105 protein-coding genes and 3 pseudogenes (1 of these 108 running past the window's edge) are annotated in these 114,195 nt (G+C 69.5%); 40 read left to right on the top strand and 68 right to left on the bottom strand.

Features of this window, described 5'->3' with window-relative positions:
- The first annotated feature begins 24 nt into the window (after positions 1-24).
- From BN1701_RS27540 to BN1701_RS27510, 7 genes are all read left to right on the top strand, one after another.
- Positions 25-537: a YbaB/EbfC family nucleoid-associated protein gene (locus BN1701_RS27540; RefSeq protein WP_054053588.1), complete on the top strand. Its 513-nt coding sequence runs from the start codon at positions 25-27 to the stop codon at positions 535-537.
- The gene (locus BN1701_RS27535; protein WP_054053586.1) at positions 534-2,048 is read left to right on the top strand and encodes a WXG100 family type VII secretion target; all 1,515 of its coding nucleotides are present in this window, start codon (positions 534-536) and stop codon (positions 2,046-2,048) included. Before BN1701_RS27540 ends, BN1701_RS27535 begins: the two co-directional genes overlap by 4 nt.
- Before the next feature lie 58 nt (positions 2,049-2,106).
- Entirely contained in the window at positions 2,107-2,394 is a 288-nt protein-coding gene (locus BN1701_RS27530; RefSeq protein WP_157368250.1) for a hypothetical protein, read from the top strand.
- Positions 2,394-3,068 (top strand): hypothetical protein, encoded by a 675-nt coding sequence (locus BN1701_RS27525; protein WP_054053582.1) that lies wholly within the window; start codon positions 2,394-2,396, stop codon positions 3,066-3,068. Before BN1701_RS27530 ends, BN1701_RS27525 begins: the two co-directional genes overlap by 1 nt.
- On the top strand, positions 3,065-3,697 hold the full coding sequence (locus tag BN1701_RS27520; protein ID WP_054053579.1) for a hypothetical protein: 633 nt from the start codon (positions 3,065-3,067) through the stop codon (positions 3,695-3,697). Before BN1701_RS27525 ends, BN1701_RS27520 begins: the two co-directional genes overlap by 4 nt.
- 44 nt (positions 3,698-3,741) lie before the next feature.
- Positions 3,742-6,864, top strand: coding sequence for an AfsR/SARP family transcriptional regulator (locus BN1701_RS27515; protein ID WP_054053577.1), 3,123 nt, complete (start codon positions 3,742-3,744; stop codon positions 6,862-6,864).
- A gap of 80 nt (positions 6,865-6,944) precedes the next feature.
- The gene (locus BN1701_RS27510) at positions 6,945-7,361 is read left to right on the top strand and encodes a hypothetical protein (protein ID WP_054053575.1); all 417 of its coding nucleotides are present in this window, start codon (positions 6,945-6,947) and stop codon (positions 7,359-7,361) included.
- A 293-nt stretch (positions 7,362-7,654) separates the two neighbouring features.
- On the opposite strand, the gene BN1701_RS27505 is transcribed toward BN1701_RS27510, so the two are convergent.
- The 4 genes from BN1701_RS27505 to BN1701_RS27490 form a co-directional block, all read right to left on the bottom strand.
- Positions 7,655-8,557 carry a decaprenyl-phosphate phosphoribosyltransferase gene (locus tag BN1701_RS27505; protein WP_054053574.1) on the bottom strand — a complete coding sequence of 301 codons (903 nt, stop codon included), beginning with the start codon at positions 8,555-8,557 and terminating at the stop codon, positions 7,655-7,657.
- Complete coding sequence (locus BN1701_RS27500) at positions 8,554-9,054, bottom strand: phosphatase PAP2 family protein (protein ID WP_369800682.1); 501 nt, start codon at positions 9,052-9,054, stop codon at positions 8,554-8,556. The genes BN1701_RS27505 and BN1701_RS27500 overlap by 4 nt, the downstream gene beginning before the upstream one ends.
- Before the next feature lie 78 nt (positions 9,055-9,132).
- Positions 9,133-10,347, bottom strand: coding sequence for a UDP-galactopyranose mutase (gene glf / locus BN1701_RS27495; protein ID WP_054053569.1), 1,215 nt, complete (start codon positions 10,345-10,347; stop codon positions 9,133-9,135).
- Positions 10,348-10,436: 89 nt separating this feature from the next.
- Positions 10,437-11,414, bottom strand: coding sequence for an LLM class flavin-dependent oxidoreductase (locus BN1701_RS27490; protein ID WP_054053567.1), 978 nt, complete (start codon positions 11,412-11,414; stop codon positions 10,437-10,439).
- A 90-nt stretch (positions 11,415-11,504) separates the two neighbouring features.
- On the opposite strand from BN1701_RS27490, the gene BN1701_RS27485 reads away from it, so the two are divergent.
- Complete coding sequence (locus tag BN1701_RS27485; protein ID WP_054053565.1) at positions 11,505-12,314, top strand: Cof-type HAD-IIB family hydrolase; 810 nt, start codon at positions 11,505-11,507, stop codon at positions 12,312-12,314.
- Between the two features lie 254 nt (positions 12,315-12,568).
- On the opposite strand, the gene BN1701_RS27480 is transcribed toward BN1701_RS27485, so the two are convergent.
- Positions 12,569-13,306 (bottom strand): 1-acyl-sn-glycerol-3-phosphate acyltransferase, encoded by a 738-nt coding sequence (locus BN1701_RS27480; RefSeq protein WP_054053564.1) that lies wholly within the window; start codon positions 13,304-13,306, stop codon positions 12,569-12,571.
- Positions 13,306-13,677 (bottom strand): hypothetical protein, encoded by a 372-nt coding sequence (locus tag BN1701_RS27475; RefSeq protein ID WP_231949729.1) that lies wholly within the window; start codon positions 13,675-13,677, stop codon positions 13,306-13,308. Before BN1701_RS27475 ends, BN1701_RS27480 begins: the two co-directional genes overlap by 1 nt.
- Before the next feature lie 255 nt (positions 13,678-13,932).
- On the opposite strand from BN1701_RS27475, the gene BN1701_RS27470 reads away from it, so the two are divergent.
- Positions 13,933-14,136 carry a cold-shock protein gene (locus BN1701_RS27470; RefSeq protein WP_054053561.1) on the top strand — a complete coding sequence of 68 codons (204 nt, stop codon included), beginning with the start codon at positions 13,933-13,935 and terminating at the stop codon, positions 14,134-14,136.
- A 63-nt stretch (positions 14,137-14,199) separates the two neighbouring features.
- Here the strand turns inward: BN1701_RS27470 and BN1701_RS27465 are convergent, their stop codons facing one another.
- The 3 genes from BN1701_RS27465 to BN1701_RS27455 form a co-directional block, all read right to left on the bottom strand.
- On the bottom strand, positions 14,200-15,111 hold the full coding sequence (locus tag BN1701_RS27465; protein WP_231949728.1) for a glycosyltransferase: 912 nt from the start codon (positions 15,109-15,111) through the stop codon (positions 14,200-14,202).
- Complete coding sequence (locus tag BN1701_RS27460) at positions 15,099-16,739, bottom strand: glycosyltransferase (RefSeq protein ID WP_231949727.1); 1,641 nt, start codon at positions 16,737-16,739, stop codon at positions 15,099-15,101. The genes BN1701_RS27465 and BN1701_RS27460 overlap by 13 nt, the downstream gene beginning before the upstream one ends.
- Positions 16,740-16,842: 103 nt before the next feature.
- On the bottom strand, positions 16,843-17,559 hold the full coding sequence (locus tag BN1701_RS27455; protein ID WP_054053557.1) for a DapH/DapD/GlmU-related protein: 717 nt from the start codon (positions 17,557-17,559) through the stop codon (positions 16,843-16,845).
- A gap of 165 nt (positions 17,560-17,724) precedes the next feature.
- Here BN1701_RS27455 and BN1701_RS36580 point away from each other — a divergent pair, with 165 nt between their 5' ends.
- Both BN1701_RS36580 and BN1701_RS36575 read left to right on the top strand, forming a co-directional pair.
- Complete coding sequence (locus tag BN1701_RS36580) at positions 17,725-20,070, top strand: hypothetical protein (protein WP_172803333.1); 2,346 nt, start codon at positions 17,725-17,727, stop codon at positions 20,068-20,070.
- Complete coding sequence (locus BN1701_RS36575; RefSeq protein ID WP_054053553.1) at positions 20,067-21,113, top strand: glycosyltransferase family 2 protein; 1,047 nt, start codon at positions 20,067-20,069, stop codon at positions 21,111-21,113. Before BN1701_RS36580 ends, BN1701_RS36575 begins: the two co-directional genes overlap by 4 nt.
- Positions 21,114-21,125: 12 nt before the next feature.
- Here BN1701_RS36575 and BN1701_RS27440 read toward each other — a convergent pair whose 3' ends face one another.
- The 10 genes from BN1701_RS27440 to BN1701_RS27395 all read right to left on the bottom strand — a co-directional run bounded on the left by BN1701_RS27440 (position 21,126) and on the right by BN1701_RS27395 (position 34,503).
- Positions 21,126-22,541: an LGFP repeat-containing protein gene (locus BN1701_RS27440; RefSeq protein WP_082860089.1), complete on the bottom strand. Its 1,416-nt coding sequence runs from the start codon at positions 22,539-22,541 to the stop codon at positions 21,126-21,128.
- Between the two features lie 105 nt (positions 22,542-22,646).
- A complete protein-coding gene (locus tag BN1701_RS27435; protein WP_054053549.1) occupies positions 22,647-24,026 on the bottom strand; it encodes an LGFP repeat-containing protein in 1,380 nt (459 codons plus the stop codon).
- Positions 24,027-24,147: 121 nt separating this feature from the next.
- Positions 24,148-25,812: an LGFP repeat-containing protein gene (locus BN1701_RS27430; RefSeq protein ID WP_082860088.1), complete on the bottom strand. Its 1,665-nt coding sequence runs from the start codon at positions 25,810-25,812 to the stop codon at positions 24,148-24,150.
- Between the two features lie 196 nt (positions 25,813-26,008).
- Positions 26,009-28,681 (bottom strand): N-acetylmuramoyl-L-alanine amidase, encoded by a 2,673-nt coding sequence (locus BN1701_RS27425; protein ID WP_231949931.1) that lies wholly within the window; start codon positions 28,679-28,681, stop codon positions 26,009-26,011.
- 150 nt (positions 28,682-28,831) lie between these two features.
- Positions 28,832-29,809: a lysylphosphatidylglycerol synthase domain-containing protein gene (locus BN1701_RS27420; protein WP_054053544.1), complete on the bottom strand. Its 978-nt coding sequence runs from the start codon at positions 29,807-29,809 to the stop codon at positions 28,832-28,834.
- A 66-nt stretch (positions 29,810-29,875) separates the two neighbouring features.
- Complete coding sequence (locus BN1701_RS27415; RefSeq protein WP_054053542.1) at positions 29,876-31,105, bottom strand: acyl-CoA reductase; 1,230 nt, start codon at positions 31,103-31,105, stop codon at positions 29,876-29,878.
- On the bottom strand, positions 31,102-32,151 hold the full coding sequence (locus BN1701_RS27410; RefSeq protein ID WP_054053540.1) for an acyl-protein synthetase: 1,050 nt from the start codon (positions 32,149-32,151) through the stop codon (positions 31,102-31,104). Before BN1701_RS27410 ends, BN1701_RS27415 begins: the two co-directional genes overlap by 4 nt.
- Positions 32,148-33,515: an AMP-binding protein gene (locus BN1701_RS27405; protein WP_231949726.1), complete on the bottom strand. Its 1,368-nt coding sequence runs from the start codon at positions 33,513-33,515 to the stop codon at positions 32,148-32,150. Before BN1701_RS27405 ends, BN1701_RS27410 begins: the two co-directional genes overlap by 4 nt.
- Positions 33,512-34,258, bottom strand: a complete 747-nt coding sequence (locus BN1701_RS27400) for an SDR family NAD(P)-dependent oxidoreductase (RefSeq protein WP_054053538.1) — start codon at positions 34,256-34,258, stop codon at positions 33,512-33,514. Before BN1701_RS27400 ends, BN1701_RS27405 begins: the two co-directional genes overlap by 4 nt.
- 8 nt (positions 34,259-34,266) lie before the next feature.
- Complete coding sequence (locus BN1701_RS27395) at positions 34,267-34,503, bottom strand: acyl carrier protein (protein ID WP_054053536.1); 237 nt, start codon at positions 34,501-34,503, stop codon at positions 34,267-34,269.
- A 223-nt stretch (positions 34,504-34,726) separates the two neighbouring features.
- Between BN1701_RS27395 and BN1701_RS27390 the strand changes: the two genes are divergently transcribed.
- From BN1701_RS27390 to BN1701_RS27380, 3 genes are all read left to right on the top strand, one after another.
- Complete coding sequence (locus BN1701_RS27390; protein ID WP_054053534.1) at positions 34,727-35,821, top strand: DegT/DnrJ/EryC1/StrS aminotransferase family protein; 1,095 nt, start codon at positions 34,727-34,729, stop codon at positions 35,819-35,821.
- Positions 35,818-36,798 (top strand): Gfo/Idh/MocA family protein, encoded by a 981-nt coding sequence (locus BN1701_RS27385; RefSeq protein ID WP_082860085.1) that lies wholly within the window; start codon positions 35,818-35,820, stop codon positions 36,796-36,798. Before BN1701_RS27390 ends, BN1701_RS27385 begins: the two co-directional genes overlap by 4 nt.
- A 125-nt stretch (positions 36,799-36,923) precedes the next feature.
- Positions 36,924-38,975 (top strand): N,N-dimethylformamidase beta subunit family domain-containing protein, encoded by a 2,052-nt coding sequence (locus tag BN1701_RS27380; RefSeq protein WP_054053532.1) that lies wholly within the window; start codon positions 36,924-36,926, stop codon positions 38,973-38,975.
- A gap of 48 nt (positions 38,976-39,023) precedes the next feature.
- Here BN1701_RS27380 and BN1701_RS27375 read toward each other — a convergent pair whose 3' ends face one another.
- From BN1701_RS27375 to BN1701_RS27365, 3 genes are read right to left on the bottom strand one after another with little or no spacing between them, the layout of a single operon-like run.
- Positions 39,024-39,647 (bottom strand): DapH/DapD/GlmU-related protein, encoded by a 624-nt coding sequence (locus tag BN1701_RS27375; protein WP_054053530.1) that lies wholly within the window; start codon positions 39,645-39,647, stop codon positions 39,024-39,026.
- Positions 39,647-40,576: an NAD-dependent epimerase/dehydratase family protein gene (locus BN1701_RS27370; RefSeq protein ID WP_054053528.1), complete on the bottom strand. Its 930-nt coding sequence runs from the start codon at positions 40,574-40,576 to the stop codon at positions 39,647-39,649. The genes BN1701_RS27375 and BN1701_RS27370 overlap by 1 nt, the downstream gene beginning before the upstream one ends.
- A 26-nt stretch (positions 40,577-40,602) precedes the next feature.
- Positions 40,603-41,733: a DegT/DnrJ/EryC1/StrS aminotransferase family protein gene (locus BN1701_RS27365; RefSeq protein WP_054053526.1), complete on the bottom strand. Its 1,131-nt coding sequence runs from the start codon at positions 41,731-41,733 to the stop codon at positions 40,603-40,605.
- Positions 41,734-41,810: 77 nt separating this feature from the next.
- Between BN1701_RS27365 and lhgO the strand changes: the two genes are divergently transcribed.
- The 3 genes from lhgO to BN1701_RS27350 all read left to right on the top strand — a co-directional run bounded on the left by lhgO (position 41,811) and on the right by BN1701_RS27350 (position 45,820).
- Complete coding sequence (lhgO, locus tag BN1701_RS27360) at positions 41,811-42,992, top strand: L-2-hydroxyglutarate oxidase (protein WP_054053524.1); 1,182 nt, start codon at positions 41,811-41,813, stop codon at positions 42,990-42,992.
- Positions 42,993-43,002: 10 nt separating this feature from the next.
- A complete protein-coding gene (locus BN1701_RS27355) occupies positions 43,003-44,157 on the top strand; it encodes an acyltransferase (RefSeq protein ID WP_231949725.1) in 1,155 nt (384 codons plus the stop codon).
- A gap of 301 nt (positions 44,158-44,458) precedes the next feature.
- Entirely contained in the window at positions 44,459-45,820 is a 1,362-nt protein-coding gene (locus tag BN1701_RS27350; protein WP_054053522.1) for an SdrD B-like domain-containing protein, read from the top strand.
- 47 nt (positions 45,821-45,867) lie between these two features.
- Here BN1701_RS27350 and serS read toward each other — a convergent pair whose 3' ends face one another.
- From serS to BN1701_RS27330, 4 genes are read right to left on the bottom strand one after another with little or no spacing between them, the layout of a single operon-like run.
- The gene (gene serS / locus BN1701_RS27345) at positions 45,868-47,130 is read right to left on the bottom strand and encodes a serine--tRNA ligase (RefSeq protein WP_054053520.1); all 1,263 of its coding nucleotides are present in this window, start codon (positions 47,128-47,130) and stop codon (positions 45,868-45,870) included.
- Between the two features lie 50 nt (positions 47,131-47,180).
- Positions 47,181-47,648: a DUF350 domain-containing protein gene (locus BN1701_RS27340; RefSeq protein WP_054053518.1), complete on the bottom strand. Its 468-nt coding sequence runs from the start codon at positions 47,646-47,648 to the stop codon at positions 47,181-47,183.
- A 31-nt stretch (positions 47,649-47,679) separates the two neighbouring features.
- On the bottom strand, positions 47,680-48,846 hold the full coding sequence (locus BN1701_RS27335) for a glutathionylspermidine synthase family protein (protein WP_054053515.1): 1,167 nt from the start codon (positions 48,844-48,846) through the stop codon (positions 47,680-47,682).
- Positions 48,847-49,491 (bottom strand): hypothetical protein, encoded by a 645-nt coding sequence (locus BN1701_RS27330; protein WP_231949724.1) that lies wholly within the window; start codon positions 49,489-49,491, stop codon positions 48,847-48,849.
- 136 nt (positions 49,492-49,627) lie between these two features.
- On the opposite strand from BN1701_RS27330, the gene BN1701_RS27325 reads away from it, so the two are divergent.
- Positions 49,628-50,581 (top strand): septum formation family protein, encoded by a 954-nt coding sequence (locus BN1701_RS27325; protein ID WP_054053514.1) that lies wholly within the window; start codon positions 49,628-49,630, stop codon positions 50,579-50,581.
- A 2-nt stretch (positions 50,582-50,583) separates the two neighbouring features.
- Positions 50,584-50,934 (top strand): metallopeptidase family protein, encoded by a 351-nt coding sequence (locus BN1701_RS27320; protein WP_054053512.1) that lies wholly within the window; start codon positions 50,584-50,586, stop codon positions 50,932-50,934.
- A 182-nt stretch (positions 50,935-51,116) separates the two neighbouring features.
- Here BN1701_RS27320 and BN1701_RS27315 read toward each other — a convergent pair whose 3' ends face one another.
- From BN1701_RS27315 to BN1701_RS27305, 3 genes are all read right to left on the bottom strand, one after another.
- Positions 51,117-51,614 carry a hypothetical protein gene (locus BN1701_RS27315; protein WP_054053510.1) on the bottom strand — a complete coding sequence of 166 codons (498 nt, stop codon included), beginning with the start codon at positions 51,612-51,614 and terminating at the stop codon, positions 51,117-51,119.
- A 72-nt stretch (positions 51,615-51,686) separates the two neighbouring features.
- Positions 51,687-52,865 carry an RtcB family protein gene (locus BN1701_RS27310; RefSeq protein WP_054053508.1) on the bottom strand — a complete coding sequence of 393 codons (1,179 nt, stop codon included), beginning with the start codon at positions 52,863-52,865 and terminating at the stop codon, positions 51,687-51,689.
- 50 nt (positions 52,866-52,915) lie between these two features.
- A complete protein-coding gene (locus tag BN1701_RS27305) occupies positions 52,916-53,812 on the bottom strand; it encodes a diiron oxygenase (RefSeq protein ID WP_054053507.1) in 897 nt (298 codons plus the stop codon).
- Positions 53,813-53,954: 142 nt separating this feature from the next.
- Between BN1701_RS27305 and BN1701_RS27300 the strand changes: the two genes are divergently transcribed.
- Both BN1701_RS27300 and shbA read left to right on the top strand, forming a co-directional pair.
- Positions 53,955-54,485: a glucosaminidase domain-containing protein gene (locus BN1701_RS27300; RefSeq protein WP_054053505.1), complete on the top strand. Its 531-nt coding sequence runs from the start codon at positions 53,955-53,957 to the stop codon at positions 54,483-54,485.
- 131 nt (positions 54,486-54,616) lie between these two features.
- A complete protein-coding gene (gene shbA, locus BN1701_RS27295; RefSeq protein WP_082860084.1) occupies positions 54,617-55,258 on the top strand; it encodes an RNA polymerase sigma factor ShbA in 642 nt (213 codons plus the stop codon).
- A gap of 51 nt (positions 55,259-55,309) precedes the next feature.
- On the opposite strand, the gene BN1701_RS27290 is transcribed toward shbA, so the two are convergent.
- On the bottom strand, positions 55,310-56,731 hold the full coding sequence (locus BN1701_RS27290) for an AAA family ATPase (RefSeq protein ID WP_197672147.1): 1,422 nt from the start codon (positions 56,729-56,731) through the stop codon (positions 55,310-55,312).
- A gap of 157 nt (positions 56,732-56,888) precedes the next feature.
- Here BN1701_RS27290 and BN1701_RS38335 point away from each other — a divergent pair.
- Positions 56,889-57,008: pseudogene (locus tag BN1701_RS38335) on the top strand (helix-turn-helix domain-containing protein); the annotation flags it as partial.
- 572 nt (positions 57,009-57,580) lie between these two features.
- The gene (locus BN1701_RS27285; RefSeq protein WP_054053504.1) at positions 57,581-57,997 is read left to right on the top strand and encodes a hypothetical protein; all 417 of its coding nucleotides are present in this window, start codon (positions 57,581-57,583) and stop codon (positions 57,995-57,997) included.
- Positions 57,998-58,230: 233 nt separating this feature from the next.
- Here the strand turns inward: BN1701_RS27285 and BN1701_RS27280 are convergent, their stop codons facing one another.
- Complete coding sequence (locus BN1701_RS27280) at positions 58,231-58,584, bottom strand: nucleotide pyrophosphohydrolase (RefSeq protein ID WP_054053502.1); 354 nt, start codon at positions 58,582-58,584, stop codon at positions 58,231-58,233.
- 109 nt (positions 58,585-58,693) lie between these two features.
- Here BN1701_RS27280 and BN1701_RS27275 point away from each other — a divergent pair, with 109 nt between their 5' ends.
- The 3 genes from BN1701_RS27275 to BN1701_RS27265 all read left to right on the top strand — a co-directional run bounded on the left by BN1701_RS27275 (position 58,694) and on the right by BN1701_RS27265 (position 62,142).
- Positions 58,694-60,178, top strand: coding sequence for a hypothetical protein (locus BN1701_RS27275; protein WP_054053500.1), 1,485 nt, complete (start codon positions 58,694-58,696; stop codon positions 60,176-60,178).
- The gene (locus tag BN1701_RS27270; protein ID WP_054053498.1) at positions 60,175-60,726 is read left to right on the top strand and encodes a hypothetical protein; all 552 of its coding nucleotides are present in this window, start codon (positions 60,175-60,177) and stop codon (positions 60,724-60,726) included. Before BN1701_RS27275 ends, BN1701_RS27270 begins: the two co-directional genes overlap by 4 nt.
- 147 nt (positions 60,727-60,873) lie before the next feature.
- Positions 60,874-62,142, top strand: coding sequence for an MFS transporter (locus tag BN1701_RS27265; RefSeq protein ID WP_082860082.1), 1,269 nt, complete (start codon positions 60,874-60,876; stop codon positions 62,140-62,142).
- Here BN1701_RS27265 and BN1701_RS27260 read toward each other — a convergent pair whose 3' ends face one another.
- The 4 genes from BN1701_RS27260 to pheA form a co-directional block, all read right to left on the bottom strand.
- Positions 62,143-62,952 (bottom strand): ABC transporter permease, encoded by an 810-nt coding sequence (locus tag BN1701_RS27260; RefSeq protein WP_054053495.1) that lies wholly within the window; start codon positions 62,950-62,952, stop codon positions 62,143-62,145.
- Positions 62,952-63,959 carry an ATP-binding cassette domain-containing protein gene (locus BN1701_RS27255; protein WP_054056166.1) on the bottom strand — a complete coding sequence of 336 codons (1,008 nt, stop codon included), beginning with the start codon at positions 63,957-63,959 and terminating at the stop codon, positions 62,952-62,954. The genes BN1701_RS27260 and BN1701_RS27255 overlap by 1 nt, the downstream gene beginning before the upstream one ends.
- Before the next feature lie 124 nt (positions 63,960-64,083).
- Positions 64,084-64,677, bottom strand: a complete 594-nt coding sequence (locus BN1701_RS27250) for a histidine phosphatase family protein (RefSeq protein ID WP_231949723.1) — start codon at positions 64,675-64,677, stop codon at positions 64,084-64,086.
- An 80-nt stretch (positions 64,678-64,757) separates the two neighbouring features.
- Positions 64,758-65,672, bottom strand: coding sequence for a prephenate dehydratase (gene pheA, locus BN1701_RS27245; RefSeq protein WP_054053490.1), 915 nt, complete (start codon positions 65,670-65,672; stop codon positions 64,758-64,760).
- 99 nt (positions 65,673-65,771) lie between these two features.
- Here pheA and BN1701_RS27240 point away from each other — a divergent pair, with 99 nt between their 5' ends.
- From BN1701_RS27240 to BN1701_RS27230, 3 genes are all read left to right on the top strand, one after another.
- Complete coding sequence (locus BN1701_RS27240; RefSeq protein WP_054056165.1) at positions 65,772-66,374, top strand: macro domain-containing protein; 603 nt, start codon at positions 65,772-65,774, stop codon at positions 66,372-66,374.
- 155 nt (positions 66,375-66,529) lie between these two features.
- A complete protein-coding gene (gene coaA / locus BN1701_RS27235) occupies positions 66,530-67,465 on the top strand; it encodes a type I pantothenate kinase (RefSeq protein ID WP_054053487.1) in 936 nt (311 codons plus the stop codon).
- Positions 67,466-67,468: 3 nt separating this feature from the next.
- Positions 67,469-68,086: a response regulator transcription factor gene (locus tag BN1701_RS27230; RefSeq protein WP_054053486.1), complete on the top strand. Its 618-nt coding sequence runs from the start codon at positions 67,469-67,471 to the stop codon at positions 68,084-68,086.
- Here the strand turns inward: BN1701_RS27230 and BN1701_RS27225 are convergent.
- Complete coding sequence (locus BN1701_RS27225) at positions 68,083-68,508, bottom strand: hypothetical protein (RefSeq protein WP_054053484.1); 426 nt, start codon at positions 68,506-68,508, stop codon at positions 68,083-68,085. The genes BN1701_RS27230 and BN1701_RS27225 overlap by 4 nt on opposite strands.
- 51 nt (positions 68,509-68,559) lie before the next feature.
- Here BN1701_RS27225 and BN1701_RS27220 point away from each other — a divergent pair, with 51 nt between their 5' ends.
- A complete protein-coding gene (locus BN1701_RS27220; RefSeq protein ID WP_054053481.1) occupies positions 68,560-69,123 on the top strand; it encodes a TetR/AcrR family transcriptional regulator in 564 nt (187 codons plus the stop codon).
- Here BN1701_RS27220 and BN1701_RS27215 read toward each other — a convergent pair.
- The 4 genes from BN1701_RS27215 to BN1701_RS27200 are packed head-to-tail and all read right to left on the bottom strand — an operon-like array spanning position 69,120 to position 75,787.
- On the bottom strand, positions 69,120-70,235 hold the full coding sequence (locus BN1701_RS27215; protein ID WP_054053479.1) for a GAF domain-containing sensor histidine kinase: 1,116 nt from the start codon (positions 70,233-70,235) through the stop codon (positions 69,120-69,122). The genes BN1701_RS27220 and BN1701_RS27215 overlap by 4 nt on opposite strands.
- A 14-nt stretch (positions 70,236-70,249) precedes the next feature.
- Entirely contained in the window at positions 70,250-73,312 is a 3,063-nt protein-coding gene (gene cydC, locus BN1701_RS38035; protein ID WP_082860079.1) for a thiol reductant ABC exporter subunit CydC, read from the bottom strand.
- A complete protein-coding gene (gene cydB, locus BN1701_RS27205) occupies positions 73,309-74,316 on the bottom strand; it encodes a cytochrome d ubiquinol oxidase subunit II (RefSeq protein WP_054053477.1) in 1,008 nt (335 codons plus the stop codon). The genes cydC and cydB overlap by 4 nt, the downstream gene beginning before the upstream one ends.
- Before the next feature lie 10 nt (positions 74,317-74,326).
- Positions 74,327-75,787, bottom strand: a complete 1,461-nt coding sequence (locus tag BN1701_RS27200) for a cytochrome ubiquinol oxidase subunit I (protein ID WP_054053475.1) — start codon at positions 75,785-75,787, stop codon at positions 74,327-74,329.
- Positions 75,788-75,873: 86 nt separating this feature from the next.
- On the opposite strand from BN1701_RS27200, the gene BN1701_RS27195 reads away from it, so the two are divergent.
- Positions 75,874-76,473, top strand: coding sequence for a TMEM165/GDT1 family protein (locus BN1701_RS27195; protein ID WP_157368247.1), 600 nt, complete (start codon positions 75,874-75,876; stop codon positions 76,471-76,473).
- Here BN1701_RS27195 and BN1701_RS27190 read toward each other — a convergent pair.
- The 9 genes and pseudogenes from BN1701_RS27190 to BN1701_RS27155 all read right to left on the bottom strand — a co-directional run bounded on the left by BN1701_RS27190 (position 76,470) and on the right by BN1701_RS27155 (position 82,878).
- Complete coding sequence (locus tag BN1701_RS27190) at positions 76,470-77,318, bottom strand: hypothetical protein (protein ID WP_054053474.1); 849 nt, start codon at positions 77,316-77,318, stop codon at positions 76,470-76,472. The two genes, BN1701_RS27195 and BN1701_RS27190, sit on opposite strands and share 4 nt — an antisense overlap.
- Positions 77,315-78,058 (bottom strand): AAA family ATPase, encoded by a 744-nt coding sequence (locus tag BN1701_RS27185; RefSeq protein WP_054053472.1) that lies wholly within the window; start codon positions 78,056-78,058, stop codon positions 77,315-77,317. Before BN1701_RS27185 ends, BN1701_RS27190 begins: the two co-directional genes overlap by 4 nt.
- A 10-nt stretch (positions 78,059-78,068) precedes the next feature.
- Positions 78,069-78,965, bottom strand: coding sequence for a radical SAM protein (locus tag BN1701_RS27180; RefSeq protein WP_054053470.1), 897 nt, complete (start codon positions 78,963-78,965; stop codon positions 78,069-78,071).
- Positions 78,966-79,024: 59 nt separating this feature from the next.
- Positions 79,025-79,201: a DUF397 domain-containing protein gene (locus tag BN1701_RS34730; RefSeq protein WP_197672146.1), complete on the bottom strand. Its 177-nt coding sequence runs from the start codon at positions 79,199-79,201 to the stop codon at positions 79,025-79,027.
- Positions 79,167-79,729 (bottom strand): annotated as a pseudogene (locus BN1701_RS27175) (DUF5753 domain-containing protein). Before BN1701_RS27175 ends, BN1701_RS34730 begins: the two are co-directional and overlap by 35 nt.
- Before the next feature lie 128 nt (positions 79,730-79,857).
- A pseudogene (locus tag BN1701_RS38330) lies at positions 79,858-80,019 on the bottom strand (helix-turn-helix domain-containing protein); the annotation flags it as partial.
- Between the two features lie 130 nt (positions 80,020-80,149).
- Complete coding sequence (locus tag BN1701_RS27165) at positions 80,150-80,824, bottom strand: helix-turn-helix domain-containing protein (protein ID WP_054053464.1); 675 nt, start codon at positions 80,822-80,824, stop codon at positions 80,150-80,152.
- On the bottom strand, positions 80,825-82,015 hold the full coding sequence (gene fahA, locus BN1701_RS27160; protein ID WP_054053462.1) for a fumarylacetoacetase: 1,191 nt from the start codon (positions 82,013-82,015) through the stop codon (positions 80,825-80,827). It abuts the gene before it with no gap.
- Positions 82,012-82,878 (bottom strand): hypothetical protein, encoded by an 867-nt coding sequence (locus BN1701_RS27155; RefSeq protein ID WP_054056162.1) that lies wholly within the window; start codon positions 82,876-82,878, stop codon positions 82,012-82,014. The genes fahA and BN1701_RS27155 overlap by 4 nt, the downstream gene beginning before the upstream one ends.
- A 68-nt stretch (positions 82,879-82,946) precedes the next feature.
- Here BN1701_RS27155 and BN1701_RS27150 point away from each other — a divergent pair, with 68 nt between their 5' ends.
- Positions 82,947-84,119: a homogentisate 1,2-dioxygenase gene (locus BN1701_RS27150; RefSeq protein ID WP_054053460.1), complete on the top strand. Its 1,173-nt coding sequence runs from the start codon at positions 82,947-82,949 to the stop codon at positions 84,117-84,119.
- On the opposite strand, the gene BN1701_RS27145 is transcribed toward BN1701_RS27150, so the two are convergent.
- On the bottom strand, positions 84,116-85,168 hold the full coding sequence (locus BN1701_RS27145) for a hypothetical protein (RefSeq protein ID WP_054053459.1): 1,053 nt from the start codon (positions 85,166-85,168) through the stop codon (positions 84,116-84,118). The genes BN1701_RS27150 and BN1701_RS27145 overlap by 4 nt on opposite strands.
- A 186-nt stretch (positions 85,169-85,354) precedes the next feature.
- Between BN1701_RS27145 and BN1701_RS27140 the strand changes: the two genes are divergently transcribed.
- The gene (locus BN1701_RS27140; protein WP_054053457.1) at positions 85,355-86,074 is read left to right on the top strand and encodes a DUF2470 domain-containing protein; all 720 of its coding nucleotides are present in this window, start codon (positions 85,355-85,357) and stop codon (positions 86,072-86,074) included.
- A gap of 84 nt (positions 86,075-86,158) precedes the next feature.
- The gene (locus tag BN1701_RS27135; RefSeq protein ID WP_231949927.1) at positions 86,159-86,890 is read left to right on the top strand and encodes a CPBP family intramembrane glutamic endopeptidase; all 732 of its coding nucleotides are present in this window, start codon (positions 86,159-86,161) and stop codon (positions 86,888-86,890) included.
- Here BN1701_RS27135 and BN1701_RS27130 read toward each other — a convergent pair.
- Positions 86,874-87,299, bottom strand: a complete 426-nt coding sequence (locus tag BN1701_RS27130) for a hypothetical protein (protein WP_054053453.1) — start codon at positions 87,297-87,299, stop codon at positions 86,874-86,876. The genes BN1701_RS27135 and BN1701_RS27130 overlap by 17 nt on opposite strands.
- Before the next feature lie 81 nt (positions 87,300-87,380).
- Here BN1701_RS27130 and ligD (BN1701_RS27125) point away from each other — a divergent pair, with 81 nt between their 5' ends.
- Together ligD (BN1701_RS27125) and ligD (BN1701_RS27120) are read left to right on the top strand one after the other, a co-directional pair.
- The gene (gene ligD, locus BN1701_RS27125; protein WP_054053451.1) at positions 87,381-88,835 is read left to right on the top strand and encodes a non-homologous end-joining DNA ligase; all 1,455 of its coding nucleotides are present in this window, start codon (positions 87,381-87,383) and stop codon (positions 88,833-88,835) included.
- Entirely contained in the window at positions 88,825-89,739 is a 915-nt protein-coding gene (ligD, locus tag BN1701_RS27120) for a non-homologous end-joining DNA ligase (protein WP_054053450.1), read from the top strand. The genes ligD (BN1701_RS27125) and ligD (BN1701_RS27120) overlap by 11 nt, the downstream gene beginning before the upstream one ends.
- Here the strand turns inward: ligD (BN1701_RS27120) and BN1701_RS27115 are convergent.
- A complete protein-coding gene (locus tag BN1701_RS27115; protein WP_231949722.1) occupies positions 89,729-90,274 on the bottom strand; it encodes a DM13 domain-containing protein in 546 nt (181 codons plus the stop codon). The two genes, ligD (BN1701_RS27120) and BN1701_RS27115, sit on opposite strands and share 11 nt — an antisense overlap.
- 205 nt (positions 90,275-90,479) lie before the next feature.
- Here BN1701_RS27115 and BN1701_RS27110 point away from each other — a divergent pair, with 205 nt between their 5' ends.
- From BN1701_RS27110 to BN1701_RS27095, 3 genes are all read left to right on the top strand, one after another.
- Positions 90,480-91,664, top strand: coding sequence for an arginine deiminase (locus BN1701_RS27110; RefSeq protein WP_054056161.1), 1,185 nt, complete (start codon positions 90,480-90,482; stop codon positions 91,662-91,664).
- A 397-nt stretch (positions 91,665-92,061) separates the two neighbouring features.
- A protein-coding gene (locus tag BN1701_RS27100) for an IS3 family transposase (protein ID WP_157368246.1) occupies positions 92,062-93,224 on the top strand; the annotation gives its coding sequence in 2 pieces (ribosomal slippage) (positions 92,062-92,311 and positions 92,311-93,224; 1,164 coding nt in all).
- 478 nt (positions 93,225-93,702) lie between these two features.
- Positions 93,703-94,236, top strand: coding sequence for a ferritin (locus BN1701_RS27095; RefSeq protein ID WP_054053442.1), 534 nt, complete (start codon positions 93,703-93,705; stop codon positions 94,234-94,236).
- Between the two features lie 41 nt (positions 94,237-94,277).
- Here BN1701_RS27095 and BN1701_RS27090 read toward each other — a convergent pair whose 3' ends face one another.
- The 9 genes from BN1701_RS27090 to BN1701_RS27055 all read right to left on the bottom strand — a co-directional run bounded on the left by BN1701_RS27090 (position 94,278) and on the right by BN1701_RS27055 (position 107,060).
- Complete coding sequence (locus tag BN1701_RS27090; protein ID WP_231949721.1) at positions 94,278-96,242, bottom strand: proprotein convertase P-domain-containing protein; 1,965 nt, start codon at positions 96,240-96,242, stop codon at positions 94,278-94,280.
- A 214-nt stretch (positions 96,243-96,456) separates the two neighbouring features.
- Entirely contained in the window at positions 96,457-100,218 is a 3,762-nt protein-coding gene (locus BN1701_RS36570) for a M28 family peptidase (RefSeq protein ID WP_172803330.1), read from the bottom strand.
- 168 nt (positions 100,219-100,386) lie between these two features.
- Positions 100,387-103,089: a LuxR family transcriptional regulator gene (locus BN1701_RS27080; protein ID WP_172803329.1), complete on the bottom strand. Its 2,703-nt coding sequence runs from the start codon at positions 103,087-103,089 to the stop codon at positions 100,387-100,389.
- Positions 103,090-103,198: 109 nt separating this feature from the next.
- On the bottom strand, positions 103,199-104,017 hold the full coding sequence (locus BN1701_RS27075) for a hypothetical protein (protein WP_054053436.1): 819 nt from the start codon (positions 104,015-104,017) through the stop codon (positions 103,199-103,201).
- 5 nt (positions 104,018-104,022) lie between these two features.
- The gene (locus BN1701_RS27070) at positions 104,023-104,511 is read right to left on the bottom strand and encodes a SigE family RNA polymerase sigma factor (protein WP_369800626.1); all 489 of its coding nucleotides are present in this window, start codon (positions 104,509-104,511) and stop codon (positions 104,023-104,025) included.
- Between the two features lie 134 nt (positions 104,512-104,645).
- The gene (locus BN1701_RS36045) at positions 104,646-104,816 is read right to left on the bottom strand and encodes a hypothetical protein (protein WP_157368245.1); all 171 of its coding nucleotides are present in this window, start codon (positions 104,814-104,816) and stop codon (positions 104,646-104,648) included.
- A gap of 172 nt (positions 104,817-104,988) precedes the next feature.
- Positions 104,989-105,330, bottom strand: coding sequence for a DUF952 domain-containing protein (locus BN1701_RS27065; protein ID WP_054053434.1), 342 nt, complete (start codon positions 105,328-105,330; stop codon positions 104,989-104,991).
- A complete protein-coding gene (locus tag BN1701_RS27060; protein ID WP_054053433.1) occupies positions 105,327-106,280 on the bottom strand; it encodes a DUF5926 family protein in 954 nt (317 codons plus the stop codon). The genes BN1701_RS27065 and BN1701_RS27060 overlap by 4 nt, the downstream gene beginning before the upstream one ends.
- Positions 106,281-106,322: 42 nt before the next feature.
- The gene (locus BN1701_RS27055) at positions 106,323-107,060 is read right to left on the bottom strand and encodes a glycerophosphodiester phosphodiesterase family protein (protein WP_231949720.1); all 738 of its coding nucleotides are present in this window, start codon (positions 107,058-107,060) and stop codon (positions 106,323-106,325) included.
- A 26-nt stretch (positions 107,061-107,086) separates the two neighbouring features.
- Between BN1701_RS27055 and BN1701_RS27050 the strand changes: the two genes are divergently transcribed.
- The gene (locus tag BN1701_RS27050) at positions 107,087-108,259 is read left to right on the top strand and encodes a cytochrome P450 (RefSeq protein WP_054053431.1); all 1,173 of its coding nucleotides are present in this window, start codon (positions 107,087-107,089) and stop codon (positions 108,257-108,259) included.
- On the opposite strand, the gene BN1701_RS27045 is transcribed toward BN1701_RS27050, so the two are convergent.
- The 7 genes from BN1701_RS27045 to BN1701_RS27015 all read right to left on the bottom strand — a co-directional run.
- Entirely contained in the window at positions 108,256-109,164 is a 909-nt protein-coding gene (locus tag BN1701_RS27045) for a DUF4328 domain-containing protein (RefSeq protein WP_054053429.1), read from the bottom strand. The two genes, BN1701_RS27050 and BN1701_RS27045, sit on opposite strands and share 4 nt — an antisense overlap.
- Entirely contained in the window at positions 109,164-109,493 is a 330-nt protein-coding gene (locus tag BN1701_RS27040) for a rhodanese-like domain-containing protein (protein ID WP_054056159.1), read from the bottom strand. Before BN1701_RS27040 ends, BN1701_RS27045 begins: the two co-directional genes overlap by 1 nt.
- 39 nt (positions 109,494-109,532) lie before the next feature.
- Positions 109,533-111,119, bottom strand: coding sequence for a cation acetate symporter (locus BN1701_RS27035; protein ID WP_054053428.1), 1,587 nt, complete (start codon positions 111,117-111,119; stop codon positions 109,533-109,535).
- Positions 111,116-111,442: a DUF485 domain-containing protein gene (locus BN1701_RS27030; protein WP_054053427.1), complete on the bottom strand. Its 327-nt coding sequence runs from the start codon at positions 111,440-111,442 to the stop codon at positions 111,116-111,118. Before BN1701_RS27030 ends, BN1701_RS27035 begins: the two co-directional genes overlap by 4 nt.
- Positions 111,443-111,575: 133 nt before the next feature.
- Complete coding sequence (locus BN1701_RS27025; protein ID WP_054053426.1) at positions 111,576-113,360, bottom strand: cation acetate symporter; 1,785 nt, start codon at positions 113,358-113,360, stop codon at positions 111,576-111,578.
- Positions 113,361-113,391: 31 nt separating this feature from the next.
- Positions 113,392-113,799, bottom strand: a complete 408-nt coding sequence (locus tag BN1701_RS27020) for a hypothetical protein (protein ID WP_054053424.1) — start codon at positions 113,797-113,799, stop codon at positions 113,392-113,394.
- A protein-coding gene (locus BN1701_RS27015) for a LytTR family DNA-binding domain-containing protein (RefSeq protein ID WP_054056158.1) crosses the window boundary here: on the bottom strand, positions 113,796-114,195 show its 3' portion. The gene runs 422 nt beyond the window's last position; 400 of the gene's 822 nt are visible here — the last part of the coding sequence; the start codon falls outside the window, past its right edge — the gene reads right to left on this strand; it ends in the stop codon at positions 113,796-113,798. The genes BN1701_RS27020 and BN1701_RS27015 overlap by 4 nt, the downstream gene beginning before the upstream one ends.

Genomic DNA, 114,195 nt, shown 5'->3' with positions numbered 1-114,195 from the left:
GGCCACGATTGGGGGAATTTCGCCATGGACGAAGCCAAGTACCAAGAGACCCTGCGCCGGTTCGAGGAGCAGGCCGCCAAGGCCGCCACGCTCAAGGAGAGCATCGCCCAGCTCAAGGGCAGCGCGCGCAACGGCGACGGCTCGGTCACCGTCACGGTCGCCCCATCGGGCGCGGTGCTCGGCCTGCAGCTGTCCCCGGCGGCGATGAACCGCTCGCACACCCAGCTCACCCAGGAGATCCTGGGCACCATCCGCCAGGCCCAGCAGCAGGCCGCGGCGAAGATGGAGGAGACAGTCCGCCCCTTCGTCGGCGACGCCCAGTACGAACAGTTCCAGGCCGCCTTCAAGGCCCACTCCGCCGACGTCGAGCCGCTGGGTCCGTCGACTCCCCCGCCCGCGGCGAGCCTGCCCGGCCCGCAGGCCGGGGCGAAGCCCGACTTCGGCGGTCCGGTCCGGCAGCCCCGGGCCACCCGCCCGGCCGACGAGCCGGACGACGGTGACTTCTCCGGCGAGTCGATCTTCAAGGGGCGCCGATGACCAGCATGGACATCAGCAGCGGCACGCTCCTGGGCCACGCGGAGGGATCCACCAAGCAGTCCGAGAACTTCACCGGCCTCGCGAGTCTGCTGGAGCAGGCGCGGGTCCACGACGAGTGCTTCGGCCCGCTCGGCAGGCTCATGGCGGACTGCTACTTCGACTCACTGCAGGAGTGTCAGGACATGGCCACCAAGGCCTCGTCCTACCTGGTGCAGATCTCCGACGCGCTCAAGGACACCGCGAAGTCCTACGGCGACACCGACACCGACAACGCCACCGGGCTGACCTCGGCGGGTCAGGGCGTCGGGACGCTCGGGGACCTCAACGGCGCGGGCAACTCCACCCGCGACGGCTACTTCGAGCAGGCGGCGAACTACGGCAGCTCGTGGGCCGACGCCGCCGACAAGCTCCAGGACGCGGGCAGCCCGGCGGAGGCCGGGTTCGCGCTGTTCAACGCCCGCATGGAACAGCTGAACACCGTGATGAGCCCAGGTCAGGCCTTCGTCGACAACGGGCTGGGCTTCCTGATCTCGCTGGCGATCAGCCCCATCGTCAACTTCGTCCTGGAACCCGCCATCGGCGACCCGGAACAGATGAAGAGCACGGCCAAGGGCTGGGACAACGTCGCCACCTGGCTCAACGGCGTCGCCGAGCACGAGCAAGGCCGCGCCGACGCCACCGGCCAGGGCTGGCAGGGCGAGGCGGGCGACGCGTTCCGCCGCGAGATGGCCGAGTTCGCCGACGGCACCCGCGCGCTGTCGGGGGATGTCAGCAGCCTCAAGAACATCCTTGAGACCGCCGCGACCATCTTCGAGACGTTCGTCCAGATCGTCGTGGACATCATCCAGGAATTCGTGATCGGCCTGATCATCGAGTGGCTGGCCGCCCTCGCCGCCTCGTGGATCACCGCGGGCGCGTCGGTCGCGGCGGCCACGGGGCTGACGAGCGCGCAGATCGCGATCACCAGCACGCGACTGGGCACCAAGGTCGCGAACCTGATGCACAAGCTCAAGCCGCTGATCACGCAGCTGGAGAACGTGCTGCAGATGATCCGACAGAACAAGATCGCCAAGGCGGTCATCGAGAAGATCGACAAAGTCACCAAGATCCCGGTGGTGGGCAAGATGATCGGGACCAAGATCGACACCGCTAGTCCGGCCCTTGGCTTGATTCGCAATCATGGCGACGACCTGCTGACCAGTACGCCCAACCTGCGCATCGGTGCCCATGCGCTCGACGACATGGGTAGGAAGATCCTTGACGCCAACGGGAATCCGATCGCGCTCGCTGGTGAGAAGGCGCTCGCTCAGCGGGTGACTCGGACCGCGCTGGGCTATCTCGGGCTCAGCGGAACCACGGACACCGGCCGCGTGATCGTCACCGGCACCCTGGAGAACCTGCCGGGCGCGGCGGCGGAGTGGGGCGCCAAGCAGGTCGAGAACCACGTCGAGGACCCGTCGTCCTCCGCTGAGCGCGACGCCTCGCAAGAACGTGGATTCACCGTCGACTGATCCAGTGGGGGAAGCGCTCGTGCCCAGCCTCGTGACCAGGTTGACCCCTGGCCAAGCCATGTCCGCCACGCTCGGGTCGCTGTTGATGATCGGCGCCATCGCGGTACCCCTGGCGGCGCAGTTGAAAGGGTCTCCGACCGTGTTGGGTACTACGCTCGGCGTCGGCGTGCTTGGCGCGTTGACGCAGAGGCTCGCTTGGCGGTTCAGGCGGGACGGGGACGATCGGATCTTCTACGTATCCAGCTCCGAGCGAGTCCTCTACTACCTGTCCAACATCATCTTCTTCACGTTCCTCACGTTCGCGTTCTTCGCCGTGTTCGGCCTCATCGCCGGGATCATGGACTGATGAAGCCACCGTTCACCCTCCGCCCGGGAATCCGGGCCAGGGCCTTGATGGCACCCGGCGAGGAACTGCTCTGGGCCACGAGCCGCAAGTTGCTCGGGTACCGCGTGCGCGGGCTCCAACTCGACGGACAACCGCAAAAGGGCCTGGCTTCCCGGGTTGGCATGGGATTGGCAGGCATGGCGGGCGACGTGCTCGCGGCCACCGTGCCGCCTGCCGACGTAGGCGACTCGCGCGACAACGCCCCGCGACCCGACTACGAGGTATTCGGCCGATCGCCGGACCTGATCGCGGTGCGGTTTGCCCGGCTCATCACCGAGCCGGCTGTTTTGTGCCTCACCACCCATCGCCTGCTTGTGGCGGTGGCGGTCCCCGAGCCCGCACCCGAGCCGGAGCCATCGCGGGGATTTTTCGGGGAGCTGGCGAAGCTCGGCCGCGATGTGGCCACGGCGGCCACCACCCAGGCAGACGCGGGCCACGGCAGATCCACGGTCAACTCTGCTCTGCGCCCACTCACCGAGATCCCGCGCGGCCAGATAAGCGGGCTCTCGATCGAGGGCAACCCGCCGGTGCTGCGGCTGACCCTGGTCGACGGTTCCGGGTTCGACTTCAAGCACGGCGGCAACCGCGCCGGCCTCGAACGGGCGATCGCGCTCGCCAACGGAGCACCGGAATGACCCAGCCGTTCGACCGCGACGAGAAAGACATCCGCAAGATCGAGTTCGACGGGCGGTGCTTCGGCTCGCGGGTGGCGGGCCGGGTGACCGTGCCGCACATCCCTGGACCCGCTGATCCTCAGGTCTACTTCGACGAGCACCGTTGGGCGGTGCCGAACGAGGTCATCTCGGCGGGCCGGTTCGTCGGCAACGACTGGGCCGACGACCCCGCGATCGCGTGGTGGGCCGAGGCCAGCCATCCTGGCCAGGACGCTGTGCGCATGGTTCAGGCCGCCGGTGTCGCTCGCGGCATCGTCGCCCTGTGGGTGACCAACAAGCGACTCACCGTTGTTTTCCCGCAGAGGTATCTGATCGAGCACCGCGAGCGCAAAGAGCGATCGGGGCTGTTGGGCCGCGCCGCCGGCTGGTTGGACACCGAACCGGCCCCGTGGCAAGCCGGCGAGATCATGCACATCCAGGCGAGTGTCGACGCGGCCGGGGTGGCCGGGTTCGGGCCCGCCCGGCTCGGCCGTTCGATGCCGTCTGCGGCCTTCCTCGGCGTCTGGTTCCGGGACCGCTCGGTCCTGTACGTGCGGTGCGCCGACCCCGAAACCGAGGTAGCGCGGCTCAACAAGCTCCAACGCAGGTGAGATTCGCGCACTGACTGTGCGAAAATCGCCGGAGGGGGGAAGCCGTGCGGATCTTGGTGTTGGGACCGGTCGAAGTCAGAACCGGGGACGCGGCCGTCAACCTGGGTGGGCCCAAGCCGAAGGCGCTGCTGGCCGCGCTGGTGACGCAGCCGCGGCAGGTGGTCTCCATCGACCGGCTGGTGGACCTGATCTGGGATGAGCGGCCGCCGCAGTCGGCCACGGCGCTGGTGCACACCTACATCTCCCTGCTGCGACGCGGCCTGGCCGACGCGGGGCGCAAAGAGGTGCTGGCCACCCGGGCGCCCGGGTATCTGCTCGACATCGCCGACGACGACAGTGATCTCGGGTTGTTCGAACGCGCGCTGGACTCGGCTCGGCAGGCTGAGCGGGCGGCGGACTCCGGGGACGCGGCCGGGCACTACGCCGCGGCGCTCGGGCTGTGGCGGGGGCATCCGTTCGGCGGGGTCGACGCCGGGTTCGCGCGGCGGCGGGCCGACGGGCTCGAACAGCAGCGGCTGGGCGCCGAGGACGGGCTCGGTCGGTGTCAGCTGGCCGATGGCCGGGCCGAGGAGGTCGCCGAACGGCTGCGCGGGATCGTCGCCGCCCACCCGTTGCGGGAGGAGACCCGCGGGCTACTGATGCGGGCGCTGCACGAGACCGGCAGGCAGGCCGACGCGCTGGCGGTCTACCGCGAGGGGCGCACCCACCTGCTCGACGAACTCGGCCTGGAGCCAGGGGAGAAGCTGCGCGAGCTGCACGCGGCCATTCTGGATGGCACGCTGCGACCGATGAACGTCCCGTCGCAGCGCGCGCACTCCCCCGTCGCCGCGCCGGTCCCGGTCGGCGCGCCCGGGTTCCTGGCCGAGCCGGTGGTCGTGCCGCGCAACCTGCCGCCCGACATCGGCGACTTCACCGGCCGCGACGAGTCCCTGGCCACGGTGCTGGACTTCGCGACCAAGGACGCGGGCACGTCCGCGTCGACCGTGGTCGTCTCCGGGTTCGGCGGCGCGGGCAAGTCGGCGCTGGCCATCCACGCGGCGCACCGGCTGCGGGAGCGCTACCCCGACGGCCAGCTCTTCGCCGACCTGCGGGGCTCCGACCGCGACCTGGGCGCCTTCGAGGTGCTGGGCCGCTTCCTCGGCGCGTTCGGCGTCGCCGGGCCCGAGCTGCCCGCCGACCTCGACGACCGGATCGAGTTGTACCGGCGCACCGTGTCGGGCAGGCGGCTCGTCATCGTGCTCGACAACGCCCGCGAGGAGCAGCAGGTCCGCCCCCTGCTGCCCGGCGACGGCACCAGCCTGGTCATCGTGACCAGCCGCTCCCGGCTGACCGGGCTCGCAGGGGCCGAGCCCGTCGAGCTGGACTTCTTCGGCACCGAGGCCAGCGTCGAGATGCTGCGCAAGATCATCGGTGCGGAGCGGGTGGACACCCAGCTGGCGCAGGCCGAGCGGATCGCCGACCTGTGCGGCGGCATCCCGCTGGCCATCCGGGCCGCGGCGGCCAAGCTGCTGGCCCGGCCGCACTGGCCGCTGAAGTCGCTGGCCGCGCGCCTGTCCGACGAGCACCGCAGGCTCGACGAGCTGGCCATGGGCGACCTCGCGATCCGCTCCAGCCTGCGGCTCAACTACGCCGAGCTGGACGACCAGCAGCGCCGCGCGTTCCACCTGCTGTGCCTGCTCGACCTGCCCGACTTCGGCTGGTGGCTGGCCGCCCCGCTGCTCGACGTGTCGCTGGAGGAGGCCGAGGACATCGTCGAGCAGTTGGTCGACCTGCGGCTGCTGGACGTGGCCGGGGTCGACAGCATCGGCCGGGTCCGCTACCGCTTCCACGACCTCGTGCAGCTGTTCGGGGCCGAGCACGCCGCCGCCGACGAGCCGTCCGACCTGGTCGCCGCCGCGGTATCGCGCACGCTGGCCACGTGGATGGCGCTGGTCGAGGCCGGGTCCCGCAAGCTGCCGCGGGTCACGTTGGGTCTGCGCCCATCGCTGGCGTCCAACATCGAGGTCGACCCGCGGCTCATCGAGGAGACCGAGGCAGACCCGACCGACTGGCTCAAGTCCGAGACCGGCGCGGTGGTGCGCGCGGTGGAACGGGCGCATGAGTTGGGCATCGATGGGATGACCACGCTGCTCATCACCTCGCTGCTGAGTTCCCCGTTCGCCGCCCGCAACGAATTCGACGGCTGGCAGCGCACCCATGAGGTCGCGCTGTCGGCGGCCCGCTGCAACCACGACCGGCAGGCCGAGGCGGTCGTGCTGACCGGACTCGGGCAGCTCTACTACGAGAAGGACGACTTCCCGACCGCGCTGACGCACTTCACCGAGGCCCTCGGCCACGCCGAGGCCATCGGGGACGACACGACCAAGGCGATCGCCCTGATCGGCGTCGGCACCGTCCAGCGCGAGCAGGCCGACTTCGCCGCCGCGCGCGGCACGCTGGCCGCCGCGGCCGAGCTGGCGGAGTCGAGCGGCGACCACGCCGTCATCGCCGCCGCCCGCTACGGGCTCGGCGCGATCAGCCGCGACCACGGCGACCTCGACGCCGCGGCCGAGGAATTCCGCCGCTGCGTCGAGCTGTACCAGGCGACCGACGACGCGCGCGGGGCCGCGCTGGGGCTGCGCGGGCTCAGTCTGTGCCACCGGGCCGCGGGCGAGTACGCGCAAGCCGCCGCGCTGAGCGCCGAGGCCGTGGCGCTGCTGCTGACCGTGGGCGACCAGCTCGGCGCGGTCTACGCCCGACAGTCGTGGGCCAAGGCCAGCATCCGCGCCGGGGTGATCACCGAGGTCGAGTCCACCCTCGCGGCCGACGTGCGGACCTGCGGGCTGCAGTGCGACCGCTTCGGCGTCGCGCTGACCACCCGCACCCTGGGGGAACTGCATCTCGCGCTCGGCGACCTCGACCGGGCCCGCGAGCTACTCGGCGACGCCCTGGCGAAGTGGACCGAACTGGGCCTGCCGCTGTGGCGCGGCCGGACCCTGCGCGACCTGGCCGCCGCCGACCCCGCCGCGGCCGCCGAACACTGGGCCGCGGCCCGGGCGCTGTTCGCCCAGACCGGCGCGCGCGAGCTCGCGGAGCTGGCCGACCTGACCCCGGCGGACTGGTTGGCGATCGTGCAGGCGCCTTATAGGCGATCTATAGACGCGGCGCCGGACGAGCCGGGGTCCTGAAGCCGGGCTAGAGGCCGCTTGCAGGCGCGACCTCGATTCTTCTCGTGTCAGGGAAACGAGAAGAACGGAAGCCGCAGGACATGGCCGACACCGGGATCCGCCGCAGCGAGATCATCGAACGCGCGGAGAGCTGGCTGCGTCCGTCGGTCGCGCACAGCACGACCAAGTTCCACCAGAACGAGTTCGGCATCTACCGCACCGACTGCTGGGGCTACGTCTCAATGGCTTGGGGCCTGCCGGACCGCCGCGGTGGTGTCGACACCGTCGGCCTCGCCGAGATCAGCACGATGATCGGCCAGGACGACCTGCTCGCGGGCGACATCCTCCTCGACGCGCGCCACGTGACGATCTTCCACGAATGGGCCGACCGGGACCGCGCGGCTTGCTGGGGGTTCGAGCAGGCGGCCGGGACCGGAACCGTGCGCCGACTCATCCCGTATCCGCACGCCACGCCGCGCCGCTACGTCAACGTCTACCGAGGGAGACTGCTGGCATGAAGAACGACCGCACCCAACTGGCCCGGGACTGGGTTTCCCGGCGGTTTGTTGGGTGGCGCTAGGTCGGCTCGTCCGGGATGGGAGTGCGGGGTCCCTTCGCCATCAAGGGTCTAACTCGAGTCCGACGGCCTCAAGGGCGCCTGCGGCGTCGCTGCGCGATCGGCAAGCCGACCCTTGACCCCGTCGGACTCGAGTTAGGGATGGCATGGGCGAAGGAACGGGGAAGGTCTAGCGACCTTGAAAGCCCCGGATTGGGTGGCCAGGAGCTGCTTTGAGGCCGTGCGGGTGGGTGATTAGAGATAAACCGAAAGTCCCAGGCAGATGACCCAGCTGGCGCCGAGGACTTGGAGGGCTCGGTCTTTGAGGGCGATGTCTTCTGGCTCTCCGGCGCCGCCGTGGTCGATGTCGACGGCGTAGCGGAGGACGGCTATGACGAAGGGGACGATGGAGATGACGGCCCAGATGGAGTTGTGGGGGCTGCGTTCGCGGATCTCGAAGGCCCACAGGCAGTACGTGGTGATCATGATGGCCGCCGAGGTGGCCCAGACGAAGCGCAGGTAGCTCGACGAGTACTTCGACAGTGACGCGCGGATCTTCGCACCGGTTTGTTCGAAGAGGGTGATTTCGGCGTAGCGCTTGCCGGAGACCATGAACAGCGAGCCGAACGCGGTGACCAGCAGGAACCACTGGGACAGCGGGATGCTCGCGGCGACACCGCCCGCGATGGCGCGCAGGAGGAAGCCGGAGGCGACGATGCACAGGTCGATCACCGGCTGGTGCTTGAGTCCGAAGCAGTAGCCCAGCTGCACCGCCGCGTAGACCGACAGCACGATCACCAGCGGCCAGCCCGCGAGCATGCCGACGCCGAGTGACAGGACCAGCAGGACCGCCGAGACCGCGTAGGCCACCGGCACCGGGACGATTCCGGCGGCGATGGGGCGGTTGCGCTTGGTCGGGTGGGCGCGGTCGGCCTCGACGTCGACGGCGTCGTTGACCAGATAGACCGCCGAAGACACCAGGCAGAACGCGACGAAGGCGATGGCGGCGTCGGTCAGGACGTCGCGGTCGAGGATGCGGTTGGCCGCGAAGGGTGCGGCGAGCACCAGGACGTTCTTCACCCATTGGCGTGGCCGCGCCGTCCGCAGAAGCCCGACCAGCACGTTCGACTCCGTTGTCTTGATCGCCGAAGTGGTCATCGGGACCTCAGCTTGCGTCGCAGGAGGCCGCCGACGACCGCGCCGAGCACGGAGCCCGCGACGACATCGGTCGGGTAGTGCACGCCCAGGACCAGGCGGGAGAGCAGCATCGGCGGCACGAGCAGCGGGACCAGCCTGCGGCCGGTGAGGCCGGAGAACAGCACGGCCGCCGCGGTGGTGGAGGTGGCGTGTGACGACGGGAAGCTCAGCTTGCTCGGCGTCGACACCAGCACGCGGACCGAGGGGTCGTCCGGGCGAGGGCGCCGGACGACCCGCTTGACCGCGATGGACGCGGCGTGGGCCGCCACGACGCCCGCCGAGGCCGCGAGCCAGTCGCGGCGCCTGCGGCGGTCGACGGCGGCGCCGACCAGGCCGAGCGCGAACCAGCCCGCGCTGTGTTCACCGAACAGGGACAACCCTCGGGCTGCCTTCACCACCGGCCCGCGGCCGATGGCGCCCTGCACCCGGCTCAGTGCGGCGGTCTCACGCCCCACCACGGATGCGTTGTTGTCCACTTCGAGTACCTCCCGATCGGGCTTCTTCTCACCAGATCGGGAGGCGACGCCTCGATGTTTCTAACCGTCCAGTGAACCGTCGAGCGGAGCACCCTCGGTCAGGTGCGGAGCGATCTTGTTTTCGAACACGGAGAGTGCCGAGCCGATCGCCATGTGCATGTCGAGGTACTGGTAGGTGCCCAGCCGACCCCCGAAAATGATGTTCTTCCCGGCCGCCTCGGCCTTGGCCAGTTCCCGGTACTTGGCCAGCTTCTCGCGGTCTTCCGGGGTGTTGATCGGGTAGTACGGCTCGTCGCCGGACTCGGCGAAGCGGGAGTACTCGCGGACGATGACCGTCTTGTCCGCCGGGTAGTCCGTCCGCTCCGGGTGGAAGTGACGGAACTCATGGATCCGGGTGAACGGAACGTCCTCGTCGTTGTAGTTCATGACGGAGGTTCCCTGGAAGTCACCGGTGGGCACGACCTCGGTCTCGAAGTCGAGGGTGCGCCAGCCCAACTCGCCCGCGGAGAAGTCGAAGTACCGGTCGACGGGGCCGGTGTAGACCGTCGGGGTGCCCGCCGGGATCTGGTCGCGCACGTCGAAGTAGTCGGTGTCGAGCCGCACGTCGATGTTCTCGTGCTCGGCCATCTTCTCCAGCCACGCGGTGTAGCCGTTGACCGGCAGACCCTCGTAGGTGTCGTTGAAGTACCGGTTGTTGAAGTTGTAGCGGACCGGCAGGCGGGTGATGATGCCCGCGCCGAGTTCCTTCGGGTCGGTCTGCCACTGCTTTGCGGTGTAGCCGCGGATGAACGCCTCGTACAGCGGGCGACCGATCAGCGAGATCGCCTTCTCCTCGAGGTTCTGCGCGTCCTCGGTGTTGATCTCCGAGGCCTGCTCGGCGATGAGCGCCTTGGCCTCGTCCGGGGTGAACGACTTGCCGAAGAAGTTGTTGATCAGCGCGAGGTTCATCGGGAACGCGTAGACCTGGCCCTGGTACCGCGCGAACACCCGGTGCTGGTAGTCGGTGAACTCGGTGAACTGGGTGACGTAGTCCCACACCCGCTTGTTGGAGGTGTGGAACAAGTGCGCGCCGTACTTGTGGACCTCGATGCCGGTCTCCGGCTCGGGCTCGGAGTAGGCGTTGCCACCGATGTGCGGCCGCCGGTCGAGCACAAGCACGCGCTTGCCCAGTTGGGTGGCCGTGCGCTCGGCGATCGTCAGGCCGAAGAAGCCGGACCCGACCACGATCAGGTCATAGCCGCCGAAGTTTTCAGTGCTTTTCGCGGAGTCGCTCACGAGAGCCCAGGTTACCTGTGTGTAATCCGTCACATGAGTGGGCCCCGGCACCGCTCCCCGCGGCGCCGGGGCCCACGTCCCCTGTGGAACTACCCCTCCGAACTGCCTGCCTCGCCATGATGGACGCGCGGGGCCTCGGGGTCGTTGCTCGGCGGCGTCGAGTTTCGATCACCGGCTCGGCCGCCCAATCCGGGCAGCACGTCGGCGGCGACAGCCTCGAGCACGCTCTCGCGGCCCGCGTAGACGCCGTCGGGCCTGGGCCAGTGCGTCACGATGTCGGTGAAGCCCAGCTCGGCGGCCCTGCCTGCGTGGTCGCGGAAGGCCTCGACGCTCTCCAGCGAGAACAGCGGCGACGCGTCCAGGCTCAGGTAGCGGTCGACCGACGTCCGGTCGCGCCCCTGGTCGGCGAGGATCTGGTCGAACCGGTCGGTGCGCTCGGCGACCCCGCGCCACCAGTCGCCGAGGTCGGCGGCGTCCTTGCCGCCGAGGGTGATCCAGCCCTGCCCAAACCGCGCGGCGATCCCCATCGCCTTCGGACCGTCGGCGCCGATGAGGAACGGCACGCGGGGCTTCTGCACGCAGCCGGGGTGGTTGCGGGCCTGGACGGCGGTGTAGTACTCGCCATCGTGGTCGGTGACCGGCTTGGTGAGCACGTCGGACATCAGCTCGACGAACTCGCCGAACCGGGCCGTGACCTGCCGGGGCGTGATCTCCTCCTCGCCCATGACCGAGCGGTCGTAGCCGCCCTTGCCGGTGGCGCCGGAACCTAGGCCGAGCATGAACCGGCCATCGGAGATGTCGTCGACCGACAGGACCTGCCTGGCGAAGGACACCGGGTGCCGGAAGTGCGGCGACGCCACCAGAGTGCCGAGGCGCAGGGTGTCGGTGACCATCGCGGCGGCGGTCAGGGTGGCCATGGAGTCGAACCACGGCCCGTCGACCAGCGTGCGCCAGCCGAGGTGGTCGTAGGTCCAGGCGTGGTCGAAGCCGTAGGTCTCGGCCGCCCGCCAACGCGGCTCGGCGGCCCACCAGCGGTGCTCGGGAAGGATGACGATGCCAACTCGCACAGATCGAACCTAGCGTTTGCCGCCGACAGTTCCCACTTGCGTCACCGCAAATGACGTGGAGTGGCCGACGGCGTCATGGAAGATGGGCGTGTGGAGAAACCGCTGCTCATCGCCTCCGACATCGACGGCACCCTGCTGACCACCGACAACGACCTGAGCCCGCGGACCGCCTCGGTCATCAACCGGATCCTGGCGTCGGACACCCCGTTCGTGCTGGTCACGGGCCGACCGCCGCGGTGGATCCCGCCGGTCGCCTCACTGGCCGGGCTGTCGGGGTACGCGGTGTGCGCGAACGGCGCGATCATCTATGACATCGCCGCGTCTGCCGTGGTGAGCGTGCATGGGCTGGAGCCGATGCTGCTGCACGATATTGCTCACACATTGCAGTCGGTGCTCACTGACACGCATCTCGCGACCGAGTGGGCGGTGGTCGGGCCGTATGACGGTGGGATCACCTTCGCCACTGAACCCGGGTTTCGAAATCCGTGGGGCGATGCGGAGACGAACTATCGGCCGCGGGCTGAGGTGTTGGGCAAGCCCGCGACGAAACTGCTGGTCAGGCACGAGAAAATGACCAGCACGGAGATGGCGATGGCGGCTCGGGAGCTGCTTGGGGACGCGGTGGACGTGACGTTCTCGACGAACAGCGGGCTGATCGAGATCTCGGCGCCTGGGGTGACGAAAGCGTTGGGGCTGGCTGAGGTTGCTTCGTGGGCGGGGGTTGCCGCTACTGACGTCGTGGCGTTCGGTGACATGCCGAATGACATCGAGATGCTTCGGTGGGCGGGGCACGGGGTGGCGATGGCGAACGCGCACAAGTTGGTGGTGGCGGCTGCTGACGAGGTGACCGCTGCCCACGACGAGGACGGCCTCGCGCTGGTGTTGGAACGCTGGTTCTAAGACCTCGACCACACGAGGACGCCCCCCACCCGCCCTGGGGGGCTGCCCTGCTCCAGTCTATCGGCGCTGCAAGATCAACAGAGTTGGCGAGGGCTGGCTGTGGATAGCTCGGCCGATGTGGATAGCTCGGCCGACAGCCGAGCTTGGCCCATGTGGACAGTTCGGCCGATAGCTTGGCCGATGTGGATCGCTGGACGCTGTCCTGGGCGTGATGTGGACGGCCCCCAGCCGTGCGGCTCGGGGGCCTCCGCGTCCTACTCGGGGCGCTTCTTGTCCAACAGGGCCGCTTCCTCAGGGGTCGGGGCCGCGCCGCCCAAGTGCTTGGGGAGCCACCAGGAGTCCGCGTCGGTCGCGGGGGTGTCCGGGTAGTCCTTCTGGACTCGGTCGAGCAGTTCCGTCATCCGGGTCCGCAGTTCGACCGTGCGTTCCTCAAGGTCGTCCTCCAGGCTGACCGAGAGCGACTCGCCCGCGCGGATGAGGATGGGGATGTGGCGCTGTTTGAGGTCCTTGGGCCTTCCCTTGGTCCATAAGCGCTGGGTGCCCCACAGTGCCATCGGGACAATGGGGACGCCTGCTTCGGCCGCCATCCGGACCGCGCCCGTTTTGATTTCCTTGACGGTGAAGGACTGGCTGATCGTGGCCTCGGGGAAGACGCCGACGACTTGGCCGTCGCGGAGTCTGGCGACGGCTTCCTGGTAGGAGGCCTGGCCCGCCGATCGATCCACCGAGATGTGGTGCATGCCGCGCATCAGGGGGCCTGCGATCTTGTTGCGGAAGATCTCCTGTTTGGCCATGAACCGGACCAGGCGCTTGGCGGGCTGGGCGCCGAAGCCGCAGAAGATGAAGTCCAGGTAGCTGACGTGGTTGCACGCGATGACCGCGCCGCCGGTGGCGGGGATGTGCTCGACGCCCTGGACGTCCAGTTTGTAGTCCATGACCCGGAACAGGGTCTTCGCCGCCAGCACCACTGGCGGATAGACGAGCTCGGCCACTAGCCGCTCACTGTCTTGGCGGCCTGCTCCCGCAGGGCGATCGGCGCGCCCGCGAGGTCTTCCTCGTTGCAGAGGAGCTTGACGTCGTAGTACGGCGATCCCTCGCCGTCGTCGTAGTCGAGATGGATGGCGATGACGTCCACCGGTTCACCGAGCCACTGCTGTGTACTTCGCAACCACGACGCGGCCCGCTCCAGGGCCGTTGGCAGATCGTCGTCGCGGAACTCGACGGGGCGGTAGGGCACGCCCTGTACTTGATCGCCTCGGTGTTCGGGGCGGGGCAGGTCGACCGATACGCCTGCTTCGTCGAGGTCTAGCGCGATGGATTCGGTGTTCTCGATCCCGGATTTCTGGCTGGCGAGCTCGCTCACAGTCAAAGCGTCTCCCAGCAGGGGTAGCGCCGCAACCCCCGACCCGGTGTCGCGGCACACGTGCGCGGCACCCGTGGTCTGTGGTTGACTGTGTGAGGTCGTAAGTTTTCTTGAGTACGTGTTAGATCACGCTCGCAAGAGATCGTTGCGGGCGCGCGGTTTTCCTCCAGGTCAAGCCGGAGAAGTCGCCGTCTGAAACCGACCAGGGCGCGCACGTCCGTGTGTGCTTTAGCGGTACCTGTTGAGGAGATAGACGTGGCACAGGGCACAGTGAAGTGGTTCAACTCCGAAAAGGGCTTCGGCTTCATCCAGCCGGACGACGGCGGCGCTGACGTCTTCGTTCACTACTCGGAGATCCAGGGTTCGGGCTTCAAGAGCCTGGACGAGAACGCCCGCGTGGAGTTCGAGATCGGCCAGGGCCAGAAGGGCCCGCAGGCCACTGGCGTTCGCGCCATCTGAGCTTAGCTCGCAAACCAGAACGGGCCACTCTCCTCGGAGAGTGGCCCGTTCGGCGTTTCCGGCTCAGAGCACCGAGCGGGGGAAGTCCGGCTTCGGGTTGAAGCGCATGCCTTCGACGACCTTCTTGAGCAGGCGGATCCGCAGCGGCCAGGCCACGCCGCCGCCACGCAGGCCCGCGACCATGCGCGCGAGGAACTTGGCGAAGGCCACCGGGTTCTCGTGGTGCAGGCGGAACGAGGCCTCGTTGCGGGCGCCGTACTCGAACTTCCAGATGTTGGCCGGGGTGACGTCACCGAAGTTGACGCCCCGGTTGACGCCCATGTCGTGCACGACGACGCTGCTGAGCACCTGGACGCCGGGGGCGTCCTTGGTGACCCGAATGGTGTACTCCTGGTCGTCGAACCAGATGAAGTACTCCTTGAGCGGCAGGCCGAAGCGGGTCAGCGTCCAGCGCGGGAACAGCACCGAGACGAACGAGCAGTGGGTGACCAGCACGCTCTGCTCGCCCTTGGAGATGAGCCTGCCCCAGTCCCAGGTGGTGCCCGGGTTGTTCATCTCGCAGATGTTGCCGTCGATGTACTTGACCAGCGAACACGCGTACGGCAGCTGGGTGCCCAGGGTGGCCTCGGCCTTGGCGTGGCCGTTGACCAGTTCTTCGAGCGCGTCCTCGTTCGGGTAGCAGTCGTCGTCCATGATCCAGACGAAGTCGGCGCCGAGTTCGTAGCCGCGGGCCATGCCGGTGGCGAAGCCGCCCGCGCCGCCGGTGTTGGTGTCGAGGCTGACCACGACCACCCGGTCGTCGCGCCTGACGTAGTCGGCCAGGACCTCGGCGGTGCCGTCGGTCGAGGCGTTGTCGACCACCACGACCCACGCCGGGCGCAGCGTCTGGGCCAGCACGTGGTCGAGGACCGTCGTCAGCTTGTCCTTGCGGTTGTACGTGACGACAACGGCGGCGACAGAACTCACTGCATCCATCCTTCGTAGAGGTCGCGGATCCACGACCGGGCGTCGGGCAGGGCCGCGAACGCGATCGACTTCGTCCGCTGCTCGGCGAGCCAGGCCTCGCGCCGCTGCGGCGAGGTCATCATGGTGCCGATCCGGTCGGCCGCGGTGCGGATGAACGGGTAGGGGTGGCGCGGGCAGAGCAGGTCGTCGGCGATCAGCGAGGCCTGCGAGCCGACGTCGGCGGACACGACCGGCACACCCGCGGCGGACGCCTCGAACGAGGTCAGGGTGAGCCCCTCGTTGTCGGAGGAGATCACCAGCACGTCGGCTTCGGCCAGGGTCTGCGGCACCGGGCGGTCCGGGCCGCGGATCTCCAGCACGTCGGCGAGGCCGAGCCGGGACCGCAGGCCGTGCACCTCGCCGGACAGCTCGCCGTCGCCGTGCATGATGAACCGGACCTCGCCCGGGGCGGAGCGCTTGAGTTCGGCGGCGAGCTTGACGAACAGGTACGGCCGCTTCTGCTGGGTGAACCGGCCGACGAAGGCCACCGTGAACGGGCCGTCGGGCACCGTGGGCGCGGGCGAGTCGCCGCGGACGGTCAGGTTGGCCAGGGTGGCCAGGGCGACCTTGTCCTTGTCGAGGTTCTGCTTGCCGACCAGGTAGTCGCGCAGCTGCGGCGAGATCACGTGGTGCTTGTCGATGACGTTGGACATCCGCACGGAGATGTCGACAAAGCCGCCGGTGCGCCACTCCAGGATGTGCAGCGAGTCGACGACCGGGATGTCCGGCCGGATCGCCTTGAGCCACGGCAGCCGCTCGTAGAGCCACGTGCAGTGGTGCACGTGCACGCCGCGCACGTCGAACATCGACAGGATGCCGTTGAGCAGCGTCGACTCGCTGTCCGGGGCCAGCGGGTGGGTGAGCGGGACGATCACCGCGCCGTCGAACTCGGGGCGGGTGATCCACGGGTGGCTCGACGGCCGGTCGGTGATGACGACCGGCGTCAGGCCCGCGTCCTTGGCCAGCTGGACCGTCTCCAGCGCCCACCGCTCGGCGCCGCCGAGTTCGAGCCAGTGGATGCCGAACAGCACCGCCGGGGTCTTGCCCTGCTCGATCGCGGCGGCACCGCGATCGACGCTGACACCAGCCTTGCGCGGCAGGCTCTGCGAGCGGGCCTTGCGCTCGACGAGGTCGGTGCGGAACTGGCGCAGAGCGTCGAACTGCACCGGCACGGTGAACCGCACGGCCCGGCGCACCGCGCCCTTGATGCCGGGCAGCTGGTGGTAGGCCGACGCGGTCTGCTCGCCGCCGCCGACGTCGACGACCAAGTCGACGAGGCCGTCGGAGTCGACCCCGGCCGCGGTGGTGTGCACCAGGCTGCGGAAGACGACCGAGCCGACGACCTCGCGGTCGTCCGGCCACTCGATGCTGGCCGTCTGCTCGTCGGTGAGCGAGGGCAGGCTGCCCGACGGGCCGCGCAGCACGGTGAGGCGAATGGTCCGGCCGGGCCGGGTCATGGCCTGGAAGTTGGCCGCGCCCACGACGAGAGCGCGCTCCCGTGCGTCGAGCAGACCATCACCGTTGGCCAGACCGACGCCGCTCTCGTCCAGGAGCTCGAACGCCGGGGGAAGCTTGGGAAGATCAGGCTTGTCCGTCACGTCTCTCGAGGGGGTCGCGGGTTGGCGCACGCCGACACGGCGCGCGCTGAGCCCCCGCAGTTTACCCGTTCGGGGATTGGCAACGCCGACTTGGTGTGGTTGGTCAGGCGTGCGCGGCGGTGCCCGCGAGCGGCCGGGCGGGCTCGGCGGCCGTCCACCAGGCAAAGGCGGCGGCCAGCGGCGCGGGAACCTCGGCGGGCACCGCGTTGCGCGCGTACTCGGCGCTGAGCAGCGCGATCGACTCGTCGTCGACCCCGGCGCGGCTCATCCCGACCGAGTTCACCCCGCGCAGGCGCACCGGGTTGCCGTAGGCCATCGCGAACGGCGGCACGTCGCGGGTGACCGCGGTGCCCATGCCCACCATGGCGCCCGGACCCACGACGCGGCGCTGGTGCAGCACCGCGTTCATGCCGATGTTGACCTTGTCGCCGATCTGCGCGTGGCCGCCGACGCTGACCCCGGCCGACAGCGTCACACCGTCGCCGATCAGGCCGTCGTGGGCGACGTAGACGCGGTTGAGCAGCCAGCAGTCGGCGCCGATCCGGGTCCGGCGGTAGCTGCCCTGGTGGATGGTCGTCAACTCGCGCACGACGGTCCGCGGGCCGATCTCGACGCCGATGTGGTCGAGGTCGCCGTCCCAGGCCCGGTTGTGCCGCAGGCTGCTGATCTCCGGCGGGGTGCCGATGACGCAGCCGGGGCCGATCCAGCAGTCGTCGCCGACGACCAGCGGGCCGAGCAGCACCGCGCCCGGTCCGACGGTGACATTGGTGCCCAGCTCGACACCGGCACCGACGAGCGCGGAAGGATGGATCTGGTTCACGCGGGGACTCCTCGGGCCGGGGCCGGAACAACGGGGGTTGACAACCGGGCCAGGAGTCTACGTCTGTACCGTGTTCGACTGTTCTGTGCACCAGCCGTCACCCGATCGGGAAGACGGCTTCGGTCGCGGATCCCAGACCCGCAACGAGCTGAAATGGTTCCGCACATGAGCGTGGGTACGACCGGGCCTGCCGACACCGTCACGCCCGACTCCACCGCCGGTCGGCGCGGGTTTCCCCGCTGGCTGCCGCCGCTGCTGATGCTCGCGGTGGTGGGCGTCGGCGCGGCGTTACCGCTGATCCGGAACCACATCTTCTACCTGTGGGACGACACCGCGGCGGCTGGTCTGCCGAACTGGCTGCAGATGGCCGAGTCGGTCACCAAGGGCCGCATCCCGCTGCTGGAGCTGGAGATGTGGCGCGGCGGCAACTTCGCCGCCGAGGGTGTCGGCGGCATGTGGAACCCGGTCGTCGTCGCGGTCGCGATCGGCACGTACTACATCGACAACATGGCGATCGCGATCACGCTCGCCAAGACGTTCTTCATGATGGTGATGGCGGGCGGCAGCTACCTGCTGGCCCGCGGCTACGGCGTGCGCCCGACCCTGGCCGCCACGCTGGGCGCGGCGCTGCCGCTGGCCGGGTACTCGCTGTTCGTCGACGGCACCGCGTGGGTCAACGCGCTGATCCTGACCGCGTTCACGCCGTGGCTGTGGTGGACCGCCCGCCGGGTGCTGCACCAGGGCGGCTCGCTGGTCTGGGTCGTGGTCGCCGGGTACCTGTGCTGCTCGCTCGGCAACCCGTATGGCCTGCTCAGCACTGGTTTCGTCTTCCTCGGCGTGATGGTCGAGGCGTGGGTGTCGGGAAAGCGCCCGAAGATCGTTGGCCTGGTGCTGTCCGGCGTCGCGGTCCTGATGATGAGCGTGCTGGTCTACCTGCCGCTGCTGCTGACCTCGCACGTCGGCTACCGCGCGGGCAGCAGGACCTACAACGACGAGTTCCTCGCCCCCACGCTGACCGACTTCATGGGGATGAGCACGCCGACATTCCAGCCCTACATCGTCAACTTCAACGTGCCGTACCTGACCGTCCCGGTGATGTACCTGGCATGGTTCGTGCTGCCCCTGCTGCCGTGGCTGCGCTGGCGGGTGCTGCGCGACCGCTGGCGCAGCCTGTCGGCCATCTACCTCTTCGGCGCGATCTACCTGCTGCTGATGCTGGGCCCGTCGCAGGTGTGGATGTTCCGCTGGCCGCTGCGGCTGATCGACTTCATGTGGTTCGCGGTCGGGCTGCTGTTCGTGATCATGGCCAGCGCGGGTCTGGACCGCACGCACTGGAAGCGGCGGGCGTTCGGCTCGGTCGGCATCATCGGCTTCGGCGCCTACCTGGCCTGGTCGGACGTGCCGATGCACGCCCACCGGCACGCGCTGGGCGCTCTGGTCGTGATCGTCCTGGTCGCCGCGCTGGTGCGCTTCGACGTGATCAGCAGGCTGGGCTACGCGGTGTTCGCGGTCGGCACGCTGATCGTGCTCGCGCTGCAGGTCACCTGGTTCCCCGGCTGGTACAACGTCAACAACTACCAGTTCCCCAACAGCCGCGCGCTGATCGAGGAGCGGTTCGCCAAGTACGACGGCCTCACGGTGCAGATCGCCGACCTCTACAAGGTGCCCCCCGGCAGCCTGCTGCCGGACAAGGCCTACCAGGACATGCTGTGGGGCAACCTCTACAGCGTCGCGGGCGTCGAGAGCACGACCGCCTACAGCGGCATCGGCTACACCTTGCTCGACGAGAAGCTGTGCGCGCAGTACGAGGGCTCGACGACCTGCCCCGACGCGTGGAACCGCATGTTCCGAACCGTCCCCGGCTACGACGGGGCGACCTTCGCCGACCTGATCAACGCCAGGACCGTCGTGGTCCAGAACGCCCTGATCAACACCGCCAACTGGACGGCGCCGCCGGGCTGGCACCGCTCCGTCGAGGACGAGGACAGCGGCCTGACCACCGTCTGGAAGCGCACCGACCCGCCGCGCTTCCCCGACGGCAGGCTCTCCCACGTCCCCGACGGTGTCACCATCGACTCCGACGCGAAGACCGACCGGATCGACGAGAAGGTGCGCTTCACCCGCGACAGCGCCGACGGCGAAGCCAAGCTGACCTTCGCCCGACTCAACTGGCCCGGCTACACCGCAACCGTGAACGGCACCGACGTGCCGGTCGGCACCGGGTTCGCCGGACTGGTCGAGGTGCCCCTGCCCAAGGGCGTCACCAGCGGCGAGATCGAGCTGAAGTGGACCCCGCCCGGCTTCACCGCGGGCGTCGCGGGCTACGTCGCGGGCGGCACCCTGACCCTGGGCCTGGCCGTGGTCCCCTGGCTGCTGCGCAGGCGCCGCGGCCACACCCCGGACGCCCCGACCGAGCTCGACAACACATCCGCCGCAGACCTCGCCGACCTCGACCGCGCGCCGCAGCCGATCGGCACCATGAACTCCGCAGAAGGGGGCGTTCGCCCGTGACCACGCCAGAGCTGCCCGTGAACGGGACCACCCAGTCCCGCCGCCCGCTGGTGACCATCCTGGCCCCGGCGTTCAACGAGGCCGACAACGCCGTCGGGCTGGTCGGGTTCTTCCGGGAGATCCGGGCCTACCGGCCGGACATGGACTTCGAGCTGGTGGTGGTCGACGACGGCTCGGTCGACAACACCGCCGAGATCGTCAAGGGCGCGCTGCGCGATGGCGACGTGGCCAGGGTCGCGACGCTGTCGCGCAACTTCGGCTCGCACGCGGCCATCACCGCGGGCCTGGCGCTCAGCCGCGGCGACGCGGCGATCACCGTCAGCACCGACCTGCAGGAGCCGGTGGAGGCCATCGGCCGGTTCATCGACGCCTGGCAGGCGGGCAACGACATCGTGTGGGGCCTGCGGCAGACCCGCGCGGTGCCCAAGGGCGTCGCGAACTGGATGTCGCGCAAGTTCTCGGTGGTCTTCACCCGCATGGCCGACGGCCCGACGTTCCCGCAGGAGGGCCCATCGCAGGCCCTGATCTCGCGCGCGGTCATCGACGTGGTCAACCAGATGCCCGAGCGCAACCGCAACGTCATGGGCATGGTCGCCTGGACCGGCTTCACGCAGACCTCGATCTACTTCGAGCAGCTGCCCCGCCCGGCGGGCAAGAGCAAGTGGACCAACAAGAAGAAGATCCGCCTGGTGATCGACTCCTTTGTGGAGTTCTCGTCGGCGCCGTTCCTGATCACGTTCCTGATGGGCCTGGGGATCGGTCTGGTCGGGATCCTCGGCACACTGGCGACCCTGCTCGTCGCGCTGATCTCGTGGACCGCGCCGGTGGGGTGGCTGCTGGTGCTCTCGGCGGTGTTCTTCTTCGCGGGGCTGCAACTGTCGGTGTTCGGCGGCCTCGGCGAGTACACCTGGCGGGCCGGTGACGACGCCCGCAGGCGCCCGGTGTTCATCCTGCGCGCGGTGCACGACAGCGGTGTCCCGGCCACGAACGCGGCCCACACCGGCGCGGTGACCGCTCGCCCGGAGACGACCACCGCGCACTGAGTCAGTCGCGGGTCAGGGGAACATCGCGACGCATCGAGCGCTCCGGCACTCGATGCGTCCACCTGCGAACTGCTGGGTCACCACGTCGGACCTGCGGATCTCGTCGGCGACCGGCAGGCCGAGCCTGCCGGTCCAGCCGCCCTGGCGCCACCACTCGGCCCGGATCACGCCGCGGACGGTGAGCGCGCCGCCCGTGGGCACCGTGAAGATCGATGCCTGCCGGAACTGCTGGAACCGGCGGGTCCCGTCGAGGTCCATCTCGTCGTACTCGGGCAGCCCGTCGACGGCGACATCGCCGTCGGCGCGCAGTTTGGCGAGGATGGCGCCCTTGACCAGGTGGGCGCCACTGTCGCTGCCCCAGATGATCGCTTTGTCGGCACCGAAGAGGACATACAGGCCGCTGACCCCGGCCGTGGGCAGCTGGTCGGAGGTCGGGAAGCCGAGCCCGGACAGGCTGCCGTTGTCCCAGAACTCCTGCCGCAGCGCCCCGGAGATCCAGTGCGCGCCCGTCGGCTTGGACCAGAAGATGCTGACCGCGTTCTGGAACTGGGCGAACTCACCTGGGTGGCCGGGGGTGGTCAGCAGGTCGGTGATCGGGAGCCCGAAGGGACCCTTGACCGAGTTGAACTCCAGGTACTTGGCGTGCACCGACCCGGAGAGCACCCGCGCGCCGGTCTCGGTTGACCAGTACATCGAGCGGTCGGGGCCCATGTCGAAGAACCACCCGCCGTTGGGGGTGGCGGCCTGGTCGGTGGTCGGGAAGCCGAGCGCGGCGTAGCCGCCGAGTTCATGGAAGCGCTTGCGCAGCTCGCCGCTGAACCACAGGCCCCGGCCGCCGTCCTTGGCGTGGATGGTGACCGCGCCGTCGAAGTCGGCGTGGCTGCCCGCCGCGCCGGTGGTGCGGCCCACGTCGGTGATCGGGAAGCCGAAGGTGCTGGCGGTGGCCCCCAGCGCCCAGTACTTGGCGCGCACGGCGCCGGAGAGCACGTGCGCTCCGGTGCCGTCGCTGTAGTAGATCGATGTGCCGTTGACGAACGCGGCGGCGGCGCCCGGCCTGCCCGCTGTGCTGCCCTGGTCGGCGAGGGCGGCGCCGTTGGGCGCGGCGGCGAGGTCGGCCTCCCAGCGGGCCTCGATCGCGCCGGAGAACCAGTGCGCGCCGTGGTCGGGGTGCCAGGTGATCGCGACTCTGGTGTTCCACTTGCGGAAGAACCCGGTCAGCGTCCCGTCGGACTGCACGGTCGGGCCCTCCAGCGGCGACCCACCGCCGAGCGCGTTGTACTTGGCCCGGATCGCGTCGGCGCCGGTTTCGGCGGTGACGGCCCCGGGCACGGCGGATTCCTGGGCACTGGCCGTCATCGGGGCCGCCACGCCCAGGGTCACCAGGGCGAGCACGGCCATGGCGCGGGCACACAACCGATGTACCGACATGGGGACCACTCTCCTCAGACCGTACTCGTACCAGATGGACCCTTCATGAACCAAGAAGCCGGCGACCCCGTCACAGGTCCCCGGCTACTCGGCGGCATGGCTTGGTCAGGCGAATGGCGACCAGTAGCAGGCGTTCTGCTCGCCGTAGTAGCAGCCCGCCAGGCCGCCCTCGAACCGCTGCTCGACGCGATTGCCCAGGTCACGCTGGTTCTCGACGGGCAGTCCGAGCGCCCCGGTGTATCCCTTGAGCTGCCACCAGGTCGACCGGATGTTCCAGCCGACCGTGAGCGGGGTGCCGTCGGGGCCCTGAAAAATCGACGCGGAGCCGAACTGCTGGAAAGCCCAGCCTTCCCGGCCGCTGAGGTCGAGCACGCCGGTGTTCGGCAGGCCGTAGGCGGCAACGTCGCCGTCGGCGCGCAGCCGCTCCAGGAATCCGTCGTGCACGAACTGGGCACCGGTCGCGGCGCCCCAGAGGATCACCGCGGAGGGTCCGAAAAGTACGTAGAGCCCGTTGGGCCCGGAGGTCGGCAGCTGGTCTGAGGTCGGGAAGCCGAGCTTGTCGGTGCCGCCGAGGCTGTTCCAATAAAGCGCCGCGAGTGCGCCGGACAGCCAGTGCGCGCCGGTCGACTCCGACCACAGGATCTCCACTGTGCCCTGGAACTTCGTCCGGGTGCCGCCCGCGACGGCGACGGTGTCGGTGATCGGGAAGCCGAAGACACCTGCGGTGCCACCGAGTTCGAGATACTTCTGCCTGGCGGGCGCGTCGAGCAGCGCCGCACCGGTACCCGCCGACCAGAAGATGCCCTGGCCGCCCGGAAAGTCGATCATGTATCCGGATCGCCCCGGGGTGCCGACCTGGTCACTGGCCGGGAAACCGAGCACACCGAGGCTGCCACCGTCCCAGAACTTCTGTCGCAGCGCGCCGGAGATCCAGTGCGCAGGCGCGCTGTCCTTGGCGAAGATGCTGACCATGCCTTGGAACTGGGCGAACGTGCCGCCCTCGACGGGCAGCACGTCGGTCTCGGGGAAACCGAACGACCCCGCTGTGTGCCCCATCTCCCAGTACTTCTGCCGGACCGGGCCGGACAGCGCGTGCGCGCCGGTGCTGTCGCTGTAGTAGATCGAGACGCCGTTGGCGTAGCCCGCGGCCGCGCCGGGCCTGCCAACGGTGGGGCCCTGGTCGGCGACCGCCGCGCCGAAGGTCGGCTGCCACTTGGCGAGGATGTTGCCGGAGAACCAGTGCGCGCCCCAGCCCGACGTCCAGGTGATCGCTACCGTGGTGCCCCACTTGGCGAACCGCGCGACCTTGCCGCCACCGGGCAGGTCCGCCCAGTCGCCGAGCGGGCCGCCGCCGCCGAGTTCCGCGTACTTCTGCTGGATGGCCGCGGTGCCTTGGTCCTGCGCGGTGGCCGTGGCCACGCCGCCCGCCATCATGGCCGCGACCAGCGCGACGATCTTCACCGTGCGGAATGCGCCCACGCGCATGACATCGCCCTCCGAGAACGGGAGCGCGCCGCTGCTGGGCGCGAGATCCCTAGTAGAACCCAGAACACCGGTACGGGCCCGGCGGAGAACCGCCGAGCCCGCACCGATATCAAGGAGTGAATCAGCCGCGCTCGCCCGCGCGGATCACGAAGTGACCCTCACGCACGGAGGCCGCCGGGGCCTTCTTGTCCGCCGCCGCCGTCGAGTTCACCGCGGACTGCGACCACGGCGCGGTGCCGTATTCCCAGTCGCAGTAGTTGTCGTCGGGGTTGGACGAACGGAAGTCGCAGTAGAGGTATCCGCCCTCGAACTGCTGCACGACGAAGTTGTCGTACGGGTAGTACTCATTGGCCTTCGGCATACCGAGGAAACCGGTGTAGCCGCCGAGGATCCACCAGCCCTCACGCATGACCCAGCCGACGGTCAGCGGGCCGTACGCGGTGTCGAAGATCGACGCGTGCGCGAACTGCTGGAAGGTCGACCGGCCGGGCAGCGGGATGCGCTCGGTGTTCGGGAAGCCGTAGTACTTGACGTCGCCGTCGGCGCGCAGGCGGGCCAGGAAGTTGCCCGCCACCTCGAAGGCACCGACCTGGGCGTTCCACAGGATGGCCTTGTCGGCACCGAAGAGGATGTAGAGACCGCCGTTGCCCCAGATGTCACCGGTGACATGCTGGTCGGAGGTCGGCAGGCCGAAGTGGCCGATGCTGCCGTTGTTCCAGAACCGCTGGCGCAGCGCGCCGGAGATCCAGTGCGCACCGGTCGGCTCGGACCAGAAGATGCTGACCTGGCCCTGGAACTGGGCGAACTTGCCCGACACGCTGGGGAGGTCGAGGACGTCGGTCTCCGGGAAGCCGAAGTTGCTCTCGGTGCCGCCCATCGACAGGTACTTGGCCTTGACGGGGCCGTCCTCGAGGAGGGTGGCGCCGGTCTGGCCGGTCCAGTAGATCGTGCGGCCCTTGGGCAGCTCGACGGTGTAGCCCTGGCGGTTGAAGTGGAACGCCTGGTCGGAGACCGGGTAGCCCAGACCCGCGATGCTGCCCGCGTTCCAGAACTTCTGGCGCAGCGCGCCGGAGATCCAGACCGCCGGGCCGTTGCTCGGGTCGAAGATCGAGACCTGGCCCTGGAACTGCGCGAACTCGCCCGCGACGTTGTTGTCGCTGGGCGGGAGCACCAGGTTGTCGGTCTGCGGGAAGCCGAACGAGCCCGCGGTGTGGCCCAGCGCCCAGTACTTCAGGCGGACCTCGCCGGAGAGCGTGTGCGCGCCGGTGGAGTCGCTGTAGTAGACCGAGAAGCCCTTGTCGAAGCCCGCGGCGGCACCCGGCCTGCCGATGGTCTGACCCTGGTCGGCGACGGCGTAGCCGTAGACATCCGCGCCGCCCGCCGCGCTCCACTTGGCCGCGATGGCACCGGAGAACCAGTGCGCGCCGTGGGTGGAGTTCCACGTGATGACGACCGTGGTGCCCCACTTGGCGAAGCTGGCGAACTTGCCGCCGTCGGCCGCGGTGGTGATCTCCGAGAGCGGGCCGCTCTCGCCGAACGTGGCGTACTTCTGCTGGATCGCGAGCGTGCCCGCGTCCGGCTCGTCAGCGGCCGGAGCCGCGGGTGCCTGCTGCTCGACCGGCGCGGCCTGCTCGACCGGCGCAGCGGGCGCGACGGCGGTCGTGGAGTCCGAAGTGGACGGGGCGGCCGGGGCCTCCTGCGCCACCGCCGGCAGCGCGGTCAGGACGACCGAACCCGCCGCCAGCGCCGCCACGAAGGCAGCCCGAATAGGACGGTTAGAACCCATACAAGGTCCCCCAATAGAAGAGCGGCCGTGAGACCCACCCAGAGGCCGCGTGCGAGAAATACTTCGCAAGTATGCCCGAAGAATCCGGAGATCACCATGAACTTTCAGCGTCGCACCAATAACGCTCTGACGCTGGTTTTGGAAAAGTGGTAACGCGCGGGGCCCGCACACCGATAAGCGAGCCCCGCGCGAAATGTCACCCGGTTACCGTTACCTGACAAGTGTTCGCCGCGTCACGGTTAGTGCACTGCACTGTGCCACGGTCGAAGCTCTGCCGCCAGACGCCATTGTTGAAAGCGGCGTCGGAAGTCGGCAGCCCCAATGCGCCACCGGCACCGCCGCGCGCCCACCAGGTGTCGCGCAATCCCCAGCCCAGGGTGGTGTAGGTCGTCCCGCGTTCGAAAACCGTCGCACGGGCGAACTGCTGGAAACGAGCCGTGGTGTCGGTGATCGGCAGGACCTCGTAGCCGGGGAACCCGAACACCGCGACGTCGCCGCCCGCGCGCAGTTTGGCGAGGAACCCGTCGTTCACCAACTTGGCGCCGGTCGACGCGGTCCACAGGATGACCCGGTTCGGTCCGAAAAGGATGTACAAACCGGACTCACCGGACGGACCGCTGGTGGCGTACTGGTCCGAGGTCGGCAGCCCGAGCGCGGCGGCGCCGCCCCCGTCGCGGTACCGCTGGCGCAGCGCACCGGAGATCCAGTGGCCACCGGTCGACGACGAGGCGTAGATGCTGACCATGTTCTGGAAGTCGGCAAATTGTCCACCGTCCCCCACGTCGGTGACGTCGCTGGTCGGGTAACCCGCGATTCCGGTGGTGTGACCCAGTTCCCAGTACTTCTGCCGCACCAGCCCGGAGATCGCGTGCGCCCCGCTGGCTTCGGAGAAGTAGATCGAGTCACCCTTGGTGAACGCGGCCGCCGCTCCGACATACCCAATCGCGGCCTGGTCGGCCACGGCGGGACCGAAGCGCTCATAACCGCCGTCTCGCCACTTCCAATAGACCCTCCCGGAGAACCAGTGCGCGCCGACGCTGGGATGCCAGGTGATCGCGACCTCGACACCCCACTTCATGAAGGTCACGTACCGACCGCCATCCGAGGTCTCCAGGATAGGGTCGGCCAGAACACCGCCGCCCATCTCGTTGTGCTTCTGGATGATCGCGGCTCGGCCCGGCTCAGCGCCGGAGCACACTCCGGCTGCCGTGCAGGTGATGGTGGCCCGGTCGAAGGTTTGGGTCACGCCGCCGCCCGCTATCGGCTGCTGTTCGCCGATCGGATACCCGAACGCCATGCTGCCCCCGAGCCCATGGAAATGCAGCCGGATCGGCGGTCCGACGGACAATGGTCCCCGGCCGGCTGCCACATAGATCTCCCACCCCGCGGCGTATTGCTGAGTGAGTGTGGTCGACCCCGGTATCGTCTCGGCTTGGTACATCGGCACGCCGAACTTGGCGGACCCGCCGCCCGCGTCGTAGTACGAGACCAGCGAGGCGGGCAACAGGGTGATCCTGTGCGCATCGCTGTAGTAGACACGGGTTCCCTCCGAGAAGGGCACCACCACAGCGAGGGAGCCATAGTTCGGAGTGGACGCTTGATCTCCTCGCGGCCAGCCGAGCCACGCGTCCGAGTGCCACTTGGCCAACACAGCGCCGGACAGCCAGTGCGTGCCGTACGCCGGATGCGAGGCGATCGCGATGTTGCCTGATCCGAAAGTGGTGGCCCTGCCGTCCCTGAACGTGGACTCCAGCGCGTAGACGCCGCCGTAGAAGCTGTTGTCGCCGCCCGCCGCGTTCCACTTCTGGTAGATCGGGGAGTTCCAGGTGTTCGCCTCGTTGATCAGCGTGGCCACCCGGTTGCGGATGTTGCCCAGGTTGGCGTAGCCGAGGTCGCCGGGGCACTCGGTGAGGCCGCTGTCGCGGTGGCCGAAGATCACCGGGAGGGTGACCGTGGTGCCCGCGGGCCAGCGGGCGGTGCCGCCGCCCTTCGAGGTCAGCTGGGTGGTGCCCAGCGGGTTGCGGTAGCTGCCGCCGAGTTTCCACGCGGCGATCCGCGAGACCGACTCGTGCTGGGCGTCGCTGGGCCGCTCCGTGGTGAAGGTGCCCAGCATGGAGATGCCGAAGACGAAGGTGTTGAAGCCGCCGGTGTGCGCGCCGATGGTCGGCAGGTGCAGGCCGCCGGTGCGGCCCTCGAACACGGTGCCGCACTTGTCCACCAGTGCGCTGTAGCCGATGTCGCCCCAGTCGAGGTCGACGGCGTGGTAGCGGTAGATGGCGCGGATCAGGCCCGCGGACTCGGCGCAGGTGTAGTCGTTGGTGCCCGCCGTGTGGTGGATGGAGACGGCCTTAGTGGTCGCGGCGTACTCGGCGGGCCAGCCCATCAGGCTCTCGTCGGCGCCCCATTCGGCGCGGGTGACGACGGCGGGTCGGTCCGGGGTGGCCTGGATGCTCGGGGCCGTGGACTTGGCCGGGTCGGCGCCGGGGTCGACGGTGACCAGGGTCAGCCTGGCCACGTCGGCCGAGCGGATCTGGACGGTGTCGGCGCGGCCGGTCCAGATCGGTTCGCTGCCCGCGCCCTTGCGCCGGACGTCAGCACTGTCGGTGGCCGGGTCGACCGTCGTCCACGCCGCCCAGGAGCCGTCCGGCTCGCGGTGGCGCAGTTCGACCTTGGCCGGGGCCGCGCCGGTCCACTTGACACCGACCAGCGAGAACGGCTTGGCGGTGCGAACTTCGCGGACATCCGGCTCGACGGCCGCCGCGCCTGCCAGGCCGATCTCGGCCGAGGCGGACTTGGCGACGGGCGCCGGATTCGCGGGCTGTGCCGCGGCCTGCTGTGGCAGCAACAAAGTCGTGGTGAGTGCGCCCACGACCAAGACAGCACGGTATGCACCGTGTAATTGCATGTAATTGTCCCCTAGTGATCACGCACGGAGCCCAGCCCCCAGTGCACGCGGTGGTCAGGGTCGAGTATGCCCGCGATTCACCGATTCACAAGCGGATAGCGGAAACCTTCACAATTACGCGGTGGCCGCGGGAAGCGGCACGCGCCAGCGGGCGAGCAGTGCGGCGACGCCCGCGGTGGTCAGGTCGGCGATCAGGAACATCACCCGGGACACGACCGCGAAGGCCAGCGCCTGTCCGTACGGCAGGGCGCTGAGCAGCACGGCGACGATGACGCCGTCGCGCACGCCCGCGCCGGAGGGGAGCACGAAGACGAACATGCCCGCGTTGAGCCCGATGGCGATCGCGCCCGTGCACAGCAGCAGGCCGGTCAGCCCAGATGCCGCGCCGACGGCGTCGACCAGGACCCACAGGTGCAGGCCATAGAAGAAGTACGACACGATCTGGAAGCCGAGCGCCTCGCCGACCATGCGGAAGTGCAGCGGCCGCTCCAGCGGGCTGCGCTTGATCAGCTTGAGGACCTTGTTGGTCGCCCAGTTCAGCAGCCGCGGGTGCAGCGCGAGCAGGCCGACGGGCAGGAGTACGGCGAAGAAGATCGCGCCGGGGAACTTGTCGATCAGCACCGGCATCGCGAGCACGCCGAACAGGGCGGCGGCCACCAGCGCGAGGCCGACCTGGACCAGCGACGCGGTGAAGATCCGGGCCCGGCCGACCTTGGCCTTGCGGGCCAGTTCCATCTGCAGCAGGTACGCCCACACCGAGCCGGGCACGTACTTGCCCAGCGACCCGACCAGGTTGATCTGCGCGCAGCGGAACACCCCGACGTGTGGGCCGAGATCTTCGACCAGCGTGCGCCAGGCCATGACGCCGATCCCGATGCCGACCATCACCGACAGCTCGGACAGCAGGACACTGCCCCACGGCAACGTCTTGAGGGTGTCCCAGACGGTGTTCCAGTTGCGGGAGAGCGTCCAGACCGCACCCGCGACGACGACGACGAGCAACAGGCGCCGGGCCCAGGCGACGGCGATCGACTTGAGGGAGCTCCCCTTCTTCGCCTCGGTTTCCTGGGTGACGTCGACGTCGACGGTCATAAGGTCCTCGGACTCCTGACTGGGTTCGCCCCCGGAGGCGTTCGGTCGAGACAGCATAAGTCGGTTTCAGACCGTGACCGTGACCAGCCTGCTGAACTCAGCGAGCAGGTCGTAGCCGTCCCAGACGGCCGAGAAGGTCAGCGCGGAGCCGAACGGGACGATTCGGTCGATTCCCCGTCCGGCCAGGGTGTTGGCCAGCTCCACCAGGGTCGCTTGGTTGAACCCGAAGCAGCTCAGCGTCTGGTCCTTGCGGCCGATCACGGCGGCGAGTTCGTCAAGTGAGGCGACCGTGGCCATCGGGAAGGTGCCCGCGCCGAGCCACTCGCGCGGGACCGCGCCGGGGTCGACCAGCTCCAACGTGGCCACCGCGTTGCCGTCGAAACGCAGGTCGGTGGCCAGGCCGTCGGCGGCGACGCCGTAGGTGGACACCCGCTTCTGCACGGCCATGGCCGGTTCGACGACGTGCTGCTTGTCGGCGATGACCTGGCTGAGCAGCGCGCGGAACTCGGTGCGCGCCGACACCGCCCGCTCGGCGTCGCCGACCCAGAACAGGGTGCGCGGCGAGGCGCAGGCGGCCTGGTCGAACCAGTACGAGTCGTTGTAGAAGCCGATCGCCGCGTCGCGGCGCTGGTCGGCGGTCGCGGCGTCCCAGCCCGCGACCGACAACGCGGCGAACGACGCGCGGTCGGGGAAGGTCAGGTCGCGCGCGTGCGGCGCGAGCGGGTGCCTGCGGACCTCGGTCACCGCACGGTCCCCACCCCAGATGACCCGCAGGTCACAGGCGGCGGACAGGGCCGCGGTGACGGCGTCGTCGCGGTCGTAGGTGACCATGCGCTGGGTCTGAGCGACGGCCGGGTGGGCCTCGGCCAGCGCCTCGTTGAGCGCGTCGATGACCGCGCTGGCCGCGCCCGCCGACCGCGGCGAGATGCGCACGACGTTACGGTTGCCTGCCAGCGCGGACAGGGCCCACGAGTAGACGAAGATCGTGTCGACGTTCGCGGGCGGCACGTGGAAGGCCAGGCCACGGGGGAAGCGCAGGACACCGTCGCGCGTCGCGCCCGTGGCCAGTGCCTTGCCGATCTCGCCGCGGCGCAGGAAGAAGCCCAGCGAGGCCAGCTCCGGGAAGCGGCGCGCGGTGGCGGGGGCGAGCAGCTTGCGGGCGAACTTGACCAGGAAGTCGACGATCCGGTCGTCACCGACCGTGAGCGGGCCGCCCTCCGGGGTGGCCGTCAGACCGGCCAGCAGGTTTTCGACTTCCGTGTCCGGACCCGCCGGGAACCGTTGGGTGATCTTCACGCCGCCGCCCCCGAGAAGGTGTCCGAGCAGCCGCGGGCCTCGGCCTTGGGCAGCCTGCCGAGCACGGAGAACCGCTTGCCCGGCCAGTCGCCGTCGTCGACGCCGTGCACGACGCCGAGGTCCTCGGTGAGCAGGACGTGGCCGGGGTAGGACCGCGGCAGCGTGCTCACCACCTCGATCACGCCCGGCTCGCCGACCGGCTGCTCGGCCCACGTTTCCGGATTGCGGATCACCACGTCGGCGAAGTCCGGGCAGTACAGCGAATTCCCCGAGGGACCCTCGACGAACACGGTGCCGATCTGCTCGATCATCCCGTAGTAGTTGTGGATCCTGGTGAGCCCGGTGTCCTCTTTGAACCGGCGGCGGAACTCGGCGTTGTCGACCGCGCGGTCGATCAGCTTCTTCCAGCCGCCGGAGTGGATCAGGATGCCGTTCGACAGGTCGAGTCCGTGCTCGCGCGCCACCTCGTAGAGGTACAGCCACACCATGAAGGTGAAGCCGAAGATCAGGAACGGCTTGTCGCCGTACTCGGCGAGGAACCGCTTGACCGCCTCGATGTCGGGCTGGTCGTTCTCGTCGAGCACGTAGACGTGCTTGCGGCCGAAGTTGGCCATGCCCAGCACGCCCGCGCCGCGCGCGGAGAAGGAGCGGCGGTTCTTGATAATGCTGACGGTGTCGACCATCAGCATCGGCAGCCGCTCGTTGCCCAGCACGGTCCGCAGGGTCGCACCGAGCATCTTGGTCTGCGCGGCGGCGGCGTCCTTGTCCAGGTAGATGCGGGAGGCGCCTGCGCCGGTGGTGCCCGAGGAGGTGAGGATCTTGAAGACCTCGTCCTCGGGGACGCTGCGCAGCTCGTGGGTCTTGAACATGCGCACCGGCAGCCACGGCAGGTCGGCGACCGAGTCGAACGCGGTCGGCGTGCCCAGCGACGACAGGATCCGGTCGTATGGGGCGCAGGCGGCGCGGTGGTGGGCGGTCAGCTCGGTGAGCACGGGCAGCAGCGCGGCCTCGCGCCGCGCCTGGCTGAGCTGGAACAGGTCGGTCACAGGTCCGCCTCCAACGAGCGGTAATCGATCTTGCCGCTGGGCAGCAGCGGCAGTGCGTCCACCGACCGTACGTCGAACCCGGTGACGTGCAGGTGCAGTCGCTCGGCCAGCGTCTTGGCCGCGGCCTTGGCGGTGTCGCGGTCGGCGCCCTCGATGAAGACCACGACCTTGTCCCCCGCCGCGACGGCCGCGACGGTGCCGCCGACGATCTGCTCGATGTCGTCGAGGCTGACCCGGTTGCCGAAGACCTTGCCGATGCGCTTGAGCCTGCCGGTGATGAACAGATAGCCATCGTCGTCCAGGTGGCCCAGGTCGCCGGTGGCCAGCACCCCGCCGCACTGGTCGCCGTCGGCGAGTTCGGCTGCGGACTCGGCGTAGCCCATCATCACGTTGGGCCCGCGGTAGAGGACCTCGCCGGTCACGCCGGGTTCGGTGGTCTCGGTGCCGTCGTCGGTGCGGACGCTGAACGCGCCACCCGGCAGCGCCGGACCGGCCGAGCCGAGCTTGTCGGCCAAGCGCTCGGCGGGCACGGTCGCCATCCGGGGCGCGGCCTCGGTCTGGCCGTACATGACGAACATCCGGCCGCCCGCTGCGACCATCTTGGCGTTGAACTCGGTGACCAGCTCGACGCGCAGCTTGCCGCCCGCCTGGGTCAGCGTGCGCAGGCTCGGGTACTTGGCCGGGTCGAAGCGCAGGCGGCGCAGCATCTCGTAGTGGTACGGAACGCCCGCCAGCGACGTGATCTTGTGTTCCTCGACGGCCTGCCAGAACGGCCTGCCCATCACCCCGGTCGGCTCGACCACGACGGTCGCGCCGCGCACGAGGTGGCTGTTGAGCACCGACAGCCCGTAGCTGTAGTGCAGCGGGAGGCTGGTCGGGGCGACCTCGTCGGCGTCGATGCCCAGCACCTCGGCGATGGACTCGGCGTTGGCCAGCACCGCGCTCCGCGACAGGCGGACCAGCTTGGGGTTGCCGGTCGATCCGCTGGTCGGCAGCAGGACCCCAAGATCGGGATGCGGCGCGACACCGTCGGACTCGCGCACCCAGTCGGCCGAATAGCCCGCGGGCGCCTCGCCCGCCGGGTTGAGCACGGCGGCGGGCTGGAAGCGCTCGACCAGGCCCACCAGCAGGTCGGCGTCGAGCGCGGGGTCGAGCAGCGCGACCGCGCGACCGGCGTACCAGGCACCGAGGTAGCGCAGGACGCTGGCGACGTCGACGTCCATCCGCGCGAACAGCACACCGGCGGGCAGGACGGCCAGCTCGGCGGCGACCCGCCCGACCTCGGCGTAGAGCTCCGAACCGGCGAGCTCGGCGCCGGTGACGGCGTCCAGCAGCCGGGCGTCCGGGTGGATCAGCGCCGTCACAGGACGAGACCCCCGTCGACCCCCAGGACCTGGCCGGTGACGAACGACGACTCGTCGCTCACCAGGAACCGGATGACCTTGGCGACCTCGCCCGCCTCGCCCAGCCTGCCCAGCGACGTGTCGGCCACGACCTTGGCCAGCACCTCGTCGGACTGGCCCGCGATCAGGTCGGTGCGGATGACGCCGGGGGCGACGGCGTTGACGCGGATGTTGTAGCGGCCCAGTTCCTTCGCCGCCGACCGCGCCACGGCGGCCACCGCGGCCTTGGAGGCGGCGTAGACGGTCTGACCGGCGTTGCCGCGCTCGCCGACGATCGAGCCGAGCAGCACGATCGAGCCGGTCTTCTTGCGCATCATGGCGCGCGCCGCGGCCTGCACGGTGGCGATGGTGCCCGCGACGTTGGTGGTCAGCATGGCGTCGACGTGGGCGTCGGCGATCATGCCGATCAGCGCGCCGTCGAGCACGCCCGCGCTGGCGACCAGCGCGTCGATGCGGCCGTGCTCCTTGGCGACGGCGCGGAAGGTGTCCTTGACCGACGCCGGGTCGGTCACGTCGAGCGCGACGCCGGTGACCGCGGCCCCCGTCGCGTCGGCGATCTCCTTGGCCCGCTGCTTGGCCGCGGCCTCGTCGCGGCCGGTGAGCACGACCGTGGCGCCTGCCTCGGCCAGCGCGACCGCGGTCGCGAACCCGATGCCACGGGTGCCGCCGGTGACGACGGCCACCTTGTCATTCAGGTCACTCACCGGACGGCTCACTTGACCCCGAAGCCCTCAAGCATGTCCAGAGCGACCTTGAAGCTGCTCATGTCGATCACCTGGTCGGTCTCGAACTGCACGTCGAACTCGTCTTCGACGGCCGCGACGAGCGCCATGTGCCCGACCGAGTCCCACGCGTCGATGTCGCGGTACTTCAGGCTTTCGACCTCGACGTCGTCCTCGAGCTGCAGTGCGTCGACGAAGACGGTCCGCAGGCGCTCCGACAGGCTCATGTGGCGAACTCCCAGGTAGTGCGGCAGACAGGATCGCGGCCCGGGTCGCGACAGGGCCGATACGAGGGTAACGGTTCGGCGGCGGTGCTCCCGACCCGGACGGCCTGCGGCTTTGCTCGCGCGGGTAGCCTGCCTCCTGGCTTTCACCTCATCCACGCCAACACCGACGAGCAACGTAAGCGGTCGTGCCCGACCGGCACCCGCCCCGATGGGAATGCGGAGAATGATCCCTATCACCGTGGTCGACGTCGCCGACGCCGAGCCGTATGTCCTCGAGGTCCTGCGCTCCGGCGTCATCGCGCAGGGACCGATGGTCAAGCGACTGGAAGAGTCGTTCGCGAAGGTCGCGGGCACCAAGCACGCCGTGGCCGTGAACAACGGCACGACAGCGCTGGTGGCCTCCCTGCAAGTGCTGGACCTCCAGCCGGGCGATGAGGTGATCACCTCCCCGTTCACCTTCGTGGCGACGCTGAACGCGATCCTCGAAGCCGGTGCCACCGCCCGTTTCGCCGACATCCGCACCGACGACTTCTGTGTCGACCCGGACGCCGTCGCCGCCCAGATCGGTCCGCGCACGAAGGTCCTCATGCCGGTGCACTTGTACGGGCAGACCGCGGACATGGGCAAGCTGGCCCCGCTGGCCGCCGAGCACGGGCTCGCGCTGGTGGAGGACTCCGCGCAGGCCGTCGGCGCCAGCTTCGACGGCCGCCAGGCGGGCAGCTACGGGCTGGGCTGCTTCTCGCTGTACGCGACGAAGAACGTGACCACCGCCGAGGGCGGCATGATCACCACCGACGACGACGACCTGGCCGACCGGCTGCGCGTGCTGCGCAACCAGGGCATGCGCGCCCGCTACCAGTACGAGGTCGCGGGCCACAACTACCGGCTTACCGACCTGCACGCCGCGCTCGGCATTCCGCAGATGGAGAAGCTGCCCGCGCTGACCGAGGCGCGCTCGCGGCACGCCGAGGCGCTCACCGCGGGCCTGGCGGGCATCACCGGCCTGGCCACCCCGCAGGTGCTCACGGGCCGCACCCATGTCTGGCACCAGTACACGGTGCTGGTGGGCGACGACGCCAAGGTCGACCGGGACGAGCTGGCCGCCAAGCTCACCGAGAAGGGCATCGGCAACGGCACGTACTACCCGAAGGTCGTCTTCGACTACGACTGCTACCGCGACCTGCCCGGTGTGATCGCCTCCGAGGTGCCCGTGGCCACCAAGGTCGCCCAGCAGGCGCTGTCGCTGCCGGTGCACCCGAAGCTGACCGCCGACGAACTCGACACGATCATCGGCGCGGTGCGCGAGGTGCTGGCATGACCGGAGCTCGTCCCCGCATCGCCCTGGTTGGCGCCGGGACCATGGGGTCCTTCCACGCCCGCGTGCTCGCCCAAAGCGAGCGCTGCGACCTGGTGCGCATCATCGACCCGAACGAGACCGCGGGCCGCACCGTCGCCGAGCGCTACGAGACGGCGTGGGCCCCGGAGATGGGCGAGCTGTCCGACGTCGACGCCGTCGTGCTCGCCGCGGCCACCGAGTACCACCACGGGCTCGCGCTGCAGGTGCTCAACCAGGACAGGCCGCTGCTGGTGGAGAAGCCGGTGTGCAACGGCCTCGCCGAGAGCGAGGAGGTCGTGCGGGTCTCCGCCGAGCGCGGCGTCCCGCTGATGTGCGGGCTGCTGGAGCGCTACAACCCGGCCGTGATCACCGCGCTGTCGCTGGTCGACAGCCCGGTGCACGTCACCGCTACCCGGCACTCCCCGTACGCCCCGCGCATCCGCACCGGCGTGGCCTGGGACCTGCTGGTGCACGACGTGGACATCGCCATCCGCGCGCTGGGCGGCGTCGAGCCGACCGCCGTGCAGGGCCACCTCGGGTACTTCCACCCGAACTCGGTCGAGGGCGCCGAGGACATCGCCGAGACCGTGCTGGGCTTCGCGGGCGGCGGCCTGGCCACCGTCTCGGCCAGCCGGATCGGCCAGCGCAAGGTCCGCTCGCTGGTGATTTCCGAGGTCGACCGCCTCATCGAGGCCGACCTCCTGCGCCGCGACGTGATCATCTACCGGCACGTGTCCAACGACGCGGCCACCCCGGACGGCCGCGGCTACCGCCAGCAGACCGTCATGGAGATCCCGGAGCTGCTCACCGCCCGCGAGCCGCTGGCGACCCAGCTCGACCGGTTCCTCGACGTGCTCGACGGCACCGTCGACGCCGACGAGGAGCGCGACTCGATCCTGCCGTCGCACCGCGTGGTGGCGCAGGTTCTCGACCGCTCGCAGACCCCGGTCCGCGCCTGAACCGAGTCCGCCAAGAATCCCGGTGAGCCGCCGCTCGCCGGGATTCTTGCTGTTTGTGGACAGACCCGAAACGCGGGTGTTCCACAGAGCGATGCAGTGGTTACTCCCGGTGCGAGGAGGCGCTCATGTGGGACATCAACCAGCGGTTCATCCGGTTCGTGCCCGCGGGCAACGGGGCGCTGTACGCGATCCAGGCCGACGGCCTTCTGTACTGGTATCGGCATTCCGGGTGGCAGACCGGGGCCGCGGCGTGGAGCAACGGCGGCGGCAGGCTCATCGGCGACGGCTGGCAACAGTTCGAGACCGTCCTGGCCTCGGCCGACGGGCAGGTCTTCGGGATCACCGCGGACGGCGCGGTGCGGTGGTACAAGTACCAGTTGTCGGACCCCGCGACCGGCACGGGCAGCTGGCACCCGAACTCCGGCGCGACCATCCACAGTGGATTCGCCCAGTACCCGCGGGTGTTCGGCGGCTGGGGCGGGGTGCTGTACGGCGTGTCCGCCAACGGCTCGCTGCACTGGTTGCGGTATCTCGCGGGGGACGGCACCGCGGGGCCGGGCGCGTGGGCGGCCAACAGCGGCGCCCAGATCGGAACCGGGTTCCTGCGCCACTACGAGCTGTTCGCCGATCCCAACGGAGTGATCTACGGGATCCGACAGGGCAGCAGCGACCTGGTCTGGTACCGCTACCTGCGCACCGACGGCACCGCGGGCCCGGGCGCCTGGGCCAACGGCGGCAACGGCGTGCTGGTCGGGACCGGATTCTCCGACAGCGCGCAGAAAACCTGGTTCGCCAACACTTCTGGCACCGTCTACACGGTGTTCCTGGACGGCGCGACCACCCCGGGCCTCGACCACCGACTCATGTGGTTCCGGCTCATGAACTCCGAGAACATCATCGGCGGCGCCAACATCGCCTGGTTCAACGGCGGCAGCGGACTGTCCGTCGGCGAGGGCTTCACCATCGAGTCGACCGCCGCGCTGCAGGGCTACCCGACGGATCTGAGTCCGCGGGCGGGCGGTCCGCAGGGCTTCGCCGTGTCGAGCACGTACACCAGCGTGGAAGCGCACATCGAGCGGTTGGCCGTCGCCGGACAATCCCAGGGCACCGTGTGGGGCCCGGTGACCCGGCCCGGCAGGCTGCAACTGCTCCCCGGCGGTTACCGCTCGAACGGCTGCGCGTGGGCGGCCGACTTCACTCTCACCATCCCGACCACGTGGCGGTCGGGGGTCTATCTGTGCAGGCTGCGGGGCCTCCTCAACGGCGTGCGCCACACCCGGTTCGACATTCCGTTCGTGGTCCGGCCCGCGGGCACGCTCGCGCCGATCGCGGTCATGCTTCCGACGAACACCTACAGCGCCTACAACACCTGGGGCGGACACAGCCAGTACGCGACCGTCGGCCAAGCCGGGGTGGCCAGGGTGGTCGCCTCGCTGCGCCCGAGCAACAGCACGTGGATCACCGGACGCGGGCGGATGAACCACACGTTCTACAGCGATCTCCTGCTGCTGCGCTGGATGGTCGACCGAGGGTTCACCTTCGACTGCTACCAGGACGGCGACCTCGACCACGACCCGAGCTGGCTGGCCCAGTACGAGGTGTTGGTCCTGGGCAGCCACCCGGAGTACTGGTCGCAGAAGATGCGCGACTCGCTGCGGGACTACCTGGCGGGCGGCGGCCACGTCGTGGTCACCGGCGGCAACGCGATCTACGAGCGCATCACCTGGCAGCCGGGCGGCGACTCGATCGTGTTCCGGTCGTCGACCGGCGCGCATGTGCTCTTCGCCGGACTCGGCCAACCCGCCAGCCAACTGATCGGCGTCGACTACGACGAGACCACGTTCATGGACTTCGGCGCGTACGAGGTGGTCTCCACCCATCCGTTCCTGGCGGGCACGGGCCTGGGGATCGGCGACACCTTCGGCGAGACCGCCTACAACTTCACCGCGGCGGGCTGGGAGGTCGACAACACCCCATCGGGCGCGCAGCCTGGCACCACGATCATCGCGCGCGGCCAGAACTCCCAAGCGGAGATGATCCACCAGACCAAGCCCAACGGCGGCTGGGTGTTCTCCACCGGATCGATGACCTTCAACGGGGCACTCGGCCCGAGCGGCGCGGCGTCGACGATCCTGCGCAACGCGATCTCGGCGGGACTGTCGAGCCCGCTGGTGTGAGCGGATGACGAACTGCCCCCGAGAGACCTCGGGGGCAGTTCGGCGGCGTCATTCCGGCAGGACCCCGGGAGGTGCGCCCCACACGACGTCCTCGCCCCGCGCGGCGGCTTCCTCGCGGCGGCGGGCGTTGTCGGCGCGGACCCGTTCGGCCTCGGCCTGGATGTACTCGTCGTCGTACTTCTGGAACACCCTGGCCGGGTTGCCCGCGACCAGCGAGCGTTCCGGCACGTCCTTGGCCACCACCGACAGCGGCTGGACGGTGGCGAAGTCGCCGATGGTCACCCCCGGCATGATCACGCTGTTGCCGCCGATGAAGCAGCCCTTGCCGATGCGCACCGGCTTGCGCTCGATCAGGTCGGTGCCCGAGTGGTTCTCCAGCATCATGTTCGCCAGCCAGCTGGAGTGGGTGAAGATCAGGCAGTTGAGACCGATGCTGGTGTGCTCACCGATCTCCATGCCGCCGCTGGCGTCGAGGACGGCACCCTCGCCGATCCAGCAGTACTCGCCGATGCGCAGGTTGTTCGGGCTGATCACCTTCGCCCGCTCGCGGATGCGGGTGGTCTCCGGCAACCCGAACAGCTTGGCCCGTTCGGCGTCGTTCATGAACTGACCCACGAGCTCGGTCAGGATGTGCGGACGCAGCCGGTTGCTGCGCTCGTCGTCGAAGAACATCAGCCGCCGTTTCGGATGAGGTCGGTCATGCCGTCCTCGACGGTGATGGTGGGCTCCCAGCCCAGGACCTCCTTGGCCCTGGTGATGTCGGCGGCGCGGCGGGAGACGAGCACGTCGCGCGGGTTGAACTGGGGTTCGACGTCGACGCCGACGGCGTTGATGAGGATCTTGGCAAGGTCGGCGATGGAGGTGTCGATGCCAGTGCCGATGTTGACCGGCACGTTGTCGCCCTCGGACTCCAGGGCGGCCACGACCGACGCGGCGATGTCGTGGACGTGGATGAAGTCCATCGACTGCTCGCCCTTGCCGTCGATGACCGGCGGCAGGCCGTTGCGCAGGCGGTTGACGAAGTGGTTGATCACCGAGGTGTAGTACGCGGTGGTCTTCTGGCCGGGGCCGTAGACGTTGAAGAAGCGCAGCGCGACCCACGACAGGCCCTTGGTGCGCTGGTAGAAGCCGAGCAGGTCCTCGCCGGAGCGCTTGGCGATGCAGTACGGCGTCAGCGGCGAGAGCTCGTCGTCCTCGTGCATCGGCAGCTTCTTGGGGTCGCCGTAGACCGACGCCGATGAGGCGAACACGAGCCTGCGCACGCCGTGGTCGGCCGCGGCGGCGAAGACGTTGTGGTTGCCGACCATGTTGATGTCGACGCTCTCGAACGGGTCGGCGACGCTCTTGTTGATCGACACCGCGGCGAGGTGGATGACGCTCTCGCAGCCCTTCATCGCCTGGTGCACGGCGCCGCCGTAGCGGACGTCCTGGTCGATCAGCTCGACCTTGCCGGTGGCGACCAGCTCGCCGACCTTGTCGCGGTCGCCGCGGAACATGTTGTCGAGGATCCGGACGTGGTAGCCCTTCTCCAGCAGCATGGGGACGACGTGCATGCCGATGAAGCCGGCGCCGCCGGTGACCAGAACAGTGCGGGGGGACATGGCTGGGTAACTCCTGGAGATCGGGGTCAGCGGGCGTCGGCGAGCACGGTGCGCAGGGTCGATGCGACCCGTTCCACCTCGTCGTCGGTGAGGTTGGCGTGCATGGGGATGGCCAGGTGGCGGGTGAACAGGTCCGCCGAAACCGGGCAGGCCGCGGTGGTGCCGTACACCGGCTGCAGATGGGAGGCGTAGGTGCCGATGTTGCACTGCACGCCCTGGTCGCGCAGGCCCTTGGCGACCTTGCCGCGGTCGATGCCGTGGTCGAGGGTGACCACGTAGGACTGCCACGGGTGCACCCGGTCGTCGAGCGCGACCGGCAGGGTGAGGCCGTCGACGTCGCCGAGCAGGCTCTCATAGAGCTTGGCGACCCGCGCGCGGTTGGCCAGCAGGGTCGGCAGCCGGTCGAGCTGGGCGAGCATGATGCCCGCCATCACGTCGGACATGCGGTAGTTGTAGCCCGCCAGGTCGAAGCTGGGCACCGGCAGGTCGCTGGCGCCCTCGCGGGTGATCGCGGGGGCGATGCCGTAGGTGTGCATCTTGCGGGCCAGCGCGGCGTACTCGGCGTTGTTCGTGGTCAGCGCGCCGCCCTCGCCCGCGGTGATGCCCTTGCGGCCGTGGAAGCTGAAGGTGGTCAGGTCGGCGAGGCCGCCCGCGGGACGGCCCTTGTAGCTCGCGCCCGCCGAGCAGGCGCCGTCCTCGATGAGGAACAGGCCGTGCTTGTCGGCGATGGCGCGCAGCTCGTCGTAGTCGGCGGGCTGGCCGAAGACGTCGACGGCGATGATGCCGGTCGTGCGCGGGGTGATGGCCGCCTCGACCGCGGCCGGGTCGGCGCTCCAGATGTCGGGGCGGATGTCGGCGAAGACCGGCGTGGCGCCGGACCAGACCACCGAATGCCCCGTGGCGGGGAAGGTGTAGTCGCCGACGATGACCTCGTCACCGGGCTTGACCCCGGCGACCTGGAGGGCCAGGTGCAGGGCCGCGCCGCAGTTGTTGACCGCCAGCACGTGCTCCGCCCCGGCGATCTCGGCGAAGCGGCTTTCGAACTTCCCGCAGGTGGGGCCCGCCCCGGAGAGCCACCCGGACTTGAAGACCTCGGCGACCGCGGCGAGCTCCTCGTCGCCGACGGTGGGCTGGCCGAGGGCGATGATGTCAGACATACGTCTCCCAAGTTTGACCGTCGCGAGTGTATAGCGGTGCTCAGGTCACATTTGGCCGCCCCGTACCCTCCTGGGTCGTGCGACACATCGTGGTTATCGGAGGCGGCATCCTCGGGCTCGCGACGGCCCACGAGCTGGTGGGTCGTGGGCACCGGGTCACCGTGCTGGAGAAGGAAGCCCACTGGGCGGGCCACCAGACCGGACACAACTCGAACGTCGTGCACGCGGGCCTGTACTACGCGCCCGGCTCGTTCAAGGCGAAGATGTCGGTGGCGGGCAACCGCTCGATCGTCGAGTTCGCCCGCGAGCACGGCGTGCCCGTCGAGGTGTGCGGCAAGCTCGTGGTCGCCACCGACGAGTCGGAGCTGCCCGCGCTGGGCGTGCTGGCCGAGCGGGCCGAGGCCAACGGTGTTCCCGCCAAGCTGATCTCCCAGGCCGAGGCGCGCGACTACGAGCCCGAGGTGGCCTGCGTGTCGGCGCTGCGGGTGGAGAGCACCGGCATCATCGACTTCCCCGCCGTGTGCGCCGCGCTGGTGCGGCTACTCACCGACGCGGGCGCCGACCTGCGGCTGTCCACCCCCGCGCTGGGCATCCGGCCGGGGCGCATGGGCGGGGTGGAGATCGCCACCGGCACCGAGGTGCTCCGGGCCGACGCGCTGGTCAACTGCGCGGGCCTGCACAGCGACCGGATCGCGCGGATGGCCGGGCTCACCCCCAAGGCCAAGATCGTTCCGTTCCGCGGCGAGTACTACGAGCTCAAGCCCGAGCGCGCCCACCTGGTCCGCGGCCTGATCTACCCGGTGCCGGACGCGTCGCTGCCGTTCCTCGGCGTGCACCTGACCCGGATGCTCGACGGCAGCGTGCACGCGGGCCCCAACGCCGTGCTCGCGCTGCGCCGCGAGGGCTACCGCTGGCGCGACTTCTCGGCCAAGGACCTCGCCGAGACCGCCCGTTTCCCCGGTGTGTGGAAGCTGGCCCGCAAGTACGCCTATCCGATCGGCCTCGACGAGGTCCGCCGCTCGCTGTCGCGGCGCCGGTTCGCCGCCAGCCTGGCCAAGCTCGTGCCCGCGGTCGGCCCCGACGACATCGTGCGCTCCGGCGCCGGGGTGCGGGCGCAGGCGCTGCTGCCCGACGGGTCTATGGTCCAGGACTTCCTTATCGAGAGCGCACCCAACCAGGTGCACGTGCTCAACGCGCCGTCCCCAGCCGCGACCTGCGCGCTGGAGATCGGCAAGTACATCGCCGACCAGGTCGACTGAGGGGACCCACGTGCGATCACTGACGTATGACGACTACTTGGCCATGCGCCGCTTTCCCGCGCTCGACGGCTTACGCGCGGTCGCGGCGCTCATCGTCGTGGCCTTCCACTTCGGTGGTCCGAGCTGGGCGTGGATCTCGGGCTGGATCGGGGTGCACGTCTTCTTCGCGCTCTCCGGCTACCTGATCACCACGCTCGCGCTGCGCGAGGAGGACAAGCGCGGCCGGTTGTCGCTGCGGGACTTCTATGTCCGCCGCGCGTTCCGGATCATGCCGGTCTACTTCGTCGTGCTGTTCATCTATGTCGGCACGCACTGGCTGCGCCACGAGTACACCGCCAGCGGCTTGGCGGCGAACATGACCCACTACCTGACGTTCATGGGCGAGTACGTCAACGTGGCGGTGGCGCCGTTCGCGCAGGCGTGGACGCTCGGCGTCGAGCAGAAGTTCTACCTGCTGTGGCCGCTGCTGGCGTTCGTGCTGTGCGCGGGCTCCTTCGCCAAGCGGCTGGGCTTGGCGCTGACCACCATCGCCGTGCTGATCCTCACGCTGATCCCGGCGACCTACAACCACGACAGCATGGGCGTGCAGTACCTGCCCATCGTGACCGGCGCGCTGATGGCCGTCGTGCTGCACAACCGGCGTGGCTTCGCGATGCTGGCCTGGCTGACCAAGCCGGTGGTGTCGGCGGTGGCGCTGCTGGTGTTCATCGGCATCCACCTGAGCGTGCAGCCGGTGTTCCTGTGGCTGAGCGACGGCGTCGTGTCGTTCAACGACACCTATCTGATCATCATCCCGACCTACGGGTTCTTCGCCGCGCTGCTGATCCCCACTTTGCTCGGGCCCGGCGTCGGGCAATGGCTGCTCACCCGCAAGCCGATGGTGTTCATCGGGGAGCGGTCCTATTCGCTGTACCTGATCCAGGGCATCGCGGGCACCGCGGTCATCGCCACGGTGCCGAACCTGCAGTCGTGGCCTTATCTGCAGTGGCCTGCGGTCGCGCTGGTCTCACTGGTCATGGCCGACGTGCTCTACCGGACCGTCGAGCAGCCGATGATCGGCGTCGGCAGGCGGCTGCTGGGCTGGTTGCGGACGCGGTCCGCGGCCAAGCGCGCCCCCGAAGTCACAGAGGCCAAGCCTCGCGAGACGGTGCAAGCAAGCGCCTGACCTGCTCGAACACCACTCCAGGCCCGCGACGCCACCGGCGTCGCGGGCCTGTTTCGTCTCGGGTCGATAACGGCGGCAACCGGTCGCGCCGGTCGGGCGTGTACTCGGCGGACAGGCTCTGACTGGGGAAATCCCGAAATTGGTCGACAACGGCCGCGAAATCCTCGCGGCTTATTTGTCGCGCGCATTTTCGGGGAATTCAGCGAAATATTTCTCTTGAATAACGGAGAACAACCTGAACCCCACCCCGAACGCCTTACTGAATGACCGGAACAAAGCAGCGAGAACAGGGAGAACCGAAATGATGAAGAACGCCAAGCTCGCGGGCCGCGCCACCGCCGCCGCCATGATCGCCGCGGCGATCAGCCCGATGCTGTTCACCGGCACGGCCGCCGCCGACGCCCCGACCACCACCTTCGGCGGTTCGGTGTGGTTCGACCGAAACAGCGACGGCGCCGTCCAGGACGGCGAGCGGGGGCGTGCGGGCGCGGTGGTCAAAGCATCTGGCTCCGGGGGTGAGTTCTTCGCCGAGACCGATGCCAACGGCAAGTACGCGTTCCAGAACATCCCGTTCGGCGCCTACGACGTCACCCACTCCGACAACGGATTCGCCGCCACCACCGCGGCGACGGTGAAGATCACCCTCAACGCGGGCCAGCAGGCCGAGCCGGTGACCTTCGGCGTGCGCGGCGCGTCGATCTGCGGGACCTCGTGGAACGACGCGAACGGCGACGGCAAGCACCAGGCCGACGAGCCCCGGATCGGCGACAACTTCCTCGGCCTGCACAACGAGACCACCGGCCGCGACACCTACGAGAACACCAAGCCCGACGGCACCTACTGCTTCCAGGACATCCAGGCGGGCACGTACTACGTGGGCGCCAACGACCGCCTGCAGATGAGCCCGCAGCAGGGTTGGACCAAGGAGGGCGGCGACTCCAAGTTCAGCTTCGTCAACGGCCGCTCCGCCGTGCTGACCTTGACCCCGGGCCAGAAGATCGAGAACTTCGACGCGGGCTACCAGGTGGGCAAGATGGACGTGCGCACCACGCAGCTGCTGCTCATTTGGGGCGGCACGACCTACGACCTGAAGGACCCGAACACCAACCTGAGCATCCAGGTCGGCGACGAGTTCACCATCGTCGGCGGTGTGGTCCCCGAGGGCAACGTCGCCGAGCAGCTGCGCGCCAACCTGATCCTGCCCGACGGCCTGAAGATCGTGGACAAGTTCGGCGGCATGCAGTCGCACATCTACGGCCAGAAGGTCTCGGGCTACTTCACCGAGCGCCGCCACCCGGGTCTGGTCGAGTTCGTCGGCGCCAAGGTGAAGGTCGAGCGCGCGTTCAGCAACGCCGAGATCAAGCTCGAGGCCGAGCGCAGCATCTTCGGTGAGACCAACCTGGCCAACAACGTGCTGACTGTCCCGTTCGCCGCCATCGAGGCCGAGCTCGGCCTGATCCAGCCGACCGCGACCACGACCACCACCGCGGGCGTCGTCCAGGCCGCGATGCCCCAGGCCAAGGTCGCCAAGGTCGCCAAGACCGACGACCTCGCCGAGACCGGCGCCAACCCGATGCCGATCCTGGGCCTCGGCGCGGCCCTGCTCGCCGCGGGCGGCGGCGCCCTGTGGTTCACCCGCCGCAAGTCCGCCGCGCGCGACTGACGGACAACGAAATGAGGGGCACCCAGCCGGGTGCCCCTCATTTCGCGTCAGCTCACTGGTTCGATCACGTCGCGCCCAAGGAACGGCCGCAACGCCTGCGGCACGACGACCGAGCCGTCGGCCTGCTGGTGGTTCTCCAGGATCGCCACGATCCAGCGGGTGGTGGCCAGGGTGCCATTGAGCGTGGCGGCCACCTGCGGCTTGTTGTTCTCATCGCGGTACCGCACCCCGAGGCGCCTGGCCTGGAACGTGGTGCAGTTCGAGGTGGACGACAGCTCGCGGTAGGCCTGCTGGGTGGGAATCCACGCCTCACAGTCGAACTTGCGGTGGGCGCTGGTCCCCAGATCGCCGGTGGCGGTGTCGATGATCCGGTACGGGACCTCGATCTTGGCCAGCATCTCCCGCTCCCAGCCCAACAGCCGCTCGTGCTCGGCCTCGGCGTCCTCCGGCTTGCAGTAGGAGAACATCTCGACCTTGTCGAACTGGTGCACCCGGATGATCCCGCGCGTGTCCTTGCCGTACGACCCAGCCTCGCGCCGGAAACAGCTCGACCACCCCGCGTACCGCTTGGGCCCGCTTCCCAGGTCGATGATCTCGTCGGCGTGGTACCCCGCCAACGCCACCTCGGACGTCCCGACCAGGTACAGATCGTCGTCCCGAAGCCGGTAGATCTCGCTCGCGTGGGCACCCAGGAACCCGGTCCCCGCCATGATCTCCGGCCGGACGAGGACTGGCGTGATCATCAGCGTGAACCCGGCGGCGGCGGCCTGCGCGGCGGCCATGTTCAGCAGGGCGAGCTGCAACTGCGCCCCGACCCCGGTCAGGAAGTAGAAGCGCGACCCGGAGATCTTCGCCCCACGCTCCATGTCGAGCGCACCGAGGCGGACGCCGAGGTCAAGGTGATCGAGCGGCTCGAAGTCGAACACCCGAGGCTCACCGACATGCTCAAGGACTGTGTAGTCATCCTCGCCGCCGACCGGGGCGGACGGGTGGACAAGGTTCGGCAGGGCCCGGTGAAGTTCCTCGAACGCCTTCTCAGCCTCACCCTGCTCGGCCTCGGCGGACTTGACCTCAGCGGCCATCTCCTTGCCCTTGACCAACAGCGCCTCACGCTCTTCGCCCCGAGCCTTGCCCACCTGCTTGCCGAACACCTTCTGCTCAGCGCGCAGGTTGTCGGCACGGGAGATGGTCGACCTGCGCCGCTCGTCGGCGGACAACAGACTGTCCACCACCGCCGGGTCCTCACCACGGGCACGCTGCGAGGCGCGCACGGTCTCCGGGTCTTCGCGCAGAACCTTGAGGTCAATCACGAGGTGTGAGCTTAATATCCCGCCACACCCCGTGACGACTCAGATAGCCCTTAAGAGATTGCTACTGCGACGATCAAGCCGAGTGCGATGTGGACGGCGGCGACGACGACGCTGGCGGGGGCGAACTCGTCGGCCTCGATCGTCCGACCAACGTCCAGTTTCGTCACCCACTCTAGCGTCCGCACGGCCAGCACCTGAACGATGATGCCGATCAGACCGTAGACCACCGACGTGATCAGGCCCGCGGTCAGGTCGCTCGCCGAGAAGAAGATCGCCACGACGATGATCAGCGCCATGCTCAGCATGCCGGAGGCGGTCACGATGACCGCGTTGGGCTTGCCGGTGCGGACCAGCTCCGACAGCTTGCCCGGGGTGGTCCAGTCGATGGCGTAGAAGCCGATCAGCATCAGGACCAGGCCGATGATCGCGTACAGGGCGATCGCGCCGATCCCCTTGCCGAGGTCGGCGCCGAATCCGGCGGGCAGGGCCAGCGTCGTTGCGGCGAGGTGACTGGTCACGCGTCCTCCATGGTCGTGCTGTTCTGCGGAATCATGCCTGGGGAATGCGGTGTGGGACGAACGCCGCGCCGTCGTCGGTCACCAGACCGGCGGTCTCGCGGATGCCGAGGCCCGCGGCGTGGTCGCCGACGACCCACGCGCCAAGGGCCGGGCGGTAGCCGTCGAACTCGGGCAACGGGTCGAAGGCCTGGAAGACGAAGCCCTCCTGGCCGTACACACCGGCGGTCTGGGTCTCGTAGCCGGGGGCGACGATCTGGATGTTGGCGCCCTCACGGCCCAGCTTGGGCTTGCGGACGTACTCCATGAGGATGTTCGGCTCGTCGAGGAAGGCCGGGAGCAGGTTGGGGTGGCCCGGGTACATCTCCCACAGGACCGCCAAAATCGCCTTGTTGGAGAGCAGCATCTTCCACAGCGGCTCGACCCACAGCGTGCCCGGCAGCGACTCGACGACCCGCTTGCCGAACTCCTCGTCGACGACCCATTCCCACGGGTAGAGCTTCATGACCGACTTCATCGACACCTCGGCGAGGTCGACGAAACGGCCGAGTTCGGCGTCCCAGCCGATCTCCTCGATGGCCAGGCCGACGGTGTCCAGGCCCGCCTCGGCGGCGGTCTCCTGCAGGTAGGCGGTGGTGATGTGGTCCTCACCGCTGGGATCGGCCTGCGACCAGGTGAAGTGGACCTCTTTGGACGGCAGCCGGTCGGCCACCTCGATCCAGCGCTCCACCAGCTTCTCGTGGATGGAGTTCCACTGGTCGTCCTCGGGGAAGACCTCGGTCTTCCAGTACCACTGCACCACCGCGGCCTCGAGCAGTGAGGTCGGGGTGTCGGCGTTGTACTCCAGCAGCTTGGCCGGGCCGGAGCCGTCGTAGCGCAGGTCGAAGCGGCCGTAGACGTGCGGGTCGTGCCGCTGCCACGACTCGGCGATCTTCGGCCACACCCATTCGGGCAGGCCGAAGTCGCGGTAGCGCTCGGTCAGCACGACGTGGTCGACGGCGTCCAGGCACATCGAGTGCAGCAGTTCGACGTCGGCCTCGATCGAAAGCACGTCGTCGAGCCCGAAGACGTAGTGCACCGACTCGTCCCAGTAGGGCCGCTGGGCGCCGCCGCCGTAGCGTGCGGGCGAGCCGAAGACCAGCCCCTGGGACTCGATCTTCTGACGCCAGTCCGGGCGGGGCTGCGAGCGTTCGCGACGCACTCAGCTGCCCCCGCTCTTCCCGCCACTGCTGCTGCCGCCCACGCCGAGCCCACCGCGCTGCACCGACTTGCCGGACGCGGTCTTCACCGGCGTCCGGTCCGACGGCGCGACGTAGGAACCACCGGCGACGGTCTGGCCCTTCACGCCGGTGCCGCCGTAGTTGTAGCGGTAGGAGCTGCCGCCGATGTAGATGAACCCGCCGCTGTGGTAGCCGCCGTGGCTGGTGGCGTAGTTCTGGTCACAGAAGTCGTCGTCGACGATCACGCCGTTGGTGTCGGTGCACTGCGCGGTGACCTCGTCGGGCGTGGACGCCGCGTAGATGACCGCGACGACCGCGACCACACCCACCGTGACGCCTGCGCCGATGAGGATGCGTTTGCGCAGCTTGCGCTTGCGCTCGGCCTCGGCGTACGCGGCCTCCTCGGCCTCGCGCGCCTTGCGCTGGGCGACCTCGCGGGCCCGCCGGTCGGCCAGCGACTGCTGCCGAGGCGCCGTCTTTCCAGGTTCCTGATAGCTAATGGAACCGCGCTTGGTCTCCGGCGTGTCCGGCACGTACTTCGGCAGCGCGGTGGTCGCGCCGTCATCAGTCGGCTGGCTTGCCGGCTTGTCAGCGGGCTTGTCGGCCCCAAAGTCTTTGTCAGTCATGAACCACTCCCGGCGCGAACAGTACCGATTAGAGCCCCGCCACGTCGGATGATTGTCCCGATCGCAACCTGACGTCCAGGGCTTGTTGCGTCCCCACATGCCGTGGGCCCGACCGGGACACGGCATCATGGAGTAGATGTCTGAAAGCGGCGACTGGTTGCGGTCACACGACGGAACGACGAAAACCCGGCTCCTGATGGCCGGGGCCTTCGTCGGTGCCCTGCTGCCCCTGGTCACCAGCATCCTGTTCTCCTGGCCGGTCGAGGCGGGCCGGGCCACCCCCGGTTCACCGGAGGACCTGCGCCGGGAGGCGTTCGACTCGCCCACCGGCAGCTGCCTGCAGTGGTCGCCGCCGGACGGGTCGGACATGCGCAAGGTCGACTGTGCCCAGCCGCACCTGTTCGAGGTCACCAGCAACGTCGACATCTCCGCCGAGTTCGGCGAGAACGCGGCGGCCCCTGACACCGCCCGCTGGCAGGAACTCGCGGTCGCCAAATGCACCCCGGGCGCGGCGACGTACCTGGGCGGCCAACTCGACCCGTTCGGCAGGTTCACCGTCAACGCCCTCAAGCCGACCGCGGAGCAGTGGGCAGACGGCGACCGCAAGGTCCGCTGCGGCGTCCAGCGCGCCGCCCCGTCGGGAGCGCTGCTGCCGCACTCCGGGACCGCGGCGCGTCAGGACCAGTCCAACATCCATGAGCCGGGCACGTGCCTGGCACTGGTCGGCCAGGAGATCGGGGACCCGACCGACTGCGCCAACCCGCATGCGTTTGAGATCGTCGGCAACGTCGACCTTGGCACGGCGTTCCCTGGGGGGTATCCGACGGTCGACGCGCAGACCGAGAAGGCCATTGAGCTGTGCGCGGTGGTCACCACGGCGTATACCGGCGGTGCTGACCTGGCGGCCAAGAAGTTGACGCCTTATCCGGACACGCTCAAGGTCGAGAGCTGGGACGCTGGGTCTCGCAAGATCGACTGCAAGGTGGGGGCGAAGTTGCCGGACGGGACTGGGCTCGCACCGATCACCAACAGTGTTCGCGGTGCTCAGCCGAGTGTTACGCCGCCTCCGCCGACTTCCACTGGTGGCTGAGGGTGGCTGTGGAGATGTCTCGCCAGCGGTTTGATGAGCTGGTGACGGATGCGCTCGACTTGATCCCTTCGGAGTTCGCCGCCGCGATGAATAACGTGGTGGTGTTGGTCGAGGCCCGGGACGAGCATGATCCGACGCTGCTTGGCCTCTATCACGGCATCGCACTCACTGAACGTACGTCGGCCTACGGCGGTGAGTTACCTGACCGGATCTTCATCTATCGCGAAGCCATCCTTGATATCTGTGATACCGAGGAAGACGTGGTCGAGGAAGTAGCCATCACTGTTGTCCACGAGATCGCCCATCACTTCGGCGTGGATGACGATCGGTTGCATGAGTTGGGCTGGGGCTAGGGCTCTGGCGCTGCGCGCCTGATTGGGTGGTTCGCCTTGATTTGGGGCCCCTCGAAATGGGCCTGTGCGGGTCAAAAGGCGAGCTCAAGGAACCTCACCCGCACCGCGATTTTAGGCCCATTTCCCCCAAATCAAGGCGAACCACCCAATCAGGCCGTTTGCTTGGCCCGTCGCGTTTGCTGTTAGTCCTTCTTTGCGACGATTTGTACTGTTTCCAGGGACTTGTTCGCGGTCGCTGCGTAGGCGGTGGCCAACGCCGCGAAGCGGGCATTGGCGGCCTCTGCCACTGCGGTCAGATCACTTGGCCGGAGGTTGGGATCTGCGGTTTGTGCCAGATAGGTGTGGGTGATCATGTCGGACCATCGCCGGAAGATGATGTCTCGTTCGACCGTCTGCAACGGGTTCATCAATCCACCGACGACCAGCCCGGTCACCGCCACCGCGCCGGTGGTGAGCACAGTCGCGATACCGCCCGACGCAGCGATCGCCACGATCAGGCCAATGGTGGCGACGACGGTGGCTGCGGCGATGCCGACCATGAACCATAGGCGGACTTTGGCTGCGCCCTCGTCCGCCATCGCGATGGCTCCGGCTGCGGCGTTGAGCTTCTTGTTCAGGGCCGCAACAGGTTCCCCTAGTGGGCCCTCCGGGACAACCAGCTCCACGTGCTTCTCGCTCATGCGGCACCCCTCACCTCGCGTCACCGACTGTGTACTTGACGTCGGTGACGGAGGTGAGGCGTTACGGCGCCGTCAGCCTTTCACGCAGATGACCTGCTTGAGCTTGGCGACGATCTCCACCAGGTCGGCCTGATCACGCAGGACCTCATCGATGTCCTTGTACGCCGCCGGGATCTCATCGACCACGCCCGAGTCCTTGCGACATTCGACGCCCTTGGTCTGGGCGGCCAGGTCGTCGCGGGTGTAGCGCTGCTTGGCCTTGTTGCGCGACATCCGGCGGCCCGCGCCGTGGGACGCGGACTCGAAGCTGTCCGGGTTGCCCAGGCCGCGCACGATGTAGGAACCCGTCCCCATCGAGCCGGGGATGATCCCGAGGTCGCCCAGCCCCGCGCGGATCGCGCCCTTGCGGGTGACCAGGACCTGCTCGCCGAAGTGGGTCTCCTCGGCGACGTAGTTGTGGTGCACGGAGATCGGCTCGTCGAACTTGATCTGCCAGAGCTCCTTGCGCAGCACATCGCACACCAAGCGCAGCATGACCGAGCGGTTGCGGCGCGCGTAGTCCTGCGCCCACGTCAGGTCGTGCCGGTAGGCCGCCATCTGCGGGGTGCCCGCGAGGAACACCGCGAGGTCGCGGTCGGGCAGGCTCTTGTTGTGCGCCAAGGTCTGGGCGACCTCGATGTGGTGCTGCGCCAACAGGTTGCCGATTCCGCGCGAACCGGAGTGCAGCATCACCCAGACCTGCTTGGTGGTGTCCACGCAGATCTCGATGAAATGGTTTCCGCCGCCGAGGGTGCCCATTTGCTGAAGTGCCTTGCCGTGATTGCGCTTCACCGCCGGGGTCAGGTCGTCGAGCGTCTTCCAGAACGTCGGCCAGTCCTTGGCGTCGCGGTCGGAGAAAGCCTCCGACTTGTGGGCGCCGAATCCGACCGGAACCGCGGCCTCGATCTTGGAGCGCAGCTTGGCCAGGCTAGCGGGCAGGTCGTTCGCGGTGAGCGACGTGCGCACGGCCGTCATTCCGCAGCCGATGTCGACGCCCACCGCGGCAGGCGAAACAGCGTCGCGCATTGCTATGACCGAGCCGACCGTGGCGCCCTTTCCGTAATGCACATCAGGCATCACGGCGACGTGCTTGAACACCCACGGAAGCGCGGCGATATTCTGCAACTGCCGCATCGCCTGCGCCTCAACCGTTTCCGGTCGGGCCCACAGGCGAATGTCGACGTTGCCGCCGGGAATCGTGGTAGCTGACATGTCTCGAAGCTTAGATTCCGCCAGGGCCGGTGGCGAATGAATTGTGGTGATCAGACCAGGTGGGCCCGGCGCAGGATCGCCTTCGACGGGCCGCCGATCATGCCCGCGTCGGTCAGGAAGTCGACCACCTTCTCCGCCATCCACCGCCGGGTCTGGTGGAACTCCGGATTCGCCAGCGCCGCCGCGCGACCCTGGCGCGGGTCGATGCCCACCGACCGGTAGACCTTGGGATCGATCAGCGAGTCGATCACCGCGTAGGACACCAGCGCGGTCAGGGTCCGGTGGACCTCCAGCCGGGTCCGGCCGAGCAAGGGAGCCGAGCGGACGACCTCCTCGCGCGCGAACCGCACGTGCCGGGCCTCCTCGACGACATGGATGCGGTTGACCATGCGGATCAGCGGCTGCATGTCCGGGTCGTCCACCATGGACCGCTGCAGCCGGTCAGTGGTCTCCTCGGCCACCAGTACGGCGGCGAACATCGACGGCCCGCTGGCGAGCGCCTTGTAGCCGCGGGCGAGCTCGTGGACGATCTTGGGCGGCCCGTAGGCAGGCACGCCGAAGCGCTCGACGGCCTTGGCGAACATGATCACGTGCCGGGTCTCGTCGCCGACCTCGGTCAGCGCGTACTGCGCGTGCGCGCTGCGCGGGTCGAGGTCGTAGGCGTGGCGGACGAGCAGCTGCATCAGGATGATCTCGAACCAGAGCCCGACGCTGGCGATGCTGGCGATCTCGTGCTTGGACAGCTCGACCCGCTGTTCCTCGCTGAGCCCGCGCCACAGGTCGGTGCCGTAGAGCGAGACCCGCTCCAGCGGCATGTACGCCTTGCCCGGCACCGGCTCGGCGGCCCAGTCGATGTCGAGCAGCGGGTCGTAGGAATTGCGGGCTGACGAGTCCAGAAGCCTGCGGGCGACCTGCTCGGAGTCCTTGGGTTCGAGTACGCGAGACATCCGTCGTCCACCTCTCGGCGCCGCTGCCGGTTAACTGTTACGTCGAGTAACAGTTACGCATGATCCGCCGACCGCGTCAAGGGGTCACTCGGCCGAGTGACGCCCGGTTGCGGGTCCGCCGATCGGCACTGACGCTCCCCTCATGCGCGCAGCCATCGTCACGCTCTGCCTGGCACTGACCGTGCTCTGGGCGCCGACGGCGTCCGCCGACGAGCAGTACCTGGCGCTGGCCGAACCCGCGGCCCGCGCCGTCGCCGCGGAGTTCGGCGTCCCCGCCTCGGTGGCCGCGGCACAGTCCATCCTGGAATCGGGGTGGGGCCGCAGCGCGCTCGCCGTGGACGACCGCAACTACTTCGGCTTCAAGTGCAAGACCTCCGGCCACGGGCCCATCGCCATCGGCTGCCGCGAGTACCCGACCACCGAGTGCGATCCCGAGTGCCTCCCTGCCGTGGCGATCTTTCGGGTGTACGCGTCGATGACGGACTCGTTCCGCGACTACGGCCGCCACCTGACCACCAGCCCGTACTACGCCGACGCCCTGCCGTTCGCCGCCGACCCGGACGCATTCATCACCGAGGTCGCCAAGCGCTACGCCACCGACCCGGAGTACGCGGCGAAGGTGATCAGGCTGATGAAGACCTACGATCTGTACCGGATGGACAGCCCCGCGTGACCGACTGAAAGCGGTGCGCGACGAAGTGCCGAAACTTGCCGGAATTCGGTCAGAAAGAGTCCTCCGACGTGTATTTCGCGCCTCCCCCCTCGCTCTGTTAGGGGTGTAGGTCACTGGCGCAGGAGGACGCGATGTTGTGCACGGTGGAGCTGGATGACGAACTCGCGGAACTGGAAGCCTCACTCCGGACCGTCCGGCCCCGGCCGGTCGCCCCGGTCGAGCGTCACACCATCGATGACGCGGTCACGGCCGCCATCGCCGGTGACGCAGGCGCGACCGAACAGCTGTTGATCTTCTTGCGCCCACTCGTCGTGCGCTACTGCCGGGCGAAGCTGGGCAGGCTGCCCCGCTCGTTCAGCAGCCCGGACGACGTCGCCCAGGAGGTCTGCGTCGCGGTCTTCCGCGCGCTGCCCAGCTACCAGCAGCTCGGCCGCCCGTTCCTGTCGTTCGTCTACGGCATCGCCGCCCACAAGATCGCCGACGTACACCGCGCCAACACCCGCGACAAGTCAGACCCGACCGCGGAGGCCCCGGACGTCATGAGCATCGAGGACGGCCCAGAACAGATCACCCTGCGCAACGAACTCGCCGAGCGGACCGGCCACCTGCTGCGCATCCTGACCCAGCGCCAGCGCGAAATCCTGGTCATGCGGATCGTCATGGGCATGTCCGCCCAGGAGACCGCCGACGTCATCGGCACCACCGCCGAAGCCATCCGCGTCGCCCAGCACCGCGCCCTCAACCGCCTGCGCAAGCAGCTGGCGGCCGCCTGAGACCGGCCGTATCCCGCGCCGAGGGGGCGCGGGATACGGCCAACCCAGCTGTCATCCCCAGGCGGCGAGCAGGTCGGCGGGCCCGTAGACCCGCGACACCGCGTCGTCCACCCGATTGCCCGCACGACTGACCACGATCAACGGCGTGTCCTCGTCAGTCCCGGGAACCCGGTCTCGGTGGGCGATCAGCGCGGCGAGATCCCGATGATCGAACGCGCGGCGCTCCAACCACTTGATCGAGCCGACGAAGGCGACGCGCTTGGCCACCGGCCCGCGGTCCGCGCCGACGAGGTCGACCTCCACGTCGGTGGACCGGGTCCAATACCCACCGACGACCAGCGGGTCGGTGCCGGGCAGCAACCGGGCCAACGCCTCGCGAACGACCGGCTCGATCGCCCGACCCCGCCAAGTCGTCCACGAGGTGTCGAGTCGATCGAGGACCCGATCGCCGCGGCCACGTGCCAGTTCCTCACGGTGCGGATCGATGAACTGGAGCCAGAACCGCAGGTAGGGGTCCGCGATGCGATAGCGCGTCTCCTTCGACGGCTTGGTCGACAACGGCCGGTCGGCGGCCACGGCCCGCTTCTCGATCAGCAGCTTCAGCGCGCGGTCCGCCGACGCTTGCGGCGCCTCGACCGCACGGCTGATCGCCGCCCGCGTCCGCTCCCCCGACCCGATGGCCGACATCAGCCGTCGGGCGTCGGCCTGCGGGGGGAACTCGGCCGCCAACGCCAGTTCGCCGGAGATGGTGAGCGCGGAAGTCTGCCGTCCGAGGGACTGCGAGAGAAACTCCCGAACCGACGCGCCGCGCGGCCACTCCGCACACACCAGCGGCAGACCGCCGGTCACCAGGTAGGCGTCGAACGCGGGCGCGGCATCGAGGTGGAGCATCTCGCCGACCTCGGCCGGGTTGAGCGCGGACAGCACGAACGGGGTCCCACGCTGGTGGAACGGCCTGCCGTAGGTGTTCAGCGCCTCCATCATCGACAGGTCAGAACCCACCAGGATCAGCAGCACCGGTTTGCGCGAGAGCACTCGGTCCCACACCCGCTGCAACGTGCCTTCGAACGCGGGATCCGCCACCACCAGGTAGGGCAGCTCATCGATCACGACGACGCTGGGCTCGGTCGCGGGCACCGCCTCAGCCAGCAGCCGGAGGGCCGCGTCCCACGAGTGGAGCCCGACATCGGCGAACAAGCTCCGGTTGGGCAGGTCCGAGGCGAGCACCTCGTCGGCGAACTGCGCCAGCTCGCGATCACTCGGTCCGCCGGACGCCGAGTAGAAGACCGAAGGAACCCCGGCACGGTCGATGAACTCCTCGACCAGCCTCGACTTGCCGACCCGACGACGGCCGCGGAGCAGCAGGCAGCGGCCCGACTCGCCGACCACGGCCAATTCGGCCGCCAGTTGGGCCAGTTCCTGCTTCCGCCCGACGAAGCTCACAATACCCTCACTCTTGATAGTCTCACTCATGAGAGTATCAGAATTGAGACTATTGCTCCTTTGGGAAACAACTCCGTCAGGTCGCCGACCTCGCTGTCGCTTACACAATACCCCCCACGGAATAGGGTATTGTGTATATAGGCCCAGATAAGAGGTGGTTGGACTGGACGAGCAACTTCGCGGATGGATGTCGGTGCCCGCCGCGGCGCGGGAGCTGGGCGTGTCCCCTTCGCGTGTCCGTGAGCTCGTGGCGGCAGGCGATCTCGATGCGACCAAGCTGGGCCGAGAAGTCTTGGTCCGTGCCGAGTCAGTGGCGCGGCGGGTGCGGGTGGTGGCGTCCCAGGCGGGCAGACCGTGGTCATCACGCACCGCTTGGGCGGTGCTGTCACTGGCGTCTGGAACGCGACCGAACTGGGTCGCTGCCTCGGAGTTGACCCGTGCCCGCAAGTACGCACTCCGCCCGCTGAACCACTGGCCACGACTCTTGGTGAATCGAGCGGCGGTCCACCGAGTACGGATGCTCGCCGGAGTCCAACAACGGGCGCGGGCACTACCCGGCGTCGCCATAGGCGGCGCTGAGGCGGCTGTCGCACACGGCGCACCGCTAGTGGTCCCGACTACTGGAACGCTTGAGCTCTACCTGACGGCCGCGACATATGAACAGCTGCGCGGGCTGCGCGGAATCGGATGGCGACCGGACGAGCCCAACACAATTCTTCGGGTTCTCCCCTCAGATCTGCCGGACCTGGCGGTGGACACCATCATCGGGACGGGCCTAGTCCTCGTGGCCGCGGCCGCCGCCGATCTGCTCGACCACGGAGATGATCGTGGGACGCTGGGGGCCCGAGAACTGCTGACGCCGCGAACAGGGAGCCATTCATGACCACCGATCGGTGGCCGGACGTTCCCATGATCGGCGCCGCCGAACTGCCACCGGTGCTCGATGAATCGCTCTGGCCCAGCCTGTTCACCCTTGCTGAGCGTCTTCCCTCTGATCACGTCGTGATCGGCGGGGTCATGGTGTACCTACACGGGGCCGCCGCCGGACGCCAGCCCGTCCGCGTCACCCGCGACGTCGACGTACTAATGAACATCGAGGTGCTGCCGTCAGCGTTGAAGGACGCGGTCGCCGTTCGCAGCAGGCTCGGCTACCGCGTCGCCCCAGACAGCCCACCGGAATCCACCCACAGAACGGCCGCACGGCGGCCGTCGCAGTGCCCGATCTCCCGCGTGCCTTGGTCCTCAAACGCGCCGCATACGCGGCGCATCAACGCAGCAGACCCGCCGAAGCAGTGACATCGCGACACCTGACCGACATCACCTTCCTTGTGTCTTTGATCGACGATCCCGACGACGTGCTGGCACGACTAGGTCCCGGCTCTCCCGAAGGGCACTTTGAGCAGGTCTCTGTGTTGGACGAACCAAACCATCCCGCCTGGCAGGCCGGTGCCGGAGCTTGGACAGAAGACGCCCGACTGGCTTGGGACGTTCTTCGCCACGGACACAGGATCTGACACGTCGGGTGGAGACTATTGCTCCTTCGGGACGCGGCGCAGGGCTGAGCGGCCCGCGGCGGCGGGGAAGCGGTGTTCGTTGCGGTCGATCTTGGCGTTGGCCGCCTCGATGAGGTCGACATCAAGCGTGTCGGCCAGGCGGACCAGGTAGAGCAGCACGTCGGCCAGTTCGTCGGCGACCTTGGGGCGCAGCTCAGGGTCGTGACCCGCGCGGGCGGCCTGGTCCGGGGTGAGCCACTGGAACAGTTCCGTCAGTTCGCCGACCTCCCCCGTCAGCGCCATGACCAAGTTCTTCGGGGTGTGGAAGGGATCCCAGTCTCGGGCGGAGATGAAAGCGCGCTGGCGTTCGGCCAGTTCCTCAAGCGTCACCTGGTCAGTCTCGCAGGCGGACAACCACTAATCCGTGGGTCGCGGTTCCTGCCCGCCGACACCTATGCCAGTCTCACTACCGTCACAGGGTCCTTGGGGGAGGCAGATCGTGAAGACCTGGCTGAAGATCGTCAGCGCCGTGGTGGCGCTCGGTGCCGCGTTAGTCGTCGTCGGTCCCGCCGAAGCGCACCACGAGAACATGGCTCAGCGGGTGCAGGAGGCCTGGTCCGACGCTTCCGGTCGCAACACCACCGTCGCCATCTCTTATATGGACCGGGTCACCGGGGAGTATCGCGACAACGGGTCCATGGCGCACGCGCGGTTCGGGTCGGCGTCGCTGGTCAAGCTGTTCATCGCCGACGACGTCCTCTACCGGGCGTGGCGTGGCGAGTTCGTCCTCTCCGACTACGACTGGCAGCAGCTCAGCGTCATGCTGCGGTCGTCGGACGACCCGGCGGCGAGCCGCTTCTGGTCGACCAAGGGCGGTCCCGCGATCGTCAACCGCATCAAGGCGCGCTACGGGCTCAACGAGATCCAGCCGCCCGCGAGCGCGCCGTGGTGGGGGCTGACCCAGGTCACCTCGTTCGACCTGACGCTCTACTACCAGCGCATGCTCAGCGGCGCGGGCGGGCTGCCGAGCTTCCTGATCGACTACATCATCGCCCAGCTGCGCGGCTACACCGCCAACGGCACCGACGGCTTCTACCAGCGCATGGGCCTGCCGGACGGGCTGCCGGGCGAGGGGGTGCTCGGGGTAAAGCAGGGCTGGATGTGCTGCATGAACAACGTGCGCACGATCCACTCCACCGGCATCGTCGGCGCCGACGCGCGCTACATCGTGATCGCGCTCGGCCAGGAGGGCACCGGGCCCGGCTGGGAGCACACCAAGACCTCGGTCACCCGGGTCGTGCAGAAACTGTTCCCGTCCGGCCGCATCCCCCGGCCCGCCGAGCACAACCCGTTCGGCTCGTTCGACGTCGCGGGTGTGGACACCGAGAAGATGGTGCTGCGGTCCCAGGGCTGGGTCATCGACCCGGACACCACCGGTCCCGTGACGACCCACCTCTACATCGGCGGGGGCGGCTTCGACCTCGGCCCGTCGGCGGTCAACCGGCCCGATATCGGCCAGCACTTCCCGGCGTACGGCTCCGCGCACGGCTTCGATGCGACCTATCCGCTGCCCGGCGGGCAGTACAACGTCTGCGCGTACGCGATCAACGTCAGCTACGGCGACGCCAACCCGCTGCTGGGCTGCAAGGCGCTCAACGTGCCGCAGAAGCCGTTCGGTGCGATCGACACGGTGACGCCGAGCGCGGGCAAGATCCGGATCACCGGCTGGGTGCTGGAATCCGAGCTGGCGCCGAACCAGTCGCCCGCCCACGTCCTCATCGACGGCGTCGCCTACGACATGGGCTGGGCTGGGGTCAGCAGGCCGGACCTTGCCAACGGCTACGGCCGGTTCGGCACCAACCACGGGTTCGACCACACCCGCTCCGTCGCGCCGGGCACCCACCAGGTGTGCGTGCGGGGCGTCGACCTCGGCATCGCCGCGGGCGACACCGTGATCGGCTGCCGCACGGTGACGGTCCCGTGATCGCTCGACTCGGTCTGCTCGCCGCCGGGGTGATCCTGGCGGCGAGTGGGTGCACCACCCCCAACGGCGACGCGGGCGACCCGAGCGTGACCGGGTCGCCGTCGGTTCCGCCGCCGCCGTCGAACCCGGCGCTGACCAGCGTGCCGAACGCGGCCACCGCCCTGCCGCCGCCCACGGCCCGGCCCGAGATCACCGGGACCGTCGACCCCGGCTCCGTCGCCGGGCAGGCCGCGGCGCTGTCCGGACCGGCCAAGGGAACCATGTCGCTGGTGATCGACGGCCTTGGTGAGATCAACTCCGAGGTGACCGGCGACTGCGGCTCCACGGTCACGGTGTCCGCGCCGGGCGCGGCGACCGTCGTGGTGTCCTTCGGCGCAGACAAGTCGACCGTGCGGGTCACCGACGCGGGCCTGGACCTGCGCGCCGACCTGCTCCCCGGCGACTACACCGTGAAGAAGTCCAAGCTCGCCGTGGCCACCAAGTTCCGCCCGGCGGGCGGCGACTCCCCCGGCGGCAGGCTCGACCTGAACCTCACCTGCGGTAGCTGACAAGTCGCGGGTGGGCGCCCGTCGAGTTACGCTCAGTCACTCACCGAGCGGGTTCGGTGCGCGCGGACGAGTGGTGGTGCCGCTGAGCCGGGACAACGCCCGTTCGGAGCTAGTGATCGCGCGCACACCCTCAGTAGCGTCCTCGGCATGGCGGGAACGGGCTCGGCGCGATTACCCATCGTGCCGGTGGGGGGCGACGGGGTGGCCAAGGACAATCGCCTGCGATGGCTGCTCGGGTCCAGCGGGCTGTCGAATCTGGGCGACGGGATCGGCAAGGTCGCCTTTCCGCTGCTGGCCGCGAGCCTCACCCGCGACCCGGTGCTGATCGCGGGGTTGTCCGCGACCGCGTTCCTGCCGTGGCTGCTGTTCGCCTCGCTCAGCGGGGTGTTGATCGACCGGGTGGACCGGCGAAGGGCGATGCTGCTCGCCAATGTGTCACGCGCGGTGATCGTCGGGGTTCTCGGATTGGTGGTGCTGGCGGGCGCCGCGTCAGTGTGGTTGCTCTACGTGACGGCCTTGCTGCTCGGGGCCGTGGAGACGGTCGCGGACAACGCGGCGCAGGCGCTGGTTCCGGCGGTGGTCGATCGTGACGGACTGGAGTCGGCCAACGGAAAGCTCCAGTCGGTCGAGATCGTCGGGCAGACGTTCCTCGGCGGGCCGCTGGGCAGCCTGACCTTCGCGGTGTTCGCGGCGATGCCGTTCCTGTTGAACTCAGTCGGGTTCGTCGTGGCCGCCGTGCTGCTGGTGGCCATCCGCGGCCGGTTCCGGCCCGCGGTCACCGGTCCGGCGCCTTCGGTGCGGACGCAGATCGGCGAGGGCGTGCGCTGGCTGCGCGGCAACGCGCTGATGCTCCGGCTGGCCGTCTTCGCCGCCGCGATGGCCCTGGCCACCGAGCTCGCCCAGGCGCTGCTGGTGCTCTACGCGCTGCAGGACATCCGGCTGACCGAGGCGGGGTTCGGCGTGTTCGCGCTGGTCGGCGGCGCGGGCGGGATCATCGGGGCGCTCTTCGCGCCGCGGCTGACCCAGCTGCTGTCGCGGCGGACAGTGTTCACCGGGGCCGTGGTGGCCTGCGGGCTGGCGTTCGCGGCGATGTCGTCGGCGGCCGACCCGGCGGCGGCGAGCCTGCTGTTCGGCGTGTTCGCCGCGGCGGTCGTCGTGCTCAACGTGATCCTCGGGACCCTGCGTCACGCGCTGGTGCCCGACCACCTGTTCGGCCGGGTCCTGGGTGTGTGGCGCACCGCGGTGTGGGGCGCGATCCCGGTCGGTGCCCTGCTCGGCGGTCTGCTCGCCGCGTCCTTCGGGACGAGAGCGGTGTTCGCGATCTCCGGGGCGGCGCAGCTGGCGCTGGCCGCCTGGGCGTGGTTCGCGCTGAGCGGCCACCGTGCCGAGATCGACACGGTGACCGCCCGGGCCTGACTACTTGCTCGCGACCTTGCGGTACTTCGCCACGGCGACCGGCATGAAGATCACCAGGATGATCACGCACGACAGCACTGCCCACAGCACCGGCTGCTGCGCGGGCCAGCTGTCCCGCGAGGCCTCCAGGATGCCCGGACGCGGGTTGCCGAACAGCTCGCGGGCCGCGTCGGCGACCGCGGTGACCGGGTTCCAGTCGGCGACGACCTTGAGCGGACCCGGCATCGACGCCGCCGAGACGAACGCCGATGACACGAATGACACGGGGAACATCCAGATGAAGCCCGCGCTCTGCGCGACCTGGACGTTGCCCGACAACATGCCGATCCACGCGCCGATCCACGACATCGCGAACGAGAACAGCAGCAGGATCGCGAAGCCGAGGACGGCGTCGACGAAGCTGCCGCGGATGCGCCAGCCCACGATGAGGCCGCAGACCGACATGACGATCAAGCCGATCGCGCTGACCACCAGGTCGGAGAAGGTGCGGCCCAGCAACACCGCGGCGCGAGACATCGGCAGCGACCGGAACCGATCGATGACGCCCTTCTCCAGGTCGGCGGCCATGCCCAGGGTGGTGTACGCGGAGTTGAACGCGACCGTCTGGGCGAAGATGCCGCCCATCAGGAACTCGCGGTAGGCGTCCGGGTCCTGCCCGATGCTGCCGCCGAAGACATAGGCGAACAGCAGCACGAACATGATCGGCTGCAGGGTCGCGCCGAGCAGCAGGTCGGGCTGGCGGCGCACGTTCATCAGGTTGCGCCAGGTCAGCACGCCGCTGTCGCGGGCGTTCGCGGTGATCACACTCATCAGGAAGCCCCCTTCGTGCCGCGCTTGGCCTTGGCGTCGGCCGCGGGCTTGTCCTCGGCCGAGTGGCCGGTCAGGGCGAGGAACACGTCGTCGAGGGTCGGCCGGTGCAGCGCGACGTCGAGCACGGCGACGCTCTCCTGGTCGAGCCTGCGCAGCGCCTCCACCAGTGCCTTCGGGCCGGTGTCGACCTTGACCGTCACCCGCCGCTGGTGTTCGTCGACGGCGGGCTCGCCCGAGCCGACGGAGAACAGGATCTGCCTGGCCTTCTCCACCTCGGCCTGCTCGCCGACCACGACCTCCAGCCGCTCGCCGCCGATGCGGTTCTTGAGCTGGTCGGCGGTGCCCTTGGCGATGACCTTGCCGTGGTCGATCACCAGGATCGTGTCGGCGAGCTGGTCGGCCTCTTCGAGGTACTGGGTGGTGAGCAGGACGGTGGCGCCGTCGGCGACCAACTCGCCGATGACCTCCCAGGTGTCCATCCGGCCGCGCGGGTCCAGGCCGGTGGTCGGCTCGTCCAGGATGACGACCGTCGGTTCGGCGACCAGCGCGCCCGCGAGGTCGAGCCTGCGGCGCATACCGCCGGAGTAGGTCTTCGCGGGCCGGTCGCCCGCCTCGACCAGCCGGAACCGGCTGATCAGCTCCTTGGCCCTGGCCTTGGCGTCCGGCCTGGTCATGCCGTAGAGCCTGCCGACCATGTACAGGTTCTCGTGGCCGGTCAGGTTCTCGTCGACGGCGGCGTACTGACCGGACAGTCCTATCGAGCGGCGGACCGCGTCCGGGTCGGCGAGCACGTCGTGACCGGCCACGAACGCGCGGCCGGAGTCTGGTTTGAGCAGGGTGGTCAGGATGCGCACGGCGGTTGTCTTGCCTGCGCCGTTGGGCCCGAGCAGGCCCAGCACCGTCCCCGAGGGGATCTCCAGGTCGACTCCGTCGAGGGCGCGGGTGGACCCGTAGGTCTTCACCAGCGCCTCCGCACGGACCGCGACCCGGGACGCGGAGGGGGGCATCAGCATTTCTCCAAGATCGATTGTTCTGGCTTCGAGTCGAGGTCGAGGCGTCCACCAGGGACACCTGCTTTTCGGACCCTAGACCGACCGGCCGACAATCCACGCCCGATTTACCTCGGTGCGACTAGATTTCGACGCCGGTCCACTCGACGCAGTGCCAGCCGGGCTCGGTGGCCTGCAGCAGCACGTGCCCGGTGTTGGGGATCAGCCCGGCGTTGGCCAGCTGCGGCCCGACGTTGTCGGCGATGAACTCGGCGACGAGCCGGATCACCCCGCCGTGCGTGGCGACGACGACCAGGCCGTCCGGGTGGTCGGCACGGATCTTGTCGATCGCGGCGAGGTAGCGCTCCAGGATCTGCTCGCCGCTCTCGCCGCCGGGCATCGCCGGGGTGAGGTCGCCCGCGGTCCAGCGCAGGAAGACCTTGCCGAACTCGGTCAGGGCGTCGGCGTCGCTGCGGCCCTCCAGGTCGCCGACCTGGAGTTCGTGCACGCCGTCGAGCACCTCGACCGGCAGCCCGTGCGCCTTGGCCAGCGGTGCGGCGGTCTCTTGGGTGCGGATGGCGGTGCTGGCGTAGATGGCGACGATGGGCTCGTGGGCGAGCCGGTCGGCGAGGGCTTCGGCCTGCCTGCGGCCGAGTTCGGTGAGCGGCGGCCCCGGCGGCCGCGAGTCGAGCACATGCTTGACGTTGGCCGATGTCTCACCGTGTCTAACAAGCATCAGCCTTAAGGAACTCACGACGGCCGCTCGGCGACCGCTCGACTCTGAACCCTGTGACATTGGTTCGCTCGCAAGCTCGCTCACCCGAGCTCCTTCCCGCGCAGCGTGGCGATCCACGCCGCGGACGCGTCATAGTCGCTGTCGAGTGTGCCCGGTGCGGCGACCGACGCGGCGCCATCCGATTTCGGATAGGAGCCGAGGAAGCGGACTTCCTGGCTGCGCCGGTGCAGCGCGGCGAGCGCGTCGCCGACCCGCGCCTCGCTGACGTGGCCGTCAAAGTCCAGGTAGAAGCGGTACTCGCCGAAGCGGGCGCGCAGCGGGCGCGACTCGATGCGGGAGAGATTGATCCCGCGCAAGGCCAGCTCGGTGAGCATCGCGGCCAGCTCGCCGGGACGGTGGGCCACGATGACGATCACCGACGTGCGGTCGGCGCCGGTCCGCGCGGGGACCTGGCCGGGGCGGCTGAGCAGCAGGAACCGGGTCACCGCGTCGGGTTCGTCGGCGATGTCGCTCGCCAGGACGGTCAGCGGGTAGTGCGACGCGGCCACGGGCGCGGTGATCGCGGCGTCGAACTCGCCGTCGAGGACGCCGACCGCGGCGGCGGCGGTCGAGGTGGAGGCGAGCTGGCGGGCGTCGGGCAGGTTGGCGCCGAGCCAGGTCCGCACCTGGGCCAGCGCGTGCGGGTGGCTGGCGACGGTCTTGATGTCGGCGGCCACCACGCCGGGGCGCACGAGCAGGGAGAAACGGATCGGCAGAACGTGCTCGCCGACGGCGACCACGGGTTCGGCCACGGCGAGGGTGTCCATGGTGGCCGACACCGCGCCCTCGACGGAGTTCTCGATGGGCACGCAGGCGAAGTCGACGGCGCCGGACCGCAGCGCGGCGACGGCCTCGGGGATGGTGGGCAGCGGGACCAGTTCGGCGCGCTCGTCGAAACCGCGGGCGGCCTGCTCGGTGAAGGTGCCCTGCGGTCCGAAATAGGCGGTTCTCGGCACGGCCCCACAGTACGCAGGACGAGCAGGCCCTGATGAGCGGATGTGGCACATGCCAAATGGCGGTTACCCAGCGACGATCGTGCTGCCATGCTGGCACGCGTGAGCGCGGATTCGGAGACGGGGAGGGCCACCGACCTGCGTTCGGACGTCGGCGCGCTCGACCTGGTGCTGTGCGCGGTGAGCGACCAGCTCGCCGCCGCCTGGGACACCGCGGCGTCCGACCGAGCGACGGTGCGCGTGCATCGAGGCTCCACTGTGGACTGTGGGGCGGACGCGGTGGTCTCGCCCGCCAACTCCTACGGCTGGATGCGCGGCGGCATCGACGCGGTCTACGCCGAGACCTTCCCCAGCGTCGAGCAGAGCGTGCGCAGCGCCGTGCTGGCCTATCACGGCGGCGAGTTGCCCGTCGGCGAGGCGCTGATCGTGCCGACCGGTGCCGCGCGGCCCGCATGGCTGATCAGCGCGCCGACCATGCGCGAGCCGTCGACGGTGCTGGCGCCCGACACGGTCCACCCGTTCCTCGCCGCGCGCGCTGTCTTTCGGCTGTGGCGCGACGCCGTCCTGGACGACGGCACCCCGGTCCGCGCGGCCGTGCGGACCATCGCGATGCCCGGCCTCGGCACCGGCGTAGGGCACGTCGAACCCGCTGTCTGCGCACGTCAGGTCGCCGCGGCCTGGGACGAGGTCTTCGGCCAGTCCTGAGCCGCAGCGTCACCTACCACAGGTGCGGGGTTCACTTCGCCGTCATGTGCACCACACGATCCATCCCTCGAACGGTGTAATCCATCACAGCGGAAACCCCCCTAGAGCACCTACCTTGTCGCCTAAGTCCTCACACCGGCGGCAGGGAGTCGGACATGGCGCGGGTGCGCGAGCTGAGTCCGTACGTCGAACTCCGCCGCGAGCAGTGGCGGCAGCTGCGGGAGTCGACCCCGCTGCCGCTGACGCTCGCCGAACTGGTCGAGCTGCGCGGCCTGCGTGACCCGGTCGACCTGGAAGAGGTCGTCGACGTCTATCTGCCCCTGTCGCGGCTGATCTCGCTGCAGGTCGAGGCCAGGCAGCGGCTCTACGAGGCGACCACGGCGTTCCTGGGCGAGGACGCGCACGAGGCGACCAAGGTGCCGTTCGTGATCGGCATCGCGGGCAGCGTCGCGGTCGGCAAGTCGACCACCGCGCGCCTGCTGCGCACCCTGCTGGCCCGCTGGCCGGACCATCCGCGGGTCGACCTGGTAACCACCGACGGCTTCCTTTTCCCCAAGGCCGAGCTGATCCGGCGCGGGCTGATGAGCCGCAAGGGCTTCCCGGAGAGCTACGACCGGCGCGCGCTGCTGCGGTTCGTCTCGGAGGTCAAGGCGGGCGCCGACGAGGTCCGCGCCCCGGTCTACTCACATCTGGCCTACGACATCCTGCCCGGCGAGGAACAGGTCGTGCGCAGGCCGGACATCCTGATCGTGGAGGGCCTCAACGTCCTGCAGCCAGGCCCGCGGCTGGCGGTGTCGGACCTGTTCGACTTCTCGATCTACGTCGACGCCCACCCCGACGACATCGAGCGCTGGTACATCGACCGCTTCCTAGCCTTCCGCGGCACCGCCTTCGCGGATCCTGCCTCGCACTTCCACCACTACGCCGCGCTCACCGACGAGCAGGCGCAGGAGGAGGGCGAGCGGCTGTGGAAGCGGACCAACGAGCCGAACCTGATCAACAACATCCTGCCGACCAGGCCGCGGGCCACCCTGGTTCTGCGCAAGGGCTCCGATCACCGGATCAGTCGGGTTCGACTCCGTAAGCTCTGAGCCATGATTCGGGTCCTGTTGGTGGATGACCATGAGGTGGTCCGCCGCGGGCTGCGCGACCTGCTCGACGGCGAGGACGGCGTCGAGGTGGTCGCCGAGGCCGGGTCGGTCGCCGAGGCGCTGGTCCGGGCGACGACCAACGAGCCTGACGTGGCGGTGGTCGACGTGCGGCTGCCGGACGGCAACGGGGTCGACCTGTGCCGGTCGCTGCGGGCGTTGACACCCCCGCCTGCCTGCCTGGTCCTGACGGCGTTCGATGACGAGCGGGCGCTGGTGGAGGCGATCATGGCGGGAGCCGCGGGGTATCTGCTCAAGCAGGTGCGCGGCCAGGATCTGGTGACCGCCGTGCGCGAGGTGGCGGCGGGGCGGTCGCTGCTTGACCCGGTGACGACGGCCCGGGTCCTCGACCGGATGCGTCGGCCGGATGACCTGGCCGGGCTGACCGAGCGGGAGCGGGAGGTGCTCGCGCTGGTCGGCGAGGGCCTGTCGAACCGGGAGATCGCCGAGCGGCTGTTCCTGGCGGAGAAGACGGTCAAGAACTACGTCACCAGCGTGTTGGCCAAGCTGGGGATGCAACGCCGGACCCAGGCGGTCGCCTGGGTGGCCCGGCGCGCGACCTAGGCCGTTCGGGCGGGCTTGACGATCAGCGCGGCGGCGAAAGCCAGGCTGGCCAGCGCGAACAGGACGATAGGCGGGGGCGGCAGCAGCGTTACCGCGACCGTGAACATGGCCGCCGACACCGCGAGCCCGACGAACCCCGCCGGGCGGGCCTTGTCGTCCGCAGCGACCCGGGCGACCAGCAGGAACAGCAGGCCCGACAGCGCGATCGCCAGTCCCATCGCGACGCCGAATCCCGTCATCATCTGCTGGATGCTGCGGCGCGTCCCCATCAGCTCGAAGTAGTGCTCCCCCATGGCCGCGTGCGCGGCGGTGCCTTCAGGGCTCGGGGACAGGCGCAGGAGGACTTCGCCGATGAGATGGCCGACGCCAGTGACGATCCAGCACCAAGCGCCGACGCGATACAGAGACAGTTGCATGGCCATTCCTTTCGTTGCTACAGACGTAGTGGACGCTACACCTGTAGCATCCGGCTGGTGAGCCCCCGTGACTCAGATCGCAAGACCCTGCTGGCCGACGCCGCCATCGAGGTCGTCGGGGACGACGGACTGCGCGGCCTCACCCACCGCGCCGTCGAGGAGCGGGCAGGGCTGCCGTCGGGCACATGCAGCTACCACTTCCCGACCCGGGCCGCCCTGATCGAGGCGATCCTCGACCGCATCGCCGCGCTCGACCGGGGCGACATCGAGCGGCTGATCGACGGACAGCCACTGCAAGAGATGGAACTCGCGACCCTCGTCGAGGCGTGCACCGCGGTCCTGGCGATCTGGCTCGGGCCCGGCCGCGCGCGCAGCCGGACGCGGCTGCTGCTGATGTTGGACCCGCAGAGCAGGCGGCTGGCCGGGCCGGTCAGCGAGCGACTCGCGGCGGGCTTCCACGCGCTGGCCACCGCGCTGGCCCGCGACGCCGACCGCGGCCGAGTGCTGATGGCGGTCATCGACGGGCTCGTCGTCGACGAACTCACCCGCGGCACGACCCCGGTCGACGTCGATCGGCTTCGGTTCAGAGTGGCCGCGGTGGCCAAGTTGGTCTTGCCCTAGACCGGCACTTCCCAGGTCACAGTGGTGCCGGATCTGGGAGAGGATCGCACCTCGCAGCGTCCCCCGGCCTGTTCGGCGCGCTCCCGCAGGTTGTTGAGGCCGCGTTTGCTGACGCCCTCGGGGATCCCGCAGCCGTCGTCGGCGACGGTCAGCCGCAGCCGGTCGCCGTCGCGGCGCAGGTGCACGGCCACCCGCATCGCCCCGGCGTGGCGCACGACGTTGGACAGCGCCTCGCGCAGGGCGGCGCGGGTGTGGTCGGCGACCGCGGGCGCGATGGCGTCGACGTCGCCGGTGATCTCGAAGCTCGGCGCGAACCCGAGCAGCTCCCGCGCGGTCTCGACCTCGGCCCGCGCCGACTCGGTCAGCGCGGTGGGCGGCTCCGGGTCGGGCTGGCGCAGCGTGCGCACGACGGCTCGGACGTCGGCGATGGCGGCATCGAGCTGGTCGACGGCGTCGCCGAGCCGGGTGGCGTCGGCCTTGGCCAACTTCCGTGAGGGCCTGCGGGCGAGCAGGTCGAGCTGCATGCCCGCGGCGTAGAGGCGCTGGATGATCACGTCGTGCAGGTCGCGGGCGATCCGCTCGCGCTCCTCGTAGAGGTCGACGCGCTGGCGGGCGGTGGTGCCTTCGGCAAGGACGAGCACGAGCCCGGCCTGCGCGGCGAACGCGGTCAGGACGTCCACGGTGGCCGGGGTGAACGGCCGCCCGCCTTTGCGCCGGTAGACCGTGAGCGCGCCGAGCCTGCGTTCCCGCGTGCCGAACGGCGCCGCCGCGAACGGGCCGTATCCCCGCAGCTCACGCGGCACATAGGGGGCCGTCCGAGGGTCGGTCGTGACGTCGTCGGCGACGATCGGCACGCCTGCCCGCGCGACCCGCGCGGCTGAGGATCGGGAGGACAAGACGAGCCCGATGGGCTCACGCGATCCGTGCGCGGCCTCGACGGTCAGCGAGCCGTCGGCGGCCCGCGCCATCACGAGCCCGAGGTCGGCCTCGGCCAGTGCGGCGGCGCTGCGCACGACGAGATCGAGCACCGCCTCCGGGTCGTCGCCGGACAGTGCCGCCGTGGCGATCTCGGTGGACGCGGTGAGCGTGCGCGCGGCGAGGGTGGGATCCATGGTTGTGGTCAACTCTATGCCGCCACCCTGGTACGGACGCGGCCATCGGCGACCTCGACCACCACGTCGGCCATGTCGGCTTCCGCCTGGAAGTGGGTGACGTGCACGACGGTGCCCCTGACCTGGTGGATCACCGCGAGGACGCGCTCGGCGGTGGCCCGGTCGAGGTGCGCGGTCGGCTCGTCGAGCAGAAGCAGGTCTGCGTCGGCGAGCAGCGCCCTGGCCAGTGACACGCGCTGGGCCTCGCCGCCGGACAGGGTCTTGGCCTGGGCGTCGAGCAGGTCGGGAAGACAGACCTCTCGCAGCACGGCGACCAGGTCCGCGTCGGTGGCCTCGGGGGCGGCCAGGCGCAGGTTCTCCCGGACCGTGCTCGCGATGAGCATCGGGTCCTGCGGGCACCAGGCGACCGTCGGCGGTCGGCTCGCGTGGCCGCGCTCCGGTTCGAGGAAGCCGAGCAGGGCGGCGACCAAAGTGGACTTCCCGGAGCCGGAGGGGCCGACCACGGCGACTCTTGCGCCCGCGGGAAGGTCGAGGTCGACGCCGCGCAAGGCGGGCCGGTCCGCCCCGCCCCACCGGACGTCACCCGTGACTCCACAGCCGCCGTCCGCCGTGACCGCGATCGGCCGCGGAGGCTCCACGGGCAGTGTCGTCCGTCGATGCGCGGCGCGGAGCGGGGCGAGGTGGCTGAGTGCGGGCGGCAGCAGCAGGACGGCGTCCGCCAACGCCAGCGGCACGAGGGCGACCACGGGCACCAGCACCGAGGGCAGTCCGCCCGCGAGCCCCAAGCTGACCGCGGACGCCAGCCCGAGCGCCACTGTGATCAGCGCCGACCCCGCGCCCGCGCCGTAAGCCTGTCCACGGGCCCGCGCGGTGAGTCGCGCGTCGACCCTGGTCAGGGCTGTGCGCAAACGCTTGTCCCGCCCGAACGCCACGAGATCGGCGGCGCCGTCGAGCAGGGTCAGCACCTGGGCGGCCAGGCCCCGCCTGCCCTCGGCCAGCCGGGCGGTGGCCCGACGCTCGGCGACCAGTGTCACCGCGGGCCCACCCACGCAGGCCACGACGACCGCGGCCGCCAAGACAAGACCCGCGACCGGCAGGATCGCCGTCTGCACCGCCACCGCCGCCGCCACGACCGCGAAGACGATCACGGGCGGCACCAGGACCCTTGGTGTCAGATCGCGGACCTGGTCCACGTCGTCGACCAGCCGCCGCTGCCCCTCGTCCCCCCTCGGCAGCCGGGCGGGTCCCCGCGCCACCAGGGCCGACCACAGCCGCACCCGAGCCGCGGTCGCGGTCCGGAACGCGGCGTCGTGGGTGACCAACCGCTCCACGTAGCGCAGCCCCGCGCGCGCCAACCCGAACGTCCGCACCCCGACGACGGCCACCGACAGCGCCAGGATCGGCGGCTGCTGGGCCGCCCGCGCGATCAGCCAGGCCGACAGCGCGGTCAAGGCGATCCCGCACACCACGGCGGCGGCCCCCAGCGCCGCGCCCGCCAGCGTCCGGCGGGTCAGCAGCGTCCGCAGCGGTGAAACGTTCCCCTCGGCCACCGCGACGACCTCCACAACTGACGCGGAGTCGGTGGTCGACACAGCCGGGTCGACCCCGCGATGGGTCGCGAGCACGACCGCGACCCCGCTGTCAGCCACCCGGCGCACCACGCTCATCACCTGGGCGGCGGTGGCTGGGTCCAGGTGCGCGGTGGGTTCGTCGAGCAGCAGCAGCCGCACCCCCGGCCGAGCCAGCGCCCGCAGCAGGGCGACCCGCTGCCGCTCGCCCGCCGACAGGTCATCGATCCGCCGGTCGAGCAGGTGCTCGGCGGCGAGGTCCCGAGCCAGCGCGCGGTCCCCGACCTCGTCAGCCACCACCGACTCGGCGAACGTCGGCCGCTGCGGCACCCACGCCACCAACTCCCGCCACGCCTCGACGTCCAATTCGCCTAGCGGCACCCCGTCCACCAGGACGTCCCCTGACGTCGGCGCCACGAAGCCGAGCAGGACCGCCAGCAGCGTCGACTTTCCGCTGCCGCTCGGCGAGTCCAGCCGCACGATCTCGCCGGGTTTGACGACCAGCGACACCCCGTCGGGCGCGAACCCGTCCCGCCTGCGCACGCTCAGGTCGTCGATCCGCAGTTCGGCGAAGTCCGACACCGCCCGACCCCCAGCGGGCGGTGTCAACGGCACCTCGGCCACGCGCCGGACGGCCTCCATCCCGTCGGCCGCCGCGTGGTGCGCCGCGCCCGCCGCGCGCAGCGGCAGATAGCACTCGGGCACCACGATCAGCACGAACAGGCCCACCACCAGCGACAAGTCCCCCGACACCAGCCGCAGGCCGATCACCACCGCGACCAGCGCCACCGACAGCGTCGCGATCAACTCCAGCGCCAACGCCGACGTGAACGCCACCCTCAACACCCCGAGCGTGCCCCGGCGGTGTGCGTCGGACGTGCGCCGGACCGCCTCGGCCTGGGCACGCGCCCGGCCGAACGCGGCGAGCACCGGCAGCACTCGGACCAGCTCCAGCAGGTGCCCGGACAGGCGCTCGTTCGCCGCCGCCGCGCCCGCCACCCGGTCCTCGGTGTAGCGGCCGATGAGGATGGCGAACAGCGGGATCAGCGGCACGGTCATCGCGACGACTACCGCCGACGGCCAGTCCACGAACAAGATCACCGCGCCGACCCCCAGCGGCGTCACCGCGGCGGCGACCAAGGCGGGCAGGAACGTGCCGAAGTAGGCGTCGAGCGCGTCGAGACCCCTGGTGGCCAGGGCGGTCAGCTCGCCGGGGCCGCGCGCGGTGATCCACTCCGGGCCCGCGCGCAATGTCCGGTCGAGCAGGACCGCGCGCAGTTCGGCCTTGGCGCCGGCCGCCGCGCGGGCGGCCACGACCTGGGTCGCCCAGGTGAGCAGGCCGCAGGCGATCACCGCGAGCGCGAGCCAGCCCAGCGCGGCCTGGCCGGTGATGGCCGCGGCGAGCGCCCACGCCTGCCCGACGGACGCGCAGGCGGACGCGACCGCGAGGAGTCCACAGAGGACCAAGGCCCGCCGCGCCGACGGCGAGAGGATCCGCAGTGCCTTCATGGCGCGTGCACCGCCGGGATGTGCGCGGCGCTGACCCGCTTGCGGAACACCCAGTACGTCCACCCCTGGTAGACCAGCACGGCGGGCGTGCCGAACAGCGCGACCCAGCTCATCACCCCCAGCGTGTACGGGCTCGACGCGGCGCCCGCGACCGTCAGCGAGAACTCCGAGTCCAAAGTAGAGGGAAGGACGTTCGGGTACAGCGCCCCGAACAGCGCGACCACCGACGCGGCGATCACCACCGCCAGCGCCGCGAACGCCTGACCCTCGCGGCCGCGCTCGATCCGCTCGAACGCCAGCGTCGCGCCGATCACCGCCACCCCCACGGCCACCCACGTCCACACCGCGCCTGACTCGACCTGGGCCCAGACGAGCAGCCCGCCCAGCGGCAGCAGCGCGTACGGGCCGATCCGCGCGGCGAGGCGCCGGGCCCGCAGCCGGATGTCGCCGTCGGTCTTGAGCGACAGGAACACCGCGCCGTGCACCAGCGCGAACCCGGCCACGGCGAGCGCGCCTAGCACTGTCTCCCACCGGACCGCGGCGAACACCGAGCCGACCCGGTTCCCGTTGGCGTCCAAGGGAAGCCCGAAGACGGTGGTGGCGATGAGCAGCCCGAAGCCCAGCGCCGGGATCCACGAACCCGCGACGATCACCCGGTCCCAGCGTCGCCGCCAGGTGTCGGAGTCGACCTTGCCGCGGTACTCGAAGGCGACCCCGCGCCCGATCAGGCCGACCAGGACCACCAGCAGCGGCAGGTACGCGCCGCTGAGCAGGGCGGCGTACCACTCGGGGAACGCGGCGAAGGTGGCGCCGATCGCGACGATCACCCAGACCTCGTTGCCGTCCCACACCGGCCCGATGGTGTTGATCATGACGCGTCGCTCGGTGTTGTCCTTGGCCAGGATCGGCAGCAGCATGCCGACACCGAAGTCGAAACCCTCCAGGAACAGATAGCCCAGCCACAGCAAGGTGATCACACAGAACCAGACGACCGCGAGATCCATTCCCCGCTCCTCAGTACGCGAACGCGAGCGTGTCGCCCGGTTCGTCGGTCTTCTCGGGCATCACCGCGGCCACCCCGCCGCGCGCGTACCGGGTGATCAGATACACCTCGACCACGGCGAGCGCGCCGTAGACCAGCGTCAACACGATCAGCGATGTCAGCACCTCGCCCACCGCCAGTCCGGACACCCCTTGCGCGGTGAACAGCCACACACCGTCCACACCGGACGGATTGGGCGCCACGACGAACGGCTGCCGCCCCATCTCGGTGAAGATCCAGCCCGCGCTGTTGGCCGCGAACGGCAGCACGATCCCGGCCAGTGCCAACCGGGGGAACCATCGCCCGCGCGGCAGCCTGCCCTTGCGCGTCAACCAGAGCACGGCCGCGCCGACCAGCGCCGACAGCGCGCCGAAGCCGATCATCAGGCGGAAGCCCCAGTAGGTGACCGGGAGCATCGGCACGTAGTCGATGGGTTTGCCGGACAGTTCGCCGAGGCGTTCGTCGACCGGGTAGTTGGTGCCGTACTCGGCCTGGTACTCGGCGACCAACTGGTTGATGCCACGGACCTCGGTGGTGAGGTCGCTGTGCGCCAAGAAGGACAGCAGCGCGGGCACGGTGATCGACTTGACGTTCTCGCAGTCCGGCCGGGCAACGTCACCGACCGCGAAGATCGAGAAACTGGCGGGCGCCTCGGTGTGGCACAGCGCCTCGGCGGCGGCCATCTTCATCGGCTGCTGCTCGAACATCAGCTTCGCCTGGAGGTCACCGGTGCCCGCGAGCAGCGCGAACGCCACCATCCCGACCCAGGCGCCCAACTTCACCGACGCCCGCCACACCGGCCGGTCGCCCCGGTTCCGCCACAGGTGCCACGCCCCGATCCCGACGAGGAACGCCCCCGCGACGGCGAAGCAGCCCGCGACCGTGTGCGGCACGGCGGTCAGCGCGGTGTTGTTGCCCAGCACGGCCCAGATCGAGGTCAGCCGGGGTCGGCCGTCGACCAGTTCGACCCCGACGGGGTGCTGCATCCACGAGTTCGCCGCGAGGATGAAGTAAGCCGAGGCGATGGTCGCGAGGCTGAACGCCCAGGCGCATCCCAGATGGATCCGACGCGGCAGTCGGTCCCAGCCGAAGATCCAGAGGCCGAGGAAGGTCGACTCGACGAAGAACGCGACCAGCCCCTCCATCGCCAACGGGGCGCCGAACACGTCGCCGACGAAGCGGGAGTACTCGCTCCAGGTCATCCCGAACTGGAACTCCTGGACGATGCCGGTGACCACGCCCATGGCGAAGTTGATCAGCAGCAGCTTGCCCCAGAACTTCGTCATGCGCAGGTACTTCTCGTTACCCGTGCGCACCCAGGCCGTCTGCATCCCGGCGACCAGTACGGACAGGCCGATCGTGAGGGGGACCATGAGGAAGTGGTAGACGGTGGTGATCCCGAATTGCCACCGCGCGAGGTCGAGTACGTCCACGCTGATCAGCTTGTTTCAGTGTGACCCGGGCCGCCAGACACCCCGGTCCCGCCTGCCCGGGACCTAGGTCCTGGTTAGGGTTGGTCGTGGGAACCGCACTGATCGCCTTCGTCTCGGCGTACGCCCTGGTCTTCGTCGTGGAGTTGCCCGACAAGACCCTGGTGGCGACGCTGATCCTGACCACCCGCTACCGCGCCCTGCCGGTGTTCGCCGGGGTGAGCGCGGCCTTCGCCGTCCAGTGCGTGATCGCCGCCACCTTCGGCGGCGTGCTGACCTTGTTACCCGATCGGGTGGTCGCCGCCGTCGTGGCCGTGCTGTTCGCCATCGGCGCCCTATTGCTGCTTCGGGAAGGCTTCTCCACCGACTCGGACTCCGCCGAAACCACGGTTGGCCCCAACGGCCCAACCTCCTTCTGGCGCGCCGCCCTGACCTCCTTCGGCGTCCTCTTCGCCGCCGAATGGGGGGACGCTTCACAGATCGCGACGGCGGGGTTGAGCGCTCGTTACGCGGAGCCGGTGTGGGTCGGGTTGGGGGCGTGGGCGGCGCTGGTGTCGGTGGCGGGGATAGCGGTCCTGCTGGGCAAGAAGATCGCCGAGCGGATCAAGCCACACCTGATCCAGCGAGTCGCGGGCGTGGTGTTCGCGGTGTTCGCCGCCCTGGCCGCCTACACGGCGATCTTCGGTTAGATCAACAGCGTGCGCACGTGTCGGTGGAGAGGCTCGGCGAGGTCGGGATAGTCTCCGCCGTCGATTCGGTTGAGCAGTCTGGCCGCAACGTTCAACTGAGCGATACGACCCGACGGGGTGTCGAGCCTGTCGGCGAACAGGTCGTGCACCTGCTCGGCGACGGTTGGCACCAGCAGGCTGTGGCACAGCAGGGTCGCCGCATCGGTCCCTTCCGGCGCGGTTCCCCACAGTTCCCAGTCGAGGATGCCGAAGTCTGGTCGCATCAGGTTGGACCAATGCAGGTCGCTGTGCGCTGTCGCCCAGTGGGTGACCGTGGTGTCGACGGTGTCACCGAAGCGCGTACGGATGCGGTCGGTCACACGTACTTGGTCGGCGTATGTCCTCTCGGTAGGAATTACCGCGAGGGTGTCGACGGATTGCCGTAGGTCGCGCCACCACGCGGCCGAAACGTTCGGGAGCGTCCACAGAACATCGGTCGACGAGCACGGCTCACCCGGCATCAGGGTCATCAGTTCGGCACGCTGATTGCGCCAGTCACGTTCCGGCCACTCGAACACGTCGAGGACTCGCGGCTTATGCACTGTCGTGATGGTGTTCCCGTCCAGGTTGCCCGTCCACGCGTGGCCTTGCGCCCACTGTGGTTCCTCGGACACCACGCGCAACCAGCACGCGCCGTGTCGACCGTCGACCGGCGTGCCGATCGTGCGTAGCCGCCATCCGAACGACGGCGTGCCTGTCACCGTCACACCGAAATGGTCTGCGGCTCGGCCGACGTTGTGCCGCTGGAAGTTGCGGAACGTCGCGTCAGGATCGGTCTGCGGTTCAGCCGCGAGATATCCGTTCATGGCGCGGTGAGGTGGCGTAGGTAGGCGCCGGGGTTTTCCAGGTATCGACGCCAAGAATCAACGAGTTGAAGGTCGGCCCATTTCACGCGCCGCAGTCCGTGCTCGCCCAGTTCGATGATGTCAGCGCCCGGCGTCGAGGCCAGGATCGGCGAGTGCGTCGCGCACACGACCTGTGCCCCTGACTGCCCAAGGTCGTACATCAGAGCGACGAGGTGCAGGCAGGCCGTGAACGACAGCGCCGACTCGGGTTCGTCCATCACGTAGAAGCCAGGGTCGCGAAACATCGACCGGAACACGGCGAGAAAGCCCTCGCCGTGGCTCATCTCGGCCGTGTTGTCGTCCCAGTAACCGGGAACACCGCCAAGGTTCTCAGTCATGCTGAACGCGGTTTCGGCACGCAGGAAGAAGCCCTTCTTCTTCAAGCGTGGACCGGCCAACATGCCCGCCCCCTTGGCGGTGGTCTCCAGCCGCAGCACCTCACCAAGCGGAGTCTTGGTGGGATTGGCGTCGCCCGACTTTCGTGCTGCTCGTCCGCCGCGCGCGTCCAGCTTGAACCCCTCGGCGATGGCCTCGACAAGGGTCGACTTGCCTGTACCGTTGTCGCCGACCAGAAACGTCACCGGGTGGGTGAACTCGATGCCTTGTTCGACGACGCCGGCGACCGCCGGAACCGTGTACGGCCAGCTCCGGAGATTGTCGGGGCGTAGCCCGTCAGGGACATACGCGCGGCTGACGAACACTCATTCGCTCCTACTTGTCGTAGTTGGGCTGACATCCGCCCTTGGGGCCACAGGGTCCAGCGCCCGTTGGCCAGCATGACGGGTTGCACGCCGGGCTACAGTTCGGCCCGCACTGAGGGTCGCAGGGCTTGGCCAAGTCCGGGGAGTCGCCGCCGAAATGCTCGCGCAGGGTGGCCGTGGTCGTCACCATCGTCGGTCCAGCGAGTATGTCGGCGAGAGCGTCGTGTCGGACGTTGCCCACAGGCAACCAGCGGGAGAACACACACGGCCACACGTCGCCGGTCGCGGACACGGCGATCTTGTCTTGTGCGCAGTGTCCGCAGAGTTGACTTAGGCTCGGTTGCTGCTTGCGGATACCTCGGCCGACCTGCCGCAGATGGTCGACGCGCACCTCGCCTGTGACACCGAGGGCTGCGAGTTCTTCGCGTGCTTGCTCGACGCGCTGCCCATCTAGCACGTCGATCACTCCGACTCGCAGCGGAATTGAGCGCCGCAGAGCCTCGATGATATTCGCCTTCGTCCGGCCGTAGCTTCCGCGTCCTTTGGTGATGGACTCGTGTTGATCGGCGCTGTCGGCGTAGTAACTCGTCGCGAGGCTCACACCGGGTTGTGTGAAGACTTCCCATAGCGACGTGGGCACATGCACGAGGTTACTGAACACCTCGACTTGCAGCCCGCGACCCAACGCACGCCCGACAAGGTCGGGCAATGCGCGGTGGAGGGTGGGCTCGCCACCGATGAACTGCACCATCTCGGTACCCAAGCCCACGGCCTGGTCGATGACGCTGCCCCAGTTGTCTGGTGTCATTGCGCCGTCGGTGCCCTGCGGGCCGGAGTCCGCATAGCAATGCGAACAACTCAACTGGCATTTGCCGGTGATCTCAAGCCACACGAACGACGGATTCACTTATCCTCCAGTTCGGCTGAACAACAGGATTGAGCGTGTCGAACCAGCGGCAGTCTTGTCTACGAGGTCAGAGAGGCAACGAAGGCCGCCCAGGTGCCTGCGGCGAGTGTGAGCGATGGGCCGTCCGCGTTCTTGGAGTCGCGGACGGCCGCGGCGCGGGCGCTGAGCAGGACTTCGACGCAGTCGCCGCTCGGATTGCTGCTATAGCCGCTCTTGCGCCACCCGCCACGCGTCATCCCAGCCGCCTTCCGCCCGGTCGTACTCATCGGCCAGCTTGGCGATGAGCACCCGGGATTCTCCCACATCCAGCGAGACGTTCGCTATCTTCGGCAGAAGGGTTCGAAAAGGCTGGACGTACTTGGGATCCTCAAGGAACAATGTTCCCACTGTGGCGTCGACGTAGACGAGCGATTTCTTGTGCTTTGGATAGCCGAGATACCGGAATGATCCGCCGAACAATGCTCGGTGACGAGCGCCCGCCGGGATCACCCGAATCCCGATGTTCCACTGGTCGGCGAAGAACATCATGGCCAGCATTTGCTCGGTCATGATCCGGTAGTCACCGACCTCCATGCGCAAAGCACGCTCGTGCACAAAAATGTGAACTTCGCAGGGTTGTTGCGGAACATGACCAGCTGCCGTTCCATCCGCACGGCGGCGAACGCATCCATTTCTTCGCTCGACATGCCGAAGTCAGCGAACAGCGCGCGGAAGTAGGGCTCGGTTTGCAGCAGACCCGGAATGACCTCTGGTTCATGGGCCACAGATCGGTTCGCGGTCGCCTCGTGGAAGACCAGCGAGCGCAAGTTGCCCACTTGCTGCTCTGTGAGAGCCAATACCCGCGATCATGGCTGGACTCTCGCGAGAACGCCGCGACCCGCTGGACGTCCGCATGCCTCGCACCGCAGGCCGCGAGGTAGTGAACAACCTCGACCTCCGACGTCTCGGCACGCGCACCCGACTCCATCCGGTGCAGCGTCGCCGCGGCCGAGCCGAGCTTCGCGCTGAGTTGCAGCAACGTCAGGCCCGCCGCTTCGCGTTGTTCTTTCAACATCACGCCCAGTTCTCGGGCCACCGCGCGGTATCGCTCTCCCATTCCTGACACAGTAAGGAAAGCAGGCTCAGCGCGCGCCGGTCACGGGCGTGATCCACCCCTTCGCATGAGCCGTTGCAACCCGAGAAACTCAGCGCAGCGCGTCGGCCACAGCGGCGGCGGCGGCGATCACTTTCGGGCCCACCGTCAAACCGTCCAACGGCTCGAAGGTCACCACGCCAACACTCGCCCGCAGGCCCGCGACCCCCAAAACCGGTGCCGCGATACCAAAAGCTCCCGCCTGCAACTCGCCCGTCGAGCCGACCCAGCCTTGCTCATCCGACCGCAGCCCGATCGCCTTGCCCGACGCGCCCTTGTGCAGCGCATGGCGGGTGCCGACCCGGTATGCCACGTGATACGCCGTCCACGACGGTTCGACCACCGCGACCGCCTGGGCTTCGTCGCCGTCGGCCACCGTCAGGTGGGCGGTGGCTCCGACTTCCTCAGCGATCATCCGCAACGCGGGCAGGGCGGCGATCCGCAGTTGCGGCGCGACCTTGGCGGCCAGTTGCAGCAGCCCCAGGCCCAACCGCACCCGCGAACCCTCACGCCGGACCAAACCGCGCGCCTGCAACGGGACCAGCAGGCGGTACACCGCAGCCCGCGAAGCGCCGATGGCGTTGGCCAGGTCGCTGATCGTCGGGGCCTCGGTGTCCGAGTCGGCCACGGCCTGCAGCAGCGCCAGGCCGCGGTCGAGGGTCAGCGAACTCTCCTTCGCCGCGCCCGCCGGTCTGGTGATCGGCCCCGCCGATCTGATGCCTGGCACCTAGGCCGCCTTCACGATCGTGCCGACCACCGTCGACAGCCCGACGACCGAGCCGTCCGGGCCGGGCGCGGTCGCCGAGATGGCCACCGTGTCCCCGTCCTCCAGGAAGGTGCGCTCGGAGCCGTCGTCGAGTGTGATCAGCTCTTTGCCGCCCCAGCTCAGCTCCAGGAAGGAGCCGCGCTGGTGCTTCTCCGGGCCGGACACTGTCCCCGACGCGAACAGGTCGCCGGGGCGCACGGTGGCTCCGTTGACGGTCATGTGGGCGAGTTGCTGGGCGCACGAGTAGGCCATGCCCGCGAACAGTGGCCGCGAGACGACCGTGCCGTTCCACTCGACCTCCAGCCGCAGGTCCAAGCCCCAGGACTGGTCTTCGACCAGGTAGTCCAGCCGCGCGTGGCCCGGTGACGGCACGTCGACGCGGGCCGCGGCGAACGCTTCCAGCGGGGTGATCCAGGCGCCGATGGAGGTGGCGAAGGACTTGCCGAGGAACGGGCCGAGCGGGACGTACTCCCAGGCCTGGATGTCGCGGGCGGACCAGTCGTTGACCACCGCGACGCCGAAGATGTGGTCCGGGGCCGCCGACGTCGACACCTGGCCCGCCACGGGACCGCCGCAGACGAAGCCGATCTCGGCCTCGATGTCGAGCCGGATGCTCGGGCCGAACACCGGCGCCGGGTCGGCCGGGCCCTTGCGCTGGCCGTGCGGACGCACGACGTCGGTCCCCGACACCACGACGGTGCCCGCGCGGCCGTGGTAGCCGATCGGCAGGTGGGTCCAGTTCGGGAACAGGGCGTCGCCGTCGGGGCGGAAGATCTTGCCGACGTTCTCCGCGTGGTCGCGCGACGAATAGAAGTCGACGTAGTCGCCCACGGTGAACGGCAGGACGTTGCGCACCTCGGCCAGCGGCAGCAGCACCGCGCCGTCCGGGGCGGCCGTCGCGGTGACCAGTTCGGTCAGCCGGGCGCGCAGCGCCGACCAGGCCGGGCGGCCCGCGGCGAGCAGCGGGTCCAGCGAGTCGGCGGCAACCAGGTCGGCCAGGTCGCCGAAGGCGCCCGAGATGGGCCGCAGCGGCAACGCGTGGTCGCCGACGCGCACCGCGACGCCCTGGCCCTCGATGACGCCGTAGGGCAGCGTCTGGGGGCCGAAGGGGTGGTCGGCGGCGAACGCCGGGTCATCGATCCAGCTGGTCACAGCAGTCCCAGTCCTTCCAGGTCCTCGACCGGCTCGGACAGCGAGCACGATCCGTATGAGCCGAACACCGCGCGGACGGCGTGCGCGGCCTGGTCGGTCAGGCCCTTGGCCTCCTCGGCCAGCGCACCGCCATCGGTGATCGACAGCGCCTCGCGGACGTCGCCGCCCGACAGCAGGCGGGCCGTGGCCACCAGCAGGTTCAAGAAACCGTGGTGGGTGAAGCCGGTCTCGGTGTCCACGTGCCGTACGGCGTTGTGCAGGCCCGCGGTCGCCTTGAACGAGGCCTCCCCCGCGCTGATGACCGACAGGAAGTCGGCGATCTCGTCGACGCTGGGGAACTGCTCCTGGCTGAGCCCGCCGCAGCGAATCTTGGGCCAGGAGCCGTGCTCGACCACCCGGCGGATGCCTTCGAGCCATTCCGGTCCGCCGCGGCGCGGCTCGACCACCCGGATGACGTCCTCCGGGACGAACTCGTTGACCCGCTCCAGCCAGACGTCGTCGACGTCGGCGGGGGCGGGCATCTCGACCATCCGCAACGCCAGCAGCTCGGCTCGCGACTCGACGATCGACAGGGCCTTCGGCACGCCGCCGAGGCCGGTGTCGATCACGAGCGAGAGCGCCACCGGCTTGGCGGGCTTGGCCTTGATGAGCTCGGTGATCAACTCGGGGAGTCGGGACGCCTGGCAGAGGAAGACGCCCATCACCCCCGCGTAGTCACCGTCGCGGCCTTCGAGGTGCATGCGCACCGCGTCAGGCATGGCGGCGTTGCCCGGTGGGAACAGGGCGGCGTCGTCGACGAGCCGCGCGAACAGCGGCGGAATGCCTCGGGGACCGGGCGCTGGGAGAGGAACGGCGCTTGACACGGCTGACACGCTAGTAGTGTATCGGCAACTGAACAAAGATGTCCGCTCAGCGGACGCCCGGAGGAGCAATGCCGCACTATCGCCGAGTCGGGGAAATCCCCCCAAAACGGCACACCCAGTTCCGCTCGCCGGAGGGAAAGCTCTACGCCGAAGAGCTCATGGGCGTCGAGGGCTTCTCGTCGGATTCAGCGCTGCTCTACCACCGCCACCTGCCGACCGCGATCGTCAACGCCGAGGTCTACGCGGACTTCCGCGGTCCCCTGGTGGCCAACCACCCGCTCAAGCCCCGCGCCTTCCGCTCGCAGGACCTCAAGTGGTCCGGCGCGAACGCGGTGACGTCCAGGCGGACCCTGATGGGCAACGCCGACGTGGTCATCGGCTTCGTCGTGGCCACCGAACCCAGCCCGCTCTACCGCAACGCCGTCGGCGACGAGCTGCTCTACTGCCAGGGCGGCACCGGCACCGTCGAGACGATCTACGGCGCCCTGCGGATCGAGGACGGCGACTACCTGGTCATCCCGACCTCGACCACCTACCGGGTGGTCCCGGACGACGAGCTGCGCCTGCTGACCGTCGAGGCGAGCGGCCACATCGGCCCGCCCAAGCGCTACCTGTCGAAGAAGGGCCAGTTCCTGGAGCACGCGCCCTACTGCGAGCGCGACCAGCACGGCCCGACCGAGCCCATGCTGGTCGACGGCGAGGATGTCGAGGTCCTGGTCCGCCACCGCGGCGGCATGACCAAGTTCACCTACGCCAACCACCCGTTCGACGTGGTCGGCTGGGACGGCTGCCTCTACCCGTGGGTGTTCAACATCCGCGACTTCGAGCCGATCACCGGCCGGATCCACCAGCCGCCGCCCGCCCACCAGACCTTCGAGGGCCCGAACTTCGTGGTGTGCTCGTTCGTGCCGCGCAAGGTCGACTACCACCCGCTGGCGATCCCGGTGCCCTACAACCACGCCAACGTCGACTCCGACGAGCTGATGTTCTACGTGCGCGGCAACTACGAGGCGCGCAAGGGCTCTGGCATCGAGATCGGCTCGCTGTCACTGCACCCCGGCGGCTTCACCCACGGCCCCCAGCCGGGCGCGGCGGAGGCGTCGATCGGCGCGGACTACTTCGACGAGACCGCCGTCATGGTCGACACCTTCCGCCCGCTGGAACTCGGCGAGGCGGGCCTGGAGAGCGAGGACGCCCGCTACGCCTGGTCCTGGGCCAAACGCGGCCCCGACTGGAGTTAGTCGCTGAACTCCGCGACGCTGAGGAACGGATAGCCAGGCAGCCCGACGGCCACCTTGCCGCTGGGCTGCCCGGCGACCCACAGCAGTCCGGTCGCCTCGGCGTTCGCCCGCAGTTCCTTGGCGCCCCGGCGCAGGGCCACGGCCTTGTCGCCCGCGCGCAGGGTGTCGCCGTCGAGGGTGACCGGGACGGACGTCCACGGCCCGGCGGCGAGCAGCTTGTCCATGGCCGCCCAGTAGCGGAGCTTGGCGATGCGCCACGCCAGCAGCCCGGCGATGGCGAGCGTGCCCGCGACGACGCCGATGGCCAGCGGGGTCTGGTCGGCGCGCAGGTCGCGGCCGAACAGGTCGAAGACCATGACCAGCGCGAACACCATCAGCAGGCCGGGCAGGACCACGTCGGTCCGCGAACGCTTGCGCGGCGTCGCGGTCGTGTGGACCAGCACGGCGTCCGAGGACGCCAGCGGCACCCGGACCGGGTCGTCCTGCACGACGTTGACCTCGTAGCCGCCGGAGACGTTCTCCGAAGTCACCTTCGCCTGACCGAGCGGCAGCGCGAGCCCGGCCGACCGGATCGCCGCCCAGCCCCGCTCGTCCGGCCCGACCAGCCAGATCCGCCCGGTCCGGGCGAGCACCTGCTGCGCGGGCCACGGCAGCGCGTTGGCCACCAGGTTGATCGTCTTCGCGCCGTCGCGCACGGCGAGCTTGACCTTGGGCAGGCCGCGTCCCGGCCGGTAGACCTTGACCTTCGCCTCCCGCCACGACTCCGCGCGCAGCAGCTTGGCCGCGGGCCCGACCCACCCGCCGATCATCACGAACGTGAGCACGGCCGCCAGCAAGAACGCCACGGCGGCGATGCCCAGCAGCGCGATGAGCACCCAGCCCACCCCCGCCAGCGCCAGCGAGATCGCGGGCACGCCGAACGCCATCGCGAGCGCGGGCAGGCCCAGCAACGGGTTCCGCAGGGCCCGCAACGCAGCGGCCGTATGCGGGTCGGCGACGGCCGGGATGTCAGTCGGGGGCTCCAGTGCGGGAGCCTCGCGCTTGCTCATCGGTCCTCCGATCAGGTGGTGATCGGGGGCGACTGTAGCCACTGGTGAAAACATGCGGTGGTGGAATGTCGGCTGTGTGGCTTCCCACAACGGGCCACAAGAAGTTAGGGTGGCCTAACTTGAGGAGGTCGATCCGTGAGCAGTCAGCGTCCCCCGGCACCGCACCCGGCCGAACGCGCCCGCACCATGGCGGCCAACGGCGGCCGAGTGACCCTCCTGCCCGCCTGTGAGGACCCGTCAGCCGCCGACCGTGTCGTCCCCGCTCTGCACCACGTCCACGCGGACGGCACCGTCAGCGTCGTGCTGAGCGACGACCACCCGCTGGTCGGCGCGGCATGGCAGGCGCCGCGGGGCGAGGTCGCGACCATGGTCGAACTCGCCGACCAGGCCCCCGTGCCGCTGCGGGAGCCGGTGCGCGGCCTGCTGTGGATCACCGGCTGGCTCCGCGCGCTCAGCGCCGACGAGGCCAGGGCCCAGGCCGTCCTGGTCGCCGAGGAGCGCCCGGACCCGCGACTGCTCGACGTCGGCCACGGCTGCGCGCTGCTGCGCCTGGAGCCGGCCACCATGGTCCTCGCCGACGGCGAGAGCACCCACCCGGTCGCGATCAGGGAGTTCACCGCCGCCACGCCGGACCCGTTCGCCGAGTACGAGGCAGGCTGGCTGCGCCACCTGGAGATCTCCCACACCGACGTCGTCGGCGCCCTGGCCAGGCACCTGCCCGCCGAGTTGCGGGGCGGACACGTGCGCCCGCTGGGGCTGGACCGGTTCGGTCTGCGCCTGCGGGTCGAGGCGATCGACGCCGACCACGACATCCGGCTGGCGTTCTCCCGCCCGGTGAGCACGGCGGCCGAGTTGGGCACCGAGCTGCGCAGGCTGGTCGGCTGCCCGTTCCTCGCGTCCAGGTAGCTTGCGCGGGTGCCCAACCTGCGCGCCTGGCTGGCCCCGGAACGACCGGGCGACGATCTGATCGCCGACCCCCGCGAGCGGCGGATGGTCTGGATCGAGCTGATCATCGTCTTCGCGGTGACGCTGGGCCTGTCCGGCCTGAGCAGCCTGCTGTCGCTGGTCGACGCCCTGCTGCAACCGGTCGCGCTGTCCGACCAGACCGTCGCGATCAACGTCCCGCAGGCCAAGGCCGACCTGATCGACCTGTTCAAGCAGCTCCTGGGTGCCGTCCGGCTGATCGCCTGGGGCGCGCTCGGCGCCTACCTGCTCTACCGGTCCGGCATGCGGCTGGCCGCGGTCGGCCTGGACCGGACGCGACTGGGCAAGGACGCCGCCGCGGGTGTCGGTCTGGCCGCGCTGATCGGCGTGCCGGGGCTGGGGCTCTACCTGCTCGCCCACGCGCTCGGCGTCAACCTGGCCGTGGCCCCATCCACCCTGGACGACACCTGGTGGCGCCCGGTCGCGCTGACGATCCTGGCGGCGGGCAACGCGTGGGCCGAGGAGATGCTCGTCGTCGGCTACCTGATCAGCAGGCTGCGCCACCTCGGCTTCCGCGAGAACACGTCCTTGGTCACCGCCGCGGTCGTGCGCGGTTCGTACCACCTCTACCAGGGCTTCGGTGGGTTCATCGGCAACGTGGTCATGGGCCTGGTGTTCGGCCGGGTCTGGCAGCGGACCAACCGGCTCTGGCCGCTGGTTATCGCCCACACCCTGCTCGACTTCGTCGCGTTCGTTGGCTACTCGCTGCTGCGCGGGAAGGTCAGCTGGCTGCCGTAAGGAGCCCGAGCCCGATCGACACGACGCCGACCGCCAGCGAGAGCGCGCCGGTCCAGATCAGCGCGATGAGCTTGTTGGGCCGGACGACTTCGCCGCGGCCCATCGAGGAGAAGAAGAAGCCGCCGGAGATCAACAGCGCGGCCAGCGGGACAGCGATCCGGGCGAGCCAGCCCAGGGCGCCGGTCAGCCCGGCGGCGTCAGCTAAGACGAGACAGACCAGCGCCAGCGTCACCAGGACGCCCGCGTGTGCGTGGCCCGCGCGGGCGAACCGCTGCTGGAAGTCGGTCAGCTTCTCCTTGCCGCGCACGATCCGCATCAGATACCAGCCGCCGAACTCGATGCCGACGATGGTGAGCAAGATCAAGCCTGCGATGACCCGACTCGCGTCGGTGAGGGCGAAGGTGTTCACCCGGCAAGATTACACTGTTATGTAACATCGTTTCAATACTCAGGTGTGGCATCGATCCGCCCGCGCCGGTACCAATGTGACATGGCAGGACTCGGCGAGTACCGCCGCAAGCGGGACGCCCGGCGCACGCCAGAGCCCATCCCCGACGACGACGCGCTCCCGCACGGCGACAACGACAGCTTCGTCATCCAGGAGCACCACGCCAGCCGCCTGCACTGGGATGTGCGGCTGGAGCGCGACGGGGTGCTGGTGTCCTGGGCCGTGCCCAAGGGCCTGCCGCCCGACCAGGGCGACATCCGCCTGGCGGTGCACACCGAGGACCACCCGATGGAGTACGCCACCTTCGAGGGCGACATCCCGCACGGCGAGTACGGCGGCGGGAAGATGACCATCTGGGACCGCGGCCGGTACGAGACGCTGAAGTGGAGCGACCGCGAGGTGGCGGTGATCTTCCACGGCGAGCGCGTCCAGGGCCGCTACACGTTCTTCCACGGCGGCAAGTCGGAGAAGGACTGGATGGTCCGCCGCTCGGAGCCCGCACAGCGCGGCGGTTGGGAGCCGCTGCCGACGACGCTGCTGCCGATGCTCGCGACCGCGGGCTCGCTGCCCGCCGACGAGGACGACGAACTCTGGGCCTACGAGTTCAAGTGGGACGGGGTGCGCGCGCTGGCGCGGGTCGAGGGCGGCCGGGTCCGGCTGTTCTCCCGCGTCGGCAACGACATCACCACCAGCTACCCCGAACTGCGCGCGCTCGGCGAGGAACTGGGCAGCACCGAGGTGTGGCTCGACGGCGAGATCGTCGCCTTCGATGAGGGCAAGCCGTCGTTCTCCGCGCTGCAGAAGCGCATGCACGTCAGCGAGGACCGGATCGCGCGCAAGCTCGCCGTCGACGTGCCGGTGGCCTACATCGTCTTCGACGTCCTGCACCTCGACGGCCGCTCGTGCGTGTCCCTGCCCTACCGCGACCGCCGCGAGCTGGTCGAGGGGCTGGAACTGCGCGGAACGCACTGGAACACCTCGCCGAGCTTCGCGGGCGACGGCGCCGCGGTGCTGGAGACCGCGCGGGACCAGTCGCTGGAGGGGATTGTCGCCAAGCGGCTGACCTCGCGGTACTTTCCCGGCAGGCGCAGCGCGGAGTGGCTCAAGATCGCCGAGGTGCGGGCCATCGAGGTGATCATCGGCGGCTGGCGGCCGGGCGAGGGCAGGCGCGGCGACGTGTTCGGCTCGCTCATGCTCGGCGTGCCGACGCCCGACGGGCTGAAGTACGTCGGGCAGGTCGGCACCGGGTTCACCGACCAGATGCTCGACTCGATCATGGGCAAGCTGCGCAAGCTGGAGCGCAAGTCCTCGCCGTTCCACAACGAGATCCCGCGCGAGCGCGGCAAGGGCGCGCACTGGGTGCGGCCGAGCCTGGTCGGCGAGGTCGTCTTCCGCGACTGGACCAACGACGACCGGCTCCGCGCACCGGCGTGGCGCGGGCTGCGGTCGGACAAGCGGCCCGAGGACGTCGAGGAGCGGGGTCCCGATGGCCGATGATGTGATGGTGGCCGTCGAGGGTCGGCGGATCAAACTGTCCAATTTGGACAAGGTATTCTACCCCGGTGCCGACTTCACCAAGGGTGAAGTGATCAACTACTACAGCCGGATCGCGCCCGCGCTGCTACCGCACCTCGCCGAGCGGCCGATGACGTTCCGCCGGTTCCCGGACGGGGTGACCAAGGCGGGCTTCTTCGAGAAGAACGCCTCGCGGCACGCGCCGTCGTGGGTCCGCACGGTGACGATCGAGACGCCGGGCAGCAGCACCGGCGCGGAGAGCCTGGACTTCGCGGTGCTGGGCGACCTGGCCTCCCTGGTGTGGGCGGCCAACCTGGCCGGGCTGGAGCTGCACGTTCCACAATGGACAATCGGCGCGCGCGGCGCGGCCCGGCGGCCCGACCGGCTGGTGTTCGACCTCGACCCAGGCGAGCCCGCCACGATCGTCGAATGCTGCGAGGTCGCGCTGCGGCTGCGCGAGGTGCTGGCCGACGACGGGCTGACGGCGGTGGCCAAGACGAGCGGCTCCAAGGGGATGCAGCTCTACGCGGCGGTGACCACGACGTCGGCCGAGCAGACCTCGGACTACGCCAAGCGGCTGGCCGAACAACTGGAGGCGGAACTGCCGCGACTGGTGGTCTCGCGCATGGCCAAGGACCTGCGGCGGCACAAGGTGTTCATCGACTGGAGCCAGAACAACCCGAACAAGACCACCATCGCGCCGTACTCGCTGCGCGCGCGGCCGGCCCCGACTGTGTCGACCCCGGTGACGTGGGACGAGGTCGCGGCGTGCCGCTCGGTGGACGACCTGACATTCATCGCCGACGAGGTGCTTGACCGGGTCGACGACCACGGCGACCTGTTCGAGGTGCTGTTGACCAAGGGGCCGAGGCTGCCTAGAGGCTGAGGGGTGCTGAGCCGAAGGCGACATTGAAGCGGTCGCACCAGATGACGACGCTGTTTATGCCGGTGAGGTCGGCGTCGGCGGGGATGGTGTAGTTCTGGTTGCCGTCGGTGGCCTTGAGCTTGCCGAGTTTGACGAAGTGGCCGTCGTCGTAGGCCTTCCAGTCGCTGCCCGACTTGGTGGCGCTGAGCCAGACGTGCACGTCGGGGCCGTCGGAGGTGGAGAAGCCCTCCAGGCGCAGCAGGCGGGCGCCGTTCTGTTCGAGCAGGCGGGCGGTGCCGGAGGTCTTGTGCTCGGCGTTGACGAACGCGCCCTCGGCGAGCACCTTGGGGCCCGCGACCGTCGTGGTCGGGGCAGTCAGGGTCGGCGCGGTCGGGTCGGCGGCGGCGGTGGTGGTCGGGGCGGCGGTCGTCGAGGTCGCCGCGACCTGGAAGCCTGCGGGCAGGGCCTCGTCGACCGTGCTGTGGGTGAACAGCTTCCATGGCTGGAACGCCCACAATCCGCCTGCCAGGAGCACCAGCGCGATCGCAAGCGCCACCCAGGTCACCTTCCGACGCAACAACTTACGCATCAAACTGGCCTTTCGCTTAACGATTGCCATCCGGCGACAGCGATCCCTGGCGTTCTTCTCCATTATGCCCGCTCATCTACAGCGTTTTCCTTACCGAGTGGTTACGCTGCGATTCGTGACCGCCCACATTCCCGACGTCCCCGACGCCGAGCAGCCGCCCCCCGCGCCGCGCGTGGACAGCGAGGTCGGCCCGCTGCGCACGGTGCTGCTGCACCGGCCCGGCAACGAACTCAAGCGCCTCACCCCGCGCAACAACGACCAGCTGCTGTTCGACAGCATCCCGTGGGTCGACCGCGCGCAGGACGAGCACGACACCTTCGCCGACATCCTCGGCGGCCGCGGCGTCGAGGTCATGCGCCTGTCGGACACCCTGGTCGAAGCCCTGGCCGACGAGCGCGCCCACGCCGCCGCCGCTGCCACCGCCGTCGACCGGCGCCGCCTGGGCAACGAGCTGGCCGAGTCCCTGGGCAGCTACCTGTCCACTGTGGACGCCAAGGGCCTGGCCGACGTGCTCATGGCGGGCATGACCTTCGAGGAGCTCCCCGCCGCCGAGGGCGCCTCCCTGGTGCGCAAGATGCACCACCCGCACGACTTCGTCGTCGACCCGCTGCCCAACCTGATGTTCACCCGCGACTCGTCGGTCTGGATCGGCGACCGCGTCGCCATCGCGTCGCTGTCGATGCCCGCGCGCATCCGCGAGACCGCGCTGCTGGACCTGATCTACGCCTACCACCCCCGCTTCCGCGCCGCCGGCCGCGCCTACGGCGCCCACTCGGCCCCCGTCGAAGGCGGCGACGTCCTGCTGCTGGGCCCCGGCGTCATCGCCATCGGTGTCGGCGAACGCACCACCCCGGCGGGCGCGGAATCCTTGGCCCGCTCCGCTTTCCGCGACGGTCTGGCCCACACCGTGCTCGCGGTGCCCATCGCCCAGGACCGCGCGACGATGCACCTGGACACGGTGTGCACGATGGTGGATCGGGACGCCGTGGTCATGTACCCGGCGGTCCGCGACACGTTGGTCGCTTACACGATGAAGCCCAACGGGGTCGAGGGTGTGCGGGTCGAGGGGCCGATTCCGTTCCTGGAAGCGGCTGCGCCCGCGATGGGGATCGACCGGCTCCGGGTGATCGACACCGGACTGGACCCGGTGACGGCGGAGCGGGAGCAGTGGGACGACGGGAACAACACGTTGGCGGTTGGTCCTGGGGTTGTCGTGGCATACGAGCGGAACGTGGAGACGAACGCCCGGCTGGAGGACGCGGGTATTGAGGTCCTGCGCATCAGCGGGTCGGAGCTGGGGACTGGACGTGGCGGGCCGCGCTGCATGTCTTGTCCGGTTCGACGCGACCCGATCTAGCAGGTTGGCGAAGATCGCCGGAATCAGGGCGGCCCAACAGGTTTGGGCGCTCCTTCACTCACCGAAGATCATCTGATTCAGTGACGCATGGTACGGCGGCGGTCGGGTAGTGTGAGGGACAGCTGAGGCCGCTAGGCCGAGGAAGTGAACCCGGGCAGGACCCGCCGGACGACGGGCGCCCGGGTTTCGCGCTGTTCAGTGCCCGCCAGATCGCATCGCATCTTGCCGACGTATGCGCCAATCCAGCGCCATCCGCTAATCCGACGCTCATCCCGAACGAGGAACGCCCCACCAGCACGAACGCAACAGGCCGAGCTGAACGGCCTGTTTGATGTGCCATGGATTTTCCGGACACCGGCCCCAGTAGAATTGGGGCTTGACGGAACGGAGAATTCTTATGAGTCCACGTCGTCGTTTCTCGCCTGAGTTCAAGGCCGAGGCTGTCAGGATGGTCGTGGAGGGCGGTGTTTCGGTCGCGGCGGCGGCCCGCCAGTTGGATTTGGTGGAGCAGACCCTGCGGAATTGGGTCGAGAAGCACAATGAGGCCCATCCGCGGCCGGTCGACTCGTTGACCGACTGTGAGCGGGTGCGGCTGCGGGAGTTGGAACGCGAAGTCGCCGAACTGCGGATGAAGAACGAGTTCCTGGGAAAAGCCGCCGCCTTCTTCGCCCGCGACTATCGGTGACCGAGACCTACGAGTTCATCGACGGCGAAAAAGGCAACTACCCGGTCACCGCGATGTGCGACTGGATGGAAGTATCGAGGTCGGGGTTCTACGAATGGCGGAACAAACCCGTGTCCGCCACCGTCGAGCGCCGCGAGACCCTCAAGGAGCGGATCACCCGGATCTTCGCCGAGTCACGCCGAACCTACGGCTACCGTCGAGTGCACGCCGCCCTGGCCCGCCAGGGTGTCGCGGCGGGCGCCGAACTGGTCCGTGCCCTGATGCGCGAGCTGGGTCTGGTGCCGCGCCGGCCCAGACCACGACCACGGATCGCCGCCGACCGCAACGCCGCCGAGGTCCCCGACCTGATCAACCGTGACTTCACCGCCGACGCGCCTGGCTACAAACTGGTCGGTGACATCACCTATGTCCCGACCCGTGAAGGATGGCTTTATCTGGCCACCGTCATCGATGTCGCGACACGGAAAGTGGTCGGTTGGGCCACCGCCGACCACCTGAGGGCATCGTTGGCCTGCGACGCCATCACCGCCGCGGCCCGCAATATCCGCCTCGCCGACACCGCCGTCTTCCATTCCGACCGCGGAACCCAGTACACTTCCACCGAATTCCACACCCACCTCCGCCGCCACCGAATCACACCGTCGATGGGCCGCACCGGAGTCTGCTGGGACAACGCACTCGCCGAATCATTCTTCGCCGCACTCAAAAACGAACTCGTCCACCACGCCGACTTCCCCACCCGACACCACGCCCACCAAGCAATCAGCGCCTACATCGAACTCTTCTACAACCACACACGCCTGCACTCCACCCTCGGATACATCACCCCCAACGAAGCACACAACCGCTACCTCGCAACACAACCAGCGGCCTGAAACCCCCCTAAACCACCGTCCGGAAAACCCATGGCAGATCAGTTTGGGTGGTTCGCCTTGATTTGGGGTGAATGGGCCTAAACTTTCGGCGCGGGTGGGCTTCACCTGGCCCACCTTTTAGACCCGCGCAGGCCCATTCGAGGGGCCCCAAATCAAGGCGAACCACCCAAACAGGCGCCACCCCGCAAGCTCTCTGGATGCCGGACGCGGTGGCGTGGCACTGGGGTGCGGCAGGCGCAAGCGCGTCGAACCGGCGATCTGCGCCGTGCGTGAGGTGGTCCCCAGATAGCGCAAAACCCAGGCTCTCGCCGTCCGACGAGTCCTGCCCGGGTTCACTTCCTCGGCCTAGCGGCCTCGGCTGTCCCTCACACTACCCGACCGCACCCCGTACCGCGTGTCGCTGGATCAGGTGATCTTCGGTAGGTCAGGGGCGCTGTGGAACGGGCGCGTCGGGGAGGGCGGGCGTATCGTCGCCGGCATGACTTCCCGGTTCGACAAGCTTCTGCAGGATCAGATCCGCAACGAGTTCACCGCGTCGCAGCAGTATGTGGCGTTGGCGGTGTGGTTCGACGGGCAGGATCTGCCGCAGTTGGCGAAGCACTTCTACCGCCAGGCGCTCGAGGAGCGCAATCACGCGATGATGATCATCCAGTACCTGCTCGACAACGATGTCGAGGTGAGCGTGCCGGGGATCGACGCGGTGCGCAACGACTTCACCGAGGCGGCGGAGTTGATCGCACTCGCCCTCGATCAGGAGCGGCAGGTCACCGACGACGTCATCGCGCTGGCCAAGGTCGCCCGCGACGAGGACGACTACAAGGGCGAGCAGTTCATGCAGTGGTTCCTCAAGGAGCAGGTCGAGGAGGTCTCGCAGATGTCGACGCTGCTCAACGTCGTCAAGCGGGCCAAGGGCAACCTGTTCGACATCGAGAACTACCTGGCCCGCGAGCACGTCGGCACCTCGGGCGACGACCCGCTGGCGCCGCGGGCCGCGGGTGGCCGGGTCAGCTGAGGGTGGGGCGCCGTCACCGGCGGTGACGGCGCCCCCGCACGTCACAGGGTCAGTGACCAGCTGTTGATCCGACCGGTGTCCTGCGCGGCGACGTCCTGGACCCGGAGTTTCCAGGTGCCGTTCGCCGTCTCGCTGGACAGGTTCGCCGAGTAGGTCGTGTTGATGTTGTCGGCGCTGTCGTTGGACGAGTTCTTCAGCCGGTAGGCCGTGCCGTCCGGCGCGACGAGGTCGATCACCACGTCACCGCGGAAGGTGTGGGTGATGTTGACCGCGATCTGCGCGGTGGCCGACGGGGTGGCCGTGCAGCCCGAGATGGTGACCGGGCTCTCCACCGCCGACGAGTTGTCCGGGATGTTGACGACCGTGTTCGAGGACGCCGTGCAGCCCGGGTTCGGCGGCGTGACGTCGACCGCCCGCTTCCAGATCGTGTAGGCGATGCCGTCGGCCGCGCGGTTGAGGTGCGTGGCGCTGACGTTGCCGGTGTTGTCGCACGACTGGTGGTAGCAGCCGTCGTAGGCCGCGTTCGCCGTGCCGCCCCACTTGGTTGCCTGCGCCGAGGTCTTGCGCGCACTGGCACCCATGGCATAGCCCGACGTCGGGATGCCGCCCTGCTGGAACGAGTAGTCGTCCGAGCGACCCTGGCCCTCGGTGTTCTCCTCAGGCTGGATGTTGAGCGAGTCGTAGTACGCCTTCATCGGGGCCGAGGCGGCGGAGTTGATGTTGTTGATGAAGTATCCGCCGTTCTTCGACCCGATCATGTCGAAGTTGTAGTAGGCCTTGATCTTGGTGCGCTCGGCCGATGACAGGCTGTTGACGTAGAACTCAGAGCCGTTGAGGCCCTGCTCCTCGTCGGTCCACCAGCCGAACCGAACCCGGTTGACCATGGTCGGGTTCTTCTCGGCCAGCACCAGCGCGGCCTCCAGCAGACCGCTGGAGCCGGTGGCGTTGTCGTTGATGCCCGGACCAGCCGAGACACCGTCGAGGTGGGCGCCGAACATGTAGACGGTGTTCGCGTCACCGTGCGGCCACTCGGCGATCAGGTTGTTGCCCGAACCGGAGGTGCAGCCCGAGGTGCAGGTCTGCTCCGAGACCGTGTAGCCAGCCGCCTGCAGCTTGCCCTTCACGTACGCCACCGACGCGCGGTAGCCCGCACTGGTCGAGCGACGGTTGCCCCCGTTGTTGGAGGCGATGGTGCCGAACTCGTTCAGGTGCGCCTGCACCTTGGCGATGTCGATGTCCGGCACACCCGGGGTCGGCGTGCCGCTGGTCACCGTCAGCGAGTACGACGCGGTCTTGGTGACCGAGCCGGTGCCGGTGATCGTCACGGGGTACGTCCCCGCGGGCGTGCTCGCCGAGGTCGCCAGGGTCAGCGTCGAGGACGCGCCCGAGGTGACCGAGGTCGGGCTGAAGGTCGCTGTCGCACCCGCGGGCAGGCCCGAGGCGGTGAGGTTGACCGTCTGCGCGCTGCCGCTGGTGGTCGTGGTCGAGACCGTGGTCGTGGTCGACGACCCAGCCTGCACGCTGCCCGAGGTGGGCGACGTGGCGATGGAGAAGTCGTTGGCGGGGGTGCCGGTGCCCAGGGTCAGACCCCAGTTGTTGAGCGTGCCGGTGTCCTGCGCCGCGACGTCCTGGACCCGCAGCTTCCACGTGCCGTCGGCGACCTCGCTCGACAGGTTCGCGGTGAACGTCTGCTTGACGTTGTCCGCGCTGTCGTTGGCCGACGAGTTCTTCAGCCGGTACGCGGTGCCATCCGGCGCGACGAGATCGATGACGACGTCACCGCGCCAGGTGTGGTTGATGTCCACCGGGATCGAGCTGGTCGCCGAGGCGTTGCCAGCGCAGCCGGAGATGACGATCGAGGACTCGACCGTGGTGTTGTCGGGCAGGGCGACCGGCGTCGTGTTGGTGCCGGTGCAGCCCGCCGCCGCGGTGGCGGGCAGGGCGGCGACCAGGCCCGCGCAGGTCAGAGCTGTTGCCAATAAGGCGGTCGACATGACTGTTCTCACGTCATGACTCCTTCCACCCGGACTACGGGTGTGCAGGGTGCAGGGACAGCCGACCGACTCCACTGACGGCCCTCACGTCGAAGCCGGACGACGATCGCGAGGCTAAGCGCCGAAATCCTGAGGAGGATGCAGGGAGAACCCTTGACGTCTGGGCAAATGGCGACGCCGCCACCCCCGAGTGGAGGTGACGGCGTCGCGTCGATCAGTCAGTCGCTTAGAGGTTCAGCGACCAGCTGTTGATGACACCGGTGTCGTTCGTCGCGATGTCCTGCACCCGCAGCTTCCAGGTGCCGTTGGAGGTCTCGCCAGACAGGTTGACGGTGAACGTCTGCTTGACGTTGTCCGCGCTGTCGTTGCTCGACGAGTTCTTCAACCGGTACGCGCTGCCGTCCGGGGCGATCAGGTCGATGACCACGTCGCCACGCCACGTGTGGTTGATGTCCACCGGGACCGTCGCCGTGGCTGAGGGAGCCGAAGAGCAGTTGGCGATGGTGATGGCGGACTCGACCGTGGTGTTGTCCGGGATGTTCACCGCGTTGGTGTTGGTGCCCGCGCAGCCCGGCGGCGGCGGCGGGGTGCCACCGGAGACGGCCTGCTTCCAGATGGTGTACGCGATGCCGTCGGCCGCGCGGTTGAGGTGCGTGGCGCTGATGTTGCTGGTGGTGTCGCACGACGCGTGGTAGCAGGCGTCGTAGGCGGCGTTGGCGGTGCCGCCCCACTTGGTTGCCTGCGCCGAGGTCTTGCGCGCGCTGGCACCCATGGCGTAGCCCGAGGTCGGGATGCCGCCCTGCTGGAACGAGTAGTCGTCCGAGCGACCCTGGCCTTCGGTGTTCTCCTCAGGCTGGATGTTGAGCGAGTCGTAGTACGCCTTCATCGGGGCCGAGGCGGCGGAGTTGATGTTGTTGATGAAGTATCCGCCGTTCTTCGACCCGACCATGTCGAAGTTGTAGTACGCCTTGATCTTCGCCTTCTCCGTCGACGGCAGGTTGTTGACGTAGAACTCAGAGCCGTTGAGGCCCTGCTCCTCGTCGGTCCACCAGCCGAAGCGAACCCGGTTGGTCATGGTCGGGTTCTTCTCGGCCAGCACCAGTGCCGCTTCCAGTAGCGCGCCGGAGCCGGAGCCGTTGTCGTTGATGCCCGGACCGGCGGAGACACCGTCGAGGTGGGCGCCGAACATGTAGACGGTGTTCGCGTTGCCGTGCGGCCACTCGGCGATCAGGTTGTTGCCCGAGCCGCTGGTGCAGCCGGAGGTGCAGGTCTGCTCGGTGACGGTGTAGCCAGCCGCCTGCAGCTTGCCCTTCACGTACGCCAGCGACGCGCGGTAGCCCGCACTGGTCGAGCGGCGGTTGCCGCCGTTGTTGGCGGCGATGGTGCCGAACTCGTTCAGGTGCGCCTGCACCTTGGCGATGTCGATGTCCGGGATACCCGGGTTCGGCGTGGTGCCGGTGACGGTCAGGGCGTAGTTCGCGGTCTTGGTGACCGAGCCGGTGCCGGTGATCGTCACGTTGTAGTTGCCCGCGGCGGCCGCGGCCGTGGTGGCCAGGGTCAGCGTGGACGAGTTGCCCGACGTGACCGAGGTCGGGCTGAACGAGGCGGTCACACCGGCGGGCAGACCCGACGCGGTGAGGTTGACCGTCTGCGCGCTGCCGCTGGTCGTGGTGGTGGAAACGGTGGTGGTGGCCGACGCGCCCGCCTGCACGCTGCCCGAGGTGGGCGAGGTGGCGATGGAGAAGTCGTTGACCGGGGTGGAGCCGTCGCCGACCTTGAGCGACCAGTTGTTCAGGGTGCCGGTGTCGTTCGTCGCGACGTCCTGGATGCGCAGCTTCCAGGTGCCGTTGGCGACCTCGCTCGACAGGTTCGCGGTGAACGTCTGCTTGATGTTGTCCGCGCTGTCGTTGCTCGACGAGTTCTTCAGCCGGTAGGCGGTGCCGTCCGGGGCGACGAGGTCGATGACGACGTCACCGCGCCAGGTGTGGTTGATGTCCACCGGGATGGTGCTGGTCGCCGAGGCGTTGCCCGAGCAGCCCGAGATGGTGATGGAGCTTTCCACCGTGGTGTTGTCCGGGATGGCCAGCGCGTTGGTGTTGCTGCCCTCGCAGGAGCCGCCGGGGCCGCCCGGACCGATGGTCAGCGCGAACGTGGTGGTGCGGCTGACCGAGCCCGCGCCGGTGATCGTCACGTTGTAGGTGCCCGCCGCCGCTGCCGCGGTGGAGGTCAGCGTCAGCGTGGACGAGCTGCCCGAGGTGACCGAGGTGGGGTTGAACGCCGCGGTGACGCCCGAGGGCAGGCCGGAGGCGGACAGGTTCACCGTCTGCGCCGAACCCGAGGTGGTGGTGGTGCCGATGGTGCTGGTCACCGAGCCGCCACCGGCCGGGATGGTGCCGGAGGTGGGCGACGCCGAGACGGAGAAGTCGTTGGTCGGCGTGCCGGTGCAGGTCGCCTCACCCGCCTGCGCGGGCACCGAGACGGCGAGCCACGCGTTCTTGGTGGCGTTGAAGTTGGTGCAGTCGTTCGGCCACAGGTTCTTCGCCGCGGCGAGCGTCGCGACGCGGGCCTTGGCGTGGTTCCAGGTGGAGGTCTTCGACAGCAGGCCGTTCATGAAGATCTTGCCCGCGTTCTGGATGCCGATACCCGTCACGGAGGCGGGGCCGCCGGTGCAGATCGGGCTGTTCGGCTTGCCGCCACCGGGCGCGGAGCCCTCGGCGAGCAGGTAGAACCAGTGGTTCTGCGGACCGGCCGCCGCGTGCACCTCGGTGTTGGGAATCGACGAGGAGTAGCAGTTCGGGTCGCTGAGCGCCGACGGGTTGTACATGTTGCGGATCGGGCCGTTGCCGACGAGGTTGACCTCTTCGCCGACCAGGTAGTCACCCGGGTCGTTGGCGTTGTTGGCGTAGAACTCGGTCAGGGCGCCGAAGATGTCACCGGTGGACTCGTTGAGGCCGCCGTTCTCGTTGCCGGAGCCCGCGCCACCCGGGGTGTTCTGGAAGATCGCGTGGCCGTACTCGTGCGCGACGACGTCGATCGGAACGACCTGGCGCTGGTTGTCCTGGCTGTGGCCGTAGTTGGTGTAGCTGCCGTTCCAGAACGCGTTGACCTGGGCAAGGCCGACCCTCGCCGGGAAGGCGCCGCCCTGGCCGTTGAAGCCGTTGCGGCCCAACCAGGCCGACAGCATGTCCCATTCCTTCTGGGCGGCGTACATGGCGTCGACACAGGCCGTTTCGAGGTCGGTGCCGGTCGCGTTGCCCCACGCGTCGTCGGTGCCGGTGTAGGCGGAGCCGTTCTGGCCACCGCACTTCAGGCCCGAGCGGGTCGTGTCGGTCATGGTGTACGAGGAGCCGGAGCCCGAGGTCTGGATGGTGACGTCGCCGTTGTAGTAGCCGCGGCCGGTGCCCGCCTTGACCTCGTCGTACTCGTCGATGACGGAGCCGGTGAGAGCGTCGACGAAGACGTGCAGCACGCTCGGCGCGGAAGCCGTGCGGCCTTCCATCACGATCTCCCACGCCAGCTTCGGCGTGCCCCAGGCCAGGACGACGAGCCGCGAGGACCGCTGGCTGTCGACGTGGGGCAGGTGGCGCTTGGCGGTGGCGCGGGCGGCCTCGACGGTGATCCGCGGCGACACCGCGACGTCGAGCACCGTTTCCTGGGCGACCGACGAGTTCACCACGTTGGCACTGGCGTTGGTGACCACGACGAAGTCGCCACCGACGACCGGCAGGCCGCGGTGCTTGCGCTCGTAGGAGATGTACTGCAGCCCGTTGTCGCTGCTGTCGACCTTGACCTGCTGGACCTCGTCCTGCTGGCTGGTCAGGAACCGCTGGGAGTTGCCTCGCACGAAGTTGTCGGCGGCGGCGGCCGCGGCGACCTGCGCCTGCTGGGCCGCGCTAATCGTGGGTGCCGCTCCGGCGGGCAAAGACACGACCAGCGCACCGGCCGCGACAGCGGCGGCCAGTAGCGCGGTCGACATGGATCTTTTCACGTCGAACTCCTTTCACCCGGGGTCCACCGGGTGATCAGGTGTGCAGGGTTCGGCGGGCCTGTCGAAACGACGCCCTCACGCCAGGGCAGGCCCACGCTCCGCAGAAGCTAGATCGGAGTGCGGCGGGCACGATGCCGGGAGATCCCTTGCGCGGTTCACAGTTGTCAGTCAGCCGGCGTGGATGTGCCTGATCAGCTGGGTCCTGGACCGGATTCCGAGCTTGCGGTAGATCCGCGTGAGGGTGGCCTCGATGGTCTTGCGGCTGAGATAGAGCTGGTCGGCGATCTCCTGGTTGGAGGCGCCCTCGCCGACCATCGCCGCGACCCGCGCCTCCGAGGCGGTCAGCGTGCCGCCGGTGTCGCCGACGTCGCCGAGGCGGACCAGCAGCGAGTTCGCCTCGGCCAGCCACGGGTGGGCGCCGACCGTGGTGAACAGCTCGATGGCGGCGTCCCCGGCCGCGCGGGCCGCGGTGTAGTGCCTGCGCCTGCGCTCGACCTTGGCCTCCACCAGCAGGCAATGGCCTTCCTCGATCGGTTGGCCCAGCGCGTGGAAGGTCGCGCGCGCCGACCGCACGAGGTCCATTGCCCGGTCCGATTCCCCGGTGGCCGCGCGCAGCGCCGCCTCCGCCCGGTCGTAGGTCGCGGTGACGCCGGGGCCGCACTCCGTTGTGGCGCGAGCCGTGCCGATCAGCTCGTCGGCCGCGGCGATCTCGCCGAGCGCGAGCAGGCCGGTGACCAGGTCGGCGTGCCAGCGCTGGGATGTCGGGTCCTGCCTGCCGTAGGCCGATTCCTGGGCCTGGATCCGGCGCAGCGCGTCGACCCCACCCTGGATGTCGCCATCGCGGAGCCTGGCCTGGGCCACCAGGTGCAGGTGCTTGCGCAGGTAGAACAGGTCGTTCTCCTCCAGGCAGGCCCGGATCCCCCGCTCGGCGCAGGACCGCGCGCCCGCCAGCGAGCCGCCCGCGAGTTCGGCGACGGCGCGGGCCGACCACGCGGGCCCTGGGCTGAGCCCGAACTCGGCCGCCACCCGCACCGCGCGGTCGGCGTAGTCCAGCGCCTCGCGGCAGCGGCCCAACCGTGCGTCCACTTCGGACAGAGCGCGGAGCACCGCGAGCAGTTCCTCCGCGCCGCCGCGTTCCACCACGGCCAACAGGCCAAGCAACTCGGCCCTGGCCTCGCCGAGCCGGTCGTCGAAGGTGGCGAACCGGGCGGCGGTGAAGCGGGGACCCAGGTGCCACAGGCCGTCGGCGGCCGGGACACCCAGGGCCAGGCCGTCGTCGAGCAGGGCGCGCGCGTCGGGGCGGCCCAGTTCCCTGGCCGCCAGCGCCCGCACGGCCAGTGCCATCGATTCGGTGACCGGGTCGCGGACGGCTCTGGCGTGCCGAACCGACAGGTCGGCCTCGGTGTCGGCGACGCTCAGCGTGCCGGCGCTGACCGCCGACCACGCCCGCCAGAGGTGGGTGTGGGCCAGCGCGGCCGGGTCGCCCCCGGCCTCGCTGTGCGCGGCGGACAGCGTCTCGTCCATGGTCGACAGCGCCTGCCCCGACAGCTTGAGCAGCGCCAGCCGCACCCGGACCCGTTGCACGGGCTCGGATTCGGCGGCCAGCACGGCCTCGGCCGCGGGCCCGACCAGCTCTGGCAGGCTCGCGGTCGCGCCCACCTCGGCCGCGGCGACCAGCCACCCCACCCGGCTGCGCTCCTGGTCCGGCGGCGTGCGGTCCGCGGCGAGCAGGTACAGCTCGGCGGCGAGGTCGCGGGCTCCGCGCCGTAACGCCGCCTCGGCGGCGACCACCAGCGCCTTGGCCATCTCGCCGTCCGGATCGGCCGAGGCCAGGGCCCGGTGCCGGTCGGCCTCGGCGGCGAAGGTCACCGCGCCCGCCAGCGCCAGGTGCACCGCCGAGCGGCGGGTCGCCGACACCCCATGGGCGACGACGAGCGCCGCGTCCGGTGGCGTGAAGCGGATGGTGTCGCCGTCGGTGACGAGCAGCCCCGCGTCGACCGCGGCGGCGAGATCGGCGTCGACCTCGACCCGGCCCGCCCGCAGCAGCAGCCGCACGGTCGGCCGGGTGGCCAGGGCGCAGACCAGCAGCGTCTCGCGAACCTGGTCCGACAGCTCGCGGAGCCTGGAGTGGATCAACGCCCGCAACCGGGAAGACCCGTCCGCGAGCGCGAGCGCGAGGTAGGGATTGCCCGCCGAATCGGCGTGGATCTTCGTGGCCGCCCGCGCGGACGTGCCGTGCGCGTCGAGCAGATCGGCGATGTCCTCGGCGGTCAGCGGCGGCACGGTGGTCTCGGTGATCGGCCCCGGCACCAGCGTCCTGGCCCGCTGCCCGGAGTCCGGCCATCGCCCGGCAAGCACGAACCGCACCGCGAGCCCGTCGAGCCTGCGCGCTGCGTAGGCGAACACGTCGGCGGTCGGGGCGTCGAGCCAGTGAACGTCGTCGACCAGGATCAGCACGGGTGCGCGCTTGGCGCACTCGGTGAGCACCGAGTGCCAGCCGAGCCTGCGCGCGGCCCTGACCCGGTCGTCGGCCGCGCGCCTGCCCCGGCGGACGCCTTGCAGGGCCAGGCGCTGCCTGTCGGTGAGCGGGCCGAAGCAGTCCGCGGGGACCTGGCCGAGCAGGTCGGCCAGCCCTTGATAGCCCATCCAGCGCTCAGCCTCGGCGCCGGACGCGCGCAGCACCAGCTCACCGCGCGCTCTGGCGGCGGTCCCGATGGCGTCGAGCAGGGTGGACTTGCCGATCCCGCGCGGGCCGTCGAGCAGGACACTGTCTCCGACGGCGAGGCACGACTCCAGGACCGCGAGCAGGTCGAACCGACCGACCACGGTTCTGGCCGGAGGTCTCGCGACAGGGGCGAGTGTCCTGGTCACGTCGTGACGATCCGTCCGTCTCACTCGGCGTTTGCCCGGGGAGCCGTCACGTTACATATGTGCGCATGTGTGCATCAAGGGATGCGAGGGCAATTCACATACATGGTAATTACTCGTAGCAGTCCTGGGTGGCCGATTCGAGTCGCATCTCCGCGACCTTCCCGTCGCGCACGATGACCCAGTACTGGTTCGCCGGGTTGCCGGGAACCGCCACGACCCACTCGCCGACCGCGCCATGGGTGTCGACCGACGTCGGGTACGCCTTCTTCAGGTCGGCCTCCGACGAGCCGATGATGATCCCCTTCGGCATGAGCGGCCGGACCGGTCCGTTGGCCAACCGCACCAGGCCGTGCTTGGGCGAGATCACCACGGAGTAGTGCGCGGCCTCCTTGGGCGCGCCCTTGTAGTCGTAGCCGAGGCAGCCACGGGAACTGGTCGGCTGCGCGTTCGGGGTGATCAGCCCGGTCGCCTCGGCCTCCGCCGCGGTCATCCCGAGCCGCAGGTCCAGATACCCGGTCGGCCCGAAGTCCATGGTGCCGTCGTACTCGTCCTCCGGCTGGAACGGCGTGGTGGTCGGGGTGGTGGTCTTCTTGGTCACCGTGCCCGTGCGCGTCCCGCTGTTGCTCGGCGCGGCCGTGGGCGCGGAAGTGACCTGCGGCGCGGAGGTGACCTCGACGGTGGTGGTCGAGGTGGCGCCGAGGGAGACGTCGCTGCCGGGCACCGACTGCGCGGGCCCCCGATCGGCCAGCACGAACGCCGCGCCCGCCAGCACACTCAGCGCCGCGGCCCCACCCGCCGCGCTCATCGCGACCCGACGCCGCCGCACCCGCCGCGCCCCCGCGACGACCGCCTCGGCCGCCCCGGCGCGGACCGGGAGGTCCAGCCGTTCGTCAGCGAACAACCGCTGGAGTTCGTCATCGATGTTCACGACTCTTACCTGCCTTCGACTGTCGCGGCGAGCTTCGTCCGCAGCGTGGCCATCGCCTTGCTGGCCTGGCTCTTGACCGTCCCCGCGCTGACGCCGAGGGTGTGGGCGATCTCGGTTTCCGACAGACCTTCGTAATAACGCAGGACGATCACCGCCCGCTGCCGCGGCGGAAGATCCCGCAGCGCGAGCCACAGCGGCTCGTCCTCAAAGGAATAACGCTCCCGGGTGACCACGGTGTCCGGGATGTCGGCGACGAGGTTCTCCCGCCGAGTCCGCCGCCACCGACTGATATGCGCGTTGGCCATAGCCCGACGCGTGTAGGCCAGCGGGTCCCCGGTCTTGTGCACCACCGATGCCCACCGAGACCCGATCTTCTCCAACACCCCTTGCACCAGATCCGCCGCGTCATGCGGATTGCCGGTCAGGGCGTGGCCGTACCGAAGCAACCCCGGCATCGACACACCCACGAACTCGGCGAAGTCATCCACGATCACCGCACCTTCCCCCCAGTCGACACCCCGCGACCACAAGGCGGGGTCCCACAGCAACTCAGGGGAAATCGTAGCCACCGCACACCCCTCCCCTCGCACACCGCGTCGACTGCCTGTCACACGGTCCACGCGCCATCTCAGGTGAAGGTTGCCTCGGGAGTTGAGTGAGCTACGTCACTCTCAGTGGAGTCCCACCCGCTGACGGCGAACCGGGTGCCGTCGAGGTAGGCGCGGATCCCGGCCAGCGGGTACGCGATGACGTCGGCCGGAAGTGCGTCCAACCGAGGCGACGGCCCGGAATCCGCCACGTGACCTCTTCGTACCTCTCCCGCCCGCGTCGAACTTCCTGACGGCAGGTGCCACATCCCGCCGCCGTTCGCGCGGATTCCTCAGTGCGATCGCGTCCAGGGACACCGGCTGCGACGAGACGAAAGGGCGTATCGCTACGACGTCCTGACTGAGCTCTTGCTCAAGTAACCGTTAGCGGTGAGCCAGTGCGGGCGGCAGTTCGAAGAGCCCGTCCGGACCCGGCGGAAAGTCGTGCACCCCGACCACCGCCGAAGCCGGAATCGCCCCATACACATGGGGAAACCACGGCCCGTCCGCGATCGCGGGGACCGCCGCCTCCCACCGAACCGGCTTGCCCACCAGCGCGGGATCGATCTCCAGCAGGACAAGATCCGTCCGCCCACGGTAAAGGCGGTTCGCCGGGAGGTGCACTGTCCCGAAATCGGAACAGTGCACGAACCCCTCCGACACCAGACTCGGCGCCGTCACCTCGGTGGCGGGCCAGTCCGAGCGCGCGATGATGTGCAGGATCAACGGATCGTGATCTGCCGTCCGAGCAGACCGTCCCGGGCCCGCCGCTCCGCGATGGTCAGTGGCTCCGCGTCCAGGGACGCCAGCACGGCCTCCAGGCGCTCGCCCAGGGCGGTCGCGCCCTCGGTCCACTCGCGGGCGTGGAGTTCGCGGTCGAGGTCCCAGACCGGGACCAGCAGGCCGTGGGCGCGGAAGGAACCGGCGAAGCGGGTGCCTTCGCCCAGGGTCAGCTCACCGCGGGCCGACAACCGGGCCAACGCCGCCAGCAGCTGCTCTTCCGGCTCCGGGCGGACCCAGCGCAGGTGGGCCTTCTCGCCCGCGTCGACCCAGTAGGCCGACGGGCCGATGCGCTCGGTGGGCAGGATGGCGCTGTTGGCGCGCTCCAGGGACAGGGCGACCTCGCCAGAGGGCTCCGTGCCCTCCGGCATCCACCACGTGAAGTCGGAGTGGACCTCCGGCTCGATCGCCACGGCCGGGTCGAGCAGGTCCTGCAGCCGCTCGGGCTTCTCGGGGACCTCGGTCTCCGGGCCGACCACCGGCAGCACGTCACCCGGCTGGGCGTCGAGGACCCAGCGCAGGGCGCGGGCCAGGTCGCGGCTGATGTCGTTGGAGCGGGTCTGGACCTGCAGGCCAACGAACGCGACGTCGTCGGCGCGGACCAGGGCGGCGGCGGCCATCGGCAGCACGGTGGCCAGCACGACCTCGCGGCCCTCGACCGACAGCGGCAGCTTGGCCGTGCCGGACGGGACGAACTCGCGCAGCGCGATCAGCTCGGTCTCGCCCGCGATGCCCTCGAACGGACGGCCGACCGGCACGTCGACCACGCCGCCCGCCGAGCCGTGGCAGGCCTTGTAGCGCTTGCCTGAGCCGCACGGACAGGGCTGGCGCGGGTTGATGCCCGACGTGTCCTCCGGCTTGACCTTGCGGGGCTTCACCGCTGATCGCTTGGACATCGTCGAAACTCCTCGCCGTACGGACAAATGATGCCCACGACGCTACCCAATGGCGTCGAGGACGGTGCGGGTGGCCGCCGGGTCGTTGGTCGCCAGCCACCGCACCCCGAGGTCCGCGCAGAAGCGGATGTCGGCCGGGTCGTCGACGGTCCAGCAGTAGGTGTCGTGCCCGCGGTCGGCGGCCCGCGCGACGTAGTCCGGGTCGGCCCGCAGCACCGACAGGCCGGGGCCGGTGTGGTCGGCCCACGACGGCAGCACCCCGCCGCGCAGCCACGGCAGCATCCGGTTGAGCAGGAACACCGTTGGCAGGCCCGGCGCCAGCGCGCGCACCCGCCGCACGGCCATCGCGGAGAACGACATGACCACGACCGGCGACTCGGCCTTGGTCCGCGGGCGGTTCAGTCCGAACTCGGCGAGCAGGTCGATCAGCGCGACCTCGACCTTGCCGCCCGTGCGCACCGGGTGCTTGGTCTCGATGAACAGGCCCGCGCCGCGGTCGACGGCCATTCCCAGCAGCGCGCGCATGGTCAGCACGCCGCGCTCGCCGCCGAAGTCCAATTCGGACAGTTGGGCCGTGGTGAGGTCGCTGACCCGCCCGGTGCCGTCGCTGGTGCGGTCGACCGTGCGGTCGTGCACGCACACCAGCTCGCCGTCGCGGGTCAGTCGGACATCGCACTCCAGCGCATCGGCCCCTTGGTCGATGGCGAGTTCGTATGCCGCTCTGGTGTGTTCGGCCCGCAGCGCCGAACTGCCTCGGTGGGCCACTAGCTCTAGCTGCACAGGCGGGATCATGCCACCGTGGCGGGATGACGTTCGACCCGAGCGACCCCGCCTTCATCGCCGACCCGTATCCGGCCTTCGCCGCGCTGCGCTCCGAGGGCGAGGTGCACTGGCACGACCGGCTCGGGCTGGCCGTCGCGGTGTCGCACGCGGCCTGTTCGGCGGTCCTGCGCCACCGCGGCCTCGGTCGCCTGTGGACGGACGCGGCGCCCGCCGACGTGTTCGGCGCGTTCAACCTGCTGCATCGCAACTCCCTTTTGGAGAACGAACCGCCCACCCACACCCGGCTGCGCAGGCTGATCGCCGCTGCGTTCGCCCGCGGCCACACCGAGCGGCTGCGGCCGTGGGTGGAGCGGCTGGCCGACCGGATGGTCGCCGAGCTGGCCGAGCGGATCACCGCGGCCGGATCGGCCGACCTGCTGGCGTGCGTCGCCGCGCCGCTGCCGGTGGAGGTCATCGGCGAGTTGCTCGGCGTCCCGCAGGCCGACCGCACGCTGCTGGCGCCGTGGTCGAACGCGATCGTGAAGATGTACGAGTACGGCCTGCCCGACGACCAGCGGCGCGCGGCGGAGACCGCGGCCCAGGAGTTCGCCGACTACGTGCGCGCGCTGGCGGGCGACCCGCTGCCGGACAGCCTGGTCAGCGACCTGGCGGCGGTCCGCGACGGCGGTGACCGACTCAGCGAGGACGAACTGGTCGCCACCGCTGTCCTGCTGCTGATGGCGGGCCACGAGGCCACGGTGAACGTGATCGGCAACGGGGTGCTGGCCCTGCTGACCCACCGCGACCAGTGGGACCGCCTGGTCGCCGACCCCGGCCTGCTCCCGTCCGCCGTGGAGGAGCTGATCCGCTTCGACGCGCCGCTGCAGCTGTTCGAGCGCACCGCCACCGAGCGCGTGGAGATCGCGGGATACATGGTCGAGCCCGGCCGGAAGATCGCCGCCCTGCTCGGCGCGGCGGCCCGCGACCCGTTGGTGTTCGACGAGCCCGACCGCTTCGACATCGCTCGGACGCCGAACCCGCACCTCGGTTTCGGCGCCGGGATCCACTACTGCGTCGGCGCCCCGCTGGCCCGCGTCGAGATCGGCGCCACGCTCGCCGCGCTGATCCGCAGGCTGCCGGAGCTGCGCCTCGCCGACACCGCGCCGCGCCGACCTGAGTTCGTCATCAGGGGACTGCGCGCGCTGCCCGTCGGCTAGCGGGACGCGCCTGGGGTTCGGTGGGTTCGCAGTTCGGGCGCGGGCGCGCCATCGACCCGGATCACCCGCATCAGCCGGACCGAGTCCGGGTCGACCGGGGCCAGCAGCGCCGAGATCCGCAGGACGACCAGCAGCGTCAGCACCGCGACGACGGCGGCCACGAGGTCGGTCGCGGCGCTGAGCAGCACCCCGTCGGCCTTGGCCTGCACACTGTCGCGCAGCCGCCACAGCACGCTCACCGCGAACATCACCCCGCCCGCCGCCAGCGCGATCCACCACCAGCGGACCAGCCCGCTTGGCGAGGGCCGCTCGTCGCCGGGTTTGCGCATCGCCGCGTGTTCCAGTTCGGCGACCACCGCGCCCGGCACCACCAGGTTCAGCCCGGGGACCACGACGCCGACCAGCACCTGCCACATCGGCCGGGCCGAGGCGTACCCGGCGCCGTCCTGCGCGGCCCGCCGCGCCGGGACCAGCCACCACAGCAGCGCGGCCACGGCGGCGACCCCGAACGCGATCGAGACGACCGCGCCCGTGATCACCAGGCTGTCCGACAGGGCGACCGTCCCGCGCGGGAGGGCGCTGGTCCTGGCTTTCACCAGCAGCGTGTACCGCCAGATCTCGGCCACCGCCGTCAGCACGGAGAAGGTCGCGACGCCGACCAGAGCGCCGATGGCGAGCTTGCCGCGCTCGCGCAGCCGCTGAGTCACCGACGCCGTGCGCTCATTCGTCGGCACCGCCGTCGGCCACCGCCACGCCAGCGCGGGGAACCCCCACCGCGGCGTCGACCGGTAGGACGGTGGCCCGGTGTAGGGCCCGAACCGCCGCGGCGACGCGGGCGCGGGCGGGCCGGGCGGCGGGGTCGCCACCCAGTCCATCGGCACCGGCCGCGGCGGCGGGTAGTGCATCAGATGACCTCGGGCTCCTGGCCCGCGGCCGACGCCATCGGCCTGCCGCTGTCCGCCCACGACCGCATGCCGCCGTCGACGTTGGTGGCGTCCCAGCCATTGGCGTTGAGGTACTGGGTGACCCGCGCGGACCGGGCACCGGACCGGCAGATCACGTACACCGCGTCGGACTCGGGCAGCTCGCCGAGCCGACCGGCCAGCTCACCCATCGGGATGTGCACGGCGGTCGGCGCGTGGCCCGCGTCCCACTCGTCTTGTTCACGTACATCGAGCAGTGTCACGTCGGTCGGCAGCTCGGCCACGGACACGCTCGGAACCTGGTTCGGCATCACACCCACGATGCTGCCACGCCTGCCGTGAAGCACGGGTCAGTGGCTGGTCGCCTTCTCCGCGTCGACACCGGTCAGGGCCCGGACCTCCATCTGGGCGAACTTGGCGTCGTCGCGGTCCCCGGACACGACGGTGCCCAGCCAGCCGAGCAGGAACGACACCGGGATCGACACCAGACCGGGGTTGGCCAGCGGGAACCAGTCGAAGTCGGCGGCCGGGAACATCGACGTCGGCCTGCCCGACACCGCGGGCGAGAAGACGATCAGCGTCACGCACACGCCGAGGCCGCCGTAGATGCTCCACAGGGCGCCCGCGGTGTTGAAGCGGCGCCAGAACAGCGAGTAGAGGATGGTCGGCAGGTTCGCCGACGCGGCCACCGCGAACGCCAGTGCCACGAGGAAGGCGATGTTCTGCCCGTTGGCGACGATGCCGCCGACGATGGCCACCGCGCCGATCACCACCGCGGTGATCCGGGCGACGCGGACCTCCTGGTCCTTGTCGTCGGCCTCGCCGCGTTTGATCACGTTGGCGTAGATGTCGTGGGCGAAGGAGGCCGACGCGGTGATCGTCAGGCCCGCGACCACGGCGAGGATGGTGGCGAAGGCGACCGCGGCGATGAAGCCCAGCAGGATGGGTCCGCCCAGCGCCTCGGCCAGCAGCGGGGCCGCGGAGTTGACCTTGCCCGGCGCGGCGCTGATCTTGTCCGGGCCGACCAGGGCGGCGGCGCCGTAGCCCAGGACCAGGGTGAACAGGTAGAACACGCCGATCAGGACGATCGCCCAAACCACCGAGCGGCGGGCCTCTTTGGCCGAGGGCACCGTGTAGAAGCGCATCAGGATGTGCGGCAGACCGGCGGTGCCCAGCACGAGAGCGATCGCCAGCGAGAGGAAGTCGAGCCTGCTGATCCCGGTCGCGCCGTACTGCAGGCCGGGGCCGAGCACCTTCTCGCCCGCCTTGGGGCTGTTGTCGACCGCCGCGCCCAGCAGGGTCGACAGGTTGAGGCCGTACTTGGCCAGCACCCACACCGTCATCACCGCGGCGCCGGAGATCAACAGCACCGCTTTGATGATCTGGACCCAGGTGGTCCCCTTCATCCCGCCGATCAGCACGTACAGGATCATCAGCGCGCCGACCACGGCGATGACCAGCGCCTGCCCGACCTTGCCGGTGATGCCCAGCAGCAGGGCGACCAGCCCGCCCGCGCCCGCCATCTGCGCGAGCAGGTAGAAGAAGCTGACCGCCAGGGTCGAGGTGGCCGCCGCCGCGCGGACCGGGCGCTGGCGCATCCGGTAGCTCAGGACGTCGCCCATCGTGTACTTGCCGGTGTTGCGCAGCAGCTCGGCCACCAGCAGCAGCGCGACCAGCCAGGCGACCAGGAAGCCGATGGAGTAGAGGAAGCCGTCGTAGCCGTAGAGCGCGATGGCGCCCGCGATGCCCAGGAACGACGCCGCCGACAGGTAGTCCCCCGAGATCGCGATGCCGTTCTGCGGGCCGGTGAACGCGCGGCCCGCGGCGTAGTAGTCCGACGCGGTGCGCGTGGTCCGGCTGGCGCGGAACACGACCACCAGGGTGACCAGCACGAACGCGCCGAAGATCGCCAGGTTGAGCAGCGGGTTGGAGTTCATCGCCGGTCACCTTCCAGGCGCTCGCGGATCTCGGTGGCCAACGGGTCCAGCTCCCGGCCCGCGTGGCGGACGTAGAGGAAGGTGATCAGGAACGTCGAGGCGAACTGCAGCAGGCCGAGCACCAGGCCCACGTTGATGTTGCCCCAGACCTTGGTCGACATGAACCCGTGCGCGTAGTCGGCGAGGACGACATAGAGCAGGTACCAGCCAAGGAAGGCCAGGGTCATCGGGAAGACGAACCGCCGGAGTCTGCGCTTGAGCTCGACGAAGTCGGCGCTCTCCTGGACCTGAACCCAGTCGGTGTCCTCGGAACTGGCGGTCATGCGACTCTCCGTACGTGATCGACTCCGTAGCGGGGCACACACTCCCACGCGGAGGTGTGTTTGAGTGCGGACTCCCCAAACCTATTACCTAGGTGGGTGACTCTCTAACCACCCATTCGAGTGGTTGTCTCACTCAACGTCGATGACGTCCGTTGGCCAGTCGGGCCTTGTCATCGGCCGCGCCGAACCGGGCGATGTCCCGGTCGCGGATGAAGCCGAGCCGGTCGGGGGCGTGCATGCGCATCCGGATGCGGTTCGCGTCGGCCGGGATCCGGCTCTGCGTCGCCTTGCTCATGATCAGCACCGCCAGGAACGCCGCGGGCACGGTGACCAGCGCGGGCTGCTGGAAGAACGACGGCGCCCAGCCGCCGGTATAGCCGCTGACGATGTTCGTCACCAGTGCGATGATCACCAGCCCGCCGCCGAGGACCATGCCGGACGCCGCGCCCACCCAGGTGATCTTGCGCCACCAGATGCCCAGCAGCAGCACCGGACAGAACGTGGACGCCGCCAGCGCGAACGACATGCCCACGGTCAGCGAGATGTCCGACGGCCGCAGCAGCACCGCGATCACGAACGGCGCCACGCCCGCCAGGAACGTGGCGAACCGGAAATCGCGCACCCGCCCGATGAACACATCCGTCGACAGCACCCCGGCGACGCTCACCACCAGCCCCGACGACGTCGACAGGAACGCGGCGAACGCGCCCGCGGCGGTCACCGCGCCCAGGATCTCGCCGAGCAGCCCGGGCGCGACCTTCATCGGCAGCACGAGCACCGCGGCGTCGGTCTTGCCGGTGACCAGCAGCTCCGGCACATACAGCCGCGACAGCGCGCCCAGGAGTATCGGGAACAGATAGAACAAACCGAGTAGTGACAGCACGTGCAGCGTGGTGCGGCGCGCGGCGCGGCCGTCTGGATTCGTATAGAAGCGGACCAGCACGTGCGGCAGGCCCATCGTGCCCAGGAACAAGGCAACGATCAGCGAGTACGTGGTGAACAGGTCGCCGGTGCCGGTCACCGGGCGCAGCCAGCTCGCGTTGTCCGTCGGCGCCCCGCTGACCACCGGGACGGCCGACCCCTCGGTGAAGTACAGGGTCGTGCCCGCCTCGACGGTGTGCGGCCCGGCGCCCCAGTAGACGCTGCCGCCCGGCCCGCCGTCGACCCGGCCCTGCGTCGTGAGCGACACGGGCTCGTCGACGGTGAGCAAGACCGGCGTCTCCACGGTGATCACCGCGTCGGAGGTGAACCGCGGCGGCAGCGCGTCGGCCAGGCCGGTGACGTCCCCGCGCGCCCCGCCGTCGCCGATGAACAACGCGACCATGACGAACGTCGGCGCGGCGATGGCGAACAGCTTGAGCCAGTACTGGAACGCCTGCACGATCGTGATCGCCCGCATCCCGCCGCCAAAGACGTTGACGAACACCAGCAGCGTGACCAGCAGCGAGCCTGCCCAGACCGGCGCGGCGGGCAGGATCTGCCGGATCGTCAGTCCCGCGCCCTGCAGCTGCGGCACCAGGTAGAGCACGCCGATGAACACCACGAACACGGCCGCGAGCTTGCGCATCCCGGCCGACCCGAGCCGGGCCTCGCAGAAGTCCGGCAGCGTGTAGGCCCCCGAGCGACGCAGCGGCGCCGCCACGAAGATCATCAGCAGCAGGTAGCCCGCGGTGAAGCCGATCGGGTACCAGAGCGCGTCGGCCCCGTCCTTGAGGACCAGGCCCGCGACACCGAGGAACGACGCCGCCGACAGGTACTCACCCGAGATCGCCGCCGCGTTGCGTCCCGACCGCACGGTTCGGCGCGCGACCAGGAAGTCCGACGTGGTGTTGGCCTGCCGGGAACTGCGATACCCGAGGGAGAACGTGGCGAAGCCGACCAGCAGGATCGCTGCCGCCGCCCACGGGTTCAGTTCCAAAGTCGACCGGTCTCTGAGGTGATGGGAACGGCTACTTCTCGACCATGTCGACGAAGTCCCGCTCGTGTCGCTCCGCGAGCACGTTGTACCAATACCCGATACCGAACAGCAGAGGGAAGGGCAGGATCCCCAGCAGCACCCACGGCAGCGCCACCCCGGCCAGCGTCACCCGCGCCATGTCGGGCAGCAGGAAGAACAGCAGCGGCAGCGCGCCGAAGATCAGCAGCACCAGCGCGGCCAGCGCGGCGGCGGTGCGGAATTGGGTGCGGATGAAGCCGCGCACGACCTCCTCGGCCCAGCTCGTCTGCTCCTCGAGCTCGATCGCCGTGCGCAGGACGGTGACCGGCGCGCGCGCGTCGGCGAGCACGACCCGCTTGCGTCGGGGCCGCGGCGTCGGGGCCGCGCCGCCGCCGGAGCCGGTCGCCTCGTGCTTGCTCACGGTCCGGCGCCGCGGACGAGTCGGTCCTTGAGTTCGCGGGTGTGCCTGCGGCTGACCGGCAGGATCTTCTCCTCGTGCCCGATCACCACCGAGTAGCCCGACCCGCCCATGCGCAGCTCGGTGATCAGTGACAGCGGGACCAGGTAGGACCGGTGGATGCGCACGAAGCCCGCCTTCTCCCAGCGCTCCTCCAACTGCGCCAGCGGGATGCGCACCAGGTGGGAGCCGTCGGAGGTGTAGAGGCGGGCATAGTCGCCCTGGGCCTCGACCCAGCGCACGGCCGCGCGGGAGACGAGCTTGGTGGTACCCGCCAGCTCGACCGGGATCACCTCGTCGTCACGGGACTCGGGCACCGCGCTTGGCGAGCCCGCGCCGTTGAGGTGGATCTTGGCGAGG

Origin of the sequence: Alloactinosynnema sp. L-07 (assembly GCF_900070365.1) — a bacterium.
Taxonomy (GTDB): domain Bacteria; phylum Actinomycetota; class Actinomycetes; order Mycobacteriales; family Pseudonocardiaceae; genus Actinokineospora.
This window is presented reverse-complemented; position numbering and strand designations above follow the sequence as displayed.

Bases quoted from the DNA above. Each gene is read 5' to 3' on its own strand.
- BN1701_RS27525 (WP_054053582.1), top strand. From the start codon at position 2,394: ATGAAGCCACCGTTCACCCTCCGCCCGGGAATCCGGGCCAGGGCCTTG.
- shbA (WP_082860084.1), top strand. From the start codon at position 54,617: ATGTTGTGCACGGTGGAGCTGGATGACGAACTCGCGGAACTGGAAGCC.
- BN1701_RS27395 (WP_054053536.1), bottom strand. From the start codon at position 34,503: ATGAGCCTGTCGGAGCGCCTGCGGACCGTCTTCGTCGACGCACTGCAG.
- BN1701_RS27420 (WP_054053544.1), bottom strand. From the start codon at position 29,809: ATGACCGTCGACGTCGACGTCACCCAGGAAACCGAGGCGAAGAAGGGG.
- BN1701_RS27380 (WP_054053532.1), top strand. From the start codon at position 36,924: ATGTGGGACATCAACCAGCGGTTCATCCGGTTCGTGCCCGCGGGCAAC.
- BN1701_RS27040 (WP_054056159.1), bottom strand. From the start codon at position 109,493: ATGCCGAACCAGGTTCCGAGCGTGTCCGTGGCCGAGCTGCCGACCGAC.
- BN1701_RS27365 (WP_054053526.1), bottom strand. From the start codon at position 41,733: ATGTCTGACATCATCGCCCTCGGCCAGCCCACCGTCGGCGACGAGGAG.
- ligD (WP_054053451.1), top strand. From the start codon at position 87,381: ATGGCAGGACTCGGCGAGTACCGCCGCAAGCGGGACGCCCGGCGCACG.
- BN1701_RS27315 (WP_054053510.1), bottom strand. From the start codon at position 51,614: ATGAGCGAGAAGCACGTGGAGCTGGTTGTCCCGGAGGGCCCACTAGGG.
- BN1701_RS27385 (WP_082860085.1), top strand. From the start codon at position 35,818: ATGACCGGAGCTCGTCCCCGCATCGCCCTGGTTGGCGCCGGGACCATG.
- BN1701_RS27145 (WP_054053459.1), bottom strand. From the start codon at position 85,168: ATGAGCAAGCGCGAGGCTCCCGCACTGGAGCCCCCGACTGACATCCCG.
- BN1701_RS27050 (WP_054053431.1), top strand. From the start codon at position 107,087: ATGACGTTCGACCCGAGCGACCCCGCCTTCATCGCCGACCCGTATCCG.
- BN1701_RS27030 (WP_054053427.1), bottom strand. From the start codon at position 111,442: ATGACCGCCAGTTCCGAGGACACCGACTGGGTTCAGGTCCAGGAGAGC.
- BN1701_RS27290 (WP_197672147.1), bottom strand. From the start codon at position 56,731: ATGAGTGAGACTATCAAGAGTGAGGGTATTGTGAGCTTCGTCGGGCGG.
- BN1701_RS27225 (WP_054053484.1), bottom strand. From the start codon at position 68,508: ATGGCCATGCAACTGTCTCTGTATCGCGTCGGCGCTTGGTGCTGGATC.
- BN1701_RS27535 (WP_054053586.1), top strand. From the start codon at position 534: ATGACCAGCATGGACATCAGCAGCGGCACGCTCCTGGGCCACGCGGAG.
- BN1701_RS27215 (WP_054053479.1), bottom strand. From the start codon at position 70,235: ATGGATCCCACCCTCGCCGCGCGCACGCTCACCGCGTCCACCGAGATC.
- BN1701_RS27330 (WP_231949724.1), bottom strand. From the start codon at position 49,491: ATGACTGACAAAGACTTTGGGGCCGACAAGCCCGCTGACAAGCCGGCA.
- BN1701_RS27265 (WP_082860082.1), top strand. From the start codon at position 60,874: ATGGCGGGAACGGGCTCGGCGCGATTACCCATCGTGCCGGTGGGGGGC.
- BN1701_RS27305 (WP_054053507.1), bottom strand. From the start codon at position 53,812: ATGTCTCGCGTACTCGAACCCAAGGACTCCGAGCAGGTCGCCCGCAGG.
- BN1701_RS27135 (WP_231949927.1), top strand. From the start codon at position 86,159: ATGGTCTGGATCGAGCTGATCATCGTCTTCGCGGTGACGCTGGGCCTG.
- BN1701_RS27510 (WP_054053575.1), top strand. From the start codon at position 6,945: ATGGCCGACACCGGGATCCGCCGCAGCGAGATCATCGAACGCGCGGAG.
- BN1701_RS27310 (WP_054053508.1), bottom strand. From the start codon at position 52,865: ATGTCAGCTACCACGATTCCCGGCGGCAACGTCGACATTCGCCTGTGG.
- BN1701_RS27370 (WP_054053528.1), bottom strand. From the start codon at position 40,576: ATGTCCCCCCGCACTGTTCTGGTCACCGGCGGCGCCGGCTTCATCGGC.
- BN1701_RS27430 (WP_082860088.1), bottom strand. From the start codon at position 25,812: ATGGGTTCTAACCGTCCTATTCGGGCTGCCTTCGTGGCGGCGCTGGCG.
- BN1701_RS27300 (WP_054053505.1), top strand. From the start codon at position 53,955: ATGCGCGCAGCCATCGTCACGCTCTGCCTGGCACTGACCGTGCTCTGG.
- ligD (WP_054053450.1), top strand. From the start codon at position 88,825: ATGGCCGATGATGTGATGGTGGCCGTCGAGGGTCGGCGGATCAAACTG.
- BN1701_RS27190 (WP_054053474.1), bottom strand. From the start codon at position 77,318: ATGAACGGATATCTCGCGGCTGAACCGCAGACCGATCCTGACGCGACG.
- BN1701_RS27250 (WP_231949723.1), bottom strand. From the start codon at position 64,677: ATGCTTGTTAGACACGGTGAGACATCGGCCAACGTCAAGCATGTGCTC.
- BN1701_RS27140 (WP_054053457.1), top strand. From the start codon at position 85,355: ATGGCGGCCAACGGCGGCCGAGTGACCCTCCTGCCCGCCTGTGAGGAC.
- cydB (WP_054053477.1), bottom strand. From the start codon at position 74,316: ATGGATCTCGCGGTCGTCTGGTTCTGTGTGATCACCTTGCTGTGGCTG.
- BN1701_RS27375 (WP_054053530.1), bottom strand. From the start codon at position 39,647: ATGTTCTTCGACGACGAGCGCAGCAACCGGCTGCGTCCGCACATCCTG.
- BN1701_RS27350 (WP_054053522.1), top strand. From the start codon at position 44,459: ATGATGAAGAACGCCAAGCTCGCGGGCCGCGCCACCGCCGCCGCCATG.
- BN1701_RS27325 (WP_054053514.1), top strand. From the start codon at position 49,628: ATGTCTGAAAGCGGCGACTGGTTGCGGTCACACGACGGAACGACGAAA.
- BN1701_RS34730 (WP_197672146.1), bottom strand. From the start codon at position 79,201: ATGACGCGTGGCGGGTGGCGCAAGAGCGGCTATAGCAGCAATCCGAGC.
- BN1701_RS27390 (WP_054053534.1), top strand. From the start codon at position 34,727: ATGATCCCTATCACCGTGGTCGACGTCGCCGACGCCGAGCCGTATGTC.
- BN1701_RS27095 (WP_054053442.1), top strand. From the start codon at position 93,703: ATGACTTCCCGGTTCGACAAGCTTCTGCAGGATCAGATCCGCAACGAG.
- BN1701_RS27260 (WP_054053495.1), bottom strand. From the start codon at position 62,952: ATGAGTGTGATCACCGCGAACGCCCGCGACAGCGGCGTGCTGACCTGG.
- BN1701_RS27530 (WP_157368250.1), top strand. From the start codon at position 2,107: ATGTCCGCCACGCTCGGGTCGCTGTTGATGATCGGCGCCATCGCGGTA.
- BN1701_RS27520 (WP_054053579.1), top strand. From the start codon at position 3,065: ATGACCCAGCCGTTCGACCGCGACGAGAAAGACATCCGCAAGATCGAG.
- BN1701_RS27045 (WP_054053429.1), bottom strand. From the start codon at position 109,164: ATGCACTACCCGCCGCCGCGGCCGGTGCCGATGGACTGGGTGGCGACC.
- BN1701_RS27035 (WP_054053428.1), bottom strand. From the start codon at position 111,119: ATGAACTCCAACCCGCTGCTCAACCTGGCGATCTTCGGCGCGTTCGTG.
- BN1701_RS27505 (WP_054053574.1), bottom strand. From the start codon at position 8,557: ATGACCACTTCGGCGATCAAGACAACGGAGTCGAACGTGCTGGTCGGG.
- BN1701_RS27150 (WP_054053460.1), top strand. From the start codon at position 82,947: ATGCCGCACTATCGCCGAGTCGGGGAAATCCCCCCAAAACGGCACACC.
- BN1701_RS27255 (WP_054056166.1), bottom strand. From the start codon at position 63,959: ATGCCCCCCTCCGCGTCCCGGGTCGCGGTCCGTGCGGAGGCGCTGGTG.
- cydC (WP_082860079.1), bottom strand. From the start codon at position 73,312: ATGAAGGCACTGCGGATCCTCTCGCCGTCGGCGCGGCGGGCCTTGGTC.
- BN1701_RS27465 (WP_231949728.1), bottom strand. From the start codon at position 15,111: ATGGATGCAGTGAGTTCTGTCGCCGCCGTTGTCGTCACGTACAACCGC.
- BN1701_RS36580 (WP_172803333.1), top strand. From the start codon at position 17,725: ATGAGCGTGGGTACGACCGGGCCTGCCGACACCGTCACGCCCGACTCC.
- BN1701_RS27060 (WP_054053433.1), bottom strand. From the start codon at position 106,280: ATGTCCAAGCGATCAGCGGTGAAGCCCCGCAAGGTCAAGCCGGAGGAC.
- coaA (WP_054053487.1), top strand. From the start codon at position 66,530: ATGGCGCGGGTGCGCGAGCTGAGTCCGTACGTCGAACTCCGCCGCGAG.
- BN1701_RS27540 (WP_054053588.1), top strand. From the start codon at position 25: ATGGACGAAGCCAAGTACCAAGAGACCCTGCGCCGGTTCGAGGAGCAG.
- BN1701_RS27230 (WP_054053486.1), top strand. From the start codon at position 67,469: ATGATTCGGGTCCTGTTGGTGGATGACCATGAGGTGGTCCGCCGCGGG.
- BN1701_RS27285 (WP_054053504.1), top strand. From the start codon at position 57,581: ATGACCACCGATCGGTGGCCGGACGTTCCCATGATCGGCGCCGCCGAA.
- BN1701_RS27435 (WP_054053549.1), bottom strand. From the start codon at position 24,026: ATGCGCGTGGGCGCATTCCGCACGGTGAAGATCGTCGCGCTGGTCGCG.
- BN1701_RS27440 (WP_082860089.1), bottom strand. From the start codon at position 22,541: ATGTCGGTACATCGGTTGTGTGCCCGCGCCATGGCCGTGCTCGCCCTG.